The organism is Photobacterium sagamiensis, from assembly GCF_050337085.1.
GTDB lineage: Bacteria > Pseudomonadota > Gammaproteobacteria > Enterobacterales > Vibrionaceae > Photobacterium > Photobacterium sagamiensis.
In genome coordinates, this window is record NZ_JAKJSP010000022.1 from 1 (window position 1) to 115,343 (window position 115,343).

The window sequence follows — 115,343 nt, forward strand, 5'->3', positions numbered from 1 at the left end:
ATATTAAAAGAGCCGAGATTATATTAAAAGAGCCGAGATTAAAGGTTCGAGAATCGAGTTCTAGAAACTCGAAACTCTCTACTCGTCTCTTAGGAATAATTCCCTTTTAGTTCAGTTGGTAGAACGCCGGACTGTTAATCCGTATGTCGCTGGTTCAAGTCCAGCAAAGGGAGCCAATTCGTCTTTAAGCGTAAGCTTGAAGACAAAAAAATTAGTGTGCCGACTTAGCTCAGTAGGTAGAGCAACTGACTTGTAATCAGTAGGTCACCAGTTCGACTCCGGTAGTCGGCACCAGTTATAAGAAAACCTCATCATTCGATGAGGTTTTTTTTTTACCGGTACAATCTTATTCCCTCACCACCCCATAATTGCTTATATTATTGTTTTTTAGCAAGTTACCATGAGCCAAGTTTCATCCATGGCTTATCATTTAGTCTTTCAGGATAGAATTATTCTGTACTAAGTATTGATAATGACATCAAAATAAAGAAAATAGATTGGTCATCGCGATATACTGCCTGAGCACATAACTATCTGAACAATTCAGAACCTCTCAACAGTGCAGGATAAGCCGCAAATGCTTTATCCGTGGTTCTCTATGCGGATAAGCTTGCAACACAATCACGGTGCACTGACTGACTCCCTTTGGGTCACCACATATAACAAGAACAGGTTGCTGGAAATAATAATGGCAAGCATAAAACTATCCGTGGAACGACTAACCGAAGGTTTATATGTCAAACTTCCACTGCAATGGACAGATCACCCTTTTCTACTGAACCATTTCAAAATAAAAGATCAGCAGCAGATCCGCTTAATTAAAAATCTGGGCGTTCAGTACGTTTATCTGCTCCCGGAAAAAAGTGATGCCACTCCGCTTGAACCTGATGCACCTGTCGAATCAATGTCTGAGCAGGAAAGTCAGTTTTTAGACAAGCAAGCGGAAAAATTATGGCAAGAAAAACAAGGCCGGATTGAGCGCCTTAAAAACTACAAACGTAAGATCCATCGTTGTGAAAAGAATTTTGATCGCTCAATGTCGCAATTGCGCGCTATCGTCAGCAAAATCCAGAGTCGGCCATTAACCGCCATTAAGGAAGCTGAATTTCTGGTTGAAGGTATGGTTGATGCCCTTATGGAGTCTGACAACGTCGCACTGCATCTGATGAACGATAACAAAGAGTGTGAAGATATTTACTTTCACTCTCTTAATGTCGCAACCATGTCGATGATGTTAGCGAAATCGAGTGGTATACCGGCCGACGAGATCAAGACGATAGCCCTGGGGGCCCTGTTCCATGATATGGGTAAATTAAAAGTCCCGACAGCTATTGTTCGTAAAACAACGCCACTGACGGCACCAGAAGAAAACTATCTCAAGCTTCATACCAAATACAGCCTGGATCTGGCAAATCTGGCGAAGAATTTTCCGCAAGGGGCAAAATACATTTTATCCCAGCACCATGAATTACTTGATGGCAGCGGCTATCCGCAACAACTAAAGGGCAACGAGATTGATTTAACCGCCCAGTTAATCGGGGTGATAGATGCCTATGATAATCTCTGCCACCCGCAGGATCCGAGCACAACACGTATTCCGAATAATGCATTGTCATACTTATTCAAAAATAAAAAGGCGCAGTACAACAGTGACTATCTGGCACTGTTAGTTCGCTTGATGGGGATATACCCGCCAGGCAGTGTGGTGCAATTATCAAATCAGCAATTGGGGTTAGTGATCTCGGTTAACTCTGATCGCCTGCTGTACCCCAATGTCCTGATCTACGATCCGTCGGTCCCTTCTAATGAAGCGCCCATTCTGGATTTGGAAGAGAGTAATTTGAAAATTGAACGGGCTATTGCACCGAACAAACTGCCGGAAAACGTGTATACGTACTTAAATCCACGCGTGCGTATTTCCTACTATTTTGATCCGGACGATTAAGACTAACAGGGATAATCCTGACGACATAAAAAAGCCCCTTGCGGGGCTTTTATTTTAATATCTTAATGACTTACCAACTAAACATCTCTTTTATCCCGGCTGCGGGCTTATTGCCTTGGCACTGCTCTTTCAGCTTTGCTTGCTGATCCCATACAGGCAGCGATTGCTGACCTGCACAGTTCATCTCTAACGTCCCATTTGACTGCCTGTTATACTTCACTGTCGTAATTTTCTTCGGCCAGGCTAAACGTAATACTTCGGGGCTGCGACGCTGTAAATAATGGCTATACAAACGCAATGCCCCAGCCGAGCCTGTTAAATTGACCGGTTTGTTATCATCGCGGCCAACCCAGACCGTCACCACTTCACGCCCATCCGCGCCCGCATACCAGCTATCCCGGGCTTTATCGGTCGTTCCGGTTTTACCCGCCAGTGTTGCCCAGCCAAATTGAGGTTGCAGAAAGCGTGCTGTCCCCTGACTGACGACATTTTTCATGCCATAGGTTGTCAGCCATGCGGCTTGCTCTGGCACCGCCTGGGCAGCTTTAGGGTAGCCCTGATAAAGTAAATTACCCTGCAGATCGACCACGGCACGTAACGCGGTCAGCTGCGCTTTTCGACCGCCACTGGTTATCGTCTGAAACATCTGGGTAACTTCAAAGGGGGTTAAGGTAAATGCCCCTAACAATATTGATGGCAGTTTCGGGATCTCATTACGATCGACGCCTAGCTGAGTCATGGTTTCAATCACCTGGCCTAATCCCACCTGCAGGCCGAGATTCACGGTCGGGACGTTGAGTGATTTAGCTAATGCATAATACAGCGGCACCTCACCACGGAACTTACGATCATAGTTTCGCGGCTTCCATTGCGTGCCTTTGCTGCCTTTTAACATGATCGGCTTATCATCGATGGTACTTGCCAGCGAAAAGCGCTCCGGCTGGCGTAAGGCCGCTAAATAGACCGCTGGCTTCACCAGTGAACCAATCTGGCGACTGGCATCGAGCGCACGGTTAAAACCCGCATAACCCGGCCGGCTGCCACCGATCATCGCGCGCACTTCACCAGACAGGCGATCCACCGCCACCAGTGCCGTTTCCACCTTGACCCCGGCCTTTTTATTCAGCTGCGGTATCATTGCTGCCACCGTTTTTTCTGCTTCTTGCTGAGACAGCGGATCTAAAGTGCTGAAGATACGCAAACCAACCCCAGGGGTAAATTTATCGCCCACTTTCTGTTTCAGTTCACGCTGTAACTGCTGAAAATATGCAGGCTGACGCGTCGCAATCATTGGCTTCGCCTGCAGATCTAACGGACGAGAAGCGGCTTGCTCATATTGGGTTCCGTTTAAAATACCGTTATCCATCATCAGACGCAGTACCAGATCACGGCGCTGACGAGCACGCTCCGGGTTACGCCATGGATTATAGTATGACGGCCCTTTGATCAGCCCCACCAGCAAGGCTTGCTGATCAATCCGCAATTCCTGAATTGGACGGCCAAAGTACAGCCGTGCCCCCAGTGCAAAACCATGGACTTCCTTCGCCCCGGCCTGACCGAGATAAATTTCATTCAGGTAAGCTTCCAACACCCGATCTTTACTGTAGCGATAGTCAATGATCAGCGCGATACCGGCTTCGCGCAGCTTGCGCCATAAGCTTCTTTCCCGGGTCAGAAACAGGTTTTTAGCGAGCTGCTGAGTCAGGGTACTCCCCCCTTGTACGGTACGTCCGGCTTTCAGGTTAGCGAATAAAGCCCGCCCGATCGCCAGCGGAGAGACCCCTTCATGATGATAGAAATCCCGATCTTCCGTCACTAATAACGCATCGACCAGTATTTCAGGAAATTGCTCGCGGGGTAAAAAGAGTCGCTGTTCATCACTGGAAGAAGCCAGCATACCGAGCATTTTCGGCTCAATGCGAACATAACCGAGCTGCTTCTGACTGCCGGCCTGGTGAATACTTTTCAGCCCGCCCTGATCAAATGTCAGCATCACATGGCGCTGGCCTTCATGGCCATCGTCAAATTCAAACGGGCGCCGGATCAATTCAATCCGGGTGGAAGATGATGAGTATTCCCCAATCCGTTGCGGATTTCTGACTTTATGGTATTGCAGCAGATCCAGCTCGCGCCTGACCTCTTCTAACGTAATGGCCTGACCCGGTTGCAACGTCAGTACCCGGCCATAGACCACTGCGGGTAAATTCCATAACTGACCGTCAAACTTATCGCGAACGATCATATCAAGGTAGATCCCAATCACCACCAGTACGGCGATAACCGCAATCGTCACTTTCAGACAAAAGCCTGCCAGCCACTTCAGCCAACCCGGCTTTTGCGGTCGTTTCTTAGTCGTCGTTTTTTTCTTCGAACGCGTTGTTTTCGCCGCCCGTTTCTTGGCTGGCGTTTTAGCCGGTGATTTGCGCCGCGTTGTAGCGGGCTTTTTCGGCACCGGCGTTTTTGGCCCTGCCTGTTTTGCTCCAGACACTGCAAGGTATAGAGGCAACTTAATCATAATTAGTCAACTATGGTGAATCCCAAAAAATAGCAATAGCTCATAAGCACTTAACGTTATAAATATTTTTTCGTTTTTCGCGTCGGCTCATGGTGTGCCGGATCATCCGGCCATACATGCTTAGGGTAACGCCCTTTCATCTCTTTTTGCACATCGCGGTACGATCCTGACCAGAAGGCGGCCAAATCCTGAGTGATTTGTAGCGGCCGTTGCGCGGGTGACAGCAGTTCAAGCACTAAAGCGATACGTCCATTGGCAATCTGAGGCGAGGTTTTTTCTCCGAACATCTCCTGCATTCGTACCGCCAGTACTGGTGGTTGTCCGGCGAGGTAACGGATCGGATAGCGAGAGCCGGTGGGTACCTGGTAATGGGTAGGCAATGCCGCTTCTAAGGCTTTAACTTGCTGCCAGCCTAAACGTGCTTCTAACGCCGCACACAGATCCAGCCTGGCGACCGCCTTGAGGGTTGTCATACCCGTCATAAATGGCAGCAACCACTGCTCAGCTTCTGCTAACAACGTTACTTCATCCATTGCAGGTAAAGCCAGCTCAGGAAGCCACTGTGTCGCACAGCGGGCGCGAATCAGAAGACTTTCTGCTTTGCTATTCCATGGCAATGCAGTCAGCCCTTTGCGCACAATCGCATTAAGTAAGGCTTCGCTGGCTTTAGCCGGATCCGGCTCTGCCAGCAACGTCCGCTGCAGAATGAGTTTGCCACAGCAGAGATGCTTTTCCGCCGTTAAACGGCCTTTTTTATCATCCCAGTCCAGCCACTCCCGCTCGGTAAATAAATGCGGCAATATCGCTTGTAAACGGTCGCTATCCGCGGCTACCGCTGAAAAGATCCGGCTGTCACCCTGACGGGTTTTCACCACATCCGCCACCACCAGCATCATTTCTGCGGCCATTGGCTCATCGGCAGGCAACATTGCCCCCTGTCCATTTGCCAGCTGATAACGTCCGTCACGACCGCGGGATCGCGCGATACGATCCGGATACCCTGCCGCCATCAATGGCGCGATCCAGTCTGCATCAACAACCAGTGAAGAAGGCAGACGAACGGTTAATGGGCCTGATTTGATGAGTTTGGTTAAATGTTGCCGAGCCCGTTGTTGATACTGTCCGGAGCGTGGCAATTTACCGCTCTCCAGTAAATTCAACTGAAAATGCAGATCCGGACTGGCCATGCCTCGTGGCGGATCTTCCAGCAATGCCACCAGCATCGCGGCTGTAGACATCGCGGCACTACCCTGCGGCTTCGCCATCACCAGCATCGCAGCATGGCGCGGATCAGCCCCTAACGATTGGATCTGCAGGCCCGTTTCCGTCAGCTGGCAGCGTTCATCCATTGCACCAAGCTGCTGCAATAAACGGCGAGATTGCGCCAGAGCCTGGGCTGGCGGCAGATCTAACCAGCATAAGTCACCGGCATCCTGGCATCCCCACTGTGCCAGCTCCATCGCTAACGACGTTAAGTCAGCCCGTAAGATTTCAGGCTGCGGGGTAGCGGGCTGGCGGGATAACATCTCTTCGCTGTAAAGGCGCAGGCAAATACCCGGTTCAAGACGCCCCGCACGCCCGGCACGCTGCTCGGCGGAAGACTGGGCAATACGCACCTGCTCTAGCCGGCTGATCCCGGTTTTAGGGTCCCATTGGGCAATACGCTCTAAACCGCAATCCACCACCAGCCGAATACCTTCAATGGTTAAGCTGGTTTCAGCAATATTGGTTGCCAGGACGACTTTTCTCAGGCCTGCCGGTGGCGGGGCTATCGCTTGCTGCTGCTGGCTGATATTAAGCTGGCCGTACAGCGGACTGACCATAATATTCGCACCAACCCTGTCAGTCAGCCGCTCAGCCAACCGTTTAATCTCACCGGCTCCGGGTAAAAACACCAGCATCGAGCCAGATTCACTATCAAGCAGCTTAAGGATTTCGCGGGCACAACTATTTACAAAGGCAAAAGCATCAGACTGCTGATAGCTGTCATTGAGCGTCTTATAGCGATACTCAACCGGAAAACACCGGCCTTCCGATTCGATATAACCAGCATCTGGCAGTAACCCGATCAGCGCATCGGCATCTAAGGTTGCCGACATCACCAGCAGCTTCAAATCATCACGCAACGCTTCTTGTACTTCCAGTGCTAAAGCGAGGGCTGTATCAGCATGGACACTGCGCTCATGAAACTCATCAAAAATAAGCAGATCAATGCCTTCCAGTTCAGGATCTTGCTGCAACATTCGGGTCATCACCCCTTCTGTCACTATCTCCAGCCGGGTTTCTTTACTGATTTTGGTTTCGCCCCGAACACGTAAACCCACCGTCTGGCCAATCCGTTCCCCCAGCAGCGAGGCCAGATAACCGGCAATATTTCTGGCAGCCAGACGGCGCGGTTCAAGCATCACAATACGGCCGCTGAAACATCGGTTTTGCAGTAAAACCAATGGCAGACGGGTTGATTTACCCGCACCCGGTGGGGCTTTAAGGATCAATTGAGAGCGGGTCTCAAGTTCATTGAGCAGTGATGAGAGTACGGCATCAATAGGCAGCTGTGACAATGTTAAAACCTTGTGTCATGATCAAATGAGACTGAAGCCATTGTACAAGATATCGGGGCCAAATGAGTGACATTACTGAACGGCTATTTTTCGCATTAGATTTACACCATAACGGTGTCAACCAATCCAGTTTTCGTCAGCTTTGCCAGTTAAAGCATGATCTTCAGTGTGATGGACGGACCGTTCCGGAACGCAATCTACACATCACGCTAGCCTTTCTCGGATCCGTCACGGCAGAGCAGAAACAAACCCTGATCAACAGCACCGGCGAACTCACGTCTATTCCGGCATTTTCTGTCAGCTACTCTCAGCTCACTTACCGAAAACGCAATAAAATTATCTGGCTGGACAGTGAAAATCTGCCCTCCCCCTTGTTAACATTGGCTGCAGAGCTAAAGCAACTGGCTATCGAAACCGGCCTGAAACAGGAGGAGAGGCCATATCGTCCCCATATCACACTGAAAAAACAGGTCCGCCACCCACCGCTGTCATTGCCCGAGCCCCCAGATTTAAACTTTGATTTTCGACACTTTGGTCTGTATATCTCTGAAGCTATACAGACGCCTCATGGCTCGGGTGTACGTTACCGCTGCCTTCAACAATGGCCGCTATCGCAACCTGACAAGGAATCCAAATGAAGTTTGCTCCTCCGTTACAATCCGCTACGCTTATCAAGCGATATAAACGCTTTCTGGCCGATATAGAGTTGCCTGGCGGAGAAATCTGTACTATCCATTGTGCTAATACCGGTGCCATGACAGGTTGTGCCGAGCCAGGCAGCACGGTGTGGTACTCAACATCCGATAACCCTAAACGAAAATACCCCCATAGCTGGGAATTAACCGAGACTAAAGCCGGTCATTGGATATGTGTGAATACTGCGCGAGCCAACCGCCTGGTGGAAGAGGCGATAAACAGGAATATCATCACAGAATTACAAGGTTATTTATCACTCCGAACGGAAGTCAAGTATGGTAGCGAAAACAGCAGGATAGATATTCTATTAGAAGCTGAAGATAAACCCGTTTGCTACATTGAAGTAAAAAGTGTCACTTTATTAGACAATGGCCGGGGGTATTTCCCCGACTCTGTGACCACCCGGGGTCAGAAACACCTGAGAGAATTGGCCGAAGTAGCCCTAAATGGTCAGCGTGCAGTGCTTTTTTTCGCTATTTTGCATTCAGGGATTGAAAATATCGCTGCGGCACACCATATAGACCCGGACTATTATGATTTAATCAAACAGGCAGAACAGGCCGGCGTTGAGATCATCTGTTATAAAGCGACACTAAGCCAGGATGAGCTCATATTAACTGACTGTATAGATTTTCACCGACAAAGCTGAAAAATGATGCATTCTTCACATTGGTGTAAAATTGAATATATACAGCAATTGCCACACATGACCCTTTCTGCTATAGATACCGCCCAAAATTAACCAGTGACGGTTATTAGGTATATTAGGAGATGCTATATGCCAGAGAGCAACGTTAAAAAATCGCTAGGCATCCTGGCTATTGCTGGGGTTGAGCCGTATCAGGAAAAAGCCGGCGAAGAATATATGGGTGAAGCTCAGCTAGAGCACTTCCGTAAAATTCTTGATGCCTGGCGTAACCAGCTTCGTGAAGAAGTTGATCGTACTGTTAACCATATGCAGGATGAGGCCGCGAACTTCCCGGATCCAGTAGACCGCGCCGCACAGGAAGAAGAGTTTAGCTTAGAGCTACGCAACCGTGACCGTGAGCGTAAGCTGATCAAGAAGATTGAAAAAACGCTTCAGCGTATTGAAGACGATGACTTCGGTTTCTGTGATTCATGCGGTGTTGAGATCGGTATTCGTCGCTTAGAAGCGCGACCAACCGCCGATCTGTGTATCGACTGTAAAACACTTGCAGAAATCAAAGAAAAGCAGATGGCAGGCTAATACCTCAGGTATTATTCGGCGACTGACTTTAAGAAGGAGCGAAAGCTCCTTCTTTCATTTATACCGCGGCAAGTTAGTTTTATAAAACTCACATCAATCGTATTAAACAGCTGAAAGTTAAGTAGTTAATTAATACGATTAATGTTACTCAGCCAATTTCCACGACTGTTGCGTCCATTTCGGTTTCGCCCTCCATCTTGAGCGAAATCATCAGGCGTGAAGAGTGACAATTTTTATTTGTTTATGAACACTGACATTCGCTACGTTGGCCGTTTTGCTCCCTCGCCGTCAGGGCCACTGCATTTCGGCTCCCTGATTGCCGCTTTAGGCAGCTATTTACAAGCCCGCTCACAACACGGGCAATGGCTGGTACGCATTGAAGATCTTGACCCTCCCCGGGAAATACCCGGTGCGGCAGACGATATCCTGCGTACGTTAGAAGCTTATGGCTTAACCTGGGATGGCGAAGTGATGTATCAAAGCCTGCGTCACGACGCTTATCAGGCACAAATTGATGCCTGGTTAAGTGATCACACCGCTTACTACTGTCAATGTACCCGTAAACAAATTAAACTTGCCAGTGGCTTATATCCAGGTACTTGTCGCGAACTCAACTACCTCGCAACCCATTGCTCGGTTCGACTTAAAGTTGACACACCGATCACTCACTTTATTGATCAATTACATGGCCGCATCGAGATCCCGGCAGCACTGGCGCAGGAAGATTTCATTATCCGTCGTCGTGACGGCCTCTATGCGTACAACTTAGCCGTCGTACTTGACGATATTGAACAAGGTGTGACCGAAGTGGTTCGTGGTGCTGACTTGATTGAACCGACCGGGCGTCAAATCAGCCTGTATCGCCAGTTAAAGCAACCTGAAGTCAGTTATCTGCATTTACCCCTTGCCGTGACCGACAATGGGAATAAGTTATCCAAACAGAACCATGCACCGGCCATTGATAAAGACCACCCCAAACCGGCTTTAATAAATGCCATGACCTTTTTGGGTATGGCTCCACCGGCTGATTTAATCAATGCCAGCATGACTGAAATTTTGCAGTGGGGCGTTAATAACTGGGGTATTGATAACCTGCCTCAGGCCACTGCGATCACACTAGCATTCTAAAATGGCTCGCCGTGATATATCATATGCGGCTGTTTGTTGAACCAGATGCACGAAAATGGGGTGTATTATCTTTAATCGAGTAGCCAGCTTTTGCCGTAAAGTATTGAATCGCGACAGTAGTACGCGCGTCAATGAGGAACCAACCTTGCAAATTTTTCAACGCCAAGAGCATGGCATTTCCCGTAACGCTATCAGCGAAAATGCGCTGAAGGTACTTTATCGCCTGAATAAAGCGGGGTTTGACGCCTACCTTGTCGGGGGAGGCGTACGTGATATTTTACTAAACAAACAGCCGAAAGATTTTGATATCGCGACCAACGCCACGCCGGAAGAGATTAAACATCTGTTTCGGAACTGCCGTTTGATTGGTCGTCGCTTCCGTCTGGCGCATATTCTGTTTGGCCGTGATGTGATTGAAGTTGCCACCTTCCGTGGACACCACTCCGATCCCCAAAGTAAACCTGACGTCAAAGCTAAACCCGACGTCAAAGATAAACAAGATGCCAAAAGCAAGCAGCAGATTTCCTCACAAAGTCAGGAAGGCATGCTGCTGCGTGATAATGTCTACGGCACCATTGATGAAGATGCCGAACGTCGCGACTTCACGATAAATGCCCTGTACTACAGCATCAAAGATTTCACCGTACGCGACTACGCCGACGGGATCCATGATCTGAACAATCGTATCATTCGCCTGATGGGCGACCCTGAAACCCGTTACCGTGAAGATCCCGTCCGTATGCTGCGGGCCGTTCGCTTTGCCGCGAAACTGGATATGGACATTGACGCCACAACTGCGGCGCCGATTGAGCAGCTTGCGCCATTGTTACGTGATATCCCTTCTGCTCGCTTGTTTGAGGAAAGCCTTAAACTATTGCAAGCCGGCCAGGGGCTGGAAACATACAAGTTACTACGCCAGCACAACCTGTTCCAGCAGCTGTTCCCGATCCTCACTGATCACTTCACAGAAGATCACAGCAGCCAGACAGAACAGATGATTGAACACATTCTGGCCGCTACTGATGCGCGTATTGCCAATGATCAGCGGGTTAACCCTGCGTTTATGTATGCCGCCATGCTGTGGTATCCGCTAACGACCCGAGCTGAAGAAATTTCATTTGCCAGTGGCTTAGCCTTCTACGATGCCTTTATGGTAGCTGCAAACGATATTTTGGATGAGCAGGTCCGGAGTATTGCGATCCCACGCCGCCACACCACCACTATCCGTGATATCTGGCAGCAGCAACTTCGCTTCAACCGCCGTACCGGCAAGCGTGCTTTCAAAACCTTGGAGCACCCTAAATTCCGTGCATCCTATGATTTCCTGGAAATGCGCGGACAGTTTGAAGGCGATGATATTGCGGCGCTGGCCAGCTGGTGGAATGAATTCCAGAATGCTGAACGCGCACAATGCAACAAGATGGTGCAGCAAGTTAATGAGGGTAGCGGCAGTCGTCGTCCTCGCCGCCGTCGTCCGCAGCAGCGCAAGAAACCACAAGCTAAGTCATCATCATGATTCGAGCTTATATTGCCATAGGCAGTAACCTGGGTGATCCTGTCGCCCAGGCCAACAGCGCTATCACGGCGCTGAAACAGATCCCGGACATTGAGGTTGTTGCTGTTTCTTCACTCTACAGCAGCACCCCGATGGGACCGCAGAATCAACCGGATTACATCAATGCCGTGGTCGCCATTGACACGTCATTATCCCCGCTGAACTTACTGGATAAAACTCAGGCCATCGAACTTGAGCACGGCCGTGTCCGCAAAGATGAACGCTGGGGGCCAAGGACTCTGGATCTCGACATTATTTTATATGGCGATCTAGTGCATCACTGTGAACGTCTGACCGTTCCACACTATGGAATGAAAGTACGTGAATTCGTACTTTATCCTCTTGCCGAAATTACCCCTGATTTGATTCTGCCTGACAACACAACATTGCAACAACTGTTAGCTCAGGTAGACCGCAATGGCTTAGCCATTTGGCAATCGTAAACCATTGTTCAGGGTGAGGGAGAAACTATGAAAAAGATAACAATCAACGACCTGATGAAATGGAAGCAAGAAGGTCGTAAGTTCGCGTCTGTAACAGCCTATGACGCAAGTTTTGCTCAGTTATTTGAGCAGCAGGAAGTTCCGGTTTTACTGGTTGGTGATTCTTTAGGAATGGTACTGCAAGGTAAACCTGACACTTTGCCTGTCAGTGTAGAAGATATCGCCTACCACACCCGCTGTGTACGTGCTGGCAGCCCGAACTCATTACTGATGGCTGATATGCCATTTATGAGCTACAGCACCCCTGAGCAAGCTTGTGAAAGCGCCGCTGAGCTGATGCGTGCGGGTGCCAACATGGTCAAGCTGGAAGGCGGATCCTGGTTGGCCGAAACCGTTACCAAATTAACTGAACGTGCCGTGCCGGTTTGTGCCCACTTGGGCCTGACTCCACAATCAGTCAATATTTTTGGCGGTTATAAAGTGCAAGGTCGTGACTCCGACCACGCTGAGCAAATGGTAAAAGATGCTATCCTGTTGAAAAATGCCGGAGCACAAATCATTTTACTGGAATGTGTTCCTGCGAGCCTGGCAGAACGCATCACCAAAGCGGTAGAAGTGCCGGTGATTGGTATCGGTGCCGGTAATGTTACCGATGGCCAGATCCTGGTTATGCACGATATGTTTGGCATTTCAGCTAATTACATGCCGCGTTTTTCAAAAAACTACCTGGCCGAAACCGGTGACATGCGTACCGCAGTGACTAAATACCGAGAAGACGTTGAGGCCGGGGTTTTCCCAGGCCAAGAGCACACCTTTGAGTAAGGAATAAAAGATGCAAACATTCGCCGAGATCGCCCCGCTCAGAGAGCAGATCCGCTTATGGCGTCGTGAAGGCCGTCGTATCGCTTTCGTTCCAACCATGGGCAATCTTCATGACGGTCACCTGACTCTGGTGCGTAAAGCCCGTGAGCACGCGGATGTCGTTGTTGTCAGTATTTTTGTTAACCCGATGCAGTTTGACAAAGCTGATGATCTGAATAACTACCCCCGTACCCTGGAAGATGATCTGGCGAAACTGAACGGTGAAGGTGTCGAGCTGATATTTACACCAACGCCAGAGATCATGTATCCACAAGGATTAGATAGCCAGACCTTCGTTGATGTACCCGGCTTATCGCAATTACTTGAAGGCGCATTGCGCCCCGGTCATTTCCGCGGTGTTGCCACTGTCGTGACCAAGCTGTTTAACATCGTTCAGCCAGACGTCGCCTGTTTTGGCGAAAAAGACTTTCAACAACTGGCCCTTATCCGCCAGATGGTGACAGATATGGCGATGGACATTGAGGTTATCGGTGTACCGACGGTGCGTGAAATGGATGGCCTGGCAATGAGCTCTCGCAATGGTTACCTGACCGTTGACGAACGTCAACGCGCGCCGGTACTCGCCCGTACCATGCGCTGGATCAGCAGCCAGATGCGCGGTGGCCGTACCGATTATGCAGAGCTTATCGTTGATGCCAATGATCAGTTGCGTGCAGGAGGCCTGCAACCTGATGAAAGCTATATCCGTGATGCCGTAAACCTGCAAGCTATCACCGAGGAAACTCAGCAGGCGGTGATCCTGATGTCAGCGATTCTGGGTAAGGCTCGTTTGATTGATAACCAGGTTGTCGATCTGACGCCGCCGCAACCGGCAGCTGCAGAGTAACCAGCTAGCTGGTTCTGATTAGCAAAAAGGCCCTGCTCGATGAGCAGGGCCTTTTTTGATCGCACCGAATAGACTTTTCCTCCCCCTTCCCATGTAGCTGTTCAGCTCTAAGCTATTTCGTTCAAGAGCAAAGAGAAAGCGCAGAGTTTATAACTATAAATGAGCACTTTCGATGCCGGTATTGGGCGAAATAGCAATGAGATGAATAGTTACTACGAGCGGAGGCCGATACCGCGTGATATCAGATAATGAGCAAAACCATATAAAAGCGCGATGAAGACGGTTAATACAGCAAACGATGTGCCGATCCCGACATCAGACACCCCTAAGAAACCATAACGGAATGCATTAACCATATAAACTATCGGGTTGAGCTTCGATACCCCCTGCCAGAATTCCGGCAACAGGCTGATCGAATAAAACACCCCGCCGAGATAGGTCAGTGGCGTTAGCACAAAGGTCGGAATAATGCTTATATCATCAAATGTTTGGGCGAACACAGCATTGATCAGCCCGCCCAGCGCAAACACAATCGACGTCATCAGCACCGTCGCGACAATCACCCCAAAGTGAGCAATATTCAGATCGACAAACAGCAGTGAAACGACCGTCACGATAAAGCCGACGATCAAACCACGCAGTACTCCGCCACCAATGTAACCGGCAATAATGACGTAATTCGGCACTGGGGCAACTAACAGCTCTTCAATATTATGTTGAAACTTGGCACTGAAGAATGATGAGGCCACATTCGAATACGAGTTAGTGATCACCGACATCATGATCAGGCCAGGTACGATGTATTCCATATAGCTGAAGCCATTCATCTCACCGATACGGCTCCCGATCAAGTTACCAAAGATAATGAAATACAGCGTCATCGTGATCGCTGGCGGCACCAGTGTCTGCACCCAGATGCGGGTAAAACGGTGTACTTCTTTGGTGATCAGACTTTGAAAAGCAATCCAGTACTGCTGCCTCATGATCGCTCTCCTTTACTTTGAGCCACCAGAGTGACAAACAACTCTTCCAGCCGGTTGGCCTTATTACGCATTGAAACCACGTCAATGCCTTGTGCTGTTAATTGGGCAAACACCTGATTCAATCCGGCCCCTTTATGAATATCGATCTCCAGGGTGTGGTTATCCGGCATTTTCCAGTTCACCACATCAAGCTGTGGTTTATGGCCATTGAGTTGAATATCCAGAATGAAGGTTTCCACTTCCAGTTTGCCGAGCAGATCTTTCATGGTGGTATGTTCAATCAGCTCACCATGATTAATAATGCCAATATTGCGGCATAACATTTCCGCTTCTTCAAGATAGTGAGTGGTCAGAATAATGGTCACCCCCTGACGGTTGATCTCTCGCAGGAATGTCCACATTGAACGACGTAATTCAATATCAACCCCGGCGGTTGGCTCATCCAGGATCAATAGCTTCGGTTCATGCATTAATGCACGGGCAATCATTAACCGGCGCTTCATTCCCCCCGACAGGTTACGCGCCCGCTCATGGCGCTTGCCCCATAAATCAAGTTGTGACAGATACTTTTTAGCCCGCTCCCTGGCTAATGATTTTTCAACACCGTAATAACCGGCCTGGTTAACCACAATCTGCTCCACCGTTTCAAACGGATTGAAGTTAAACTCCTGCGGCACCAGACCCAGCTGATTTTTTGCTTCAACCAACTGGGTATCCAGATCATAGCCAAAGACCTTCACACTGCCTGATGTCTTGTTAACTAACGAACTTATTATTCCTATTGTGGTCGACTTACCGGCACCATTAGGGCCTAGCAGCGCAAAAAAATCACCCTGCCCGACAGATAAACTCATATTTTTCAGCGCATTAACGCCGCCTTTATAGGTTTTACTTAAACTTGAAATTTCTAATGCGTTCATAAAATGCAACATAGATGTTAGAAAAATTACAACTAATCCGATTTGCTATCAGCCCAGCTTGTGTATAGTAAGGAATCTATCAGATTAAGGCATCATCATGACAGATATTAAGCAGTTATTCGCAAATAATCTCTCTTGGTCAGAGAACATTAAGGAAGAAAAGCCAGAGTTCTTTTCTCATCTGGCAGAAGCACAATACCCGGAGTATCTCTGGATTGGTTGTTCTGATAGCCGGGTTCCGGCAGAGCGCCTGACCGGCCTGGATTCAGGAGAATTGTTTGTTCACCGTAATGTGGCCAACCAGGTCGTCCACACCGATTTGAATTGTCTCTCTGTGGTGCAATATGCCGTTGACGTCCTGAAGGTCAAACATATTATTGTCTGCGGCCATTATGGTTGCGGCGGGGTGACAGCCGCCATTGAAAATCCGCCCTTAGGGCTGATCAATAACTGGCTGTTGCATATCCGTGATTTGTATTTAAAACATCGCAGTGATCTGGGCGCATTATCCCGTGAAGAGTGGGATAATAAATTATGTGAAATCAATGTTGCCTCGCAGGTCTATAACCTGGGTAATTCCACCATCCTGCAACAGGCCTGGGAACGTGGTCAGGATATCAAAATTCATGGCTGGATCTACGGGATCGACGATGGCGTCCTCCGGGATCTTGGCGTCAACGCAACCAGTCGGGAAAGTCTGGAAGTCACCTACCAAGCTGCCATGTCAGCACTACTCGCACCGAAAGAATCATAAGCCAATAAAAAAGCGACCTCTGGTCGCTTTTTTAGAATAACGCTTTACGCTGTCATTAGTATTAATCTTCCAGCGGTACAACTTTACCAATGTAAGGCAAATGGCGGTATTTCTGTGCGTAGTCGATACCCACGCCGACAACAAACTCATCAGGGATCACGAAACCAAACCAGTCAACCTTCACGTCCACTTCACGGCGCTCGGGCTTATCAAGCAGAGTACAGATACGGATAGAGTTTGGCTCACGCAGGGACAGAATTTCGCAAACTTTATTTAAGGTATTACCGGTATCGATAATATCTTCCACCAGCAGAACATCTTTACCTTTGATGTCATCATCCAGATCTTTCAGGATACGGACATCACGGTTACTTTCCATTGTATTGCCGTAACTTGATGCAGTCATGAAGTCTACTTCATGAGGAAGTTCAATGGCACGCGCCAGATCGGCCATAAAAATAAAAGAACCTCGTAACAAACCGACCATCACAAGGTTTTCAGAGTCCTTGTAACACTCGGTAATTTGCTTTCCTAACTCTTTTACTCGTGCCTGAACATCCTGCTCAGAAATCATTACTTCAACGGTATGTTTCATCTTTTTCTCCATCAGTACGACCGCACCAGCCGCCTGTAGGCTACATATCACACAGAATCCATATTCTAACACTCATTCAACGTAATAGTTATTTTATAGATAGTGTCAATTATTCGATACACTTCACCCAAGTAAAATTTGATGCATATCAGTTGCTGCTGTAAAGTTATACAAAAATAGAAACACATAAAACTTACAAATACTTACGGCTAGGGAACAAGCAACTATGGATACGATAGTAAAAAAAACGCGCACTCGTTTGTCTCCGGAAAAAAGGAAACAACAACTTCTCGATTTTGCCTTAGATGTCTTCGCCCGACGTGGTATTGGCAGAGCAGGACATGCTGATATAGCTGAAATGGCAAACGTTTCGGTTGCCACGGTGTTTAACTACTTCCCTACCCGAGAAGCATTAGTTGAACAGGTGCTTGTTCAGGTAGAAAACCGTTTCAGCCAACTGCTGGCGCAATGCCTGGAAGACCAAGATAAGAGTCTTCACGCCCGTTTAACCGGAATTACCCATAATCTCATTGATGCCGTTATCGAACAGCAAGACTGGCTGAAGGTATGGTTTGAGTGGAGTACATCGGTACGCGAAGAAATCTGGCCGCAGTATATAAGTGGCAACAAAAGCAGCCTGAAACGTGTTACTGAAATCTTTGCCCAAGGGATAGAAAATGGTGAAATAGCGGCAGATAAAACGCCTGATGATCTGGCACATCTGCTGCACGGCATTTGTTATATTCTTTACCTTCAGACAAATCGCCATCCGGATCTGGACAAAATGCGTGAACAGGCACAAAGCTATCTCGACACCGTCTATCCGGCGTGACATATTTAATCAGACTTAAATACTCTATTAAAAAGGCCAACATCATGCTGGCCTTTACATATCAATCAAACCTTGCCACCACTAGCAGGCGGTGGCAAATACCACTGGATCATGCGGTTCAATGTTGACCGCAACTTTATCGCCAATCTGAAGGATCAAGTGTGAATTGACCACTAAACTATGGCCCTGGAAATCCACCGTATAACGGCAATTATCACCCATGAACTGTTGCTCGGTGATCACCCCTTCGCCATTATTCTCTCGTTGCACTTTTAAGTTCTGCGGACGCAATAACCACTCAACATTCGTATCCTGGCGATACTGATGGTCAGCTTTAAATTCAATATCACCGAATGGCGTAAATAAATGACTGTCATTTTTCACTGTCGCAGGCAGGTAAGAGCCCGTGCCTAAGAACTCTGCAACAAAACGGCTGCTTGGGCGGTAATACAGTTCAGTCGCGCAACCAAATTGTTCAATCACACCATTATTCATTACCGCTAAACGATCGGCAAAAGCAAACGCTTCCTCACGACTGTGAGTCACGAAAATCGCGGTTACACCTTGCGCTTTAAAGATCCGGCGAATGTCGCGGATCAAGCCATGGCGCACCTGAGTATCAATATTCGAAAACGGCTCATCCAGCAAAATCAGATCAGGCTCGCACGCTAATGCACGGGCAATCGCGACCCGCTGTTGCTGCCCGCCCGACAACTGATGCGGATAGCGGTCATCGAGACCGGTTAAATGAACCAACTCCAGCATTTCCTGAATTTTTGCCTTAACCCGTGATTGCTCCCAGTCTCGCAGGCCAAATGCAATATTCTCAGCCACGGTCAGATGCGGAAATAACGCATAATCCTGGAAAATCATTCCAATATTACGCTTTTCTGGCGGTAACCAGGTTGTGGCATCAACAATGGTTCGGCCGTTGATATGTATCTCACCACTTTCCAATGGCAACAAGCCGGCTATCGCCTTGAGCAAGGTTGTTTTACCACAACCACTCGCCCCCAGCAGGCAGACGATTTCATTATCTTCGACAGGCAGTGAGAGATTCTGTAATACCGCCTGGCCGTTATAGCGGCAAGTTAAGTTATGAACGGATAATGCACTACTCATCAGTGTTTCTGCTCCAAAGAACGGTTAACCATCACCAGTGGGATCAAGCCAACAAAGACCAATAAAATCGCAGGCAGAGCCGCAAGCTCTAACTGTTCATCTGAGGCGAAGTTAAAAACATAGGTTGCTAATGTCTCAAAGTTAAAAGGGCGAAGCAGCAAGGCGGCATTCAGCTCTTTCATTGATTCAATAAACACCAGCAAACCCGCAATCAGGCAACCGCGACGGATCAGCGGTAAATGCACGCGACGCAACATGGCCGTCGAGGCATAGCCCATGGTTTTCGAAGCCATGTCTAATGACGGCGGGATCTTGGCTAAACTGCTTTCAATGCTACCAATAGCCACCGCGGCGAAACGAACAACAAAAGCAAAAATAATGGCGAACATGGTCCCGGAGAACACCAGTCCCGGGCGGCCTAAATCAAGAAAACGTGCCACATCATTCAACAGATGATCAGCCGATGTCAGCGGGATCATCACGCCAATCGCTAACACCGTACCCGGCACCGCATAACCCAGTGATGCCATCCGCGTCGGCACGACAGAATATTTATGGCCATCCAGTCGGTGGTAAAAGTTAACAATCAAAGCCAGAACAACAGCAAACAAAGCCGCGACAAGCGAAACAAATAAACTGTTTAAACTGTACTGCTGGAATTCAGCCGTCCAGCTCTTTGCAAAATAGTGCCAGGCATAATAAGCCAGCTGCGTTAGAGGAAAAACAAAAGCAAAGCCCACCAACCCCCAACACCACACCATCGCCAGCCATTTTTTCATGCCCGATAGCTGATAGCGCACATCGTCACCATGCTCAAATTGCTGCTGGAAGAGTTTCTGTTTACGACGACTAAAACGCTCGGCGCTGATCAGCAGAAAAACCACCAGCAGCATAATGGCTGATATTTTAGCGGCCGCATTTAAATTTGAATAACCCAGCCAGGTGTCATACACCGCAGTGGTCAACGTATTCAGCGCAAAATAGCTGACGGTTCCGAAGTCACCCAGCGTTTCCATTGCAACCAGCGAAATAGCAACCGCAATTGACGGGCGTGCTAAAGGCAGTGAAATACGACGGAAACTTTCCCATGGCGAGCAACGCAACAGTCTTGCCGATTGCAGCAAGGTGACACTTTGCTCCATAAATGCCGTTCGGGCTAACAGGTAAATATAAGGATAGAGAACCAATGCCAGCACCAGACAAGCACCGCCTAACGAACGGATATCGGGAAACCAGTAGTCATGAATGCTTTGCCAACCAAAAAAGTCACGCAGAAAAATTTGTACCGGCCCGGCATAATCAAACCAGTCGGTGTAGATGTAACCAACAATATACCCTGGCATTGCCAGTGGCAGTACCAGGGCCCACTGGAGAATTTTTTCACCAGGAATACGACACATCGCCATGATCCAGGCCGAAGGCAAACCGAAAACCAGAGCCAGTACGACGGTACCTGTTACCAGCCAGAAGGTATTGGCGGTATAGGTGCCCATTACCGTACTCATTAAATGGGAGAACACCTCATCGGATTCTCCCATCGCGGTATAAAAGATAGCTAAAATGGGAAAAACCAGCAGCAGAGATAAGACCCAGCCACTGGTTTGCCAAAACATATATTTTTCTTTCATTGCCTACTACTTACTACCCTTTGCAACAAATTGATGGTCTCTGCACAACACTGACTCAGACTTTAAACTCCTCGCTATACCCTGCAATTTTTGCCAGATAGTGATGCTATTTTTCAAGTGGGTGAAACTACCTCAGCTCTTTGGAAAAGATACCTGGCTTTAAACAAAACTCGCTTAAAACAAAAAAGGGGCTTTATGCCCCTTTCTTTTACAACTTACAGATCAAACTTCACTTCATCCAGAAGCTTGATGGCTGCACTGTGGTACTCAGCCACTTTTTCCAGCGATAGCTCATCAGCATTGAAGTCACCCCAGGAAGCCACCAGCTCAGAACGTTTCACGCCTGCTTTTACCGGGTACTCATAGTTAACTTCTGCATACATTTGCTGTGCTTTATCGTCAGTCAGGAACTCCATTAACTTCTGGGCATTTTCTTTGTTTGGCGCGTATTTCGCCATTGCCATACCACTGACGTTAATGTGGGTACCGTTAGCTTTCTGACCCGGGAATTCAATGAAAACAGACTCAGCCCACGGCTTTTGCTTCTCGTCGTTGATCATCTTGCCAAGGTAATAGCTGTTACCAATCGCCAGATCACACAGACCTTCTTTAACCGCTTTCACCTGAGCGCGATCGTTACCTTGTGGCTTACGTGCCAGGTTGGTTTTAAAGCCTTTCAGCCACTCTTTGGCTTCCGCTTCACCGTAATGGGCGATCATCGATGAAACCAATGAAACATTGTACGGGTGCTTACCAGAACGGGTGCAGACCTTACCTTTCCACTCAGGGTTCGCCAGATCCGCATAATCAAACTCAGCAGGCAGGTGACCGACACGATCACGGGATGCGTAAACATTACGTGTACGTAGCGTCAGGGCAAACCACTCATCTTCAGAGTCGCGGTATTGTGCCGGAACGTTCGCTTCAATGACTTTGCTATCGACAGCTTGCACAAGGTGCTTATCTGCCAACTCAACCAAACGGCTGATATCGGTTGTCAGAACAACATCTGCCGGGCTGTATTCTCCTTCTTGCTGCAGCTTCTCGGTCAGGCCTTTTTTTGCAAACTTTACATTTACTTTAATGCCCGTTTCTTGAGTGAACTCTTTGAACATAGGTTCAACCAAAAAAGGCTGGCGGTAAGAGTAAACATTCACTTCTTCGGCAGCAGTTGCTACCTGAGGTGCAGCCAAACCAAACAGAATTGCCGAAGCCAACAGCTTTTTCATCGATTAAATTCCCCAAATGCAAAGTGTAATGATAATAGTTATCAATATCGATCAATTATACTGAAGCACTTCGACAAAACAATGCGCAAGAACAAAAAAATCAAAAAAAACGCTGCCAACTGGCAGCGTTTTCTTAAAGGTGCGTTATAGATATATGTTACTTGATGCTCATTGCTATAATAGTCATTAGCTCAAAGTCAGCGAGGTCAATAGCACTCCCTATACCGCTATTGGCCTCGCTGACGAAGAGATAAAAGTGAATTTATTTCACGCTGACGAACTCTGGATAAGCATCAATACCGCAGTCATGTAAATCCATACCTGCCAGCTCTTCTTCTTCCGTGACCCGAATACCCATGGTCGCTTTCAGTACGGCCCATAACGCAAGGCTTGCCCCGAATACCCAGCCAAAGATAACCACGGCACCGAGTAGCTGAGCGCCAAACGTTGCATCCGCATTGCTAAATGGCACCACCATCAGACCAAAGAAGCCACACACACCATGAACTGAAATTGCACCGACCGGATCATCAATTTTTACTTTATCCAAGGCGATGATGCTGAAGACCACAAGTGCGCCGGCAACCAGACCAATGCTCACTGCAGCCATCGGTGACGGTGATAAAGGATCCGCGGTGATAGCAACCAAACCCGCCAATGCGCCGTTTAACACCATGGTTAGATCCGCTTTTCCCCAGGTTGTTTTACATACCGCTATCGCCGCAATCGCACCGGCAGCAGCCGCTGCGTTAGTGTTTAAGAATATCTGACCAACCGCTGTGGCATTTTCAAAGTCAGATAACATCAGCTGCGAACCGCCGTTAAAACCGAACCAGCCGAACCATAGAATGAATGTACCCACTGTTGCCAATGGCATGTTTGAACCTGGGATCGGGTGAATTGCACCATTCTTACCGTATTTACCTTTACGAGCACCTAGCAGTAATACCCCCGCTAAAGCCGCTGCGGCACCTGCCATGTGAACGATACCGGAACCCGCAAAGTCGCTGAAACCTGCTTCAGACAAAAAGCCGCCGCCCCAGGTCCAGTAACCTTCCATCGGGTAAATGAAGGCCGTAAAAATGACAGAGAAAAAGAGGAACGACCATAGTTTCATACGCTCGGCAACGGCGCCGGAGACCACAGACATCGCGGTAGCAACAAATACCACCTGGAAGAAGAAATCAGATTCCAGCGAGTGGTCTGCCCCTTCAGCCTGGCTGCCAATTAAGGCACCAATTGATGGTAACCAACCACCTTCACCATTATCGACGTACATGACGTTATATCCGACAATCAAGTACATGGTGCAGGCGATCGCATACAAGCAAAAGTTTTTAGTCAGAATTTCAGTGGTGTTCTTAGATCGCACCAGACCCGCTTCAAGCATGGCAAACCCGGCCGCCATCCACATCACCAGCGCCCCTGACATTAAGAAAAAGAATGTATCGAGTGCGTAACGCAGCTCAGTTACCGTCGTTGTTAATTCCATTGTCGTCTTCCCCTATAACCACTAGATTTGTATTTATTCCATTAAGCCTAAAGTGCTTCGATGTCTGTCTCACCAGTCCGGATACGGACCGCATGGTCCAGGTCATAGACAAAGATTTTGCCATCACCAATTTTCCCGGTTTGTGCCGCTTTAGTGATTGCCTCAACAATGGCATCAATGTTCTCGGCCTGAGTCGCAATCTCCAGCTTTACCTTCGGCAAAAAATCCACCTGATATTCGGCTCCGCGATATAGCTCGGTATGTCCTTTCTGACGGCCGAAACCTTTGACCTCAGAGACTGTCATCCCCTCAACGCCAACATCCGATAACGCTTCACGAACATCATCCAGTTTGAAAGGTTTAATAATTGCGTTAATCAATTTCATCGCCTGCTCCTTAAATTCAAATTCCTTCTGATTTACACAAGTTTATTAACAAGCTTTATGCCAAGTTTTAAAGTTCATTAAATTCAGCAGCTTAAAAAAACACAGGAGAAGAAACGAAAAAGGCCGCACCGATATGGTGCGGCCTTTTCACTGAAAGGATGCAAAAAAGAAGAGAATTATGGAAACCTCTTAAAAGCGAGTCACGAATGCACGCCAGGCATGCAATACCTGCTCAAGATCTTCAAATCCACACAACGACATACTCTCTTCGTCATAAAAGTGCATGTCTTCTTCAAACTCATCATCTTCTTCTGAAAACATGCAGTTAGCCTGTACTAAAGCTTCGTTATCCTGCAGTACCAGTGAGAGATCTTCACCCAGCAGACGCCATTCTTTGGTGCTATTTTTTAGCGCACCAATCTGGGCCTCAATCATATCCATCTTGTCAAAGTCTTTACCGACTTCTTCCAGCAACCAGCGCCCCAGCGCTTCATGGCCCATGGAAAAAATCACATGATAGCTACCGTCCAGGGTATTTTTCTTAAATTCGTAGTCCATAGCTATCCTCAAAATCTGGTAATGTAATGTGTGTTGAAGTTCGCACATTTTCAGGATCTGATTCAAGATTGCAACTGAATGCGACCATTGCCCGATAAATTGTTGAGCATGCCATGGAGATCATATACCCAAGTGACTTCAAGATGCAGGATTCAGAGTGAGTTCAGCGAGTTCAATTCAAGAAAAATGAGCACAGGAATGGTTGCCCCTTTCAAGCTCATTTGACGCAGAAGTGGGCACGCTGACTCACTCCCAAAGGGCGAGTTTTATTGGCTTCTATGCTGCGTTGCTGATTTTTGACGTAGAACAACTATGTCTTCAAATCAGCGCCTTACCTAGAAGCCAATAAATTCTCGCTGAAACGAGCATCTCGAAGTCACTTGGGTATAAACTTATCACGATGAAAATTGTTATTGCTCCCGATTCATATAAAGAAAGCCTGACGGCAATGGAAGTTGCCACGGCGATCGAAGCAGGCTTCCGTCAGGTTCTGCCAGATGCGGAATACCATAAGCTGCCGATGGCCGACGGCGGCGAAGGCACCGTGCAGTCACTGGTCGATGCCACCGATGGTTCGATCGTTGAGCACCAAGTTACTGGCCCGCTAGGCCAACAAGTCGATGCCTTTTATGGCCTGATGGGTGACGGAAAAACCGCGATCATCGAGATGGCAGCGGCTTCTGGCCTGCATCTTGTGACGCCAGTGCAACGCAACCCACTGCTCACGACAACGTTCGGTACCGGCGAGCTGATCAAGGCGGCCCTCGACAACGGGGTTGAACATATCATTGTCGGTATCGGCGGCAGCGCGACGAATGACGGGGGGATCGGTATGGCGCAGGCTCTCGGGATCAAGATGCAGGACGCCGAGGGCAAGGAAATTGGCTACGGCGGTGGTGAACTGGCGCGCCTGGCGCATATTGATACCAGCGATATCAATCCTCGCCTGGCAAAAATCAAGCTTGAAGTCGCTTGTGATGTCGATAACCCGCTTTGTGGCCCCAAAGGTGCCTCACATGTCTTTGGTCCGCAGAAAGGCGCGACACCAGAAATGGTCGAGCAACTTGACGCCAACCTGGCTCGCTACGCAGATATCATCAAAACGCAACTCGGGCGTGATGTGAAAGATATGGCAGGGGCAGGAGCCGCCGGGGGCTTAGGTGCCGCACTGCTTGGCCTGCTGAATGCCAGTCTGCGCCCCGGTATCGATATCGTGATGGATGCCGTGAATTTAACTGAAATAGTCTCTGATGCTGATCTGGTGATCACTGGTGAAGGCCGAATTGACAGCCAGACCATTCATGGTAAAACGCCGATCGGAGTTGCCCGTACCGCGAAAAAGTTTCATCTTCCGGTGATCGGTATTGCAGGCTGCTTATCGAGTGACTGTAATGTGGTGTATGACCACGGTATTGATGCCGTCTTTAGTGTCGTTCCTCGGGCGATGGAACTGAGTGATGCTATGGATGAGGCTGCTTTCAATGTCCAGATGACAGCGCGTAATGTCGCAGCAATGTTGACTGTGGGAAAAGGTAGCGAGAAACTAGAAACTAGAAACTAGAAACTAGAAACTAGAAACTAGAAACTAGAAACTAGAAACTAGAAACTAGAAACTAGAAAAAAGGGTAAGCCAATAAATGGCTTACCCTTTCTATAATTATCAAGGCCTTGCTTTCCTCGGGCGAATTTATCTCGCCTCTAGAATCACGTTCCTCGAAACTATGACTTAAACTGCCGCCTGAATAATCACATCATCCGCTTTCTTGGTATAGCTTTCCATACGATGGAAATTCAAGTAACGGTAGGTATCAGCAGCTGTTGCATCAATCTGTTTCGCATACTCCAGGTACTCTTCCATGGTCGGAATACGGCCAAGGATCGCACCCACAGCCGCAAGTTCAGCAGAAGAAAGGTACACGTTGGCCCCCGTACCCAGTCGGTTCGGAAAGTTACGGGTAGATGTCGACATCACGGTCGCTTCATCAGCAACACGCGCCTGATTACCCATACATAGTGAACAACCCGGCGTTTCAATACGCGCACCGGCACGGCCAAAGATACCGTAGTAACCTTCTTCGGTTAGCTGATCTTTATCCATCTTGGTTGGCGGAGCCACCCATAGGCGGGTATCTAACTGGCCACCGAATTTCTCTAACAGCTTACCAGCCGCACGGAAGTGGCCGATGTTGGTCATACAAGAACCAATGAACACTTCATCAATCTGTGTTCCCTGAACATCAGACAGCAGGCGCGCATCATCCGGATCGTTTGGTGCACAAAGAATCGGTTGAGTGATATCAGCCAAATCAATGTCGATAACATGCGCGTATTCCGCGTCTTTGTCAGCTTCCATTAGCTCAGGATTCGCCAACCACTCTTCCATCGCCGTAACGCGACGCTCGATAGTACGACGATCGCCGTAACCTTCAGAGATCATCCACTTCAACATCACGATGTTAGAGTTGAGGTATTCCGCAATAGATTCTTCAGAGAGCTTCACGGTACAACCCGCCGCACTACGCTCTGCTGATGCATCAGACAGTTCGAATGCCTGCTCAACCGTCAGGTGCTCAACACCTTCAATTTCCAGTACTCGACCAGAAAATTCGTTGATCTTACCAGCCTTCTCAACAGTCAGCAGACCTTGCTGAATCGCGTAATAAGGAATGGCATGAACCAAATCACGCAGGGTGATCCCTTCTTGCATTTCACCTTTAAAGCGAACCAAGATGGATTCCGGCATATCAAGTGGCATCACACCGGTTGCCGCAGCAAATGCAACCAGACCTGAGCCCGCAGGGAATGAAATACCCAATGGGAAACGGGTATGTGAATCACCACCGGTACCGACGGTATCAGGCAGTAGCATACGGTTTAGCCAGGAGTGAATAACACCGTCACCCGGACGCAATGCCACACCACCACGGTTCATAATGAAATCCGGTAGCGTATGGTGAGTCTTTACATCAATCGGTTTTGGATAAGCCGAGGTATGACAGAAAGATTGCATGGTTAGCTCGGCAGAGAAACCAAGACACGCCAGATCTTTCAGTTCATCACGGGTCATTGGCCCGGTCGTATCTTGCGAGCCGACAGTGGTCATCTTAGGCTCACAGTATGTGCCGGGACGAACACCTTCGATACCGCAGGCTTTACCCACCATCTTCTGCGCCAGGCTATAGCCTTTACCGGTATCTGCTACCTCGCCAGGGCGACGGAACACATCAGAAGAAGGAAGAGAAAGTGACTGGCGAGCACGATCTGTCAGGCCACGCCCGATGATCAGCGGAATACGGCCACCAGCACGCACTTCATCAACCAGTACATCGGTTTTCAGTTCAAACGTCGAGACCACTTCATCACTGCCGTGATGGCGAACTTCACCTTTAAATGGGTAAACATCAATCACGTCACCCATATTCAATGCTGTTACATCGACTTCGATAGGCAATGCGCCCGCATCTTCCATGGTATTAAAGAAGATTGGGGCAATCTTACCGCCCAGCACATAACCACCAGCACGCTTGTTAGGTACGTTTGGAATATCATCTCCCATAAACCAAAGCACGGAGTTCGTCGCCGATTTACGTGATGAGCCGGTACCCACAACGTCACCCACATAAACTAACTGGTGGCCTTTTTCCTGCAGAGCTTCAATTTGTTTAATTGGACCAATTGAACCGTGTTGATCAGGTTCAATGCCTTCACGCTCATTTTTTAGCATGGCTAAGGCGTGAAGTGGAATATCCGGACGAGACCAGGCATCCGGTGCGGGTGACAGATCATCAGTATTGGTTTCGCCCGTCACTTTAAAGACTGTCAGCGTGATTTTTTCTGCCAGTTCCGGCTTAGACAGGAACCACTCAGCATCAGCCCATGACTGAATAACTTGCTTAGCAAAGTCGTTACCCGCTTTGGCTTTTTCTTCGACATCATAGAAAGAATCAAACATCAGCAGGGTGTGAGAAAGTACCTTAACAGCGATAGGAGCAAGCTCGGCATCATCAAGCAGAGAGATAAGTGGTTCAATGTTATAACCACCCTGCATGGTACCAAGAAGTTCTGCGGCTTTTTCTTTGCTAACAATTGGAGATGCCGCTTCACCTTGAGTGATTGCAGCTAAGAAGCCCGCTTTAACATAAGCAGCTTCATCTACGCCTGGGGGAATACGATTTTCTAGCAGATCAAGCAGTACAGATTCTTCACCCGCTGGCGGTGTTTTTAACAGCTCGACCAGAGCGGCAACCTGCTCAGCATGTAATGGCTGAGGGACAATCCCTTCTGCTGCACGCTCTTCGACGTGTTTACGGTAGGCTTCAAGCACGACATATTCCTCTTATTACGGTTTAACCTTCATTGGTCAAACATCCTTGGAAGTGATTGATCTCCTCACATCATGCCCGCTGTATTGTTTCTCAACTCAGATCCAAATGCGTGCAGAAGAGATCAAAACCGTTCGCCCACCTTACCATTTTTAACTTAAAATTAAAATCCACTCTCTTTTTACAACATTCATACTTTCAGCAGATTAACCGCTGCAATGCAGATGTTCAGAACGCTCCGCCAAAAAACAGATAGAAAGAATCGAAATTTTCTTCGGTTTTACCATAGGCCAGAATTAACGGCCCTGCGGGGGTTTTAATACCGCTAAAAATACTGCCTGCCCAGTATTTAGGCACCTCATGAAAGGGGATCGAGTTATCATTGAATACCCCGCCCCATTCAATCGAACCGCCGATATAGACTGGCGATTTAAACAGGCCAAAGTCATTATCCATCAGACGGTAGCGATAGATAGCCGCTGAAAATATTTTGTTATTACCTGTCAGACTGTTTTTCGGAATGCCGGAAAGGTGTAAAAAGCCACCCAGCTCTGCCGGATCCAGTTGAAGATCCTCATCCGATTTGACATGACCATACTCCGCTTTTCCCATGACAGTATGACGCTGATAGGTATAAGCCCCTTTCCACAGTGCATCGACTCGGAAGGCAAGATCACTGATTGATTCGCCAAAATATTCAATTTTATCATCTGAAACAGCAAATTCTAATTTCAGTAAATTACCATAACTAGGCAAACTATAATCATCCAGCGTATCGAGGTTATAGCTAATGTAACCCACGTTGCTATTCCGCGATTGGGTTCCTAATAGCTCATCCAAAAAACCCGGGAAAGCGACATCACCGACAATATAGCGGTAACCTAACCGTACCTCCTGCCACAGTTCCGGCTGCCAGCCTAATGAAGCATCCAGCGTTGTGTTCACATATTCCGCTGATATAAAATCATCAATATCCGCTAACAAAGGCTCTGCTTCATTTAGCGCCAGATTTTTATGAGTGATCTCATACTCTGCACCAAGCAAGCCGAACCATTCCTGATCGCTGATAAATGGCAGGTATATCTCTGTTGCCACCCTTTTGTCCGTTCCGAACTCCAGCTCAGTTCGCCATTCGGCCCCCGCTTCACTTAAGCCGGTAACGTTAAACGCCACACCAATGGAATAATCCGTAGTATTTTTAAAGTCATCTTCGAGCGCAAAACGTAAATCAACAAAATTAGGCCCCCAGCTTTTTTCTTGCACATCAAGTACCACGATATTTTTACCGTCCTCTTTTTCAATGCTGTAATCAATTCGTTCAAACCGATCCAACGCATAAAGATTACGGACGCTATCAGCAAGCTCTTCCGAGCTGATTGTTGCTCCGGATTCGAGTTCTAAACGCTTAAGCAGTGCCGCATCTGAATATTGGCTATGATTGGCAAGGCGAATTTCATCAACCCGCAGTTTATCGAAATGCTCCAACTGGCGGCGGCGATACTGTTTGTTATCAATGTAGGCTTGATAGGTGACTGAACTTCCCAGCTGAGCCAACTGATCTTGCATTGCCATCGTCGTTTTATAGCCAATCTCATACGCTTCCGGCATACGCTGAAAATCGATGGTTTTAATGCCCTGGGTATCCGGTCGGATCAAGACATCTCGCTCCCTCAGCAATGCAATCTGTTGCGTCACATTATTGCGAACCATAAAATCAGTCAGCTGATCCATCACGGCAAAGTAATTATTCAACTCATCACGACGTCTAAAATCATTGCTAATATCAACCGCAATAATAATGTCAGCCCCCATCTCTTTTACCACCGAGATCGGTAAGTTATTGGTAATACCGCCATCGACCAGTAACTTGTCGTCTAACTCCATCGGTGGTAAAACGCCGGGGATAGACATGCTGGCTTGCATCGCCTCTGCTAAATCCCCCTTGGCCAATATCACCGGTTGCAAAGACTCAATGTCACTTGCTACCGCCCTGAAAGGAATAGCCAGCTGATCAAAGCTCTCAAACTTGGGTAATCCCCCTGACGACGAGCGTAATATTTCGCCCATTTTTTGCCCTTGAACAAACCCCTTGGGCACTTTCAGCTCCCAAAATTCAAAGCCGATATCCGTCTTAATTTGAAAACGATCTTCCTGCTGCTTTTCCCTTACCCGCCGGTCACTGCGCTCCACTCGGTCCTGATAGCCAGAGCTCCAGTCCACGGTTTCAATAAATGCTTCAATTTCATCAGCACTCATCCCGGTGGCATACAAACCGCCGACATAAGCCCCCATACTGGTTCCGGCAATAAAATCCACCGGGATCTGCATCTCTTCCAATGCTTTCAATACACCGATATGAGCAGCCCCTTTTGAGCCGCCGCCGCCAAGTACAACCCCAACTTTAGGTCTTTCTTTCGCTAAGGTATTGAATGATATGAATAGTGACAAAAAGGTGATAAATATCACTAAAGTTATGTAACGAAATGGCAGATAAACATCTGAACACAGATCTTTCAGTGATGGCTTTGCAAGTAACATTGTATTTTTAATCCATGATCTGAGTGTTATATCAATCACATTAAGTCACTGCGCAATCATCAGTAACTTAATGTGATTGATATTCTTAATTACAAAATAAATAAGCAGTTAAGCATTATGACGTTCAACCAACTAACCATAAAACAAAAGCTGATCTTCGCGATAGTTCTTGCCGTACTGGCCTCGACGGCCCTGGTAGGATTTATCAGCCAAAATCAGGCCCGTCATGTCGTAGAGGCTCGATTATTAGAGTCTGAACTACCTGCAACTCTGATGCAGATAAGAAATACCGTAGATAAAGAAGTCTCAGTCTTACAGTCGGCTGCGGAGCAGTTAGCCACCAACCGCTTCATTATCGAGTTCTATAACAGTGAGCGTTCAGCTCAGCAAGAAACCCAATTAATTCAGATGCTGAATGATATCAGAACTCAGTACGATCTGTTCGATGCTTCCATTGCTGATCGGAGCAGTGGCGATTACTGGAATCAGAATGGATTTTTACGCCGCCTGAATCAGCAACAGGATGGCTGGTTCTTCGGTTTTACCGGCAGTGGCAATGCGAAAATGCTCAATGTATTCCGCGAAGCCAATGGTGACGTGAAGCTGTTTGTTAATTACCAGCAGCTTAATGGCCGTGGGATGGCGGGGCTTTCGAAGTCTCTTGACGATATGGTTCAGTTCATCAATCAATTCCAATTAGAACAAAGTGGCTTTGTTTACCTTACCGATGCCGAAGGCATGATCCGCCTGCATAAAGACAGCGGAAAAATGGGTAAGGCAAACCTGAGTCAACTCTACGGTTCGGATATTGCTCGCCAGCTATTGCACAAAGATAGCTTCAACTTTGCAGAATCTCTGGTTGGCGGACAAGCGACCTTGCTGGCGACCAGCTATATCCCCTCCATGGGCTGGTATGTCGTTGCTGAACTCCCCAAAGAAGAAGCCTTTGCCGGCCTTAATCAGGCCCGAAACGAAATCATGATGTGGACGGCAGCTATCGCGGTAATTTTTGTTCTGCTTGCTATCTGGCTGGCCAGTAATATTACCCGTCCAATCGAACGTTTAGCCTCTGTGTTCAAAGATCTGGGTGAAGGCGAAGGTGATTTGCGTCACCGCATTGAGATTCAGGGTAAAGATGAAATTGCTCAGCTCGCTGAAGGCTTTAACAGCTTCATTGGCAAAATCCATTACTCGGTCAAAGAAGTCGCTGAAACGGGTAATGCCCTGCGTGATGCCGCTGAATCGGTTGCGACTCAATCACAAATGACGCTTGATAATAGCCACAGCCAGCGCGACCGCACCATTCAGGTTGTTACGGCCATCAATGAGATGGGAGCGACAGTTAACGAGATAGCCGGCAATGCTGCACAAGCAGCCGACGCCGCTCATGGTGCTGAAGAGGAAACCAATAATGGTCAGGCGATTGTGACTCAGGCCAGAGACACCATTAATCAATTATCGGGTGATGTCGAGCAGGTCAGCGAAGTCATTGGATCCCTGGCGAACAACACCCAGGCTATCGGCAGTATCTTAGATGTGATCCGTGGCATTTCAGATCAAACCAACCTGCTTGCGCTTAATGCCGCGATTGAAGCTGCACGTGCTGGTGAGCAAGGCCGTGGTTTTGCCGTGGTTGCCGATGAAGTCCGCAGCCTGGCCAGCCGCACGGCAGATTCTACCGATGAAATTCAAACCATGATCAACCGTCTGCAAGAAGAAGCAGGTAATGCGGTAACGGCGATGCAGCAGAGCCGTCAGCTGACCTCTGACGGGGTTTCAGCAACGGATGAAGCATCCGGGGCACTGGTCTCGATTGCCGATCGCATTACGCTGATTTCAGATATGAACACTCAGGTGGCGACGGCAACTGAAGAGCAATCGACCGTGGTGCACGATATTAACTGCAACATTGAAGAGATCAACGAAACCACCCAGCGCACGGCAGATACCGCGACTGAACTGGCTCACTCAAGCCAGTCACTGCGTGAACTGTCTAAGCGTTTAGATGATATGGTGGGCGCGTTTAAGTTATAAAAGCGGCCCTTGGAAAAGCAGGTTCTAGGCTCTAGTTCGAGAGCCTGTTTTGTAATACCAATCGGGAAAAGTATATGACCATTCAGCGAGAATTAAATGGCTCAGAGACAAGGCGCTTGATAGCAGGTGTATTCATATCCATCAAAATCAAGCAACGCAGTGGCTGAGCCATTTAAACTCGCCCTTTGGGAACGTACCAGCAACCTGATTACTGCCCCAAATTGTCTTGATGTAGAATAACTATATCTTCATCAATTTGTATTGTACTCAAGTCGCTGGCAACGTTCTGAATTGACCAGATACTTATCCCGATTGGTATAATCCATCGGTCCATCGGGTTAACAAATCACAGCAATAAAAAAAGCGCCCTCAGGCGCTTTTTACTATTTATCCGTTACAAGAACGATTCAAAGAAAGATTACTTTTTCTTCTTCGCTTTCGCATTCGGTAAGTCAGTGATGCTACCTTCGTAGATCTCTGCTGCCATACCGATTGACTCGTGAAGCGTTGGGTGAGCGTGAACCGTCAGAGCGATATCTTCTGCATCACAGCCCATCTCGATCGCCAGACCGATTTCACCAAGCAGTTCACCGGCATTGGTACCTACGATGGCACCACCGATAACACGGTTAGTGTCTTTATCGAAGATAAGCTTCGTCATACCATCTGCGCAATCAGATGCGATTGCACGTCCTGATGCAGCCCATGGGAAGCTTGCTGCTTCGTAGTTGATGCCTTCAGCTTTTGCTTCTTTTTCTGTCTTACCAACCCAGGCAACTTCTGGCTCAGTATAGGCGATTGAAGGGATCACTTTCGGATCGAAGTAGTGCTTCTTACCAGAGATCACTTCAGCCGCAACGTGGCCTTCATGCACGCCTTTGTGAGCAAGCATAGGTTGACCTACAACGTCACCAATTGCGTGAATATGAGAAACGTTCGTGCGCATCTGCTTATCAACATTAATGAAACCACGCTCATCAACATCGATACCCGCAATGCCAGCATCAATTAGCGCACCGTTTGGTACACGACCGATAGCAACCAGTACCGCATCATAACGGGTCGGCTCAGCAGGTGCTTTCTTGCCTTCCATTGATACGTAGATACCGTCTTCTTTTGCTTCAACCGCTGTCACTTTCGTTTCCAGCATCAGGTTGAATTTCTTCTTCACACGCTTGGTGTAAACTCTGACGATATCTTTATCTGCAGCAGGGATCACCTGGTCGAACATTTCAACAACGTCGATCTGAGAACCTAGCGCGTGGTAAACCGTACCCATTTCAAGGCCGATGATACCGCCACCCATTACCAGCAGTTTCTCTGGCACTTCTTTCAGCTCCAGCGCATCGGTAGAATCCCAGATACGTGGATCTTCATGCGGGATGAATGGCAGTTTAATTGGACGAGAGCCCGCGGCAATAATGGCATTGTCGAAGTTAACTGTTGTTGTTTCTTCGCCTTCACCGCTGTTGTTTGTAACAACAATAGAATTAGGGCCGGTAAATTTACCGAAACCATTAACAACCGTCACTTTACGCATCTTAGCCATGCCGCCAAGACCGCCAGTCAACTGGTTGACTACTTTTTCTTTCCACAAACGGATCTTAGAAATATCAGTTTGAGGTTCGCCAAAAACGATACCGTGGTCGGCCAGCGCTTTGGCTTCTTCAATAACTTTAGCTACGTGCAGTAGTGCTTTCGATGGGATACAACCCACGTTCAAGCATACACCACCTAGGGTGTTGTAACGTTCGATGAGTACTGTTTCCAGACCCAAGTCAGCACAACGGAATGCTGCGGAGTAACCGGCAGGACCGGCACCAAGTACCACGACCTGGGCTTTGATTTCTTTGCTCATCTTGACCTCGTTGTAGTCTTTTATCCCTGACAGGCTTGTATAGATATTCGATTTTATTGGTTTTCAGCCGTATAACACTTTACAGAGGTGTTAACAGAGTGAAAAATAAAATCGTGGAGCCTGTGAGCTATACAACAATTCCGGTACCAGTTTTTTTACTGATACCGAAATTGGGCGGTAATAACCTTACGGTTGCTGTCTTGTCGATGACAGAAGCCGGCTCTTAATTAAAAAACATTAAAGAACCAGACGACGAATATCAGATAGACAACCGTTTAGGTAAGTAATGAAACGCGCACCTTCAGCACCGTCGATCACTCGGTGATCGTAAGACAGTGACAGAGGAAGCATCAGGCGAGGTTCGAAATCCTTGCCGTTCCATACTGGTTTCATTTCAGACTTAGATACACCAAGGATACCTACTTCTGGTGCATTTACGATTGGAGTAAATGCAGTACCGCCTAGGCCACCAAGGCTAGAGATAGTGAAACAGCCACCCTGCATGTCTGCAGCCGTTAGCTTACCAGCACGTGCTTTCTTAGAAACAGCCATTAGCTCTTCAGATAGCTCGTAGATACCTTTCTTGTTCACGTCTTTGAATACAGGAACAACCAGGCCGTTTGGCGTATCAACAGCGATACCCACGTTCACGTACTTCTTCAGGATCAGGCTTTCACCGTCTTCAGAAAGAGAAGAGTTGAAGGACGGGAATGCTTCAAGTGCTTTAGCAACAGCCTTCATGATGAATACGAGTGGCGTGATCTTCATGCCTGTGTCTTTCTTCGCTTCAATCGCGTTCTGCTCTTTACGGAATGCTTCCAGAGCCGTGATATCTGCGTTGTCCCACTGTGTAACGTGAGGGATCATTACCCAGTTACGGTGCAGGTTCGCGCCAGAGATCTTCTTGATGCGAGAAAGTGGCTTCGTCTCAACGTCACCAAACTTGCTGAAGTCAACTTTCGGCCAAGGTAGTAGACCCAGTGCAGAACCGTCGCCTTTACCTGCTGCCGCAGCACCAGATTCAAGGCGCTTAAGCGCTTCTTTCACGTAGTTCTGTACGTCTTCTTTCTGAATACGGCTCTTACGACCCGTACCTTTAACCTTAGACAGGTTAATACCGAACTCACGAGCAATACGGCGAACAACTGGAGATGCGTGCGCATACTCGTTGTTTTCCTGGAAGTCGCCAGTTGCAGCCGGAGCTGCTTGTGCCGGTTTTGCTGCAGGTGCTGCCGCCGATGCCGCGGCTGGTGCCGCCGCTTGAGCAGCAGGCGCTGCGCCTGCCACTTCGCTTTTTTCTACTAAGAATGTCATCACTAGAGAGCCAGTTGATACTTTATCGCCAGCTGCAATTTTGATTTCTTTTAGAACACCAGCAAATGGTGCAGGTACTTCCATTGATGCTTTGTCGCCTTCAACAGTAAGAAGAGACTGCTCTTCTTCGATGCTGTCGCCGATAGCTACCATGATTTCAGTGACTTCAACTTCGTCACCACCGATATCCGGTACGTGAACTTCTTTAAGTTCAGCTACCGCAGGCGCTGCTGCAACAGGTGCCGCCGCTTCAGCCGCTGGAGCTGGCACAGCGGCTGCGCCTGATTCTTCAAGAAAAAGCATGATCAGTGAACCGGTAGAAACCGTATCGCCTTCGGCGATTTTGATTTCTTTAACGATACCCGCCTGAGAAGCTGGTACTTCCATAGAAGCTTTGTCGCCTTCTACAGTGATCAGAGATTGCTCTTCTTCAACCTTGTCGCCAACGCGAACAAGGATCTCAGTGACTTCAACCTCGTCCGCACCAATGTCAGGTACATTAATTTCGATTGCCATGTTTTATTGCCTCTTACGCGTATAGCGGGTTCATCTTGTCAGCGTCGATGTCGAATTTCGCAATTGCTTGTGCAACGACAGATTTCTCGATATCACCACGTTTAGCCAGTTCAGTCAGTGCAGCAACTACCACGTAGCCCGCATTAACTTCGAAGTGACGACGTAGGTTTTCACGGCTGTCAGAACGACCAAAACCATCAGTACCAAGAACTTTGAAAGACTCAGACGGCATAAATGCACGTACTTGCTCTGCATAGTTCTTCATGTAATCCGTCGCAGCGATCGCAGGTTCAGTGCCCATTACTTGCGTAATGTAAGGTACTTTCTGCTCTGCTTCCGGGTGAAGCATGTTGAAACGCTCAACATCTTGACCTTCACGTGTTAGCTCATTGAAAGAGGTAACAGAGTAAATATCAGATGCAACACCGTAGTCATCGCTTAGGATCTGAGCTGCTTTGCGTACTTCATTCATGATAGTACCCGAGCTCATCAGCTGAACTTTTCGCTCTTTTGCAGACTCAGTGCCCGCGTAAGATTCTAGCTTGTAGATCCCCTTACGAATGCCTTCTTCAGCGCCTTCTGGCATTGCTGGCATTGCGTAGTTTTCGTTCATTAGCGTCAGGTAGTAGAACACGTTCTCTTGGTTCTCACCGTACATGCGACGGATACCGTCTTGCATGATAACTGCAAGCTCGTACGCAAATGTTGGATCGTAAGAGATACAGTTAGGAACTGTGTTCGCCTGAATGTGGCTGTGACCATCTTCGTGTTGCAGACCTTCACCGTTTAGGGTAGTACGGCCAGCCGTTGCACCTAGTAGGAAGCCACGAGCTTGTTGGTCACCCGCCATCCATGCCATGTCGCCAACACGTTGGAAACCGAACATAGAGTAGTAGATGTAGAACGGGATCATCGGCAGATCATTGGTGCTGTATGATGTTGCCGCAGCAACCCATGAAGACATTGCACCAAGTTCGTTGATACCTTCTTGCAGTACCTGACCAGAAGTCGCTTCTTTATAGTAAGAAACAACACCACGGTCTTCAGGGGTATATTCCTGGCCGTGCGGGTTGTAGATACCGATTTGACGGAACAGACCTTCCATACCGAAGGTACGTGCTTCATCTGCAATGATAGGAACGATGTTCTTACCAATGCCTTTGTTCTTAAGCAGGATGTTAAGCGCACGAACAAACGCCATCGTGGTAGAGATGTCACGCTTTTGCGCGTCAAGCAGTGGCTTGAACTCTTCAATTTCAGGGATAGCGAGTTCTTCAGTGAACGCAGGCAGACGCTGTGGTGTGTAACCATGCAGTGCGTTACGACGTGCGTGCAGGTAGTTGTACTCTGCAGAACCTTCTTCCAGTTTCAGGTATGGAAGAGACTTCATTTCTTCGTCAGAAACCACGTCTTGCAGGCCTAGACGATCGCGTAGGTGCTGAACATGCGTCATGTCCATTTTCTTAACACCGTGAGCGATGTTTTTACCTTCCGCAGCTTCACCCATGCCGTAACCTTTAACAGTTTTAGCCAGGATCACTGTCGGACGATCTGCTGTTTCTTTCGCATTGTTAAATGCTGCAAATAGTTTAGAAGACTCGTGACCACCACGCTTAAGCGCGAAGATTTCGTCATCTGTCATATCTGCAACAAGTGCTGCTGTTTCTGGGTGTTTACCAAAGAAGTGCTCACGTACGTACGCACCGTCTTTAGATTTGAATGTCTGGTAGTCACCATCGATAGTTTCATTCATTAGCTGAAGAAGCTTACCAGTAGTGTCTTTCGCTAGTAGAGAATCCCAGTTATTACCCCAAACCACTTTAACCACATTCCAGCCAGCACCTTTGAACAGGCCTTCCAGCTCTTGAATGATCTTACCGTTACCCATAACAGGGCCGTCAAGACGCTGCAGGTTACAGTTGATTAGGAAACACAGGTTATCTAGCTTTTCACGTGCCGCGAAAGAGATCGCACCACGTGCTTCTGGCTCATCCATCTCACCATCACCCAGGAACGCGTATACGCGCTGAGCAGACGTGTCTTTAAGGCCACGACCAGCAAGGTATTTCAGGAAGCGAGCTTGATAGATAGCAGAAATTGGGCCAAGACCCATAGAAACAGTCGGGAACTGCCAGAACTCAGGCATTAACTTAGGGTGCGGGTATGAAGGGATACCTTTGCCATCAACTTCTTGACGGAAGTTATCTAGCTGATCTTCAGTCAGACGGCCTTCAACAAACGCACGAGAATAGATACCTGGAGAGATGTGGCCCTGGTAATAAACCAAGTCACCGCCATCAGCTTCGTTTGGTGCACGGAAGAAGTGGTTGAAACATACTTCGTAGAATGCAGCAGCAGACTGGTAAGAAGCCATGTGGCCACCCAGGTCTAAATCTTTCTTAGAAGCACGTAGTACGATCATGATTGCGTTCCAGCGGATGATGGAACGAATACGACGCTCAAGAGTGGTATCACCAGGATACGCAGGCTCTTGTGCTGATGGAATCGTATTGATGTAGTTAGTAGTGATGCCTGTTGGCATATCTACACCGTCTAAACGCGCTTTATCCAGAACTTGCTCAAGCAGGAACTGTGCACGCTCTACACCTTCTTCACGAACGACTGATTCCAGAGCTTCTAACCACTCTTGAGTCTCAAGTACGTCAACGTCATTTTTCATGACTTCAGACATGCGATCTATCCTTTCGTTGATAATCTACAAAACTTAATACCAATCGTCATAACTATCTGAACAGTTCAGAGCTACTTAGCTAGACAAGGGCAAGGCGAAAGATTTTTTGCATAGTAGTTCTACGCTGATAATCTTTTAACGCAGCAATTGTGTAGCTAAGCAGCTCCCTTCGGGCGGAATAAAACAGCCCCTCTGCTGTGTTATGCCTTTTTGAAATAGACCCACTATTTTCTTCAAAGACATGCCTTACATAGCGCCTGTTTTATCTCCGCTGAATGAGCAGATAGTTATGACGACTGGTATATTGTCGCGACTGGTTAATACTAATAGTGCTTATTGTAAGAAGTATTAATCCAGCCCGTCCTTGCGCTGTTGAATCCGACGAAGAGAGCGTTCACGTCTGCTCTCTTCACGCGATAAATCCAACAGGGTTTCCTCGATGAAAGCCAAATGTGCATGCGATGCTTCTCGCGCCTGTTCTGGCTGACCAGTAACAATCGCCTGCACAATATCGGCTCGATGCTTTCTCACTTTTCCCACCACCTCTTCGCGGCGGTTCAAAAGCTCAAAGTTTTGTAATACGTTTTGCTCTAGCAATGGGGCAAGGCTGCGAATGATATGAAGCAGTACCACGTTATGGGCGGATTCTGTAACCGCAATCAGGTACTGCATGACAGCTGATGCTTCAGCTTTTAAATCGCCTTGTTGCTGAGCGTCTTGTATCCGTACATGGCAGTCACGAATACGAGTGAAATCTTCTTCGTTGCCTCGCAGTGCTGCGTAATAAGCAGCAAGCCCTTCAAGGGCATGGCGGGCTTCAAGTAAGTCCAGTTGCGTTTCCGGGTGAGCCGCAAGCAAATCCAACAATGGCTCAGAAAAGCTCTGCCATAGCTTCTCTGTTACAAACGTTCCTCCGCCCTGGCGACGGGTTAACAGTTGTTTAGCTTCAAGTCGTTGGATCGCCTCTCGCACTGAGGGACGTGAAACGTCGAATTGCTTAGCCAGCTCACGCTCTGGAGGCAGCTGCTGACCCGGGGACAAGGTGCCTTCCAGGATCAGATGCTCAATCTCCTGCTCGATAGCATCGGAGAGCTTAGGTTGGCGAATCCGTTTATAAGTCATTTTTTATTTATGCTTCTTGTACTTATATCGTTTCAGACAAATCCACTATGTAACTAGGTGCGGATAATTGGTCTTACCAATTTAACAATGGAACGAAAGTTTACAGAAATGACAGAGGAAGTCCACCCGTAACTTGATGGAAATCATAGAACCACAGGTGATTTAACAGAAATGTCAACTTATGACACTTTATTAAAACAATGTGAACCACAGGTGGCAACGGGCGGAAAGGTAGATAGAGAGATGAAAAGCATCAATGGTCAGACCAATTTCTTACCAACGATGTTCTCATCCGACACTAACAAACATTAAGCAGCGCGGTTTTAAACAATCGCCAGTCAAAAGCCAAACCGGGATCGGTTTTGCGGCCAGGCGCAATAAACTCATGCCCGGTGATCCGGGAAGAGTTAATGTGGGGATAATATGTCATGATAACCCGGCTAAGCGCTGTTAAGGTGTCATACTGAGCCTGGGTATAAGGGAGGGTGTCCGTTCCTTCCAGTTCTATACCGATAGAAAAATCATTGCATTTGTCCCGCTCGGCAAATCGTGAAACTCCGGCATGCCAGGCGCGACAATCAAACGGTACAAACTGAATAATACCGCCATCTCTTCTGATTAAACAGTGTGCTGACACACGAAATCCGGAAATTACCTCGAAATAGGGATGTTCCTTCGGGTTCAGCTGCCCGGTAAAGAGTTGCTCGATATAAGGACCGCCAAACTGCCCCGGCGGTAAACTGATGTTATGTACCACCAGCAATGAAATATCTTGGGCATCAGGGCGTTGATCGTAAAAAGGGGAAGGAACGTGTTTGACGCCTTCCAACCAGTGGGTGTTGTTGATTTTTAATTTCATCTTTCACAGATTCGAGTTTCGAGTGCCGAGTCTCTAGTCTCGCCGATCTTGGCGTTAAGATCTATTTACTCACGATCCAGAGCCTAACCCCCCGCTCTTTCTTGCTTTTCCTCGGTCCTAGGTTCTCGCATCTCGCCGCATCTCAAGGTATGATCAGCGTTATCAATACTCGGGAAACTTCGACCCGCTTTTCCTGTTCATTAGCAGCTCAACCTATTGCTACGGATTCGCCATGACTAAGATGGAAAGAAAGCACGACAGCCAAGCGCGCTTAGACTACTTAAAACAACAATTACCCCGTGAGATCAGCCGTGCGGTCGCTGAAACCCTGCGTGAAGATCTGGGCGGTACGATCAATCCGGATCTGGATATTACCGCCAGCTTGATCCCGGCAGAAAGCCAGAATGTTGCGACCATTATTACCCGTGAACACGGCGTATTCTGTGGTCAGCTATGGGCTGATGAAGTATTCAAACAGTTGGGCGGCGAAGTCTCTATCGAATGGCATGTCCAGGATGGCGATACCGTAGAGCCAAACCAGACACTGTGCACACTGACCGGCCCGTCGCGTATTCTGCTGACCGGTGAACGCAATGCAATGAACTTCATCCAGACCCTGTCTGGCTGTGCCACCGTTGTTGCCCAGTATGCCAAGCAACTGGAAGGTACCCATACCCGCCTGCTTGATACCCGCAAAACCATTCCCGGCCTGCGCAGTGCACTGAAATATGCGGTTACCTGCGGCGGCGGTTATAACCACCGTATCGGTGTGTTTGACGCCTATCTGCTCAAAGAAAACCACATCATCGCCTATGGCGGCATTGCCCAAGCCGTCGAGGCCGCGAAAAGGCTCAACCCTGACAAGCCGGTGGAAATAGAAACGGAAAGTCTGGATGAGCTGCAACAGGCCATTGATGCCGGTGCTGACATCATCATGCTGGATAACTTCACCACCGAGATGATGCGCAAAGCGGTTGAAATCAACCAGGGCCGTGCTGCGTTAGAAAATTCCGGTAACGTGACCTTAGAGACTATTCGTGAATTTGCCGAAACTGGCGTTGATTACATCTCTGTCGGGGCGCTGACCAAGCACCTGAAGGCGATGGATCTGTCGATGCGGTTTAAGTGATAAAGAACCGAGTTCCGAGATTAGAGATTCGAGGTTCGAGGTTCTAGGAAAGCAATTTGATCACCAATGAATATAAAGGAGAGCGATAAGCTCTCCTTTTTTTATTAAAGATTAAGCCACGAAGCTCGTCATCCCCGAAGACGCTTATCGCTAATATTTCTGTCATCGACTGGATTATATTAGCGGCTATCGGGGATCCACAGTCCACTGAACCTTCCGTGCATGATGGATCCCTGATAACCGCCAGGTAAGTTTTGAGAAAGCCTGCAAGTTCAGTGTTTGGCGGTTTCTGGGATGACGGACTTCAACCGTTTCAATCAATCATCTTCATTGTGTTTAGGTTCTAGGAAAACAATTTGATCATCCATGAATATGAAGGAGAGCGATAAGCTCTCCTTTTTATTTATCTCTCAGGCATCGCGCTTATCTTGTATTTTGTCATTACATATTAATGACTTACTAGTACACCGTTTATCTTTGATAAACAAGCTCCCCGCCCCCCTCGCATATGCAACAGATGTAATTTGTTTCGGTTTATTTCAAACTGCGCCGAGCAATCTGCCCTTCAACGTTCAATAGTCAATCGGTTGTATATAACTTTATTCTCACTGAACAGTCTTTAATCCCTGACGGCAATTTTCAAAGGATCAGAAAATGAAAAAACAGAATGGTTTTACCTTAATTGAACTGATGATCGTAGTGGCGATAATTGGCACATTGTCAGCGTTTGCGATACCCGCCTACCAAGATTATGTAGCAAGATCTGCTGTAACGTCTGCTGCAGGAACGGTCAAAGCTCTTCTCACAAATGCTGATTTATATTCACAAAACAACACCGCCGTAACAACTGACATTGGTGATCTTGGTGGTGCTGCGAATATGAATACACTAGGAGAAATAACAGGATCGATTCTAGGTGCAGGAGCTGTTTCAACTGCAACATCAACACTTACATTTACATTCGCTGCAGATAAAGCCGCCGCAGGTACTTTAGATTATGCGCGTACACCTATTACACCATGGGTTTGTACTAATACTACAAACCCAGCGGTAGCAATCGAAGGTTGTACCTTAGCACCATAATGCAAACCAACCTCGCTTCCATCCTGCATCAGGCTGACTTGATCAGTCTGGTACAGGCGCAGCAAGTGGTCGATTTTGTCCGGGCAGAAGGTACTAACGTCCCTTCTGCCTTGGTGGATCTGGCCATTTTCAGCGATGCCGATCTCGCCCGTCACCTTGAGTCTATTTTTGCACTCGAGCGGGTTGATGCACATCAGTACGACTATGCCGGGTGCTGTAAAACACTCAATCAGCGTGAACTGGTACTGCGCCATCGCGTATTACCGTTGCAGCTGACGGAATCAACTCTGTTTTTAGGGATCAGCGATCCCACCTATATTGATGCCCAGGATGAATTTCGCTTTGCCACCGGTAAAAACATCGAGCCACTGCTGCTCGAAAATAAACAGTTAGAAAGCGCCATTCGCCGCATTTACGGCAGTGATATCGGTGAAACCCAACACCGGCGTGATGTCAGTGACCAGGATTTGGACGATCTGGTTGATATCAGTGATGGTGAAATTGACGACACCACCGATTTAAGCCAAGACAGCGCACCGGTTACCCGCTATATCAACCAGGTACTGCTTGAAGCGGTGCGGAAAAATGCCTCTGATATCCATTTTGAGCCCTACGAAGAGAGCTACCGGATCCGCTTTCGCTGTGACGGTATTCTGCATCAGCATGCCACCCCGCCCGCTCACCTGTCACGGCGCTTATCAACCCGTCTAAAGGTGATGTCAAAGCTCAATATTGCCGAGCGCCGCCAGCCGCAGGATGGCCGGATCAAACTCAAATTAACCCCCACCCTCGCGGTTGATTTGCGGGTTTCCTCACTGCCGACGCTATGGGGCGAAAAGATCGTACTGCGAATTCTTGACGGCTCCAGTGCCAGCCTGGATATTGATCTTCTCGGGTATAACGCCAAACAAAAGCAGGATTACCTTGCTGCACTTGAGCAGCCGCAAGGGATGATCCTGATGACCGGGCCGACCGGAAGCGGTAAAACCGTCTCCCTCTACACCGGGCTTAAGATCCTCAATACTGACGAGCGCAATGTGTCAACGGCTGAAGATCCGGTAGAAATCAACCTGCCCGGTATTAACCAGGTTCACATCAATACCCAGGTTGGATTGGGTTTTGCCGAGGCGCTGCGATCGTTTTTACGCCAGGATCCGGATATCGTGATGGTCGGCGAGATCCGTGACATTGAAACCGCCGCCATTGCGGTAAAAGCCGCCCAAACCGGCCACTTAGTACTTTCAACCTTACATACCAATTCTGCGGCAGAGACGATCACCCGCCTCACCAATATGGGGATCGAAGACTTTAACCTCGCCTCTTCCCTTAGCTTAATCATTGCCCAGCGTCTTGCCCGTCGCTTATGCAAGCACTGTAAACAAGAACATCAACTTGATGCGATCACCCGAGACAAACTCGTTATTCCTCAACATCAGGTCATTTATCAAGCCAATATCCTCGGATGTGATGATTGTAATAAAGGTTATTTAGGCCGCGTCGGGATCTATGAAGTTATGACGTTTAGTCGCGAACTCGCCCAGGCATTGGTCGCGGGGGCAAGTACCTTGGAACTGGAAGAGATAGCCTGTAAACAAGGTATGCAATGCCTGCAGCAATCCGGTATTGAAAAGCTCACTGACGGCGTCACCAGCCTAGCTGAGCTGCAACGTGTTTTGCATTACTAGTAGTCTCGAGTAACTAGAAACTAGAAACTAGAAACTAGAAACTAGAAACTAGAAAATAATAAGGACCTGCCATGAAACCAGCCAATAAATTACGTTATTACCACTGGCGCGGCGTCAATCAGTCGGGACGAAAAGTCTCCGGCGTCATTATTGGCTATCAGGAACAGGAAATTCGCAGCAAGTTAACTGAACAGCTCATCCAAGTAAAAAAAATTAAACGCCGCAATCCATCAACGCTCAGCAAATTTAGAAATCAGATGACATCAACAGATGTCACCGAAACAACCCGGCAACTGGCTACTATGATTGAATCCGGCGTACCGGTCGTACAATCACTCAAACTTATCTCAGAGAGCCACCATAAATCGGAAGTGCGCGCCGTACTGTCACAGGTGACAACCCAGGTTGAAGCCGGAGCGTCATTATCGAGAGCATTAAAAACCAGCTCACCTCTGTTTGATTCATTTTATTGTGATCTGGTGGCAACGGGCGAGCAGACGGGGCACCTCGGCGAAGTCTTTTCCCGTATTGCCACTTATCGGGAAAAAAGCGAAACCACCCGCAAGAAAGTTATTAAGGCGATGATTTACCCCACCATGGTGACCTTTACGGCCATCTTGGTCACTATCATGATGCTGGTTTTTGTGATCCCGCAATTTTCCAGTATTTTCAGCAGTTTTGGGGCTGAACTCCCATGGTTTACGCGCCAGGTGATTAAGGCATCTGATTTTCTGACTAACTACGGCAGTTATCTTGCTATTGCCATTGCAGTCATCTTCTTGAGCTTTCGTTACAGCTATAAAAAATCTTATGGCCTAAGATTGGCATCCAATCGATTCACTCTGAAGCTCCCTCTCTTGGGTAATGTACTGCTCAAAGCCACGATTGCTCGTTTTGCCCGAACCCTGGCGACCACGTTCAGTGCCGGAATTCCACTGCTCACCGGGCTGCAATCAGCCGGAAAAACAACTGGCAACCTTCATATTCAAAAAGCGATTAACGAAGCGTATACCAGTACGGCGGCTGGCATGCCTCTGTATCTATCGTTACGCCAGTGTAATGTTTTTCCAGAATTGATGCTGCAAATGACCATGATTGGGGAAGAGTCGGGTTCGCTGGATGAAATGCTCAATAAAATGGCCTTGCTTTATGAAGATGATGTCGACAACATAGTCGATAATCTGGGTAAAATCCTCGAACCTCTGATTATTCTTATCCTTGGCGGACTTATTGGCAGCCTGTTGATCGCCATGTATATGCCGATTTTCAGCTTAATGAGTGTGATTGGGTAAGTTGCAGGTACGAGAGCCTAGTTACTAGAGGAACGCGATCCTGTGGTCCTGTGGTCCTGTGGTCCTGTGGTCCTGTGGTCCTGTGGTCCTGAAAACAGGCTCTCTAAGCCGCGTACGGGGAGTCAAGCTTTTCCGCTCTTTCCATAGGATCTTAGGGCCATAGAGCCGCTCTTCCTGGTTACTAGAATCTCGGTTCTAGGATCTACCCCTCCAATCCCCTACAATAACCGCAACAACTAATATGAGATGTTTTCATGGAACTACTTACTTACTACCCTTGGTTATTTCCTCTTTCCGCTGCTATTTTCGGGCTGTTGATTGGTAGTTTCTTAAATGTGGTGATTTACCGCTTGCCGGTTATGATGGAGCTGCAATGGAAAGCTGATTGTGTTGAATGCTTTCCTGAATTTGGCGCGAATGCTGATACGGCAACTCCGTTTAACCTCAGCGTGCCTCGTTCCCGTTGTCCGCACTGTCAGCATGCCATCACCATGTGGGAAAACATCCCGGTGATCAGCTGGCTCTTCCTTAAAGGTCGCTGCAGTGCCTGTCAGACCAAAATCAGTGCGCGCTATCCGGCAATTGAGCTATTAACGTCAATCATGACCGCGACTATTGCCATCATGCTGCCTCCTTCACCATGGGCTCTGGCCGTAATTTTCTTCAGCTTTGCGTTGATTGCTCTGACCTTTATTGATATCGACAAAATGTTACTGCCCGATCAAATCACCTTACCGCTGATGTGGGCCGGTATTGTTGTAGCCTTGCTTGGCTGGGGGCCGGTCTCGCTACAAGACGCCATCATCGGTGCGATGGCCGGCTACCTATCCCTGTGGAGCTTATACTGGTGTTTTAAGTTGCTAACCGGTAAGGAAGGTATGGGGTATGGCGATTTTAAGCTATTAGCAGCGCTTGGAGCCTGGTTAGGCTGGCAGTCTCTGCCTTTTGTGGTCCTTCTCTCTTCCTTGGTAGGTGCAATCTGTGGCATCATCTTGTTGCGTATGCAAAAATCAGGTTCACAAACACCTTTTTCTTTTGGCCCTTACCTTGCGATGGCTGGCTGGGTCGGCATTTTATGGGGTAACCAGATCATTGACTGGTACCTCGGTTCATATTTAGGACTGTCACTATGACTATGGTCGTTGGCTTAACCGGTGGTATTGGCAGTGGGAAATCCACTGTCGCGGAGTTATTTGCTAAATATGAAATAACCATTATTGATGCCGATGTCATAGCCAGGGAAGTCGTTAAGCCGGGAACTCCCGGACTAACCGCGATTGTCGATAAACTGGGTTCTGACATCTTACTGACAGATGGCACCCTTGACCGCAGCAAGCTCAGACAAGCCATTTTTAATGAGCAACCGCTGAAAGATTGGCTGAACAGCCTGTTACACCCTCTTATCCGGGATAAAATGCAGGATGAGATAAAAAAGGCAACCTCTCCCTATTGCTTGCTTGTGGTGCCGTTAATGGTTGAAAACAATCTGCAAGCTATGACTCATCGCCTGTTAGTGGTGGATGTGGATGAAGAGATACAGGTCGCCCGCACTCAGCAGCGCGACCAGGTTGATCCTGAGCATGTGAAAAAGATCCTGGCGGCGCAGGCCTCTCGTGAAAAAAGGAACGCCGCCGCAGACGACATCATTTGTAATAATGGTGACAGCACTGTACTTGAAAATAAAGTGGCGGAATTACATCAACAATATCTCAAAATGAGCCAGCTTCATCAGTAATTCCACTGACATTCAGTAACGATACATTCAGAGCCTTCTCAAGAGGTTCAATTCAAGGTGCACTCATGCAGACAAACCGTTTTGAACATCCGTTGAATGAAAGAGTGCGTATTTACTTACGCCTTGAGTCTTTGATCCGGCAGATGACCCATGCCAGCCAGCTGAGCGATCAATGGCAACATCAGGTTTTCTTTCGCGCACTGTTTGACTTACTGGAAATTCTTGATCAGGTTCAGCTTAAAATTGAGCTGGCTAAAGATCTTGAGAAACAAAGAGTTCGGTTAAAAAATTGGTTAAATGTCGAGGGTGTGGATCAGACAGCTCTTTTAGAGTTACTTGATAATATGGATATGGCGCACCACAAATTAATCGCAGCGACACGCCTGGGACAGGATTTACGTGATGACCGCTTTTTAAGTGGCATCAGACAACGCTTCTCCATTCCCGGCGGCAGTTGCTGCTTTGACCTTCCGGCACTGCATCACTGGCTGCATTTACCTTTAGCCCATAAGCAAAATGATATTGCTAACTGGCTTAAACAACTGGCAGAAATGACCTGTGCGCTCAACTTATGGCTCCGTTTTGCCCGTGAATCAGGACAACTCCAACCGCAAATTGCACGTGGTGGCTTTTTCCAGCATGATGCAGAAAATGCACATTTATTACGTCTGCATATTTGCCCTAGCTATGGGGTATACCCTATGATATCGGGACATCGTAGCCGTTTTGCCATACGTTTCCTGCCATTTGAGGAAGGCACGGCAATTGCGGATAATATTGAATTTCAACTAGCCATCTGCTGAGGTCATCTCGTGTCACAATCAAGTAATCCTATGATCGTTAAATGTCCCACCTGTAAAACCGACGTGGAGTGGAATGAAACAAGTCAGTTTCGACCTTTTTGCTCAAAGCGCTGTCAACTGATTGACCTCGGTGAATGGGCGGAAGAAGATAAAGCGATCCCAGGCGCGCCTGATACGTCTGATTCCGATGTCTGGTCGGAAGATATGGGGCATTAATTCCAGTTACGAGAGGCGAGATCCTAGTTCCTAGAGACTCGGATCTCGCTACTTCAGCGAAGCTGAACCAACTTTGCCAACACCGCATCATTCGCATCCGGGAACGCATAGCGCGTCAAATCAGTCAGCTTCACCCACTCCCCCGGCTGGCCTTCTTTACCATAGGCTTCACCATTAAAGGCTTTAACCAAGTAAAAGTCGAACTTGAGCGCCTTATCGGGAAAATCATGTTCCAAGGCAATAAAATGTTCTAGTTCCGTGGCATTAATACCCACTTCTTCAAACAATTCACGGACAACCGCTTGTTCCGCCGTTTCACCGGCTTCCACTTTTCCACCGGCAAACTCCCAGAAACCGCCCTGGTGTGCTTTTGCTGCACGCCGGGTAATAAAGACCTGATCATGATCAGGGTTGAGAATGATCCCGGCCGAGATCCAAATGCGCTTTTTATCCAAACTGATAACCTACTGACTGTGTCGAGTGGCGAGTATCGAGTATCGAGTATCGAGAAAAGCACTCTCGTTACGCGTATCTCTCATCTCGCTTATCTTTTTTCATAAACAAAAAGGCCGCTTGCGCGACCTTTTTACTCTATAAAACCGTGATTCGGCGGATCAATTAATTGATCTTACCGTGACATTGTTTGTATTTCTTGCCAGAACCACATGGACAAGGCTCGTTACGGCCCACTTTACGCTCATCACGCTGGAAAGTACCTGCAGCGGCTTGCTCATCACTGTTATCAGCGATTTGGCTATCGGCATTCTGATGTTGATACTGCTGACGGCGAGCCAGCTCTTCCGCTTGCTGGCGGCGCTCAGCTTCCATCCGATCAACTTCTTCCTGCTGTTGTACACGCACTTTGCTCAGGATTGCGATCACATCAGATTTAAGGCTTTCTAACATTTCCTCAAACAGTTCAAACGATTCGCGCTTGTACTCTTGTTTTGGATTCTTCTGGGCATAACCACGCAGGTGGATCCCCTGACGCAGGTGATCCATCGCAGCAAGGTGCTCTTTCCAAAGCATATCCAGATTTTGCAGCATGACCGTTTTTTCGAAGTTACGAAGCACTTCAGCGCCTACCACATCCTCTTTCTGCTGATAGATAGAAACGGCTTGCTCAACAATACGTTCACGCAGCGCTTCTTCGTAAAGCTTGTCTTCCGTATCCAGCCATTCCTGAATCGGCAGATCCAGATCGAAATCGGTTTTAAGACGATCTTCCAGCCCTTTCACATCCCACATTTCTTCCAGTGACTGTGGCGGAATATAGCTGTCAATCATCGCAAGCAGAACGTCTTCGCGATTTTGTCCGATCATGTCGCTGATATCATCAGCGTTCATCAGTTCATCACGTAATTCGTAAACGACCTTACGCTGATCGTTCGCCACATCATCGAATTCAAGTAATTGCTTACGGATATCGAAGTTACGGCCTTCAACCTTACGCTGAGCATTTTCAATTGCCTTAGTTACCCAAGGGTGCTCAATCGCTTCGCCTTCTTCCATACCCAGCTTTTTCATCATGTTAGAAACACGATCTGACGCAAAGATACGCATCAGACCATCTTCCATCGATAGATAGAAGCGTGAAGAACCGGCATCGCCCTGACGACCCGAACGGCCTCGTAACTGGTTATCGATACGGCGAGATTCATGACGCTCGGTACCGATAATATGCAAACCTCCCGAAGTCAGAACAGCAGCATGATATTCTTTCCACTTCGCTTTAATCTGTTCGATTTGGCCATCCGTTGGTGCTTCCAGCTTGGCAATTTCATTCTGCCAGCTACCACCTAACACGATATCCGTACCACGACCGGCCATATTGGTCGCAATGGTCACAGAACCAGTCTGACCCGCCTGAGCAACAATGTCGGCTTCTTTTTCGTGGAACTTAGCGTTCAGTACCTGGTGCTTAATACCTTGCTTTTTCAATGCATTAGACAGCAATTCGGATTTTTCAATCGAAACTGTGCCCACCAATACCGGTTGGCCTTTGACAACACGCTCTTTAATATCGTCGCAGATTGCCGTAAATTTCTCCGCCTCGGTCATGTAAACCAAATCACCCATATCATCACGGACCATGGGCTTATTCGTCGGCAGAACAACGGTTTCCAAGCCGTAGATAGACTGGAATTCAAATGCTTCTGTATCAGCAGTACCGGTCATACCAGACAGTTTGCTATACAGACGGAAATAGTTCTGGAAGGTAATGGATGCCAGCGTCTGGTTTTCATTCTGGATCTTCACGCCTTCTTTGGCTTCAACAGCCTGGTGAAGACCTTCAGACCAGCGACGGCCCGGCATAGTACGACCCGTGTGCTCATCGACAATGATCACTTCGTCATCTTTAACGATATAATCAACATCGCATTCAAACAGAACATGGGCACGCAGTGCAGCATTCACATGATGCAACAGGCTGATGTTAGTAGGAGAATACAAGGTATCATCCTCTGCCATCATTTCGTTCTGCTTCAGTAATTCTTCCACAAACTCCTGACCGTTTTCAGTCAGGTGAGTCTGTTTGGATTTCTCGTCAACAGTGTAGTGACCTTCGCCACGATACTCTTCGCTGTCTTCCTGATCTTGCCTAACCAGCAGGGGAATAAGCGTATTGATCTTGGTATAAAGTTCTGAACTATCTTCGGCAGGGCCGGAGATGATCAACGGAGTACGGGCTTCATCGATAAGGATGGAGTCGACTTCATCGACAACGGCAAAGAAGCGTTCACGCTGAACACGATCTTCCGGGCGGAACGCCATGTTATCGCGTAGGTAATCAAAACCAAATTCGTTATTGGTACCGTAAAGCACATCGGCGGCGTAAGCTTCTTTTTTCGCTTGCGGCGGCATATTGGGTACGTTGACACCAACGGTCATACCCAGGAATTCAAATAACGGACGGTTTGTTTCAGCATCACGCGAAGCCAGGTAGTCATTCACGGTAACAATGTGAACACCTTTACCTGTCAGCGCATTCAGATAGGCAGGCAAGGTTGCAGTTAATGTCTTACCTTCACCGGTACGCATCTCTGCAATCTGGCAATTGTCCAGTACCATGCCGCCAATCAACTGAACGTCGAAATGGCGCATGCCAAACACACGATTTGATGCTTCACGAACTGTTGCAAACGCTTCAGGAAGAAGCTGTTCCAGTGTTTCACCCTGATCTAAACGCTCACGAAATTCGGCTGTTTTTGCTTTCAGCTCTTCATCCTGAATGTTTTCAAATTGAGGTTCTAACTTGTTGATTTCATCAACAACTTTGCGCAAACGACGCAGGGTGCGGTCGTTACGGCTACCGATAACTTTAGTCAGTAGTTTTGATAACATGACGATGCCGTTTCTCTTTGTTATTTCAGCTCACAATACACGCTGAATTGCTTAATCTGAGGGTCATTGACGGGGATAGTGGTCATCCCTGTTCCGCCTGAATCCGTCACTTTGGGTGACAATGAGGCCAACACCTAAAACAATGGTTGTAAATGATATTGTGGCACTCCTTGTCACTTTCAAGGGGAATAAGAAAACAATACCATTGTTACGACATAATGTTGGCTGGAACGACCAATAATCAGCAGTCATTCCCATTGGTTAACAGATCATTTCGGCGCATGACATCCCATGGAGCTGGTATAATAAGCCATATTAACGATGCCGCCTATGGTAAAAGCAAGTGACTTGCTCTCCATATATGAAAAATTAGAACTTATACCAGTCTGGTTAACCAAACATTGATCCGGGAATGAGTATTATGAGAGATCATCGCCCCCAAACAACAGCCAGCCTGTTGGATGACAGCGGTTTGAGCAATATTCAGCAGCGTGCGATTGCGCTTAGCAAGCTCAATGATGCCGTGCGCCAACACTTAAATTGCGCCCAGCATTGCCGTGTTAGTAACTATCGCCAGGGGATCTTAATTATTGAAACCTCTTCTGCAGCCTGGTCTATGCGGCTCAACTATGAACGCAATACCTTAATCAGCCAGTTACGATCTAACCTACTGCCGAAGCTGGTTAATATTGAGATCAAAGTGAACCCGGAGCTCGCTGCGGTACAGAAGGCTAAAGAAGATAAAAAGCCGGATATTGTGCAAAAACCGATCAGCGCGGTTGCCGCTCAGCACTTATTAGCCGCAGCGGCCAACGCCCCCGATAAAGTGAAGGCGAAGCTTGAGCGGCTGGCGCAGTTAGCAGCAAAGAGATAAGTTCTAGGTTCTAGTGCCTTGACTCATTAATTATGATTGATTGAACAGATTAGTTTTTTATCGATGAAGCCAAACCGTCGTCATCCTCGAAATCGCTTAATGCTGATCTTTTTATTATCGATTGGATTTACAGTAGCGATTATCGGGGATCCACAGTCCACTGAACCTTCCGTGCATGATGGATCCCTGATAACACGCCAGGTAAGTTTTGAGAAAGCCTACAAGTTCAGTGTTTGGCGGTTTCTGGGATGACGGACTTTAACCGTTTCAATCATCTTCACTGTGTTTAGGTGCTAAGTTCTAAAGAATATAAAACAAAAAAGCCGGACTGAGTCCGGCTTTTTTTAAATTCTTAATTTGTGCTTAAGCTAGCACCATACCCGGTTGGGCAAACGTCACAGGAACGTCTTGCTCTTCCTGGAAGGTTGACCACTCATACGCTTCTTGATCAGCCAATACCGCACGCAATAATTGGTTATTCAGTGCATGGCCTGATTTGTATGCGCGCATTTCACCAATGATATTGTGGCCACACATGTACAGATCGCCAATGGCATCCAATACTTTGTGAGTCACGAGCTCATTGTCAAAACGCAAGCCTTCATCGTTTAGGATGCGGTAGTCATCCAGAACAATCGCGTTGTCAAAACTCCCGCCCAGACACAAGTTCTGAGACTGAAGATATTCAATGTCACGCATGAAGCCAAAGGTACGAGCACGGCTGATATCTTTTACGAATGACTTACTTGAAAAATCCAGCACCAAGCGCTGCTGATCTGAATCAATCGCAGGATGGTTAAAGTCGATAGCAAAGTCGAGACGGAAACCATTATAAGGAACCAGCTCCGCCCATTTGTCGCCATCTTCAATGCGAACAGGCTTTTTGATACGTAAGAAACGCTTAGGCGCGTTCAACGTTTCAATTCCCGCAGATTGAAGCAGATAGATAAACGGGCTTGCACTACCATCCATAATTGGGATTTCAGGTGCATCAACTTCGATAATAACATTATCGATGCCCATGCCGGCTAATGCTGCATTCAAGTGTTCAACGGTTGAGATACGCACGCCTTGTTCATTAACAAGCGCTGTACATAGCATGGTATCACGCACAGAATTTGCGTCTGCAGGAAAATCCACTGGTGGATTTAAATCTGTACGACGGTAAATCACACCCGTATTTGCGGCCGCTGGGCGCAAAATAAGCGTGACTTTACGCCCGGAGTGAAGACCCACTCCAATTGTTTGCACAATGCTTTTAAGCGTACGTTGTCTGATCATCTGCTTGTCTCAACTGTTTTTCTAGCCCGTCTTTTACAGACTAATAACCCGCCCATTCCTCTGTTGCATAACGACCCGTTATATAACGAAAATGGGCAGAAATCATACCATATATCAGGATATAACCCAAACCATTTACTTTTTAGCTATCCAGACCTTAACGATGGTCGCCCATTAACGCCATCGAAAGTGCTCATTTATCATTATAAACTCTGCACTCTCATCTTGCGCTTGAAAAACATCGCTGCGATCTGCACTGCCAAAAAACATTACTAACTAATCACTAAAAATCAGTCAGCTTGCTTGCGTAAAAATGCTGGAATATCAAGGTAATCATGCTCAGCTTGAGGTTTTGATTTTTGTGCTGTCGCCGTCGATGAAGACTGCTGAACACTGCTACTTTCTACTGCCGCAGATGGCTGAGAAAGCGGTGCAGCCTTTGGCTCTTCAACTGGTACAGCTGGTTTTTCCTGCTGTACTGCCTGAACTGGCTTCGCCGTCGTCACTAATGTGATATCCGGCTTAGATTCTTTACCGATGCCTGTCGCGACTACTGTTACACGTAGTTCATCACTCATATCAGGATCAAGTGACGTACCGATAACAACCGTTGCGTTGTCCGATGCAAAAGCTTTCACTGTGTTACCCACAGTTTCAAACTCGTCAAGACGCATATCCAGGCCAGCGGTAATGTTAACCAAGACGCCACGAGCACCAGCAAGATCGATGTCTTCCAATAGCGGGCTTGAAATCGCCATTTCTGCCGCTTCTTCAGCTCGATCATCACCGGTAGCGACACCGCTACCCATCATTGCGTGGCCCATTTCTGACATCACAGTACGCACGTCCGCAAAGTCGACGTTGATCATGCCAGGACGAGTGATCAGCTCTGCAATACCTTGTACAGCATTTTTCAAGACATCATTTGCTTTCGCAAATGCATCTAATAGAGTGATACCACGACCTAATACTTTCAGTAGCTTTTCATTCGGAATCGTAATCAGGGAATCGACGTGCTTAGAAAGCTCTTCAATGCCTTGTTCCGCGAAAGCCATGCGCTTCTTGCCTTCAAAGCTAAATGGCTTAGTCACAACGGCAACAGTCAGAATACCGAGTTCTTTTGCCACTTCAGCAATAATAGGCGCAGCACCCGTACCGGTGCCACCGCCCATACCGGCTGCGATGAATATCATGTCAGAACCGTCAAGCGCCGCTTTAATCGCCTCGCGATCTTCAAGCGCAGAATCACGACCCACTTGTGGGTTTGCACCCGCTCCCAGACCTTTGGTGATGTCACCACCAATCTGGATAACAGTGCTAACACTGGTTTTACGAAGTGCCTGAGCATCAGTATTTACACTGATGAACTGAACACCTTCAATCGACTCACGTACCATGTGATCGACAGCATTACCGCCGCCGCCGCCAACGCCAATGACCTTAATTACCGCTTCATCAGACATTTCCATCATCGGTTCAAACATTTGTTCTCTCCGTTCATCCTGTTCGCATCAGGGTTAAAATTCTTTTTTTAGCCAGCCACTGATTTTGGCGAATATTCCTGAAACCGATCGTTTTGGTTCCAGTTCACCTTCATCAAATGCCTGACTGTCCTTTCCGTAATGCAGTAAACCTACTGCTGTAGCAAAATGCGGCGCCTGAACATAATCAGTTAACCCACTTAGCTCCAAGGGCTGACCAATACGTACCTGATTGCGGAAAACCCGCTCAGCACACTCAATCAAACCTTCCATCTGCGCGGCACCGCCTGTTAAGACAATACCGGCAGCTAAATGATGTTTTACACCCGCATCTCGCAGTTGATCTTGTATTTCGACTAGCTTGTGATTAACCAGCCCCAATAATTCACTGTATCGAGGCTCTATCACTTCCGCTAAAGTCTGACTTTGTAAACTTCTTGATGGTCGACCTCCCACACTAGGGACATCAACCTTGGCATCTTTACTTACCAGCTCACTCAGCGCACAGCCGTATTTCACTTTGATCTTTTCCGCGTCGCCTGGCGGCGTACCAAATGCGTAAGCAATGTCACTGGTGACAACATTGCCGGCATACGGTATCACTTCAGCATGGCGTAACGCGCCACCAGACCAGACCGCGAGATCCATGGTGCCACCACCAATATCAACGACGCAAACACCCAGTTCACGTTCATCTGCCGTGAGCACAGCATGGCTGGCAGCCAGGCCAGAAAAAATAAGGTGATCGACTTTCAACCCACAACGCTCAACCGCTTTAACGATATTGCGCGCCATGTCGTTGTGACAAGTGATCAGATGAACACTGGCTTCCATGCGAACCCCCGATAAACCAACCGGGTTTTTTATGCCGTCCTGATAATCAATAGCAAATTCCTGAGGAATTACATGTAAAGTTCGGTGTTCATCGCTAATTTTTACCGATTTCGCCGTATGAATAACATTATCGACGTCATCTTGGGTTACCTCTTTGTCAGAAATCGGCACCATGCCTTTTTCTGTTTGGCAACGAATATGTTTGCCTGATAACGACAAATACACGGAAGAGATTTGGCAATCTGCCATCAGTTCCGCTTGATCAACCGCACGCTGAACCGATTTCACGACGGATTCAAGATCATTGACTCCGCCTTTATCCATTCCACGCGACGGGCTGCTGCCGACCCCAATGACATTTACATTGCCATCAGGAAGCACTTCTCCAACCAAAGCACATACTTTGGAGGTGCCGATATCAAGACCAACTATGAGTTTTTTATCTGCCGCCTTAGTCATTAGCGCACGCTCTTATTCTTGTTCAGGAACAATTTTCCAACCCACAGCTGCGCCAGTATCATAACGCAAGTCTACGTACTCTATCGCCTTGCCCTGCTGTTCTAACTCAGGATAAAGCCATATAAAGCGCTCCAGGCGCTCCATCCGGGCCTCTCGACCCAGCTCAAGCCGAATTCCATTGGTCAGCCATATTCGCCAGGATCGTCGCTCGTTTAATGCAAGCGTATCAATTTCAAAGCCCGCAAGCTGTAATCTTGGTTGCATTTCACGCAACGCAGCAAGCACTTCCTGACTATTATTATCAGGTCCTGTCAGATGAGCCAACCCTAAATCGGCCACCTGCTGTGCTTGCGCGGCAAAAACCATACCTTGCTGATTAACCAGATGCTCGTCATTCCAGACCGCAGCAGGTTGATGCTCAACAAGAAACACTTTTACTGTTTCTGGCCATTGTTTACGTACTGATGCACGTGATACCCAAGGTAATGACTCTAATATTCCTTGTATATCATCGACATCCTGAGTCATGAAACTGCCCAGATGATCAAGCTGCAAAATCGCCTGGCGTACATCTTCGGTTGTCAGGTAATCCAGTTCGCCTTGAATGACCAGTTGAGAAAGAGGCAAACGATTTACGTCTGTCATCCAGTTCATCGTGGCACTGATCAACCATGCTGTAAAACCAATGACAAAAAGAAAAAACGCCAATCCCCCCCAGTGTCTGCTAACAACTGAAGGTGAAAGATAGCTTATTCTTTTTACGACTGCTTCAGCCATATTTTGTCTGCTTACCCTTACCTAACTAGCCAATATTGCCAATCCGTAAGTCATGGAGCTACCCAGGTATTACTAAGCAAAGTTGAGCGATTATACCGACCAACTCGTTGCTCTCCAACTATTGTTGACGTTTTCGTTGCATAACCTGATGCTAATTCCATATTGGCGGTGATAAAACCCACAAAAACAATGCCAAAGCGCACAAATAATAATGCTGGCATTTTCACCGCCACACGCTTATGAGAGGCTATTCGCCTCTCATTTCGGTAATATCCAGCTTCATTTCCGCTAATTGACGCGCAATTTTGCCCACATCGCCGGCACCCTGGGTCAACACTAAATCATCATTTTGAATAATATTGGCCAGTGCCGCGGGTAATGCATCACATGTCGGAACAAAAATCGGATCAATTCTGCCTCGCCCCCGAATCGTTCTGCACAGTGCACGTCCATCGGCCCCGGCAATCGGTGTTTCACCGGCCGAATACACATCCAGCATCAGCAACACATCGACCTGTTCCAGTACATTGGCAAAATCATCATACAGATCACGAGTCCGGCTGTATCGATGCGGCTGGAACACCATCACCAGGCGTTTATCTTGCCAGCCAGCGCGGGCTGCCTGAATCGTCACATCCACTTCACTTGGATGGTGGCCGTAGTCATCGACCAGCATAACGGTGCCATTGCCCGTTTCAAAATCGCCTAAATGGTCAAAACGACGTCCTGTCCCTTGAAACTCTGCCAGTGCGTGAATAATGGCATCATCATTGACACCTTCTTCTGTTGCCACGGCCACCGCAGCTGTCGCATTTAGCGCATTGTGCTTACCCGGAACATTCAATTTTACGGTAAGTCTAGGTTTGCCTTTGCGTAAAATTGAAAAATAGCCCTGTTGGCCTTGCTGATTATAATCAACAAGACGCAAATCGGCATCCTCAGAAAAACCGTACGTTATTATTTGACGTCCAATTTTGGGTAACAGCTCACGAACAACAGGATCATCGATACACATCACCGCCAAACCATAAAATGGCAGATTATGAAGGAAATCGATAAATGTCTGCTTTAATACTTCAAAATCACCACCATAGGTATCCATATGGTCAGCTTCAATATTGGTGACGATCGATACCATCGGCTGCAGATGCAAGAATGACGCATCACTTTCATCCGCTTCTGCAATCAGGTAACGACTACAGCCTAAACGGGCATTGGTACCCGCGCTTTTTACCAAACCGCCATTGACAAAGGTCGGATCGAGACCAGCTTCAGAATAGATTTGTGTCAGCAAAGCGGTGGTGGTGGTTTTACCATGGGTTCCGGCAACTGCAATTCCATGACGATAGCGCATCAGCTCTGCCAGCATCTCTGCCCGGCGTACCACAGGAATACGTTGTTCTCTTGCTGCAACCAGTTCAGGGTTATCCTGCGCTATCGCGGTCGAGACCACTACCACACTGGCACCGGTGACATTTTCAGCCGCATGGCCAAAAAAGATTTCCGCGCCTTTGCTCGTCAGGCTATTGGTCACAGCGTTCGGGGCAAGATCTGATCCGCTAATACGGTAACCTTCATTCACTAATACTTCTGCGATGCCGCTCATTCCGGCACCACCAATTCCAACAAAGTGAATACGCTCAACGCGGCGCATCTCTGGCACCATGGTTCTGATTTTTGCTAATTGCTGGTTATCCAGTTTACTCATCACTCTGTTCTCATCTTATTTTGTTGCTAGCGATTTGATCACGTTCGCTACCCGAACGTCAGCATCAACTATCGCTGCATCCCGTGCAGCACTTGCCATTTTCTCAAGTGTGCGACGATCTAAATGGTTTAATTCTTCAGCTAAGCCTGCCGCAGTTAAATCCATCTGCTCAATCATTTTAGCGGCACCACCCTGTACCAGATGATCGGCATTTAATGCCTGCTGGCGATCTTTATGCATGAAAGGAACGAAAATCGCCCCCACCCCGGCTGCCGACAACTCTGAAACCGTTAACGCACCGGAACGGCACACCACGATATCTGCCCAGGCATACGCCGCCGCTATATCATCAATAAATTCGGTGACTTTATGAGGCCTATCGGTTTGAGCGGCATAAGCTTGCTCGGTTTCAGCCTGGCTTCCTTTACCCGCCTGATGCCAGATAGTCACTTTATCGCCTAACAAACCCGCGACTTCAGGTAGTGTCTGGTTCAGAATACGTGCCCCTTGGCTTCCGCCCATAACAAGAATACGTACCGGGCCCTGGCGATCGGCAAAACGTTCCTGAGGGCTTGCGAGTGCTGTCACATCCTGACGAACAGGATTACCAACAACCTCTTTATTGGCAAAAGCACCAGGAAATGCCTGTAAAACCTGGGCGGCGAGTCGAGATAACCATTGATTGGTTAAACCCGCCACCGCATTCTGTTCGTGTAACACAATGGGGACACCCGAGAGCCAGGCAGCAACGCCACCGGGACCGCTGACATAACCGCCCATGCCAAGTACCACATCCGGTTGCCAGGCTTTAATGTATTTTCTTGCTTGCAGGATCGCACCGACAATTTTAACAGGCGCGGCCAACAAACCCATGATGCCCTGACCACGTAAGCCTTTCACTTTAATGAAGTCGATTTCAATGCCATGCTTTGGCACCAAATCTGCTTCCATACGATCCGCAGTACCTAGCCAGCGAATTTCCCAGCCTTCTTGCTGTAATTTTTTTGCAACAGCCAATCCCGGAAAAACATGACCGCCAGTACCACCAGCCATCACTAATAAACGTTTATTGTTGTTCATTGTTGGTATTTTTATCATCCAATTGTTCTGAATCTACAGGTCCGTATTTCGCTGCCAGCCGCTGTTCATGGTCGATTCGCAGCAAAATAGCGACCGCTGCTGACATAATAAACAAACTTGAACCACCATAACTGATCAAGGGTAGTGTCAGGCCTTTGGTCGGCACCATGCCGACTGCTGCGCCGACATTGACCAGAGTCTGAAATGCGAACCAGAAACCAAACCCAAATGCCAGAAAACCACCAAACAGCTGTTCTGACTGTAAGCATTTACGGCCAATAAAGAGCGCTTTAAATACCAGGGCGAAAATCAGTATCAGCACAACCGTGACCCCGATCAGCCCCAGCTCTTCGGCCAGCACCGCAAACACAAAGTCAGTATGCGCCTCTGGCAGGTACTCCAGCTTTTGAATCGAGTTACCCAGCCCCTGTCCCAACCACTCGCCACGGCCAAAGGCCATTAATGACTGAGTCAGCTGGTAACCACTGCCGAACGGGTCTTCCCACGGATCCAAAAAAGATGTGACACGACGCATCCGGTAGGGCTCGAACACAATCAAAACGCCAATACCAAATAACGCGGTCGCAATCATTGCCAGAAATTGCCATAACTTGGCTCCGGCAATAAACAACATGCCTACGGTTGTGACAAACATCACGACGAAGGAGCCTAAATCCGGTTGCTGCAGCAACAGCACAGCCAGAATACCTAAAACGACCAGCGGCTTGATAAAGCCAAAAAAACTCTCTCGTACCTGGCTGTATTGACGAACCAGATAACCGGCTAGAAATATAAACAGCGATAACTTCGCAACTTCCGCTGGCTGCAGGTTAAAAATCCCTAGCGGGATCCAGCGAGATGCCCCATTCACTGAACGGCCAATCAGCAATACCAAGACCAGCAAGAATATGGACGTCAGCAACATCGGCACACTAAGCTGACGCCAGCGTTCCAGCGGCACCTGGACGATAAAAGCGGCTATCACCAGTGAACAAACCAGAAAGAAACCATGACGCAAGGCAAAATAAAAAGGTATATCGGTCAGACGGGTAGCCACTGGCACGGAAGCTGAGGTTACTATCACCAGACCCGTCACCATCAAGGCCAGGGCTATCCACACCAGCTGACGGTCATACATGCAAGGCGCTGCCGGTTTGGTTAACCAGTCACTGGCCGATAACATGCCATTTCTGGCTTGTTTTAGCATGCAGTTGCTCCGGCTACGTTATGCTGCAGCACTTTCGCCTGTTCGATAAATGCATCCCCCCGCGCCATAAAGTTAGGGAACTGATCAAAACTGGCACATGCTGGCGACAACAAAATCATGTCTCCCGCCCGTGCCGCCTGTGCGGCCATGTCCATCGCTTGTGCCATCGTCTCGACACAAACCGGCGCTTCAACCAAAGACGCAAAAATATGGCCATCACGGCCAAAACAGTACAGCTGTACATTTAAGTCCGCCAGAACAGGCTTTAGTTCAGAAAAATCAGCCCCTTTTCCGTCACCACCGACTAACAGATGCAGCCGACCCGATAAATTCAGCCCTTTCAGCGCCGCCAGCGTACTGGCCAGATTGGTTGCCTTAGAGTCATTGACCCATTGTACCCCATGCTCAGTAACCACTAACTGGCAACGGTGTGTCAGGCCGGTATAGCGTTTTAAAGCCCGGCAAGCCGCCTGACGATCAATATTAACCGCGTCAGCCAGTGCAAGGGCTGCCAGGCTGTTGGCAACATTATGACGGCCGACTAGCGCAATATCGCGGGTTTTCATCTGAGATTGACCCGCGACCGCTAAATATTCTTCACCCTGCTCCAGTTTCAGACCATATTCTTCTGCATCAAAACCAAAACTGGTCATCGCATGGGCAAAATCGTGTGGACAGGTCGCCAGATCATCACGGTTATAAATAGCCAAATCCGTATGGTTAAAGATCCGCATCTTCGCCTGGCTGTAATCATCCAGCCCCAGGTAGCGATCCATGTGATCTTCTGACAGATTTAGATACACCGCGGCTTTGAGTTGCAGCGATGAGGTCGTCTCCAGCTGAAAACTGGACAACTCTAAGACATACAAGTCATGATCTTGCGCCAGCATATCCAGTGCCGCAAAACCGATATTGCCCCCCACACCGACGTTAATACCGGCTTCTTTTGCCATCTCGCCGACCAGGCTGGTGACGGTACTCTTACCATTTGATCCGGTGATCGCGACAACAGGCTTGGTGACGGCGCGAGCAAATAACTCGATATCGCCGACGATCTCAATGTCCGCTTCAGCGGCTGCCTGCAACTCTGGGGTCGCCAGGGCAATGCCCGGACTGGCAACAATCAGATCGGCCTCTAAAAGCCAATCCATGTTCCACTGCCCGGCGCATAACTCCACACTTGTTGGCAGCTTATCTTGCCCAGGCGGTGTGGTACGGGTATCAATCACTTTTATATCGCGTTCGCCAGATTGACGTAGCAGATGATTAACCACCGACAGGCCGGTCATTCCCAACCCGATGACGACTACCTTCTTCACACCGTCTAAGCCATTCATTTATCGTACCTTTAGCGTTGCCAGGGCAATCAATACCAACATTAATGTGATGATCCAGAAACGAACGATAACACGAGGTTCCGGCCAGCCTTTCAGCTCATAGTGGTGATGGATCGGCGCCATACGGAAGATGCGCTGACCACGTAATTTGTAAGAGCCCACCTGCAGGATCACCGACACGGTTTCCATCACGAATACCCCGCCCATGATAACCAGCAGCAACTCCTGGCGTACCAGTACCGCAATCGTACCCAGGGCGCCACCCAGCGCCAGGGAACCGACATCGCCCATAAACACCTGAGCCGGATAGGTGTTAAACCAGAGGAAACCGAGCCCGGCCCCGACAATAGCGGTACACACGATCACCAGCTCACTGGCATCCTTCAGGTAAGGAATATGCAGGTAGTTAGCAAAGTTCACGTTACCGGTCGCCCAGGCAATAAATGCCATGCCCGCAGCGACCATTACCGTCGGCATGATCGCCAGGCCGTCAAGGCCATCGGTCAGGTTCACCGCATTGCTGGTACCCACGATCACCAAATAGGTGAATACAATATAAAACAGGCCAAGCTGAGGCATCACGTCTTTAAAGAACGGGACAACCAGTTGCGTTGCGGCGGTATCTTTACCGTATGCATACAGGGCAAAAGCGACCACAAAAGCAATTACGGACTGCCAGAAGAACTTCCAGCGAGCAACCAGACCATCGGTGTTCTTGCGCACCACTTTACGGTAATCATCGACAAAGCCAACCGCACCATAACCCAGCATGACGGTTAATACCGCCCAGACATACGGATTGGATAAGTCAGACCATAATAAAATAGTGATCGTGATCGCCGCCAGGATCATGATACCGCCCATGGTTGGCGTACCACGCTTGCTGAAATGAGATTCAGGGCCGTCATTACGTACTACCTGGCCAATTTGCAGCATTTGCAAACGGGCGATAAGACGAGGTCCCATCCACAGGGAGAGGATCAGTGCCGTCAGGACACTGACGATTGCGCGAAACGTCAAATATTCAAACAGGCGAAAAAAAGGAAAAGAGGACTCTAATAAGTCGGCTAACCAGTAAATCATTGTGTGTTTTCCTGCAATGCGGCGATAACTTCTTCCATTCGGGAACTACGTGCTCCTTTTACCAGCACGGTTACCTCTTGGTGCTGTGGATTAAGCTGCTCTGTCAGCAATTGGATCAGTGCTGACTTGTCTTCAAAATGTTGTCCCTGGTTCATCTGGCTGACGACAGAACTGGCACGACCATAAGTCAGCACCTGATCCAACGTTCTTTGCGTTGCATACTCAGCGATCTCTCGGTGCAGTTTGTCACTGTCTTCACCCAGTTCAGCCATGTCGCCTAAAATGAACCAGCGTTGTCCCTTAAACGATGCCAGGAGATCAATCGCTGCTTTAACCGAAGCGACACTCGCGTTATAGGTATCATCAATCAGGCGTAACCCGTCACGTGGCTGGCTGACTTCAACCCGCCCTTTTACATTTGCTACCCGCTCCAGACCCGCTTTAACTTGTGCCAGGGTTGCCCCCGTTGCCATTGTTAATGCAGCAGCAGCCAGGGCATTTGCCACATTGTGAGTGCCCGCTAACGTTAATGTGATCTCAGTTTCGCCTTCAGGGGTGCGCATTGTAAAACAAGCGAGCCCTTCAGAGTTAATAAATATGTCAGTTGCTGAGAGATCGGCACCAGATTGAGTGGTCGAGAAGGTTAAAATCTGATGTTCAGCCAATAATGGCTGCCACATTGCCAGTTCGTTAGAATCCAGATTGATAATAGCCGTTCCTTGCGACGCTTGAGGCAACGGCGTTAAACCTTCAAAGATTTCACCTTTGGCTTTGGCGACTCCCGCCAAGGAGCCAAACCCTTCAAGGTGTGCTTCCGCCAGGTTATTGATCAAGGCGACCTGAGGCTTCACCAGATTAGCGGTGTAAGCAATTTCATGCTGATGATTGGCACCCAGCTCAATCACCGCATATTCATGTTCCGGGGTCAGCCGCAATAAGGTAAGCGGTACACCGATGTCATTATTAAAGTTACCCGCCGTGGCCAGTACTTTGCCTTTCTGGCTTAAAATCGCTGCCGCCATCTCTTTCACTGTGGTTTTTCCACAGCTACCGGTCAGCGCCAAGGTCTTAAGACCGTGCTCTTGCTGCATGGTCTGTTTCAGCCAGGTTCCTAGCTGACCCAGCGCAATACGGGTATCTTTAACGACCAGCTGCGGTAAGCCAACAGGTAAGTGACGACTTACTAATAGTGCCGCTGCACCATTATTCATTGCACTCTGACAAAAATCATGGGCATCAAAACGTTCGCCTTTCAGGGCGATAAATAACGTCTCAGCCGTAATGTTCCGGGTATCCGTTGATACCTCGGCGATTCTGGTATCGCAACCAATCAGTTCAGCATCCAGAATGTCAGCCAGTTGTGTTAGCTGAACGTCGATCATGCGTTTTCCCCATTCGTTTTTCCTGAAGCGTCGCTTTCCATAAGCAGGGCTTGTACCGTTTCACGGTCAGAATAATAGATAGTGCGATCGGCCAGAATTTGATAATCCTCATGGCCTTTTCCTGCAAGTAATACAATATCAGCGGCATCGGCTTGTTCCAGCGCCCGCAGACACGCCGCTTTGCGATCATGGATCACCGTGGCCATTTCCGGCAGTCGCAATCCCCGAAGCATATCAGCCATGATGATTGCCGGATCTTCACTGCGCGGGTTGTCATCGGTCAGAATAATATGATCGGCCAAACGTTCAGCCACTTGCGCCATCATCGGACGCTTACCGCTGTCACGATCGCCACCACAACCGAAAATGCACCACAATTTACCGCGACAATGTACCCGTAAAGCCTCCAGGGCTTTTTCTAGCGCATCAGGGGTGTGAGCATAATCAACAACAACCATTGATTTGTCAGGTCTTTGAAAAACTTCCATCCGCCCAATTACGGCTTGTAACTTTGGTGCTGTTGCGGTTAGCCGGCCTAAGGGGTGGCCTAATGCTAATAACGTGGCAAGGGCCAGCAATAGATTGGTGACATTAAACGATCCGACTAGCGGGGCGGTAAAGTGTCCTTGTCCCCAGCGGGAGTCAAACGTAATACTCACCCCCTGAGTACTATACGCGACATCGGTAAGCCATAACGCCGGCCCTTGGTGCCCGGCGATCGACGCTTTATCAGTTGCAACAGCAACGGCATTCGGCAGCTCTGACAGCCAGGCTCTGCCCGTTTCATCATCAGCATTAATCACCGGGATGCCTGCGTTATGCTCCGTAAACAGGGTTTTCTTGGCGTCGGCATAATTGGCCATATCACCATGATAATCGAGATGATCACGACTCAGATTGGTAAAAATACTGGCGCAAAAATTCAGATCCTTGACTCGCCCCTGGACCAAACCATGAGAAGAGATCTCCATGGCCGCTAAATTCGCGCCATGAGCAACCAGATCGGCCAGTACCTGCTGAATTTCAATGGCACTGCCTGTGGTATTGGCCGCAGGTTTCAATTGGTTCAGTAAACCATTGCCGGTTGTCCCCATCACACCAGATCTGTAACCAAGCAAATCGGCCCACTGGGCCAGCAGCTGGCTGATGGTGGTTTTACCATTGGTTCCGGTCACGGCAATCAGCTTTAACTGGCTGTCAGGCTGGCCATAAAAACGACCGGCAAGAGCGGAAAGCTGTGAGCTGAGATTGGTAACGTAAATAATGAAGGCACCCGCTTGCTCGACGATATCACCATGCTCAGCGATGCCATCGGCTTCTGCCAGTATGACACTCGCCCCCGCATCTATTGCCGCAGGGATAAAGCGACGGCCATCAACCGCGTGACCGTTTATCGCCACAAATAAACCACCGGCCTTCACCTCTCGGCTATCTAAGGTCAGGCTATTGACCTCAAGTTCAGCCAGAGGCCGGGGTAAAGACAAATTGGAAAGCCGTAATTTGGAAAGCCATAATTTTGAAAATAATGGAGACAAAAACGCTCCTATCTTATGGTTCTGACTAGGTGTCGCCATGCGTATTGCCCTTGTTATGAACGATATTTAACTGCTCTCCCGTACCGGCATCCGGCGGGACATTTAAGATCTGGAGGGCACTGCCCATGACTTCGGCGAAGATCGGCGCGGCGATAGCCCCGCCGTAATACTGATCACCCTGCGGCTCATTCACTACCACCACCATCGCCAGACGAGGATTACTGATAGGGGCAAGACCGGCGGTCATCGCCACATATTCATCGCTATAACCGCCAGCAGCGGCCTTTTTCGCAGTACCCGTTTTCGCACCGACACGGTAACCCGGTACCGCCGCACGCTTGGCACTTCCTCCGGGATGGGTCACGGTTTCCAGCATATTGAGCAGTTTACGGCTGTTTTCAGACGAAACCACCTGACGGCCCGGCACCACATCTTCTGTTTTCAAAATCGAGAGCGGGCGGTTTACCCCCAGCGCACCCAGCGTGGCATAGGCCCGAACCAGCTGGATAGGCGTGACGGAAATCCCGTAGCCAAACGCCAGTGTCGCACGCTCAAAATCAGACCAGCGACGTCGATCGGGGAAAAATCCCATCGCCTCGCCAATTAAGTTAATACCAGACTCATCACCTAAACCGACACTGCTGTACATCCCCAGCAATGCATCAACCGGCATCGCCAGTGACAGCTTACTCACACCGATATTACTGGATTTTTGCAAAATCTTAGCCAAGTTAACCTTACCGACTTTAGAGACATCCCGTACCCGGCTACCTCCGATTTGGAAAATGCCATTACCGGTATTGATAATGGTATTTTCATCAGCCGTGCCGTTTTCCATCGCCGCCAACACCACAAACGGTTTAATGGTCGAACCCGGCTCCATGGCATCTGTAATGGCGCGATTACGCATCCGGTAACTTTGTAACTGACTGCGGTTATTGGGATTGTAAGATGGCGCGTTCACCATCGCCAGGATCTCACCGGTTCGAACATCAACCATCACCACTGACGCTGAAGCCGCCCGGTAATCCACAACAGCTTGCTTCACCGCGCGATACGCGACAGCCTGTAAACGCTGGTCAATACTCAGAACCAGCGGTTTACCCGGCTCACGCTTTTGCAGTGAAATATTCTCGACCACACGGCCATAGCGATCTTTACGCACGGTGCGTCGTCCCGGCTCACCAGTCAGCCAGCCATCGTAGGTACGCTCGACGCCTTCCAAGCCATGGCTATCGATACCGGTTACCCCGATAATATGCGCACTGACTTCGCCTGCGGGATAAAAGCGGCGGGATTCATCTTTTAGACCAATACCGGGAAGCTTTAACTTACTGACATAGGCAGCCATTGCCGGACTGACCTGACGTTGCAGGTAGATAAAGCGGCGCTTTTTATTTTTACCAAGGCGGGTAAGCAGTTGCTGGCGGTCTACCCCCAGCACATCCGCTAAGGCGTGCCAGCGCTGAACTTCTTGAATACCGCCGGTTTTGTATATTTGGACCGGATCTGCCCAAATAGCCTGAACCGGTACGCTGACGGCAAGTTGCTCTTCATTGCGATCAGAAATCATACCCCGGGCAGAAGGCATTGCTTTCACGCGTAACGAACGCAGATCCCCCTCCTGAATTAACCTGCCCGGTTCCAGCACCTGGATATAGGCTGCACGGCCAACCAGAGCGAGCAAGGCGAGAGCAACAAACCCGCATATAACACCAAAGCGCCACGGGATAAATACCGGTGGCGCTTCATGGCGACGTTGATTTTTGGTTTCTGGACGCTTAAAAAATTTCATAAACATGATTACTGCACAACGATTTCGCTGCTTGCAGAAGGTCGCTTCATCTCCAGCTCAGTTTCTGCCAACCGTTCCACACGGCTATGCTCCGCTAATGAATTCTCTTCTAAAATTTGGTTTCGCCATTCAATATCAAGCTGGTCACGCTCGATTAGCAGCAGCTCTTGCTGCGCGATCAGCTGACGGGACTGGTGCGTGATATACACCACAGCCAGAGCAGAAATCAGAATAGAAATCGATAAAATCGCCGGTACACGCCCGACCGACACGATATCACGTGCGATCAGGCGAGCGAGATTTGAAGACAATTCTGGCTCTTGAGTCATAAACGCTCAGCAAGACGTAAGACGGAACTACGTGCGCGCTTATTATCACCTAATTCATTTTTAGATGGCTTAATTGCTTTGCTAGCAAGCTTAAGACTGGCAGAGCCTAACGCTTTAATTTGATCTTCCGTTAACGGTAAACCTGCAGGTACGTCTGGCCCCTTGCTATTTTTACGCATGAAACGTTTTACCATGCGATCTTCTAGCGAGTGGAAACTGATCACCGATAAACGACCTTGTGGTGCCAGCACTTTCATCGCACCATTTAGTGCAAATTCAATCTCTTCCAGTTCACTATTAATATAAATACGGATCGCCTGGAAGCTACGGGTTGCCGGGTGTTTATGCTTATCTCTAAACGGTGATACTTCTGCAATCAGTGATGCCAAATGCTTGGTACGTGTCAGCGGTTCTTTTTCTGGATTTTCTCGATGCTCAACAATGCCACGCGCAATACGTTTAGCAAAACGTTCTTCACCAAACTCTTTAAGCACCCAGGCAATATCATCAGCTTCTGCCTCTGCCAGCCACTCAGCCGCAGAGATACCAGACGTTGGATCCATACGCATGTCTAACGGGCCATCACGCATGAAGCTAAAACCACGTTCGGCATCATCAAGTTGTGGAGAAGAGACCCCTAAATCCAACAAGACACCATCGACACGACCAATTAAGTCACGTTCTTCCATGTATTTAGCCATTCCGGAAAAAGGACCATGGATGATAGTAAAACGAGGATCATCGATTTTCTGAGCTTCAGCAATCGCTTGTGGATCACGGTCAATACCATACAACCGGCCATTTTCACCTAATTTAGATAGGATCAAACGGCTGTGGCCACCGCGGCCAAAGGTACCATCAATATAGATTCCATCAGGCTTAATCGCTAAGCCATCAACAGATTCATGGAGTAAAACGGAGACGTGCTCAAATTGTTCAGACATAAAATTAGGTTCAGCTAAAGTGAAAGCTCACTAAGGCACTCAGACAGTTCTGTCGTGACTTAGCCTGGAGTTGTATATCGAGTTCAACGTGTTGTTGACGCAATAACGATGATTACGGGCTGTTGTACCACAATTTCCCGCAAAACCCGTCACAAAGTGTACGTATGAGACAAAAAAGTTGTCAAGCGAGAGGTGGGGATTTAGCGCCAGAGATCCCTCACCAGATCAAGTTTTCGAGTGGAATATCGATATTATACCAATCGGGAAAAGTATTAGGTCGTATAAACGACAAAAGGCGATGTTAACTTCTCAAGAGAAATCAACATCACCTTTTATTCTAAAAGAGGGGAGTTGGCCGATAAGCCGGGTTTTGTCCCGCTTGCGCGGTGGTAATCATTCCTCTAGGCCTGCAATCGCTCACAGGCTCAAGCAACCTACCCGTCCCCAACGCGGGCCACGCCATTAGGGACCTATTTGGTCTTGCTCCGGGTGGAGTTTACCGTGCCACGAACTATTACTAGCCGCGCGGTGCGCTCTTACCGCACCCTTTCACCCTTACCTGTTCTCGCAAGCGAGTCATCGGCGGTTTGCTCTCTGCTGCACTGGTCGTAGGCTTGCGCCTCCCAGACGTTATCTGGCACCCTGCCCTTTGGAGCCCGGACTTTCCTCCCCTTCGTCAGTCTCCCTAAGGACACCAACGAAGCAGCGATTACCTGGCCAACTCCGGCGACGGATAATATAAGAGTCAGAGGCAGGTTACCAGCAAAAAATCCAACAACAACGCCAAACGCTCAAAAAGAGAGCAAAAAAAGTCAAATTAGAGTGTCTAGTGGCGAGATTTGAGGATGGTCCTAGTCTAAATTCTCCAGCCCCCACTTATACAGGGCATTTTTTTTCGCACCATGGATTTCAGCGGCCAGGGCTGCCGCTTTCTTCAGTGGCAGCTCTTTCGCCAATAAACCAACAGTACGCAATGCGTCTGCCGACAGTTCATCTTTCTGAACCCGGTGACCCGTCACCAGCACCACCATTTCTCCACGAGTACGATTACGGTCTTCTTTCAGCCACTCAATCAGCTCACCCAACGGGGCACCATGAATGGTTTCAAACGTTTTCGTCAGCTCGCGTGCCAGTACAACCTGGCGATCTGGGCCTAACACCGCTAACATGTCAGCCAGAGAGTCTGTAATACGATGTGGAGATTCATAAAAAATCAACGTACGCTCGTCAGCGGCCAGTGCCTGAAAACAATCTCGACGCCCTTTAGTTTTTGGCGGCAAAAAGCCTTCAAAACTAAATCGGTTAGAAGGCAAGCCTGCAGCACTTAACGCGGTGATAACTGCGCATGCTCCAGGTAATGGCACAACTTTGACACCCGCTTGACGACAACGATTGACTAAGTGGTATCCTGGATCACTAATCAGGGGAGTACCGGCATCCGACACAAGTGCAATGCTGGTACCAGCCTGAAGCTTCTCAATCAAAAAGTCAGCTTTCTGCTGCTCGTTATGATCGTGAAGCGCAAAGGTGCGGGTAGAGATAGAGAAATGTGACAGCAAACGCGATGTATGGCGTGTGTCTTCAGCAGCAATTAAATCTACATTTGCTAAAACATCCAATGCACGCTGCGTGATGTCCGCTAAATTACCGATTGGTGTAGGTACGATGTACAAAGTTGCGACATCTACCGTGCATGAATTGGTCTCACTCATTTGTCTAAGATCTCATCTGCAATTAATATAGAGAGTAATTTTCACAGTTGAATGAATTCAATGCTCAATTTTACCCATAAGCGTAAAAGTGTATCACGACTGTTGGCGCCTGTAGCCCTTGCTGTGATTTTGGCGGGTTGTAGCTCGTCGGATCAACAGCAGGCCGTGGCCACTGATATTACCGCCGCCGCGACTGACAGCGCCGCGAATTATCTGATTAAAGCCGAATCCAGTGAAGGTTTAGAAAGCATTAACTGGCATATTCTGGCACTGAAAGCCTTCATCAAAGAAGGCCGCTGGCCACAAGCGGAGCAGCAGGCAGAACGCCTTGCCCGTATGTCACTCAGCCAGGTACAAATGGCTGAATGGCAACTGGCCCGTGCGACGCTTCGCTACCAGCAAGGTCAGCCACAACAGGCGCTGGATACCCTTAATTTCCAGCCATGGTGGCAGCTGGCCGACAACCAGTATCAGCGTTTCCATATGCTAAGAGCTGAACTTTTCTCCCAGCTCGATCAGGAGTTCAAAGCGGCTCGTGAACGTACCGCGCTGGATCAGTACCTGGCATCAGAGCAAAAACACGCTAACTGGCAAAACCTGTGGCGTGATTTATCACGCTATAACAATAATCAGCTGCAGTCTCTTCGCCTTAACGAGGATGAAACCGTACTGCGTGGCTGGGTTCAGTTGAGCATTCTGAAAAACACATATTCACCGCGCCCGGTACGGCTGAAAAGTGCGGTGGATGAGTGGTTAGGCAGCAACCCTTACCACCCGGCTAACCAGTATTTGCCCGCTGAACTGCAAGCCATTATGGCGCTGGAAATCGCCTTACTGGATAATGTTGCCTTGCTATTGCCGCTAAGCGGACGTTTTGAATCACAGGGTAAAGCCGTACGGGATGGTTTTGTCAATGCCATGCTTGATGACACAGGCCGCGATGCTGACACCGAACTGACGATTTACGATACGGAAGCAGAACCGATAAATGCCATTATGGGCAAGCTGCAGCAAGATGGCGTACAATTTGTTATCGGCCCTTTGCGTAAAGATAAAGTCATTGAATTCCAGCAAGATAACACTGAACAGATCACTATGCTGGCACTGAACCGACCGGAACAACTGGATCTCAGTCAGACCAATGCCTGTTATTTCTCACTGTCACCAGAGCAGGAAGCCGAGCAAGCTGCCCAGCACCTGTTTACTAAAGGTCATCGTTACCCATTAGTACTGGCACCCAATAACAAATTTGGCCAGCGTGTGAGTGCTGCTTTCGTCGAGCAATGGCAACAGCTGACGGGCAAGTCGCCGGATGCCAAGAACTTTGGCTCACGCAAAGAAATCCAGCAGCAAATCGCGACCATTTTCGGCCTTAACGACAGTCAGGCCCGCATCAATCAGATGCAGCAGCTGTTAGGGATTGAGCTGGAATCTCAGCAACGCAGCCGCCGTGATACCGATGCGGTCTACCTGGTGGCCAGCAACAATGAATTAACCCTGCTTAAGCCATTCATTGAAGTTGCCATTAACCCGGATGTTAAACCGCCGCAGCTGTATGCCAGCTCGCGCAGTAACCCTGGCAACAGCAGTGATATGAGTGAGCTGCGAGGCATCGAGTTCAGTGATATTCCATTGCTGGTTGATCCTAACCCGCGTTTTATGGAGCGTTTCAATCAATTGTGGCCGAACCAGAACAACACCACTATTCGTCTGCACGCCTTCGGGATGGATGCCTATAAGATGATCACTGAGCTGCCGCAAATGCGTGTAGTCGACAATTACACCACATCAGGTAAAACCGGCCAGCTTGGCATTAACGACCAGTGTGTGGTTCAACGCCAGATCAGTTGGGCTGTCTTTACAGGAAGTGGCATTGAGCCTGCTCAATAAACGCCAGCAAGGCCAGGTGTATGAGGTGATGGCTGAACGTTTTTTACAGCGCCATAACCTCACCCCTGTTGCGCGTAATTTTCAGTGCCGCAGTGGTGAGATCGATGTGATCATGCGCGATGGTGATTGCTGGGTTTTCGTCGAAGTAAAGTACAGAAAGCAGACTCACTTCGGTTCCCCGGCCGAAGCCGTAAACTGGCGTAAACAACAAAAGCTGAAGCGTGCTGCACTGTTTTGGCTACAAAAAAATGGCTTATCATCCGAACACACCGCGTTCCGGTTTGATGTGGTCGCTATCGAAGGCCCCGATCACCAGATTGAGTGGTTTACCAACATCCTAGTTGAAGGTTGATCCATGCTAGAAAGCATTAAAGAAAATTTTACCGAAAGTATTCAAACTCAAATCGCGGCTGCTGAAGCGTTGCCTGATGCTATCTCAAAAGCCGCGCAGATTATGGTTCAGAGCCTGCTGAACGGTAATAAAATTTTATCTTGCGGTAACGGTGGCTCAGCTGCTAACTCGCAGCACTTCGCATCTTGTCTGATCAACCGTTTTGAAACAGAGCGCCCGAGCCTGCCAGCCTTATCACTAACGGCTGATACCACAACCCTGACTGCGGTGGCTAATGATTACCACCACGATGAAGTGTTTTCAAAACAAGTTCGTGCGCTGGGCCAAGCCGGCGATATTCTGTTGGTCTTATCAAGCAGCGGTAACAGCAAGAACATTATCAAGGCGATGGAAGCAGCCCTGACCCGCGATATGACCATTATCGCACTAACAGGAAAAGACGGCGGTGAAATGGCTGGCCTGCTGGGGGTGCAAGATGTTGAAATTCGAATCCCGTCCCAGCGCACCGCTCGCATTCAGGAAGGTCATCTACTGACGATACACTGTTTATGTGATTTGATTGATCAGGTGTTATTCCCACAACATGAAGGATAAGCAATGAAACGACACCATCTCCTGGTGATTACCTTGTTAGTTCTGCTGCAAGGCTGTTCTGGGCTCTCTTCAGCAGATCCTCGCGATACCAAACAGCAATGGCATGATCAGCAAATTGAAATGGAGGTTGGCGGACTCGCAAATAAGCCGCCTTTTCGCCAGCAAGCCCGGATAAATGCTATTTCCATCGAAGGTAAAGTCTTAATCGTTGGCCAGGCCGTTGATCCCGATACTCAGCAGTTACTGACGCAAAAAGTTCGCCAGCTGGATAACGTTCGGTTTGTTTATAACCAGGTACGCGTTCGTCCATTGCCTGATTTGGCGGAAGTGAGCAAAGACAGCTGGATCACGACTAAAGTCAAATCCCAGATGGTCGGCAGTAAAAAACTGAAAGACGTCTCAATAAAGGTGGTAACGGAAGGCCAGGAAGTCTATTTACTGGGTTATGTTACTCGCGCCCAAGCAGACACCGCATCGGATATCGCCCGTAATGTCTCAGGGGTGAAGAAAGTCGTGAAGGTATTCGAGTATCCGGAAGGATAGAAAGTGGCTAGAAAACTAGAAACTAGAAACTAGAAACTAGAAACTAGAAACTAGAAACTAGAAACTAGAAACTAGAAACTAGAAACTAGAAACTAGAAATCTTAAACACCTACAAATAAAAACGCAGCCAATTGGCTGCGTTTTTTATTTTACGACTCGAAGACTTGGCCGGCCACGAGGGCGCGGTGGCTCATCATCAGGTTCGTCGCCATCACTGACTTCAACCAAAGCTGAAACCGGTGTTAACGCTTCTTCCTGTTGTTCGACAATACTGTCATGTTCTGCTTCATCGTTTTCGTCAAAAGCGGCCATATCCCCGGCATAAGCCGGTTCAGGCTCGAACATCGTTCCGGCACCATTCTCTCGCGCATAAATCGCAACAGCGGCGTACAAAGGTACGATGACAGAATGTGGGCGGCCACTGAAACGGGCATTAAAGCTAACCGCTTCATTACCTAGTTCCAGATTGCCGACCGCACGCGGTGCAATGTTCAGAACAATCTGACCATCACTAACGAATTCCATCGGCACTTTAACACCCGGTAAAGTAGCGTCTGCTACCAGGTGAGGCGTCAGGTCGTTATCCACTAACCAGTCGTAAAACGCACGCATCAAATAAGGACGACGCGGCGTTAGTTTTTCCATATCCATTATTGAACAGCCAGGCGCATTTCTCGTTCAGCTTCAGTCAGAGATGCCAGGAACGAATCACGCTCAAACACACGAGTCATGTATGCCTTCACTTCTTTCGCGCCGACACCACTTAATTCGATACCCATTTCAGGCAGACGCCACAGTAACGGAGCAAGGTAACAGTCTACCAAGCTAAACTCGTCGCTCATGAAGTATGAGTATTCAGCAAATACCGGTGCAAGAGCAAGCAGTTCTTCACGTAATTGCTTACGTGCTTTATCTGCTTCTTCCGCCGTACCTTTATTTACTTTTTCAGCCAGTGTGTACCAGTTGCGTTCAACACGGTACATCATCAGACGACTGTTACCACGGGCAACCGGGTAAACAGGCATTAGAGGCGGGTGAGGAAAACGCTCATCCAAGTACTCCATAATGATACCGGCCTGGTACAGAGCCAGCTCACGATCAACAAGAGTTGGAACAGAATTGTATGGATTCAGGTCTAGTAGATCTTCTGGCAGGTTATTTGGATCAACCAGCTCAATTTCAACACTAACACCTTTTTCTGCTAGTACAATACGCACCTGATGGCTATAGATATCTGAAGCATCAGAATACAGAGTCATCACAGAGCGTTTATTGGCAGCAACAGCCATTGACCCCTCCAGTATAATCAAATACACAAAAAGCAATGGGGGCTGGAGCCCCCATTGCGAGATTCTTAACCGACTAGATTACCCGATCAGTGGACATCACGCCAATATTCTTTCTTCAACAGTACGGTTAGCACAAAGAATATAACAATGAAGCCCATTACCCACCAACCTAAACGCTGACGTTCAAGTTTTACAGGCTCGGCTGAATATTCAAGGAAGTTAACCAAATCACGAACCACTTCGTCGTATTCGTCCGAGTTTAACTCGCCCGTACCGTCAGACTCAATGCCCACATATTCTTTAACTTCTTCGCCATCAACCAGACGGGTTTCATACACTTTAGTTGGTACGCCTTGCAGCTCTTCCAGAACATGAGGCATACCCACACTTGGGAATACCACATTGTTGACGCCGAATGGACGGCTAGGATCGGCATAGAAAGACCGTAAATAAGTATAGATCCAGTCAGTACCACGGACACGTGCAACCAGGGTTAGATCCGGTGCAGGCGCACCAAATGATGCTTCTGCATATTCAGGTGAAATTGAATTTGTCATCAGATCACCAATCTTCGCGTCTTTATCGAAGATCATGTTCTCTCTCATCAAATCCAGTGGAATACCCAAATCTGTCGCAACACGTTCATAACGTTGATATTGCGTCGCATGGCAACCAAAACAGTAGTTCATGAACGTCTTCGCACCACGCTGCAGCGATGCCTGATCAGAGATATCGTTATTCGCAGCATCTAAATGTACGTTACCACCCGCTGCTATCACTAACGACGGCAACAGAGCTAGTAGCATTACAATCCATTTTTTCATTTGAATGTCACCCTCTCTGGTAGCGGTTTAGTCGCTTCATTCTTACTGTAGAAATACAGTAAAACGAAGAACATGAAGTAACCGAAGCTGAAGATCTGCGCCATCAGGGTGTACGTTGCCGTTGCCGGCAAGGAACCCAAAATACCCAGTGCAATAAAGCTGATGGTGAATTGAACAATGTTGATCAGGTGGAACTTACTGCGGTAGCGGTAAGAACGAACCTTGCAACGATCCAACCACGGCAACAGGAATAGCACGACGATCGAAGCCCCCATCGCCACGACACCCAATAGCTTATCAGGCACCGCACGCAAGATGGCGTAAAACGGTGTGAAATACCACACAGGCGCAATATGCTCAGGTGTTTTCAGCGGGTTAGCCGCTTCAAAGTTAGGTGGCTCAAGGAAGTAGCCGCCCATTTCCGGGTTAAAGAACAGGACATAACTGAACAGAAAGGCAAAGACTGCAATACCGACCATATCTTTGACCGTGCCGTAAGGGTGGAACGGGATAGAGTCGATAATGTCGTATTTATCACTGTAGTTCTTATGGAATTTGAACTGAGTTTTGTACCCTTCGCCTTTGCTGCCTTTAGGGAGCTTGGTTTCAATACCATCCGGGTTGTTTGACCCCACCTCGTGCAGTGCCAGTATGTGCAGAACAATCAGCAGCAGCAGTACGATTGGCAGCGCGATAACGTGAAGTGCGAAGAAACGGTTTAGCGTAGCCCCCGAGATAACATAGTCACCACGGATCCACAGCGTCAGATCATCACCGATAAAGGGAATCGCACCAAACAGCGAAATAATGACCTGGGCTCCCCAGTAAGACATCTGTCCCCAGGGTAGCAGGTAACCCATAAAGGCTTCGGCCATCAGTACTAGGAAAATCAGCATGCCGAACAGCCACAACAGCTCACGAGGCTTCTGGTATGAACCGTAGATCAAGCCACGGAACATATGCAGATAGATGACAATAAAGAACGCTGATGCACCTGTTGAGTGCATATAACGCAGCAGCCAGCCATAATCAACATCACGCATGATGTATTCAACAGAGGCAAACGCACCATCACCGGATGGTACATAGTTCATGGTTAGCCAAACACCGGTAATAAGCTGGTTAACCAGCACCAGCATCGCTAACGAACCGAAAAGATACCAGAAGTTGAAGGTCTTCGGCATCGGGTATTCAGACAAATGCTTTTTATAAGCATCCATCATGGGTAAACGTTTTTCAATCCAACCGAGTAAAGCGTCCATTATGCTGTCCCCTCATCAACACCGACAATAATCGTGTGATCGTCCACAAACAAATGAGGCGGTACCACCAGGTTTAGCGGTGCCGGAACTCCCGCAAATACCCGGCCGGCCATATCGAACTTGGAACCGTGACATGGGCAGAAGAAACCGGCACTGACACCACTCACTTGTTCACTAAAACTGTCTGGCAGATAGGTAGGGGAACAACCAAGGTGGGTACAAATACCTACGGCTAAAAAAATTTCAGGCTTAACTGAACGAAATTGATTCTGGGCATAATCTGGTTGCTGCGGTTCAGCCGAAGCCGGATCGCGAAGCTGGCCATCATGACCAGCCAATTCTTTTAATATTGCATCACTACGACGCACGACCCAAACTGGTTTACCGCGCCACTCGACGCGTACCATCTGGCCATCTTCCAATTTACTGATATCAACTTCAACTGGCGCACCGGCTGCTTTTGCTCTCGCACTCGGGTTCCACGATTTGATAAAAGGCACAGCTACAGCGACTGCACCCAGACCTCCAACAACCGAAGTCGTCGCAGTCAGGAAGCGGCGTCGGCCGTTACTTACTGGCGCTTTGCTCATCCAACTTTCTCCAATGTGCTCCCGCTCTGGATTATTATTATTATTTCCTTGTGCGTCCCTGGAGCTTGCGGCTAACTTTAAAATGGAAAGAAACAACAGATATTTAATTACATTTTCTAGCTGTTGTTAACGCACTAAATGATAAAGAAAAGCCTACATTTTGACAAGATAAAGCTACTTTTTCGCAACAAATGTGAGAGGTATGTTCTTTTTGCTTTAAAATTAAAAAATGTGCCCAAAAAGGCCCGAATTGAGCACAAAAAAAAGCCCAACCCGAAGGTTGAGCTTTTCTGTACACAGTAACCAGAATAAATTCTGGAGCGTAATATTAACGCTTAGAGAACTGTGGTTTACGACGTGCTTTACGTAGACCAACTTTCTTACGCTCAACTTTACGTGCATCACGAGTAACATAACCCGCAGCGCGTAGAGTAGGACGTAGAGTCTCATCGTACTCCATAAGAGCGCGAGTAATACCGTGACGGATAGCGCCAGATTGACCAGTGATACCACCACCTTTAACAGTGATGTTCAGGTCAAACTTGTCTACCATGTCTAGAAGAACTAGCGGCTGGTTAACAACCATGCGAGCTGTATCACGACCAAAGTAAACTTCAAGGCTACGCTTGTTGATTACGATTTTGCCAGTACCCGGTTTGATAAAAACGCGAGCAGCTGAGCTTTTGCGACGGCCAGTGCCGTAGTATTGATTCTCTGCCATTGTCATAACTCCCAATTAGATGTCTAGTACTTTAGGCTGCTGTGCAGCATGGTTGTGCTCAGTACCCGCGTAAACTTTCAGCTTACGGTACATTGCACGGCCTAGAGGACCCTTAGGAAGCATGCCTTTAACAGCAGTTTCGATAACCATTTCTGGCTTCTTATCGATAAGCTTTTCAAAGCTGATTGACTTAAGACCACCGATGAAACCTGTGTGGTGGTGGTACATTTTGTCAGTTCTCTTAGCGCCAGTTACAGCAACTTTTTCTGCATTGATAACTACAATGTAGTCACCAGTGTCAACGTGCGGAGTGTACTCCGGCTTATGCTTACCACGTAGACGAGATGCGATTTGAGTTGCCAGACGGCCAAGAGTTTTACCTTCAGCGTCAACAACATACCAGTCACGTTTTACAGTTTCTGGTTTAGCAACGAAAGTTTTCATGCTAATAATTACCCGATATTAAATTGATTTCACTTGATAGGAGCGGTTAACGCTCCCTACTGTACAGAGCCCAGTCATCACCCCTTCGAGCAGTTGGTACTCCCGGCTTTCGCCGTTACAGGTACGGTGGGTCGCAAGATTATAGGGAAGGGTGGAGAAAAAATCACCTTTTTTTTCAAAAAAAATGCATTTTTTTCTCTATAGCCTAATCACAGATTAAAACGAAAAGATATCGTCCACTTCACAAGGTTCATCGAAGGACAATTAACCCGCTGTCAGTCAGCCAATTTTGAATCGGTCAATTACGCCAAATGCGGTTTTGCTAAGTACTCATGGCTTTGCATCTCAATAAGTCGAGAGCAGCAGCGTTTAAACTCAAACTCCAACCGTCCGTCGCGATACAAGCCATCCAATCCGGTGGCGGCAGAAATAATTAATTTAACATTACGTTCATAAAACTCATCAACCATCGCGATAAAACGACGCGCAGAATCGTCATCACTCTCGCCCATGACAATCACCTCTGAAAGCAATACGGTGTGATAGATACGGGCAATTTCCATATAGTCATTCTGGCTACGGGCCGTCTGGCATAAGGTCTGAAACGTGAAATGCACTACCCCATCCGCCTCATGGCGGGTCGGCAGCATCCGATTGTTAATCTCAATCTCTATGCTGAGTGTTCGCGGTTCTACCGACAGCTGATAAAAATACTGCTCGATATTTTTCTCTGCCTGCGCATCCAGTGGCGAGTGATAGATTTCCGCCTGCTCTAAGGTTCTCAGCCGATAATCAACGCCTGAGTCGACATTTACAACCTCACAATGCTGCTCAATCAGCGCAATCGCAGGTAGGAAGCGGGCGCGCTGCAGACCATTTCGATAAAGATCTTGAGGGGGGATGTTTGAAGTGGCCACTAAGGTTATGCCGCGCTGAAACAGGGCCTCAAATAACGTCCCGAGGATCATCGCATCAGTAATATCCGACACAAAAAACTCATCAAAGCAGATGATATCCGTTTCAGCTTTAAACGTATCTGCCACCCGCTCTAGAGGATCAGGTTGTGCCGATAACAGCTGCAGTTCATGATGGACACGGTGCATAAATCGATGGAAGTGGACCCGCATTTTGCGGTCGCTCGGCAAACATTCGAAGAAAGTATCAACAAGATAGGTCTTGCCTCGCCCCACTCCTCCCCAAAAATACAAGCCTCTGACAGGCGTTATCTCTGGTTGCTTGTGATGGCGCTTAAAGAAACGGTCGACGAAAGAATTTTTTATTTCAGGTTTAGGGGCCTGCATGCGATGGTAAAGATCATCAAGATGCGAAACCGCGATCGCTTGCGCTTGATCAGCAAAAAATGCCGGTTGCTGGAGATCTTGTTGATATTTTTGTTTTGGCGTCATCCTTTACCACCCTACTCATTCTCATCTTTATGATCGACTATGTTTAACAAACGAATAGAGTATCATGCCTATGTTTCAGCATGTATAGTAAGTAGATAGGTAGGTAGGTATTGACCTCGTTTTCAATTCAGTCACAAGGAGTATTTTATGGCTTGGATTTATGCGCTTCTTATTTTATCAGCAGGTATCGTCATTGGTGCGTTTGCTGCCCGTTTAGGAAACAAAAGCCTAAAACAACAAAAAGAGCTAAAGAAAGACCTCGACAAATCAAAATACGAACTCGAGCAGTATCGTCAAGAGCTGGTCGACCATTTTGCGTGCAGTGCTGAACTACTCGATAATATTGCCAAAGACTACAGCAAGCTTTATGAACACATGGCAAAAACGTCAACCGAGTTAATGCCGAATCTACCGGAACAGGACAATCCGTTCTCTCGCCGCATCAGCACACTGGAATCTGTTCAGCAAATAGCTGAGCCGGTTCATGATCAACCAAGAGATTATGCTAACGGTGCTACTGGCTTGCTGAAAGATGAGCCGGAAAAGCTCGAAGAATCAAAGGCAAGTTAATCAGCTATCACATTGGTACTTTGTTAACGTGAATTTGAACCACTTGGTATTTTTTTGAACTAAATTCCGGTTTTTCAGTCGAAATATACCAATCCCCCTAAGGTTCTGAACAGATCTGTATCACTTAGGAGGGTTGGTATCACTTGTTCACCGGAGTTTAGTTATGATGAAAAAACCTTTGCTTGTTTTAAGTGCGTTGGCATTAAGCATCAGTTCTGTTATCGCGCCAATCCCCGCAACCGCGGCACTGCCAATATCTGTGGATAACCAGCAGCTCCCGAGCCTTGCCCCGATGGTGGAGCAAGTGACTCCCGCAGTTGTCAGTATTGCAGTAGAAGGTAAGCATGTTTCTAGACAGCAGCTTCCCGACTCTTTCCGCTTTTTCTTTGGTCCTGATTTTCCCGCCGAGCAAGTTCGTGAGCAGCCATTTAGAGGCTTAGGCTCAGGTGTTATTGTTGATGCCGACAAGGGCTTTATCGTCACTAATCATCATGTTATCAACGGCGCCGACAAGATCTTAGTACAATTGTACGATGGCAGAGAGTTAACGGCCGAACTTATCGGTAGCGATAAGATGTCAGATATTGCACTGTTAAAAGTGGAGACAGCGAAAGACCTTACGGAAATAAAACTGGCTGATYCCGATAAACTTCGCGTCGGTGATTTTGCTGTCGCGATCGGTAATCCCTTCGGCTTAGGCCAAACCGTTACATCAGGAATTATCTCTGCCCTCGGCCGCAGCGGCCTCAATATCGAGAACTTTGAGAACTTTATTCAAACCGATGCTGCGATTAACAGTGGTAACTCTGGCGGTGCTTTAGTCAACCTCAACGGTGAACTCATTGGTATTAACACCGCCATTTTAGGTCCCAACGGCGGCAACGTCGGTATTGGCTTTGCGATTCCTGCCAATATGGTGAAAAACCTCTCCGAACAAATCCTGGAGTTTGGTGAAGTCAAACGCGGTGTACTCGGGGTGCAAGGCGGGGAGCTCACTGCTGAACTGGCTGAAGCATTCGGCTATGAAACCAGCCAGGGGGCCTTTATCAATCAGGTTATGCCTGGCTCTGCGGCAGAGAAAGCTGGCCTGAAAGCCGGCGATATTATTGTGTCCGTCAACGGCAAACATATTCGTACGTTTAGTGAACTACGCGCAAAAATCGCAACACTCGGTGCCGGCAAAAAGATCAGCTTAGGCACGATTCGAGACGGTAAAGAGAAAGACTTTACCGTAACCCTGCAAGAAGCAACCCAGACTAAGGTTAAAGCCGATAACCTTCACCCGGGGTTGGCCGGGGCTGAGTTTGCCAACACCACCAGCAGCGATAATGTTAACGGGGTTAAGGTCATCAATGTTGATGAAAAATCAATCGTCGCCCGTTACGGGTTGCAAAAAGATGACATTATTATCGGACTAAACCGTAAGGCAATCAAAAATTTAGGTGAACTTCGCAAAGCGCTGGATAAGAGCCCCAATGTCCTCGCGCTTGAAATTAAGCGTGCTGACAATGTCTTATACCTGGTTATTCGTTAATCAGCCCCTCCGCTCCTGATCCCCTCCCCCAGTCATCATGATCTGGGGGCTCCCCCGAACTAACCATCAAAACTTGTTGATAAAGGCACTGGAGTGATATCCTGCCACGTATTAATTGCAATTTTATTAAATAAGTGACATTCACCTCAGTTATTTAATACGATTTGTACATGTTATTTTCAACCGTTTTCAGGGGAACATTGATGCTGGCTTTTTTTAGTCGATCCGTCTTACTTGGCATCATCACAGCCGTTGTTTTACTCGTCGCCATCCCTGAGTTACGTAATAACATGTTTACGGTACCAGACTCTCTGAGTACGGTGGAGACAAGCCCAACCCAGCTGTCCTTTAATTATGCCGTTCGCCGTGCCTCACCTGCCGTCGTTAATATTTACAACCGTCGCTACAACGCAGAAGACCGCCTGAAATTAAGCACGCAAGGGTTGGGCTCCGGCGTCATTATGAGCGAAAAAGGTTATATCGTGACGAACTATCACGTGGTGGCAGAAGCCGATCAAGTGATTGTCGCACTACAGGACGGGCGGTTTTTCACCGCGCAACTGATAGGTAAAGATCGTCGTACCGATATTGCCGTCTTAAAAATACAAGCTGATAACCTGCCCGTTATCCCATTAAGCCATAATTACCAACCAGCCGTCGGTGATGTGGTGTTAGCCATTGGCAACCCGTATAATCTAGGTCAAACAACGACCTATGGCATTATTTCGGCAACAGGTCGATCAGGTATGAGCTTTGGCCGCCAGGATTTCCTACAAACGGATGCCGCCATTAACGACGGTAACTCTGGTGGCGCACTGGTGAATACCCGAGGTGAACTTGTCGGCATTAACACGGCCTCGTTTCAGCAGGCAACCGACATTGAAACCTACGGGATTTCTTTTGCCATTCCCTACGAGCTGACCCACAAAATCATGCAAAAGCTCATCGCTGATGGTCGCGTCATTCGCGGCTATATTGGTATTGACGGGCGAGACATTAATCCCGTGATGGCGCGCTTATATGATACCAACCAGGTCAGCGGAATTATTGTGATGGGGATGGATCCTAACGGCCCGGCGGCCAAAGCCGGCTTTCAGGTTCAGGATATCCTGATTGAAATTGATGGCAGGCCTGTCACCGACAAGCGTAATGTGCTGGATATTGTCACCGAGATCCGCCCTGGCAGTACTGTTGATATGAAGGTTTTGCGCAATGGTGAGACCAAAATGCTATCTGTACTGGTGTCTGATGAGCCTAACGGCTATTAACTCGTCGCTGAGTTAAAATAATGCGGTTTTACTCTTTTCGCTGGAAATAAATAGCAAAAAGCCTCGTCATGACGAGGCTTTTTCTTGTTATCAACAAATTCGGCGTTCGCTTATTCGCTTTCGTTGATTCGCTTAATCTTCATGCCTAACGCACTGAATTTCTCTTCAATATGCTCGTAGCCACGGTCAATATGGTAAATACGATCTATAATCGTTTCACCTTCAGCGATACTCCCTGCGATAACCAGACTTGCCGATGCACGTAAATCTGTCGCCATCACCTGAGCACCGCTCAAGCCATCTGTATCACCGCAAATCACCGTGTTACCTTCGATCTCAGCATGAGCCCCCATACGAATAAGTTCAGGGATGTGCATGAATCGATTTTCGAAAATGGTTTCAGTAATAATGCCAGTGCCTTTCGCCACTAAGTTCAGCAGTGAAAACTGTGCCTGCATATCAGTTGGAAAACCCGGGTGCGGTGCGGTACGGATATTTACCGCTTTCAACTCGCGATCAGTCATATCCAGACTGATCCAGTCATCACCCGTTTCAATTGCCGCACCTGCTTCTTCAAGCTTAGCTAACACCGCTTCCAATAGTGAAGGTCGGGTATTTCGACAAAGAATTTTACCGCCAGAGACCGCTGAAGCGACAAGGAACGTACCCGTTTCGATACGGTCAGCAACGACTTCATGGTAGCCGCCCCCTAAACGCTCAACGCCTTCGATCGTGATAGTGTCGGTACCTGCGCCAGTCACTTTCGCACCCAGTGCATTCAAAAAGTCTGCAGTATCAACAATTTCAGGTTCGCGTGCGGCATTTTCAATGATCGTCGTGCCTTCAGCCAGCGTTGCTGCCGACATAATCGTCACGGTTGCACCGACACTGACCTTATCCATCACAATATGGGCGCCTTTTAAACGACCATCGACAGAGGCTTTCACATAACCTTCTTCCAGCGTGATTTGCGCACCAAGCTGCTCAAGGCCATGAATGTGCAAGTCCACCGGACGGGCACCAATCGCACAGCCACCCGGTAGCGATACCTGGCCCTGTCCAAAACGCGCAACCAATGGGCCTAACGCCCAAATAGACGCCCGCATGGTTTTTACCAGATCATACGGCGCACAGAATTCATTAACGCCACTGGCGTCAATGTGCACAGAGCCATTACGGGAAATTTTCACCCCTAAACGGCCCAGCAACTCCATAGTGGTATCGATATCGCGCAACTTCGGAACATTTGCCACTTCAACGGGCTCTTCGGCCAGCAGCGAAGCAAATAAAATCGGTAATGCTGCATTCTTTGCACCAGAAATGGAGACTTCACCACTTAATGGGCCACCGCCCTGGATTTGAAACTTCTGCATCATTAACCTCTTAAGACAGCGACATTAGCTTTTTATCACGCGCCCACTCTTGTGGCGTGAATGTTTTGATGCTTAGCGCATGGATATCGTTAGTCGCAATATGTCCCATCAGAGGGCCATAGATGGTTTGTTGTTTCTTCACGCGGCTCATGCCGTCAAACAGAGCACCCACTGCGATCACTTCATAGTGGCTGCCTTCACCTTTCACTATCACTTCATCAAGTTCTAAGGCTGTTTCAAGAATTTTTTTGATTTCAGATATTTCCACAAGCTATCCTCTTTGCTGCTTATTCAATACAGGCAGCTAACATTGATTCTACATGGCTAAGGCGTAGCAAAGTTTTAAGCTGCTCCGGCACGTTTAACAAGGTGAGGTCAGACCCTGCGCTGCTCAATTCTTGATATAAATGAAGCAACATAACCATACCTGCAGAGTCTACCCGAGCTAAGGCTGAAAGATCGAGCGTTACCTTAGAATCTTGTGGTATCCATTCACGTCTTTGCCGCCAAAAGGCTGGAACTGTGTCACGTTCTAACTCGCCTGACAAGCAATAATGGCTATTTCCCAGCGCCTGCCATGCAATCTTTGGCTTACTCATCCGCCTTGTCCTCATGGCGGATCGGCTTGGCAGCTAGCTTTTTAATGTTTTGAGTAACCACATCCACACCTTGAGTACGAAGTTGTCCACTCCATTCGCTCTGTTTGGTGGAAATCATGCTGACGCCTTCAGCTATCATATCGAAGCACTGCCATTCCTGGGTTTTCTTGTTTTTACGTAATTTAAAATCCAGACGGATCGGCGGGCGCTGCTTGTCCAGAATTTCAACCCGAACCGAGACGATAGTACGATCGGCTGGAATGGCTTTTGGCGGTTCAACCTTGATGTCCTGATTGGTATATTGCGTCAACACCTGAGCATAAGAAGCCACCAGATAATGGCTAAACGCATCAACAAACTCGTTGCGCTGCTCTTTGGTGGTTTTTTTTAACTGCGGCCCCAACACTTTATAAGCGGCATAACGGGTATTGATGTACGGCAGTAATTCATCTTCTACCACCGTGCGTAAATAGTCCGGGTTACCTTGAATTACGGTTTGCTCAGACTTCAGACGGTCGAACGTTACCTGTGAAACTTTCTGGATCATCCGATAAGGTTCCGTGGTATCCACAGGAGAAGCAAGAGCAAACGTTGCATGAATAAACAGTGGCAGGCTTGCCATCCACAGTAAAACGTATCGTACTAATTTCATCATCCCACCTATTTATCGCTATCGCCGTTCATACTGTAAATCACCTGGCCGATCATATCTTCCAGCACTAATGCAGACTTGGTGTCTTCAATCAGATCACCATCTTCCAGCATGGCAATATCCTCATCCACAAAACCCGGGCTAATGCCTAGGTATTGCTCTCCCAGCAGCCCTGATGTAAGGATGGCAGCTGAACTGGTTTCCGGGAAGTTCCCGTATTTTTTCTCGATCGCTAGTGTCACAAGTGGCGTAAAGGTTTCAGCATCCAGCGTGATTGCGGTAACGCTGCCGACAGAGACCCCCCCCACCTTGATTGGAGAGCGTACTTTCAGTCCCCCGATATTGTCGAAGTGTGCTTTTAATGTATAGGTATCATTGCCTCCGATGTTCTGCACATCAGCGACTTTAAAAACAAGTACCAGCAAGGCAACAATGCCAGCCAGCACAAAAGACCCTACCCATAACTCTAATTTTTTATTCTGTTGCATCCGTTAATTCCCAAAAATCGATTAATGACCAAACAGCCTTTAGTTCCCAAACATTAAGGCTGTTAGCACAAAGTCTAATCCCAGCACCGCGAGAGATGAGTTCACCACCGTTCGCGTGGTTGCCCGACTGATCCCTTCAGACGTCGGCACAGTGTCATAGCCATTAAACACCGCGATCCAGGTTATGGTAATGGCAAATACCACCGATTTAATGACGCTGTTGCCAATATCTTGCCCCAGCTCGACGGAAGACTGCATCACAGACCAGAAACTACCATAGTCAATACCCTTCCAGTCGACACCGACCAGCTGGCCACCCCAGATACCTACCGCACAGAAAATCAATGACAGCAATGGCATCGAAATCACCCCCGCCCAGAAACGCGGGGCTATCACCCGGCGCAACGGATCGACGGCCATCATTTCCATACTGGAAAGCTGTTCTGTTGCCTTCATTAAGCCAATTTCAGCGGTGAGCGCTGAGCCGGCTCGTCCGGCAAACAATAATGCCGTCACGACAGGCCCCAATTCGCGCAGCAGCGACAAGGCAACCATCTGCCCGAGGCTGGTCTCGGCACCAAAGTCGACTAAGACTATGTAGCCTTGCAAACTAAGCACCATGCCGATAAACAACCCGGAAACCATAATGATGGCGACCGATAAAACCCCAACCGAATACAATTGTTTCACCAATAGCGGAAACATTGTGCGCGGCTGAGGCTTACTCACCAATGCGCCATAAAGCTGTAACGTTGCGCGTCCGAAGATCTGACATTTGTCGATCCCTCTCCGGCCCAGTCGCGCAATAAAATCAATGATCATGATTAGATTTGCCTTTTATTTTCAGCTAATACTTTTACTGCCAGCGCCAGTAAACAAATCTTGTTGCAATGGTTGGGCAGGGAAGTCAAATGGCACCGGACCGTCTGCATCGCCATCAAGAAACTGACGGACACGAGGATCAGGATTGGCCTGAAGTTCATCGGGGGTACCACTGCCAATGATTTTACTGCCCGACAACAGATACACCTGATCAGCGATGCTCATCACTTCCGGCACATCATGGGAAACGATCACAGCTGTGATCCCTAAAGCCTTATTCAGGCTGTGGATGAGTTTGACCAGGATCCCCATGGTGATCGGATCCTGACCGACAAAAGGTTCGTCGAACAAGATTAAATCAGGATCAAGCGCTATCGCCCGCGCCAGCGCAGCACGTCGTGCCATGCCACCAGAGAGCTCGTTAGGCATCAGCTCCGCAGCACCGCGCAGCCCTACCGCCTCTAACTTCAGTAGCACTAAAGTACGCAGCAAGTCGTCTGGTAAATCTGTATGCTCACGAAGCGGATAGGCCACATTATCGAACACCGTCATATCGGTAAACAGGGCGCCAGACTGAAACAGCATGCTCATTTGTTTCCGTGCCGTATAGAGCTCACGGCGATTTAAGCGGGGAATATTCCATTGCTCAAACCAAACCTCCCCGCTATCCGGGGCTAACTGCCCACCAATCAGACGTAACAAGGTGGTTTTCCCGATCCCTGACGGCCCCATGATGGCGGTAATTTTGCCTCTTGGCACATCCAGGCTGACATCATCAAAGATCTTCCGATCTCCTCGCGAGAACGTCAGGTTTTTTATTGAAACTAGCGTTTCAGTCGGCTCCATATCCATCCTGTCGGCCACTTTGGCCATCTCAACGTATTTCCCGTCAATATCCGTGCTCTAACAGGGATAAAAACACATTCATCTCATTTTCCTCTGCCGCTGCTTAGCCGCTGTCATTGTTATTAACAAAAATGTTTTCAACAACAGAAAACCTTTCAACAGCAAAGGGGGTAATCATTAGGGTCTGTTTATCTTTCAACATAATTGCTGCAATGCTGAAAGATAAACAGACCCTAGCGTTCATGACCGATCATAAGTTCATTACGCAACCGACTCAAGATACTAATTGTTAGTTTCCTGTTATTTCATCACTAAAAGACCAATTGCACGAGCTTCGTTATCTGATAGCTGGCAGTCATTTTCTGCCCGGCAGCCCTATTATAATTTTCCTCGCTCAAGGATAACAGTTTTTTTGAACGCCGTTTCAATGAGCTCATCTTTATTAATGACGATCCCTTGCACGATTATGATTTGAGTAAAGAATGGCACAATAAATACCGATATTGACGAGAATAGGTATTACCCCAATCAATTAGTCACGGCTTTCCCTTCCCTTTTGTCTTGCTTACCGTCAAAATTACCCCCTCTTATATATGCCAATTGCATTTGCGAGCTCGCCATTCAATGCTGTGAGTTAATGTGATTGGAATAACAATCAAACTTTGTTTTAAAAACTAAAGGGATAAGAATGCTCGAAACCATTGTGTTGCTGTGTATCGGTTTAGTGTTACTGGTATGGAGCGCAGATCGACTCGTTTTTGGTGCGGCCGCGCTAGCAAAAAATTTAGGTGTTACACCGCTGGTGATCGGTATGACCATCCTAGCGATGGGCTCATCGGCACCGGAAATGATGGTTTCGGCTACCGCTTCACTGGCTGGAAAAACCGATACAGCTGTCGGTAATGTACTGGGCTCGAACATCGCCAACATTGCGCTTATCCTGGGCCTGACCGCACTGATAAAACCGCTGTCTATCAGCTCTGCGATCATTCGTCGGGAATTACCGCTGATGCTGGCTGTCACCTTAATCGCCGGTTTCCTGCTGTGGGATAACTACCTGGGCTTCATGGAAGGAGTATTACTGGTCGTCTTATTCGTTATCTTCCTGCTGGCGATGTTAAAAATAAGCCGCCAAGCCCAACAGGCTGGCGATCCGTTAACAGATGAACAAGAGTCCGAAATCCCGGAAGGCGTCAGTAACAGAGCGGCTACGGTCTGGATCATCGTCGGACTGGTACTGCTCCCTTATGCTGCCAGTATGCTGGTTGACTCGGCAGTGACCATTGCCAAGTTCTTTGGTATGAGTGATTTAATTATCGGCCTGACGATTATTGCTATCGGTACCAGCTTGCCAGAACTTGCCGCTTCGATTGCCAGCATTTTCAAAGGTGAGGATGACATGGCGGTAGGCAATATTATCGGTTCAAACGTCTTCAATATTCTGGCTGTTATGGGGATCCCGGGCTTACTGAACCCATCAGTGATCAGCCCGCTGGCCATGGGCCGCGACTTCTACGTTATGCTGGGGGTTTCAATCTTATTGCTCTGTATGGCTCTTGGAAAACGTCGTCGTATCAATCGCATAGAAGGTGGCGCGCTGGTTTCTTGTTTTATCGCCTATCAGTTCTATCTGTTTTATAATCTAGCGGCCTAACGGAGACCAATGTCATGTCAGAGAAGTTTGATTTTTGCGCTCATGGTCGCAAAGTCCTTGAAATTGAAGTAGAAGCACTGCAGCAAATTACGCAATACATTAACGGTAGCTTTACCCAGGCGTGTGAGCTTATTTTGAACTGCCGCGGTAAAGTGATTGTAATGGGGATGGGTAAATCCGGTCATATCGGCAATAAAATTGCGGCGACACTCGCCAGCACCGGGACCCCCTCCTTCTTTGTCCACCCTGGTGAAGCCAGCCATGGCGACTTAGGAATGATTGAAAAAGACGATGTCGTCCTGGCTCTTTCAAACTCAGGGGAAGCATCAGAGATCCTCGCCCTGCTACCGGTTATTAAACGCCTGGGCATTCCTCTGATCAGCATGACAGGTAAACCAGAATCGAGTATGGCAAAACTGTCGCAAATCCACCTCCAGATCACCGTGGCGACAGAGGCATGCCCGCTGAACCTGGCTCCGACCTCCAGTACGACTGCAACGCTGGTGATGGGTGACGCGCTGGCAATAGCGCTAATGGAAGCACGCGGTTTTACCGCCAATGATTTTGCGCTTTCTCACCCAGGCGGCGCATTGGGTCGTAAGCTGCTGCTACGTATCTCTGATGTTATGCACACCGGTGACTTGCTACCTCTTATCGAAGAGCAGGCCACCATTAAGGATGCCTTGCTGGAAGTGTCGTGCAAAGGATTAGGCATGACAGCCATTGTCGACAGCCAACAGCAACTAACGGGTATTTTCACCGATGGCGACTTACGCCGTTTGCTCGATAACCGTATTGATATTCACAATACCCCGATCGGCGAAGTCATGACTCGCAATCCGTCGACCATTGCCGCGAACCTGCTTGCAGCTGAAGGCTTAAAGCTGATGGAAGATAAAAAGATCAACGGCTTACTAGTGACTGACCATGGTCGTCTGGTTGGTGCATTAAATATGCACGACCTGCTTAAAGCTGGAGTAATGTAATGACAGAACAAGTAGAAACTATTTACGGTCCGGTCTGTCAAACCACTTATCAGTGTGCTAAAAATATTCGCTTACTGATCTGTGATGTTGATGGTGTATTCTCTGACGGCCGCATTTACATGGGAAATGCAGGCGAAGAACTCAAGACCTTTCATACCCGTGACGGTTACGGCATCAAGTCGCTGATGGGTGCAGGCGTCGAAATCGCTATTATTACCGGTCGTAAATCGGCAATTGTCGAAAACCGGATGGCAGCACTGGGCATTAAACATGTGTACCAGGGACAAGACAATAAAGTCGCTGCTTACCAGGATATTGTTGCTAATCTGGCGATCCCGGCAGAACAGACCGCTTACATCGGCGATGATCTGATTGACTGGCCCGTGATGGAAAAAGTGGGATTATCCGTTTGTGTTGCAGATGGCCACCCGCTACTGGCGCAACGGGCTGATCTGGTAACCCGGATCAACGGTGGCTATGGTGCCGTACGTGAAGTGTGCGATTTAATCCTCGAAGCCAAAGGCGAACTAGACAAACATAAAGGGTTAAGTATATGACCTTGCAAAGGCTACTCTATGCACTGTTACTGATCATTTGTGCATGGACTGGCTACTACTTGCTAGAGAAAAACTGGCAGGCAGATATACAAATAGAACCCGATGCAGAAAAGCCGCTGTTTACTGGTAGCGTGGTCTCCAACACGGCATTTACTGAGTCAGGTATACGCAGTTATCAAATTGATTCAGACCATTTAGAACACTTTAGCAAAAGTGGCGATACCGACTTTGTTAAACCCGTGCTCTGGGTATATCGTAATGGTGAAAATACCGAATGGCGCATCAGTTCAACTACCGCCAGACTGGATAAAAACCAGGTACTGCAAATGACGGGGAATGTGCGCATTTTTAACTTACTGCCAGAATCGGCCATCAAGGTTATGCAAACTGACAATTTACGACTTGACTTGATCAGCAAAGATTTTGATACACAAGATCATGTTGTAATTACCGGCACCGCCTTCCAGAATGAAGGGACAGGGATGAAAGGTAATATGGACCGCAGTGTGGCGACCTTATTGAAGAATGTAAAAGGTAGATATGAAGCTTTATAAGATCAGTAGCCTGCTGTGCCTGTGTATCAGCGCATCAAGCTGGGCGTTAAGTAATGATACAGAGCAGCCTATTTATATCGACTCAAACAGCCAAGAGCTTGATATTCAAAAAAATATTGTCACCTTCACTGGCAACGTCATTCTCCGCCAGGGCAGTATTGATATTCGTGCCGACAAAGTTGTCGTCACCCGGCCGAATGGTCAGGAAGGAAAAGAGACCATCGATGCTTACGGTAAACCGGCTACCTTTCATCAGATCATGGATAACGGCAAACCCATTGATGGTGCTGCCCTTAAAATGCGCTATGAGACCGCCACAGAATTCTTAAAAATGACTGATGAGGCGATCCTTATCCAGGATGGCAGTGAAATTCAGGGCAAAATCATCAGTTATAAAATTGATGAACAAAAACTGGTTGCTGAAAGTGGCAAGAAGAAACGTGTCACGACCATTTTGCAACCAAAACAATTGAATAGTAACAAGAAATAAGCGACGCGCATGGCAAAGCTAAAAGCAGAACACCTGGCCAAAAGTTATAATGGCCGAAAAGTCGTCTCGGATGTAAGCCTTGAAGTAGAATCTGGCAAGATTGTCGGGCTACTAGGGCCAAACGGTGCGGGTAAAACCACCTCTTTCTACATGATTGTAGGCTTAGTCGCTCGCGATGAAGGTAAAATTACGATTGATGATGTCGACATTAGCTTACAGCCAATGCACAACCGTTCACGAATGGGGATTGGCTACTTACCGCAAGAAGCCTCAATCTTCCGTCGCCTGAGCGTTCACGACAACCTGATGGCAGTCCTGCAAACCCGCAAGGAACTGACCAAAGAAGAACGCCAGGATAAACTGGAAGAATTACTGGATGAATTCAACATTCAGCACATTCGTAACAGCTTAGGTATGGCATTATCCGGTGGTGAACGCCGACGGGTAGAAATCGCACGTGCGTTAGCGGCTAACCCTAAATTCATTCTTCTTGATGAACCTTTCGCCGGGGTTGACCCAATATCTGTGATCGACATCAAAAAGATCATTGTCCATTTACGCGATCGTGGGCTTGGCGTCCTAATTACCGATCATAATGTTCGAGAGACACTGGATGTGTGTGAACATGCCTACATTGTAAGTCAGGGGCAATTGATTGCTCATGGTACGCCATCTGATGTATTAAATGATGAACATGTAAAACGCGTCTATCTGGGTGACCAGTTCCGTCTATAGTTATAAATAGGGACGAACTAAAGGCGAGAGGCTTAGTACTTGGTACGAGATGCTCGACACTCAGCTCCACGCACAAAACAATAATGACAAGGTGCATAAACACGAATGAAAACCTCGCTCCAGCTTAAGCTAGGCCAACAATTGGCAATGACGCCACAATTGCAGCAAGCCATACGTTTGTTACAGTTATCTAGCTTGGATCTTCAGCAAGAGATCCAGGAAGCCTTAGACGGAAATCCATTGCTGGAACTCGAGGAAAGCCCCAATGACACCGAGTCATCAACCGATGACAAAGCCAATGAGTCGGCCAGTGCTGAGCTTACCGCTTCAGAACAACCGTCATCAGAAAACACCGCTTCCGACAATGAGCAAAGCGAACCTGAACCGTTCGACACCTCAGACGTCATAGAAAAAAATGAAATGCCAGAAGAGCTCCCGGTAGACACCACCTGGGACGATGTCTACAGTGCCGGCACCGGCACTACAGGTATCGCGATGGATGATGAGATGCCGATCTATCAGGGGGAAACGACCGAGTCGCTTCAGGATTACCTGATGTGGCAGGTTCAGCTGACGCCGTTTAGTGAAACGGATGTAGCCATTGCTACCGCCATTATCGATGCTGTTGATGACAAGGGCTATCTCACTTGCTCTGCCGAAGATATTCAAGAGAGTATGGGCGACGACGAGGTCGAACTCGACGAAGTCGAAGCCGTATTAAAACGCGTACAACAGTTTGACCCGCTCGGTGTAGCATCTCGCAATTTACAAGAATGCCTGTTGCTCCAGCTCGCCACTTACCCCGGTGATACGCCATGGCTCGCTGAAGCCAAGATGCTGTTAAAAGATCATATCGGCTTGCTCGCAAACCGGGATTATCGACAATTGATGCGGGATGCTAAATTAAAAGAACCCGATCTGAAGTCAGTGATGCAGCTGATCCATGACTTAGACCCGCGTCCGGGTAACCGGGTCGTGCCATCAGAAACAGAATACGTTATTCCCGATGTTTCCGTGTTTAAAGATCATGGAAAATGGATCGTTACCGTCAACCCTGATAGCGTGCCACGTATTCGTGTTAACCAGCAATACGCGGCCTTGAGCAAGAGCACGCGTAACAGTGCTGACAGTCAGTTTATTCGTACCCATTTACAAGATGCTAAGTGGTTGATCAAAAGTTTAGAAAGCCGTAACGAAACCCTGCTAAAAGTTTCCCGCTGTATTGTTGAACACCAGCAAGACTTCTTTGACTACGGCGAAGAAGCGATGAAACCTATGGTACTCAATGATATTGCGCTTGCCGTAGAGATGCATGAATCCACTATTTCACGTGTCACAACCCAGAAATACATGCATACTCCACGCGGTATATTTGAATTGAAATACTTCTTCTCAAGTCACGTTAGTACGGATAACGGTGGTGAGTGCTCATCAACCGCAATCCGGGCACTAGTGAAGAAACTGGTTGCTACTGAAAATCAAGCTAAGCCACTAAGTGATAGCAAGATTGCTACGTTATTGGCGGAACAGGGGATCATGGTTGCAAGACGAACAATTGCAAAGTACCGTGAATCTCTAGCCATTCCGCCATCTAATCAGCGAAAACGTCTGATTTAATCAGATGCCAACAGAAGGAAGATGTCTATGCAAATCAATCTCACTGGGCACCATGTTGAAATTACCCAATCACTTCGTGATTACGTCACCACTAAGTTCGACAAACTAGAGCGCTTTTTCGATAAAATCAATAATGTTCATGTGATTTTAAACGTAGATAAATTACAGCAAGGGGCAGAAGCAACCTTGCACATCAATAGTGGTGAAATCCACGCCAAAGCGGATTCTGAAAATATGTATGCCGCTATCGACGCATTGACGGATAAACTCGTTCGTCAATTAAACAAACACAAAAATAAACTCAATAGTCACTGACCATGCACCTGAGTACTGTATTAAGCCTGGACTGCACTAAAAGTGCAGTCCACTGCTCCAGCAAAAAACGCGCTCTTGAAATTATCAGCGAGATTGCGGCTGAACACTTAGAGCAAAATCCGCACCCCCTATTTGAATGCATGCTGAATCGCGAGAAAATGGGCAGTACTGGAATTGGCAATGGCATCGCGATCCCCCATGGGCGGATCAATAACAGTGATCAGGCCATCGCTATCCTGATCCAATGTCAGGATCCCATCCAGTTCGACGCGATCGATAACCAGCCCGTTGATCTGCTTTTTGCCCTGCTCGTGCCTGATGCACAATGCAAAGAGCATTTAAAAACCTTGTCCAGCATGGCTGAAAAGCTCAGCAATAAGCAAGTTTGTAAGCAATTACGAACTGCTAAAAGCGACGAAGAGCTTTATCAAATCATGACCCATGAATCATAGTCTTATAAGTTGCCCCCTAGTATTTGAGGTATGTCTGCCATGATGTTAATGGTCGTAAGTGGTCGTTCCGGATCCGGAAAGTCAGTCGCTCTGCGCGTACTGGAGGATCTCGGCTACTACTGCGTAGATAATCTGCCGGTTAACCTGTTACCGCAATTTATCCGCTCCGTCGAAGATTACCAGCAAGATATTGCGGTCAGCATTGACGTCCGTAACATGCCAACAGCGCCTGGCGAGATCCAGAAAACCCTTGATTCGCTCAGTAACCAGCTCGACGTCAACGTGATTTTTCTCGATGCCGATGACAAAGAGCTGGTCAAGCGCTATAGCGAAACTCGTCGTCTGCACCCGCTTTCACGAAAAAACATGAGCTTAGAGCAAGCCATTCAATCGGAAAGTTCGATTATGGCGGAGCTGAAAGAACATGCCGATCTGGTGATTGATACCACCAATAAATCCATTCATGATCTGAGTGAAACAGTACGCTCAAGAGTGCTTGGACGCGATTCGCGGGAGCTTATCCTGGTATTTGAATCTTTCGGTTTTAAGCACGGTTTACCAACGGATGCTGATTATGTGTTTGATGTCCGTTTCCTGCCCAATCCGCATTGGGTACCCGAACTCAAACCACAAACGGGGCTGGATCAAGGCGTCAAAGAGTATCTGTCCGGCCACACCGAAGTGATCCAGCTTATCTACCAAATCCGTAATTTTATAGAAACCTGGCTTCCGATGCTGGAAAAGAACAATCGCAGCTATGTGACCGTCGCCATCGGGTGTACCGGCGGTCAGCACCGCTCTGTCTATGTCGCCCAGCAACTGGCCGAGCATTTCCAGCATAGCGGCCAGCAAGTACAGATCCGCCATCGCACGTTAGAAGGGAAATCATGACATTCCTGAGCCGTGAACTGTTTATCAAAAACCGGTTAGGACTGCACGCCAGAGCGGCAATCAAACTGGTTGAATTAGCACAAAGTTTTGAATCCACAGTAACCATCAGTAACGATGAAAAAAATGCAACGGCTGACAGTGTCATGGGCTTGTTAATGCTGGAGTCTGCACAGGGGCAGCAGGTGAGAGTCAGTGCCGAAGGTAATGACGCCCAAAAGGCATTGGATGCCGTGACCGCATTGATTGAAGCGGGCTTTGATGAAGAAAACTAATGGATTAATACCAAATCCATTAATTATCTGATCAATTAAGCGAGAGTTAATGAAATAGGTATAATCGCTAAATTTGCAAATTAACAGATAACGTGAGGTGATTATGGCAGAAATGCTCTCGATCTGCGGCCATAATCCTATTTTCCCATAACCCATCCCCTTCAGCCATCTGTAAAATATGCCTTTCCTCTTAGATCTGGCGGGACAACCACCTTACTATTACGTTAAAATTCCTTCGTTAAAGTTTCTGCGTTAAATTTATTGCGCCATCAAATCACAAGGTCCCATGCCTATGGCGGATGTCTTAGAACAAGATCAGACCCATCAAACACTACAAGAAGTCAACAAGGCCCTGGAAAACGGGATGTTTGTCCATGTACGCCGTATGCTTCAGGAAATGGAGCCGGAGGATATTGCACACCTGCTGGAAGCCTCTCCGCCTAAAGAGCGCCAGGTATTATGGCAGCTCACCGATCCGGAAGAGCAAGGTGAGATCCTTGATGAGCTTTCTGAAGATGTAAAAGACGGCATCGTCTCGCAAATGGATCCAGAGAAACTGGCGGCCGTTACCGAGGGGATGGAAAGTGATGATGTCGCCTACGTTCTGCGTAGCCTGCCTGATGAACGGTATCAGGAAGTACTGGCGCAGATGGATGCCACCGATCGCCATCGGATTGAAAAAGCCCTCGCCTATCCGGAAGAAACCGCCGGTGGGATGATGAGTACCGACTTCATCACAATCCGTGGTGATGTTACCGCCGACGTAGTATTGCGTTACCTGCGTATGAAGGGTGAATTGCCAGAGGCCACCGATGCCCTTTACGTGGTTGACCAGAATGAACAGTTAATAGGTCACCTTTCACTGGCGGCGCTGATCACCGCCCAGCCGGACATCGAAATCCGTGAAGTGATGGAGGATGCCGATGAAGCGATCCCCGTTGATATGGACGACAGTGAAATCGCCAACCTGTTTGAGCGACGTAATTGGCTATCAGCCCCTGTTGTGGATACCAATAACCACCTGGTCGGTCGTATCACCATTGATGACGTGGTCGATATTATTCGTGAAGATGCCGAGCACTCGATGATGAGTATGGCGGGTCTGGATGATGATGAAGATACCTTTGCCCCGGTAATGAAGTCAGCCCGACGCCGGAGTATCTGGCTCGGGGTGAATGTTCTCGCCGCGCTGGCTGCAGCCTCCGTCTCTAACCTTTTTGAAGAAACGTTAGATCAAATGGCAGCCATTGCGATTTTAATGACCATTGTGCCATCGATGGGCGGGGTTGCCGGAAACCAAACCGTCGCTCTGGTTATTCGCGGTTTAGCCGTCGGTCACATCGGTGATTCGAACACCCGCTGGCTACTCAGTAAAGAAGCTCGGGTGGGCCTGATTAACGGCCTGTTGTGGGCATTCATTATTGGTGGGGTTGTTGTCGTGTGGAAGGGGAACCTGGTTCTCGGCGTGATCATTGCCGGCGCTATGCTGACCAACCTGTTAGTGGCAGGTATTGCTGGCGTAACGATCCCGGTTATGCTCAAGAAGTTTAATATAGATCCGGCACTGGCTGGCGGGATGGCCCTGACAACCATTACCGATATCGTCGGCTTATCGGTCTTCCTGGGATTAGCGACGATATTTTTGATCTAGAGGTGTGAGTTACTCGTTTCGAGAAGCGAGTATCGAGAAATAAAAAAGCGAGAGCCAAGGCTCTCGCTTTTTTGTTTTAGAATCTGGGCCCTGGGCCTTGCAAGCAGGATTCAGTAACCGAACTTCGTCATTCCGTAAAGTGAGGGACGAACTTATACGGAATCTAAGGCGCACACGGTTAGAACTGGATCCCGGATATCTCGTGCCTCGATTCCGGGATGACATGTTTAAGCACTTCAACGATTCATAGTTTATATGAAAGAATACTAGAAACTAGAAACTAGAAACTAGAAACTAGAAACTAGAAAAGCCTATAAAAAAAACGAGGTAATAACCTCGGTTTTTTTATTGATTCAGCCCCTTACTCGCCGGCGATTTTCATCGTATCGAGCAAAATTGATCCGGTCAGGATCTGACTGCGTGTTTCGGTATCAGTACCAATCGCAACGATATTTTGCATCATATCTTTAAGATTGCCGGCAATCGTAATTTCACTTACCGGGTATTGGATTTCGCCATTTTCAACCCAGAAGCCAGCCGCACCACGGGAATAATCGCCATTAACGATATTTACCCCTTGCCCCATTAGCTCAGTAACCAACAGTCCGCGATCCATTTTTTTCAGCATCTGGGCAAAACTTTCACCCGTCGATTTCACCAGCCAGTTATGAATACCACCGGCATGGCCGGTTGGCTGGCGGCCCATTTTTCGTGCCGCGTAGCTGGTCATCAGGTAGGTTTGCAACACGCCGTCTTTGATAATTTCCAGATCGTGTGTCGCCAACCCTTCGCTATCAAATGGCGTACTTGCCATTCCCCGCAAAATATGTGGTCGCTCACTGATATTCAGCCAGTCAGGGAAAATCTGCTCACCCAGTTGATCTAGCAGGAAAGACGACTTGCGGTATAAATTCGAACCGCTGATCCCCATAACCAGATGGCCAAACAGACCTGTCGCAATATCGGCGGCAAACATCACTGGAGCTTCACGCGTTGACAGTTTCTGCGCATCAACACGGCCAACGGTACGCTCTGCAGCATGCTGGCCGACACGTTCCGGCGTCCAAAGATCAGAGGCAACACGTGAGGTGGTGTAGCTATAGTCACGCTCCATCTCACCATTTTTACCCACTGCAATCACACAGCAGCTGGTACTGTGGCGACTGGATGCATAACTGGCTAACATGCCATGGCTGTTACCATAAACACGCACGCCATAATGGCTATCATAGCTTGCGCCATCGCTCTGTTTAATGCGAGGGTCAAAATCCAGTGCCGCTTGCTCTGCGGCAATGGCAATTGAAGCGGCGTGATCCGGCTCGGGTTCATCTGGATGGAACAGATCTAAATCCGGAATATCTTTCGCCATCAGCTCTGCAGGTGCAGGGCCGGCAAAAGGATCTACAGACGTATAGTGGGCAATATCCAGTGCCGCCGCGACGGTTTGCGCAATGGCCTGCTCACTGAGATCCGACGTCGAGGCACTGCCTTTTCGCTGGCCGCGATAGACGGTAATACCCAGCGCGCCATCACTATTAAATTCCACATTTTCCACCTCACACATTAAGGTAGAAACACTGATCCCAGTGGTTTTATTAATAGCAACTTCAGCAGCATCCGCTTGTTTGCCTGCGAGTTCTAAAGCTCTCGCGACCGCAGCTTCCAGCTCAACGCGCTGCTGTGCGACCTGTTCTCTTACGTCCATAAAATCACTTTATCTGGGTTTGATACTTATAGGATAACATCGCAAGTGAGGAATTTACGCCCAAAATCGTTATTAAACTGATAAAATAGATTGATTAGCATTTTTAGTGAGCCTGTTATGAGCCGTAAAAACCAAAAAGCCCCATGGGAAAAGGAAGAAGAGATCATCTGGGTAAGTAAAACCGAGATGAAACGTGACATGGATGAGTTACAAAAACTGGGTGAAGAGCTTGTTGCTTTAACACCTAATGGACTAGCAAAGATCCCCCTTGATGAAGACTTATTGTCTTCAATCAAAGATGCGCAACGCTTTAAAAATGAAGCGCGCCGTCGTCAACTTCAATACATCGGCAAAGTAATGCGTTCTATTGATATTGAACCCATTCAGGCGGCACTTGATAAGCTAAATAACAAGCATTCGCAGATGACAGTGGCACTCCATAAACTGGAGCAAAAACGCGATCGGCTAATCGAAAATGGCGACAGCATGATCAATGCGATCATGGTTGATCACCCAGATGCAGACCGTCAGCACTTACGTCAGCTCGTGCGCCAGGCAAACAAAGAAAAAGCCCAGAGTAAGCCAGCAAAGGCCTACCGCGAAATCTTCCAGTATCTGAAAGAGCTGTACCTCGAAAACTAAAGGCTGCAATGCAAGCTGACAGTAATCGCTATAAACCAATAATAAAAACGCCGGCAAATTGCCGGCGTTTTTGTATTCACCGTGATGGCGCTATGGGGATCACTCGGTACCGCCAACCGTCATAGCATCAATCTTCAGGGTTGGTTGACCCACACCAACCGGGACACTCTGGCCCGCTTTACCACAAACCCCAACGCCCAGGTCGATACTGAGATCGTTACCCACCATCGACACCTGTTGCATCGCTTCAATGCCGTTACCAATCAAGGTTGCCCCTTTAATTGGACGAGTCACCTTACCGTTTTCAATCAGGTAAGCTTCAGAGGCAGAGAACACAAATTTACCTGAGGTAATATCAACCTGACCACCACCAAAGTTAGGCGCGTAAATACCCTTCTCAACACTGGCAATGATTTCTTCCGGCGTGTGCTCTCCCGGCAGCATATACGTGTTCGTCATACGAGGCATCGGCAGGTGTGCATAAGACTCACGACGACCGTTACCCGTCGGTGCGACGCCCATCAGACGTGCATTCAACTTATCCTGCATATAGCCTTTCAGCTTACCGCCTTCAACCAGTACGTTGTATTGGCCAGGGGTACCTTCATCATCAATATTAACCGAACCACGGCGATTAACTAATGTACCATCATCAACAATCGTACAGAGCGGTGATGTTACCTGCTCTCCCATATGACCGGAGAACATTGAAGAGCCCTTACGGTTAAAATCACCCTCCAGGCCATGGCCAACAGCTTCGTGCAATAATACACCCGGCCAACCTGATCCCAATACCACGGGCATCGTACCGGCAGGGGCTGCATCGGCATCCACATTCACCAGCGCCTGACGAATAGCTTCATCGGCATAACCCAGCGCGACTTTCTGACCATTTTCTTCACTCAGGAAGTGCTCATAGCCATAACGACCTCCACCGCCTGCGCTGCCACGCTCACGCTTATCGCCTTTTTCCACCAGCACACTGATAGACAGCCGCACTAAGGGGCGAATATCGGCGGCATAGGTGCCGTCAAGAGCCGCCACCAGCACTTGCTCATAAACACCATTAATGCTGACCGATACTTCCTTAATCAATGGCTCTTTGGCGCGAATGTAGCGGTCGATCTCTTCAAGCAACGCAATTTTCTGGAACTTATCAAGGCTGCCAAGCGGATCTACCGGCGCATAAATGCCTGATGGTGTTACCGGGCTGAAAGCCTTAACACTGCCATTGCCGCCCTGGCGTACAATGCCCCGGGCTGCTTTGGCACTTTGGGTTAGTGCTAACTGGTTGATCTGATCTGAATAAGCAAAGCCGGTTTTTTCTCCGGCAACCGCTCGCACCCCAACACCCCGATCGATATTGAATGAACCATCTTTAATAATACTGTCTTCCAGTACTAACGATTCATGCCAGCATGACTGAAAATAGATATCAGCATAGTCAACGTCTCGGGCCGCTATCATACTTAAGATATTATGAAGCTCTTCACGCCCTAACCCTGATTGGGCTAGCATGGTCTTTTCTACAGTATTCAGAGTCATTTATTCTGCTCTTGTAATTTATCGCTGGTGCACACTAAAACGTGCGTGCTGATCCAACGGCATATTGGTTCGGATTGTCTGGTTCAGACCTAAATCGATATCAGCAGTCAGCACCCCTGTACCTTGCTGCTGACAAGCCACAATTTGTCCCCAGGGATCGACGATCATCGAATGTCCCCAGGTTTCTCTGCCTTCATTGTGTTCGCCCCACTGTGCAGCCGCAACTACCCAGCACTGGGTTTCCACCGCCCGCGCCCGTAATAATACGTCCCAGTGGGCTTTCCCGGTCACTTTCGTAAATGCCGCTGGTATCACGATGATATCGGCCCCTTGCTCTCTCAGTGCGGTATATAGCTGAGGGAATCGCACATCATAACAGATCGACAAGCCAATATTGCCAAAGGGGGTGGAGACAACTTTAACTTCATCGCCAGCCTTGAACGTATCCGACTCGCGATAGCTGTGGTGCTGATCTTCCACTTCGACATCAAACATATGGAGTTTGTTGTAATGCGCCTGACACCGTCCCTGATCATCAAACAGTAAAGTGGTGGCCGTCATGGTGCCATCCGGCTGACGGATCGGCATCGATCCTATCAACAACCAGATCCCCAGCTGCTTCGCAATACCTGCCAGCTCAGTTTGTAACGGCCCATCGCCAAGCGGTTCTGCATGGCGCTGATAATCTTCCTGCGAGCCAAACACCAGGGTATTTTCCGGTGTTAAGACTAACCGTGCTCCTTGCAATTGCAGCCCTTTAAGCTTTTTCTTAAGCTTACGAAGGTTAACCTCAGGATCGGAACCTGAATTCATCTGTACTACACCGACTTTTGCCATGACCTACTCCCTGAGCCAATCTCTTCTATTATCGTTAGTTCTTCTTGTTTTAAAGGTATTGATGCTTTCTGTTATTTCGTACTGCCGTTACTTCTCCTCGACGGATTCAGACAGCGAATACTCACCTTTAAATCGCGAACGCTCAGTAACCGTTGGCGATTCAATGGGTCCTTTCACGATATAGTTGATCTGAGTAAAGACATCCACCACCGGTGACAGAGCCGTTGAAATGGCAAACACAAGAACCGCGGTTTGCGGGGCTACCGCAAAAGCCGTTAACACCGGAATACCCGATGTAAAATCAGGGGTAAATTTCACCCGTGCATCAACGGTCTCATTGACAAGATTAGCAGTTCCCTGGATAAACATATCACCAGCCAAGGTCTCCATCTCGATGTTATCACTTTTAAAAATACCCTTGGTGATCTTGCCGGAACCTTTGATGTAGTTAAATGCCAATCCGTCATCAAATATTCCGGTGAAATCCAACTGCATCTTACGCAAAATCGAATCAATACTGAATAAGCCCAGCAAACGCCCGGCACCTCCCACCTCGCTGATGATCCCTTTACCCGTTTCGGTCTTCAATTCTCCGGTTAAGGTTTCCCGGTGTATCGCCCAAGGAGCACCTTGCCACTGAATAGAGGCATAGCTGCTGAATGAGGCATCCTGGATCCCGCCGGATATACCAAATCGCCCCATCAGATCAGAGCTGTTTTCACCTTCAATATCAAAGGCAATTTGGGTCTCATTCTGAACACCATCTAATGTCCAGTGACCATCAAGATTCAGTGCCGTTGTTCCCGAATTCACTTCCAGATTCTGTAACACTAAGGTGTTCTCGTCCCGGTACAACTTTCCAGACACTTTGCCTAACCGGTACCCTTGCAACCAGGCATCCTGGATTTGCAGATCAATGTCAGGCATATGGGCCATCATGCTACGGTCAAAATCCGTCGCAGGTGGTGCATCCTGCTGTGGCACATATTTCTGTTGCGGCTGTTGTTGGTCCACCGGCTGAAAAGCATCAATATTCAGGTGCATTTTCTCCAGCGCGATATTGATCGGCGCACCTTGTGGCCAGAACGCCTCGCCTGTCAGCTCACGGCTACCAAGGATAAAATGCCATTGTTGCTGCTTTTTGCGGACCGCCAGCGAAACATCGTTCCAATCTAAGGTGGCCAGTTTTAGTTTTTTGATCTGAGCATTAATACGGGTAGGTATCGGCAACTCCGGAAATGCGCTCACTTTGCCTTTTGCCGCCGCTTCTCGTTCGCTGTCTCTCACTTCATTAACAACATCGATCCACTTATCGCCATCAAACTTATTGCTGTTAATGCGTATTCCATGCCCTTTTAATGGCTGCTTACGTAGCGCACTTTCACCGATATTCAGCAAACTGCTCTGAATAACCAATCGTTCTGGTTGTAAGTTAATCTGAGCCTGGTAATTACCATCCGGTACAATAATGTTTCCCGACAGTAACTCGGCATTACCAGAGGCATTAACCGTCGCAAACTGAGTCGATGATGGTGATAACGGGTGTCGCAACGGATAAGGCAACTGGCTATTAATCTGCCCGAGCGCCGCTTTCAGCGCGACATCATAATTAAAGCCGGTATCATGTAAGCTGATCCCAACGGTTGCCTGCCATTCACTACGACCAGAAACATGTCTCAATAAGGGATCATTAAATTGTTGCTGAAGTGGCGAGACTTGCCAGTCCCCTCCCAAATCAATATCCAGCTGATACCCCGTATCAACGCTGTTGCCGTTAAAGCCGAATGTCACCGGCTGAGCCAGCAACATCCCCTTAATGTCCTTCGCATTAATAATATCGTTATCAAAACTCAACTGACCATTAACCTGATCCAGTTGTATCGGCGGGGTGTCTATCGCAAGCTGGTTATCAGCAAGGCTGGCCTTGCCCCAGGCGCGAACCTCACTGCCGTCGAATGGGATATCCAGCTGAAAACGTGAACTTACCGGTCCACTCACTTGTACGGTCGTCAGCGCTGCCCCGACGGAATCCACCAGCGGAGTCGACATCATATAGTCGCGGACATCTCCGCCTTGGGCTGCAACATCAATATCTAATTTCAGGTGACCGCCAGCACTCAGCTCTGCCGCCCCCGTCACCCGGGATGCGGTTGCTCCCATGGTTTGAGCATGGCGAGAATCGAGATACATGAAGTCATTTTCAAATAACAGATCAAGTTGCAAATCAGTCAGTAACGGCCAGTTGGTATCAAAACTGAATTTTGCTTTTTCCAGCTGCACATTGGCCTGGAATACCCCCGCATGATTGCTATAGGGAAAATCAGCTAACTCACCATACCAAAGCAATTGTGCGCCTTGTGCCTGACCACCACGAATCGCAGCCGACAGGTAATCAGTCAGATCTCGGCCCAAAGCCAGGGTCGGTAAATAGCGCCAGGTTTCACCGGCATTATTAATAGAAGCCTCGCCATAAAATGATAGCCAGGCAGGCTGCTGAGCCGGAAAATCAAGACGGAATTCGCCATTGGCTTTGAGATGCGGTGTCGCCACCTGTAATTTATCGCTCCATAGGCGCCAGCCCTGCTCATTCACCTGCCAGTAAGCCGTTACTTCACCGCGGTCAATATTCAGGGGGGCCTGGAACACATTGCCATAGGGCAATTGATCATCTTGTAAACTCAGGACGGCTTTGCCTGATGTCATATCCCCGGCAATGTTGGCATTCAGCTTATGTACTTCAGGCAACAGTTCCCATTGCTGCATCCCAAATTGTTGCAGCTGTGCTGAAAATTGCGGTGACCGATCCTGCTTGCTTGCAATGCGAAGATCTGACAATTTGCCCGTCGGCTGCAGAGCATTCAACATCGAAGACAAGCTATTGTCTGCCGGCAGAAAACTGATAAATGGCATCAGACGTTCCAGCTCAACCACACTAACAGCAACCTGCCACTCATCGGGTTGCCACTGTGCAGCAATATCAAATTTAGGCCATAGCAGCTTATCGGTTTGTATTCTCAGCTGATCACTGTCAATGCGCCAGACCGTTTGACCTTGCGGCAGAAAGTGCGGTGTCAATGCGATCAGGCCTTGCTGTATCCTGAACTCATGTGTTTTCTCGCCAGCTTGCCATTGCACATAGCTGTCTTTCAGGCTTACCCGACTATTGGTGAACTGGCCATCTAACAGATCCAGCCACATCTCAAAATCAAGATCACTGGCGGTAATATCTGTCACACCGGACAATCTTTTATTCAACCAGGGCGTCAGGGACAAATTCTGGGCCCGGGCATAAATGCTGCCAGACAAGCTGGGCAAATCACCCTTCTCTGATAAGTTAGCAATCACTTTCAGTTGGTTGAAGTGGGTACCCGCAATGCTGATAACGCCTTCAGCAAGATGCTTGCCTTGAATGTTTTTCCACTTCAGTTCACTGATATCAATTCGTTTTTTATCACCACCAGGCGTCCACAGCGTCACTTTTGAATCGGTTAGTGAAAAATTGCCAAGACGAATGAAAAAAAACTGTTCCAGTCGCTGGGCAATAGAGATGTCGGCATCTGAGGGTTTCTTTGCAGCGAGAGAAGGAATGTTGGGATCAAAGCCCGGTAACTGAGTCAAATCGATATCCAGCTGGCGAATACCAATATCTTTGAAGATCGGACGAAGATGTAATGCCGATTGCCATAAATCAAACTGTAAATCGACTTCGTTGATAGTCGCTAAAGGTTCTGCATTATCGGTCGGAGAAAGCCCGATCCCCTGGAGTTGTATCGACGGGCCAAAGCTGCGCCAATGACCTTCAACATTGTCAACTTGCAGGCTCATGTCGGCTTGTTCGGAAGCCCATTGACGGATCGGCTCACGGAATTCATTTAACTGAGGAAGAAAAAGACGCAGACCACTAATCGCAATAGCGGCCAGTACTAACAGAATCAGTACCAGCCACATTAATCCACGTACCAGACGAACTGGAACTGTTGTCACTCAATAGCCTCGCTTACATCATAACGACGTCAAACTGTTCTTGAATGTATAGCGGCTCAGCTTTTATTTTAACCTGTTTGCCAATGAAGACTTCAAGTTCGGCAAGCGCATGGTACTCATCGCCGGCTAATACATCAGCCACAGCCGGTGCCATATACACCACAAAGCGATCAGCATCATATGCACGGTTTACTCGCGTAATTTCACGCAAGATCTCATAACATACACTTTCAACCGTTTTCACTGAGCCGCGCCCTTCACAAGTTGGACAAGTGCCACACAGTACATGTTCAATACTTTCTCGGGTGCGCTTGCGGGTCATTTCCACTAAGCCCAACTGAGTAAAGTCATTAATATTGGTTTTGACACGATCGAAAGAGAGTGCCTGCTCCAGGGTAGCAAGCACCCTTCGCTGATGATCTTCCGACGCCATATCGATAAAGTCGATAATGATAATGCCGCCCAGGTTACGTAAACGTAGCTGACGGGCAATCGCCTTGGTTGCTTCAATATTGGTATTGAAGATCGTTTCTTCTAAATTACGACGGCCAACAAACGCCCCCGTATTGATATCGACCGTGGTCATTGCCTCAGTCTGATCGATGATCAGATATCCACCGGATTTCATTTCGACTTTACGATCTAATGAGCGCTGAATTTCATTTTCAGTATCATAGAGATCAAAAATCGGCTGTTCACCTGAATAATAGTCAATCTTGTCACTGACTTCCGGAACAAACTCATCCGTAAACTCTTTGAGTTTTTCAAACCCAAGACGAGAATCAACCCGAATACCATCAAGCTCAGTGCCGACAAAATCACGTAAAATACGCTGTGCCAGCCCCAGCTCACCATACAGCATTGATTTAGGTTTATGTTTCGCGCGACGATCCAGTACTTTACGCCACAGATGCTTCAGGAATGCGACATCTTGTGCCAACTCTTCTGCTGTCGCTCCCTCAGCCGCTGTGCGGATAATAAATCCACCCAGATCGTCACAATGTTTCTTCACAATGCCTTTCAGGCGATCGCGCTCTTGTTCACTCTCAATACGCTGAGACACACCAACATGACCTGCACCCGGCATAAAGACCAAATAACGCGAAGGTAAGGTGATGTCGGTAGTCAGGCGAGCCCCTTTCGTGCCCAGCGGATCTTTAACCACCTGAACAACAATGTCCTGGCCCTGACGCACCAGCTCAGAAATATCCCGTACCTGGAACTGCTGCTTCTCATTTTCTGCAACACACTCGGTATGCGGAACAATATCAGAGGCATGTAAGAAAGCTGCCTTATCGAGTCCGATATCGACAAAAGCGGCTTGCATACCGGGCAATACGCGGCTCACCCGGCCTTTATAGATATTTCCGACAATGCCACGCTTGGATTCGCGTTCAATATGTACTTCCTGAAGGTTGCCCCCTTCAATCATTGCAACGCGAGTTTCACTTGGCGTCACATTAATCAGCAGCTCTGTGCTCATGGTTGCCTCAACTTATAAACCTGTAAAATTTTGGACCATGATGTCGGTTTCCATTAGCGGTAACCCCACCACAGCATAATAACTGCCATTAATACGTTCGATAAACTTGCCACCCAGCCCCTGAATACCGTAACTACCTGCTTTGTCTTGCGGTTCACCACTTTGCCAATAGTTTTTAATTTCGTTATCTGACAGTGTTTTAAACCAGACGTCAGTAATCACTAACTGAGTTTCTTCTCGTTCTGCATTCGCCAGGGTAACAGACGTCATCACTTGGTGCTGACGACCGGATAGCAACTTCAGCATGCGCTGTGCATCAGTGAAATCTTTCGGTTTCTCTAAAATAGTATCATCGACAACCACAATGGTATCGGCGCCCAGAACCGGTGTCTGGCCATCCGTTACTTCCACCCCTGCCGCCGCTTTCTCACGGGACAACCGTTGCACGTATCCCGCTGGCGTCTCACCAGACCGGTGGCACTCTTCAACATCCACAACGACACGTTCAAAGCGATAGCCAAGCTGAGTCAGCAGCTCCTTGCGCCGGGGCGAACCCGAGGCAAGGTAGAGTTGTATTGCAGGCATGACGTTCCTATCTATATGATAATTTAACGAATTGAGAACTTACGACGCATCCGTCGTAAAAATAAAAATAGCCAGGGCCACAACAGGAAGTTCAGCAGTATCGCCCATAGCTGTTGCGGATCAAACGTGATCACCGAGACCAGGTATTCGGCCCAGAACTCCACTAATTTACCCCCCAGGGTTAACAAGGCGATAAGCAGCGCTTGCTGCCATAACGACAAATTACGCAGTACCTGGAAGTTCAGCGCTATGATGTAGCACAATACCGACATCATCAAGCCGCGGATCCCTAACGTCGAACCTAGCATCAGGTCCCATAGCAGGCCTACCATCAATGCCGTACCGACATTAACCCGATGCGGCAGGGCTAACACCCAGTAACATGTTACCAATAACACCCATGACGGACGAAAGGGTTCCAGTTCACCAGGCCAGGGGGCGGCCTGTAAAATCAGTGCAACAGTGAAAGACAGCCAGATTAGTAAGCGGCCTCTTGGTCGACTACTCGCCACGAGTTAGCTCTCCTTCCAGTTGGTACTCACTAGGTGTCGGCCACACCAGCAACAAATAACGTAAACGGTCAAACTGAACCGTTGGACGGGCTTTAATCTGAGCAAAAGGACGTTTGTTATCAAACGAAAACTCGGTCACATTCGCCACCGGATACCCTTCGGGGTAGCGACCGCCCAAGCCGGAAGTAACCAGCAAGTCACCCACCTCAATGTCGGTACTGCTCGGCACGTGTTCCAATTGCACCAGATCACTTTCGCCACTGCCGGAAGCGATGACACGGATATCATTGCGAACCACCTGCACCGGAATGGCATGGGTCGGATCAATTAACAGCAATACACGGCTGTTATGCGCCCCGACATAGGAGACCTGACCGACTATGCCTTTTTCATTGATCACAGGCTGGCCTTCATAAACGCCGTCAGTCCGGCCTTTGTCGATCATTACCTGATGACTGTAAGGATCAGAGTCGACCGCCATCACCTGGGCGATCATTTTTCGCTCGTCACGCACAAAAGGCGATCCCAGCAGTTCTCTTAAACGCTGATTTTCCTGCTTTAACTGGTCAAGCAATAACACGTCGCTTTGCATCACCAGTACATCACGCTTGAGTGCTTTATTTTTTGTCAATAAACGCTGGTGTGAGCTCAACTGGCCAGATACACCATCTAACATGTCGCGAGGTAAGTTAGCAGCATATTGAAGAGGGGCGATCGCAGAGTTCAGCAAGTAGCGCACATTAACAAAGGCATCAAAGCGGCTGTCGGCCAGCATAAGGCTGGCCGACAGTAAAATGGCAAGAAACAGGCGTAATTGCAGAGAAGGGCCTCTGCCAAATATAGGTTTCATGTAACGCTATAACCTGTTTTGTCAATTGCCAGGGCTGGCATTATTCCTCGCTGAAGAGGTCGCCACCGTGCATATCAATCATTTCCAGCGCTTTACCACCACCACGCGCAACGCATGTTAGCGGATCTTCAGCTACCACTACCGGAATACCGGTTTCTTCGGTTAACAGACGGTCAAGATCACGCAATAGCGCACCACCACCGGTCAGTACCATACCACGCTCAGAAATATCTGAGGCCAGCTCTGGCGGACACTGTTCAAGTGCAACCATCACCGCCGATACAATACCGGTTAGTGGCTCTTGCAGTGCCTCTAAAATTTCGTTGGAATTCAAGGTAAAGCTACGTGGAACACCTTCAGCCAGGTTACGACCACGCACTTCAATTTCGCGTACTTCGTCGCCAGGATAAGCAGAACCAATCTCGTGCTTAATGCGCTCGGCGGTTGCTTCACCAATTAAGCTACCGTAGTTACGGCGCACATAGTTGATAACGGCTTCATCAAAGCGGTCACCACCGATACGAACAGAAGATGAGTACACCACACCATTCAATGAGATAACGGCAACTTCAGTGGTACCGCCACCGATATCGATCACCATTGAGCCCGTTGCTTCAGATACCGGCATACCGGCACCGATTGCTGCAGCCATTGGCTCATCAATCAAATACACTTCACGGGCACCGGCACCTTGCGCCGATTCACGGATCGCACGGCGCTCAACCTGAGTAGAACCACATGGAACCGCCACCAGTACACGAGGGCTAGGACGTAAAAAGCTGTTGTCGTGCACTTGCTTAATAAAGTGCTGAAGCATTTTTTCTGTCACATAGAAATCGGCAATCACCCCGTCTTTCATCGGGCGGATAGCAGCGATATTGCCAGGGGTACGGCCCAGCATTTGCTTGGCGTCGTGACCGACGGCTGCGACACTTTTTGTTGTACCTGCGCGATCCTGGCGAATGGCAACTACGGAAGGTTCATCGAGAACGATGCCCTGGCCTTTGACATAAATAAGGGTATTGGCGGTACCCAAGTCAATAGACAGGTCATTAGAAAACATGCCACGAAGTTTTTTAAACATAATCTTCGGCTAATCCTGCAAGCTTGAAATTCTTTAAATTGCGCTAAATGTACCAAGGGGCAGGGAGCGAGACAAGGTAAGCTTTGTCAAACCTGCCACAGATCGGCATTTTATTTAATTAAGCAGCTCATTCATGCCTTTTTCACCGCGATAGATGATCCGATCGTTGCCACGGTAGACACCGAAGGTAACGACAGCGGAGGGATCTTCATCGCCATTATCACGCCAGTTATATTGCAACCAAGGGCGATAATAGTCGCCAGCTGTCGGTGCATTTATATCTTCGCAATTTAATACACCACTTTCTGTTGATTGAGGTGATTTTGCCAAGCGCAGCCAGAAACGGACTTGTTCGCGGAAATACTCCGAGGGCTGCGGATCGGCGGAGAGCGAGAAATACTCGCCATCGCTAACTTTACCATCCCCTGCAAAAATAGAGTTCGAGAGGTCCGGTTTCGTCGCCCAGACCACCTGCTTGCAGTAATTGCTGCCATTAAACCGACTGGTACTGTCATCGGTATTGAGAACAAACGCTGTTACCGATGAATCCCAGTATTGTGCACGAACAGGTACATTGACCGCTTTATCGAACTGACTGTTTGCATCGTCAAGTTTCAGACGGCCATAACGGGCTGTAATATTACCCGCCAGCGAGATGGATTTTACCGGGGTTACGTCATCTGCATTACGTAACTCTAAGTCTTGGTCGGCAAAGTCTGTACAGCCTCTGGTAGCACAATCCGCAGGTGTCTTGACGACTAATCCTACCCGCACGTCATAAGGTCCATCAGGTCTGGTGGTTTTTGGCTCACTGGTAATGACATCCCGCAAAAAACCAACTGCACCCTTATCAAGCGTTAGCGTTAATGTTGCTTGCGACCAGCTTTTGGCCCACGGCGGTAATGACGGTAATACGGATTTATCCAGACGCGGGGTTAGCTCATTCTTCTTGGTGTCAGTTACACCGCCATCAATCGCCACTAAATCCAGCTCTTCCTGATAGCCCGCAGAAAAATCACCGTAATTTAACGTCGCGCCTCCCCCCGTATTCTGAGCCTCAACCTCAAAGCTCGTCTTGAACGCCTGATCCATATAAGTGAATTTATCAGGAACAGTATCCACTAACTCACTACTCTTTAAAGCAAAGTGATGGGGATAAAAACGGCCCAGAGTAGCGACGCCCTGATCCAGCGTCATTCCTAGATAGGTCGCATCGGCCTGCAGCCACAGGCTTCC

Annotated in this window: 103 protein-coding genes, 2 tRNA genes and 1 other RNA gene (1 of these 106 running past the window's edge); 44 read left to right on the top strand and 62 right to left on the bottom strand. The window is 48.2% G+C overall.

Annotated features, from left to right (window positions below; translation table 11 throughout):
- Positions 1 to 100 precede the first annotated feature (100 nt).
- The 3 genes from L4D76_RS10810 (at position 101) to L4D76_RS10820 (ending at position 1,945) form a co-directional block, all read left to right on the top strand.
- A tRNA-Asn gene (locus tag L4D76_RS10810) sits at positions 101 to 176 on the top strand.
- Between the two features lie 42 nt (positions 177 to 218).
- Positions 219 to 294 (top strand) — tRNA-Thr (locus L4D76_RS10815).
- A 394-nt stretch (positions 295 to 688) separates the two neighbouring features.
- Entirely contained in the window at positions 689 to 1,945 is a 1,257-nt protein-coding gene (locus tag L4D76_RS10820) for a cyclic di-GMP phosphodiesterase (RefSeq protein WP_428440915.1), read from the top strand.
- A gap of 70 nt (positions 1,946 to 2,015) precedes the next feature.
- Here the strand turns inward: L4D76_RS10820 and mrcB are convergent, their stop codons facing one another.
- Positions 2,016 to 4,460 (bottom strand): penicillin-binding protein 1B, encoded by a 2,445-nt coding sequence (gene mrcB / locus L4D76_RS10825; protein WP_428440916.1) that lies wholly within the window; start codon positions 4,458 to 4,460, stop codon positions 2,016 to 2,018.
- A gap of 56 nt (positions 4,461 to 4,516) precedes the next feature.
- Positions 4,517 to 7,021, bottom strand: coding sequence for an ATP-dependent helicase HrpB (hrpB, locus tag L4D76_RS10830; protein WP_428440917.1), 2,505 nt, complete (start codon positions 7,019 to 7,021; stop codon positions 4,517 to 4,519).
- A gap of 62 nt (positions 7,022 to 7,083) precedes the next feature.
- Between hrpB and thpR the strand changes: the two genes are divergently transcribed.
- The 8 genes from thpR to panC all read left to right on the top strand — a co-directional run bounded on the left by thpR (position 7,084) and on the right by panC (position 13,779).
- On the top strand, positions 7,084 to 7,659 hold the full coding sequence (thpR, locus tag L4D76_RS10835) for an RNA 2',3'-cyclic phosphodiesterase (RefSeq protein ID WP_428440918.1): 576 nt from the start codon (positions 7,084 to 7,086) through the stop codon (positions 7,657 to 7,659).
- A complete protein-coding gene (sfsA, locus tag L4D76_RS10840) occupies positions 7,656 to 8,366 on the top strand; it encodes a DNA/RNA nuclease SfsA (RefSeq protein ID WP_428440919.1) in 711 nt (236 codons plus the stop codon). The genes thpR and sfsA overlap by 4 nt, the downstream gene beginning before the upstream one ends.
- Positions 8,367 to 8,495: 129 nt before the next feature.
- A complete protein-coding gene (gene dksA, locus L4D76_RS10845) occupies positions 8,496 to 8,945 on the top strand; it encodes an RNA polymerase-binding protein DksA (RefSeq protein WP_428440920.1) in 450 nt (149 codons plus the stop codon).
- A 255-nt stretch (positions 8,946 to 9,200) separates the two neighbouring features.
- Positions 9,201 to 10,073: a tRNA glutamyl-Q(34) synthetase GluQRS gene (gene gluQRS, locus L4D76_RS10850; protein WP_428441034.1), complete on the top strand. Its 873-nt coding sequence runs from the start codon at positions 9,201 to 9,203 to the stop codon at positions 10,071 to 10,073.
- A 55-nt stretch (positions 10,074 to 10,128) separates the two neighbouring features.
- Positions 10,129 to 11,589 carry a polynucleotide adenylyltransferase PcnB gene (gene pcnB / locus L4D76_RS10855; protein ID WP_428440921.1) on the top strand — a complete coding sequence of 487 codons (1,461 nt, stop codon included), beginning with the start codon at positions 10,129 to 10,131 and terminating at the stop codon, positions 11,587 to 11,589.
- Positions 11,586 to 12,071, top strand: a complete 486-nt coding sequence (gene folK / locus L4D76_RS10860; RefSeq protein ID WP_428440922.1) for a 2-amino-4-hydroxy-6-hydroxymethyldihydropteridine diphosphokinase — start codon at positions 11,586 to 11,588, stop codon at positions 12,069 to 12,071. Before pcnB ends, folK begins: the two co-directional genes overlap by 4 nt.
- 27 nt (positions 12,072 to 12,098) lie before the next feature.
- The gene (panB, locus tag L4D76_RS10865) at positions 12,099 to 12,893 is read left to right on the top strand and encodes a 3-methyl-2-oxobutanoate hydroxymethyltransferase (protein ID WP_428440923.1); all 795 of its coding nucleotides are present in this window, start codon (positions 12,099 to 12,101) and stop codon (positions 12,891 to 12,893) included.
- Between the two features lie 10 nt (positions 12,894 to 12,903).
- Entirely contained in the window at positions 12,904 to 13,779 is an 876-nt protein-coding gene (gene panC, locus L4D76_RS10870; RefSeq protein WP_428440924.1) for a pantoate--beta-alanine ligase, read from the top strand.
- Between the two features lie 212 nt (positions 13,780 to 13,991).
- On the opposite strand, the gene L4D76_RS10875 is transcribed toward panC, so the two are convergent.
- Both L4D76_RS10875 and L4D76_RS10880 read right to left on the bottom strand, forming a co-directional pair.
- Complete coding sequence (locus L4D76_RS10875) at positions 13,992 to 14,762, bottom strand: ABC transporter permease (RefSeq protein WP_428440925.1); 771 nt, start codon at positions 14,760 to 14,762, stop codon at positions 13,992 to 13,994.
- A complete protein-coding gene (locus tag L4D76_RS10880) occupies positions 14,759 to 15,682 on the bottom strand; it encodes an ABC transporter ATP-binding protein (protein WP_428440926.1) in 924 nt (307 codons plus the stop codon). The genes L4D76_RS10875 and L4D76_RS10880 overlap by 4 nt, the downstream gene beginning before the upstream one ends.
- Positions 15,683 to 15,779: 97 nt before the next feature.
- Here L4D76_RS10880 and can point away from each other — a divergent pair, with 97 nt between their 5' ends.
- The gene (can, locus tag L4D76_RS10885; RefSeq protein WP_428440927.1) at positions 15,780 to 16,436 is read left to right on the top strand and encodes a carbonate dehydratase; all 657 of its coding nucleotides are present in this window, start codon (positions 15,780 to 15,782) and stop codon (positions 16,434 to 16,436) included.
- Between the two features lie 61 nt (positions 16,437 to 16,497).
- Here can and hpt read toward each other — a convergent pair whose 3' ends face one another.
- Positions 16,498 to 17,031: a hypoxanthine phosphoribosyltransferase gene (gene hpt / locus L4D76_RS10890; RefSeq protein WP_428440928.1), complete on the bottom strand. Its 534-nt coding sequence runs from the start codon at positions 17,029 to 17,031 to the stop codon at positions 16,498 to 16,500.
- 226 nt (positions 17,032 to 17,257) lie between these two features.
- On the opposite strand from hpt, the gene L4D76_RS10895 reads away from it, so the two are divergent.
- Complete coding sequence (locus tag L4D76_RS10895) at positions 17,258 to 17,863, top strand: TetR/AcrR family transcriptional regulator (protein WP_428440929.1); 606 nt, start codon at positions 17,258 to 17,260, stop codon at positions 17,861 to 17,863.
- 81 nt (positions 17,864 to 17,944) lie between these two features.
- Here L4D76_RS10895 and L4D76_RS10900 read toward each other — a convergent pair whose 3' ends face one another.
- The 6 genes from L4D76_RS10900 to L4D76_RS10925 form a co-directional block, all read right to left on the bottom strand.
- Positions 17,945 to 18,985, bottom strand: coding sequence for an ABC transporter ATP-binding protein (locus L4D76_RS10900; RefSeq protein WP_428440930.1), 1,041 nt, complete (start codon positions 18,983 to 18,985; stop codon positions 17,945 to 17,947).
- On the bottom strand, positions 18,985 to 20,613 hold the full coding sequence (locus L4D76_RS10905) for an ABC transporter permease (RefSeq protein WP_428440931.1): 1,629 nt from the start codon (positions 20,611 to 20,613) through the stop codon (positions 18,985 to 18,987). The genes L4D76_RS10900 and L4D76_RS10905 overlap by 1 nt, the downstream gene beginning before the upstream one ends.
- Positions 20,614 to 20,828: 215 nt before the next feature.
- Positions 20,829 to 21,842: a Fe(3+) ABC transporter substrate-binding protein gene (locus L4D76_RS10910; RefSeq protein ID WP_428440932.1), complete on the bottom strand. Its 1,014-nt coding sequence runs from the start codon at positions 21,840 to 21,842 to the stop codon at positions 20,829 to 20,831.
- 262 nt (positions 21,843 to 22,104) lie between these two features.
- The gene (locus L4D76_RS10915) at positions 22,105 to 23,334 is read right to left on the bottom strand and encodes an ammonium transporter (RefSeq protein ID WP_428440933.1); all 1,230 of its coding nucleotides are present in this window, start codon (positions 23,332 to 23,334) and stop codon (positions 22,105 to 22,107) included.
- A 47-nt stretch (positions 23,335 to 23,381) separates the two neighbouring features.
- The gene (locus L4D76_RS10920; RefSeq protein WP_428440934.1) at positions 23,382 to 23,720 is read right to left on the bottom strand and encodes a P-II family nitrogen regulator; all 339 of its coding nucleotides are present in this window, start codon (positions 23,718 to 23,720) and stop codon (positions 23,382 to 23,384) included.
- 189 nt (positions 23,721 to 23,909) lie between these two features.
- Positions 23,910 to 24,278, bottom strand: coding sequence for a YacL family protein (locus tag L4D76_RS10925; RefSeq protein ID WP_428440935.1), 369 nt, complete (start codon positions 24,276 to 24,278; stop codon positions 23,910 to 23,912).
- Positions 24,279 to 24,678: 400 nt separating this feature from the next.
- Here L4D76_RS10925 and L4D76_RS10930 point away from each other — a divergent pair, with 400 nt between their 5' ends.
- Complete coding sequence (locus L4D76_RS10930; protein ID WP_428440936.1) at positions 24,679 to 25,839, top strand: glycerate kinase; 1,161 nt, start codon at positions 24,679 to 24,681, stop codon at positions 25,837 to 25,839.
- Positions 25,840 to 26,004: 165 nt separating this feature from the next.
- On the opposite strand, the gene acnB is transcribed toward L4D76_RS10930, so the two are convergent.
- Together acnB and L4D76_RS10940 are read right to left on the bottom strand one after the other, a co-directional pair.
- Positions 26,005 to 28,602: a bifunctional aconitate hydratase 2/2-methylisocitrate dehydratase gene (gene acnB, locus L4D76_RS10935; RefSeq protein WP_428440937.1), complete on the bottom strand. Its 2,598-nt coding sequence runs from the start codon at positions 28,600 to 28,602 to the stop codon at positions 26,005 to 26,007.
- Positions 28,603 to 28,828: 226 nt separating this feature from the next.
- Positions 28,829 to 31,138, bottom strand: coding sequence for a patatin-like phospholipase family protein (locus L4D76_RS10940; protein ID WP_428440938.1), 2,310 nt, complete (start codon positions 31,136 to 31,138; stop codon positions 28,829 to 28,831).
- 117 nt (positions 31,139 to 31,255) lie between these two features.
- Here L4D76_RS10940 and L4D76_RS10945 point away from each other — a divergent pair, with 117 nt between their 5' ends.
- Positions 31,256 to 33,172 (top strand): methyl-accepting chemotaxis protein, encoded by a 1,917-nt coding sequence (locus tag L4D76_RS10945; RefSeq protein ID WP_428440939.1) that lies wholly within the window; start codon positions 31,256 to 31,258, stop codon positions 33,170 to 33,172.
- Between the two features lie 418 nt (positions 33,173 to 33,590).
- Here the strand turns inward: L4D76_RS10945 and lpdA are convergent, their stop codons facing one another.
- The 5 genes from lpdA to ampD form a co-directional block, all read right to left on the bottom strand.
- Positions 33,591 to 35,030, bottom strand: coding sequence for a dihydrolipoyl dehydrogenase (gene lpdA / locus L4D76_RS10950; RefSeq protein ID WP_428440940.1), 1,440 nt, complete (start codon positions 35,028 to 35,030; stop codon positions 33,591 to 33,593).
- Between the two features lie 237 nt (positions 35,031 to 35,267).
- Complete coding sequence (aceF, locus tag L4D76_RS10955) at positions 35,268 to 36,860, bottom strand: pyruvate dehydrogenase complex dihydrolipoyllysine-residue acetyltransferase (protein ID WP_428440941.1); 1,593 nt, start codon at positions 36,858 to 36,860, stop codon at positions 35,268 to 35,270.
- A 13-nt stretch (positions 36,861 to 36,873) separates the two neighbouring features.
- The gene (aceE, locus tag L4D76_RS10960; RefSeq protein ID WP_428440942.1) at positions 36,874 to 39,552 is read right to left on the bottom strand and encodes a pyruvate dehydrogenase (acetyl-transferring), homodimeric type; all 2,679 of its coding nucleotides are present in this window, start codon (positions 39,550 to 39,552) and stop codon (positions 36,874 to 36,876) included.
- Between the two features lie 348 nt (positions 39,553 to 39,900).
- Entirely contained in the window at positions 39,901 to 40,674 is a 774-nt protein-coding gene (gene pdhR, locus L4D76_RS10965) for a pyruvate dehydrogenase complex transcriptional repressor PdhR (RefSeq protein WP_428440943.1), read from the bottom strand.
- Positions 40,675 to 40,972: 298 nt separating this feature from the next.
- A complete protein-coding gene (ampD, locus tag L4D76_RS10970) occupies positions 40,973 to 41,533 on the bottom strand; it encodes a 1,6-anhydro-N-acetylmuramyl-L-alanine amidase AmpD (protein WP_428440944.1) in 561 nt (186 codons plus the stop codon).
- Between the two features lie 241 nt (positions 41,534 to 41,774).
- On the opposite strand from ampD, the gene nadC reads away from it, so the two are divergent.
- The 8 genes from nadC (at position 41,775) to yacG (ending at position 49,476) form a co-directional block, all read left to right on the top strand.
- Entirely contained in the window at positions 41,775 to 42,662 is an 888-nt protein-coding gene (gene nadC, locus L4D76_RS10975; protein ID WP_428441035.1) for a carboxylating nicotinate-nucleotide diphosphorylase, read from the top strand.
- A gap of 654 nt (positions 42,663 to 43,316) precedes the next feature.
- Positions 43,317 to 43,745 carry a pilin gene (locus L4D76_RS10980; RefSeq protein WP_428440945.1) on the top strand — a complete coding sequence of 143 codons (429 nt, stop codon included), beginning with the start codon at positions 43,317 to 43,319 and terminating at the stop codon, positions 43,743 to 43,745.
- Positions 43,745 to 45,430 carry a type IV-A pilus assembly ATPase PilB gene (gene pilB, locus L4D76_RS10985; RefSeq protein ID WP_428440946.1) on the top strand — a complete coding sequence of 562 codons (1,686 nt, stop codon included), beginning with the start codon at positions 43,745 to 43,747 and terminating at the stop codon, positions 45,428 to 45,430. The genes L4D76_RS10980 and pilB overlap by 1 nt, the downstream gene beginning before the upstream one ends.
- A 71-nt stretch (positions 45,431 to 45,501) precedes the next feature.
- Positions 45,502 to 46,722: a type II secretion system F family protein gene (locus tag L4D76_RS10990; protein WP_428440947.1), complete on the top strand. Its 1,221-nt coding sequence runs from the start codon at positions 45,502 to 45,504 to the stop codon at positions 46,720 to 46,722.
- 254 nt (positions 46,723 to 46,976) lie between these two features.
- Positions 46,977 to 47,855 carry a prepilin peptidase gene (locus L4D76_RS10995; protein WP_428440948.1) on the top strand — a complete coding sequence of 293 codons (879 nt, stop codon included), beginning with the start codon at positions 46,977 to 46,979 and terminating at the stop codon, positions 47,853 to 47,855.
- Positions 47,852 to 48,457, top strand: coding sequence for a dephospho-CoA kinase (gene coaE / locus L4D76_RS11000; protein WP_428440949.1), 606 nt, complete (start codon positions 47,852 to 47,854; stop codon positions 48,455 to 48,457). The genes L4D76_RS10995 and coaE overlap by 4 nt, the downstream gene beginning before the upstream one ends.
- A gap of 65 nt (positions 48,458 to 48,522) precedes the next feature.
- Entirely contained in the window at positions 48,523 to 49,260 is a 738-nt protein-coding gene (gene zapD / locus L4D76_RS11005; protein ID WP_428440950.1) for a cell division protein ZapD, read from the top strand.
- 30 nt (positions 49,261 to 49,290) lie between these two features.
- Positions 49,291 to 49,476 (top strand): DNA gyrase inhibitor YacG, encoded by a 186-nt coding sequence (gene yacG / locus L4D76_RS11010; RefSeq protein ID WP_428440951.1) that lies wholly within the window; start codon positions 49,291 to 49,293, stop codon positions 49,474 to 49,476.
- 53 nt (positions 49,477 to 49,529) lie between these two features.
- On the opposite strand, the gene mutT is transcribed toward yacG, so the two are convergent.
- Entirely contained in the window at positions 49,530 to 49,931 is a 402-nt protein-coding gene (mutT, locus tag L4D76_RS11015; RefSeq protein WP_428440952.1) for an 8-oxo-dGTP diphosphatase MutT, read from the bottom strand.
- A 163-nt stretch (positions 49,932 to 50,094) separates the two neighbouring features.
- Entirely contained in the window at positions 50,095 to 52,821 is a 2,727-nt protein-coding gene (gene secA / locus L4D76_RS11020) for a preprotein translocase subunit SecA (RefSeq protein ID WP_428440953.1), read from the bottom strand.
- A gap of 421 nt (positions 52,822 to 53,242) precedes the next feature.
- On the opposite strand from secA, the gene L4D76_RS11025 reads away from it, so the two are divergent.
- Positions 53,243 to 53,695, top strand: a complete 453-nt coding sequence (locus L4D76_RS11025) for a DUF721 domain-containing protein (protein WP_428440954.1) — start codon at positions 53,243 to 53,245, stop codon at positions 53,693 to 53,695.
- 363 nt (positions 53,696 to 54,058) lie between these two features.
- On the opposite strand, the gene lpxC is transcribed toward L4D76_RS11025, so the two are convergent.
- From lpxC to rsmI, 17 genes are all read right to left on the bottom strand, one after another.
- Positions 54,059 to 54,976: a UDP-3-O-acyl-N-acetylglucosamine deacetylase gene (gene lpxC, locus L4D76_RS11030; RefSeq protein ID WP_428440955.1), complete on the bottom strand. Its 918-nt coding sequence runs from the start codon at positions 54,974 to 54,976 to the stop codon at positions 54,059 to 54,061.
- 290 nt (positions 54,977 to 55,266) lie between these two features.
- Positions 55,267 to 56,460: a cell division protein FtsZ gene (ftsZ, locus tag L4D76_RS11035; RefSeq protein WP_428440956.1), complete on the bottom strand. Its 1,194-nt coding sequence runs from the start codon at positions 56,458 to 56,460 to the stop codon at positions 55,267 to 55,269.
- A 33-nt stretch (positions 56,461 to 56,493) separates the two neighbouring features.
- Positions 56,494 to 57,750 carry a cell division protein FtsA gene (ftsA, locus tag L4D76_RS11040; protein WP_428440957.1) on the bottom strand — a complete coding sequence of 419 codons (1,257 nt, stop codon included), beginning with the start codon at positions 57,748 to 57,750 and terminating at the stop codon, positions 56,494 to 56,496.
- A gap of 12 nt (positions 57,751 to 57,762) precedes the next feature.
- Positions 57,763 to 58,527, bottom strand: a complete 765-nt coding sequence (locus L4D76_RS11045; protein WP_428440958.1) for a cell division protein FtsQ/DivIB — start codon at positions 58,525 to 58,527, stop codon at positions 57,763 to 57,765.
- A gap of 50 nt (positions 58,528 to 58,577) precedes the next feature.
- Positions 58,578 to 58,748, bottom strand: a complete 171-nt coding sequence (locus tag L4D76_RS11050) for a hypothetical protein (protein WP_428440959.1) — start codon at positions 58,746 to 58,748, stop codon at positions 58,578 to 58,580.
- A gap of 26 nt (positions 58,749 to 58,774) precedes the next feature.
- The gene (gene murC / locus L4D76_RS11055) at positions 58,775 to 60,235 is read right to left on the bottom strand and encodes a UDP-N-acetylmuramate--L-alanine ligase (protein ID WP_428441036.1); all 1,461 of its coding nucleotides are present in this window, start codon (positions 60,233 to 60,235) and stop codon (positions 58,775 to 58,777) included.
- A gap of 15 nt (positions 60,236 to 60,250) precedes the next feature.
- Positions 60,251 to 61,315, bottom strand: coding sequence for an undecaprenyldiphospho-muramoylpentapeptide beta-N-acetylglucosaminyltransferase (murG, locus tag L4D76_RS11060; RefSeq protein WP_428440960.1), 1,065 nt, complete (start codon positions 61,313 to 61,315; stop codon positions 60,251 to 60,253).
- Complete coding sequence (gene ftsW / locus L4D76_RS11065) at positions 61,302 to 62,522, bottom strand: cell division protein FtsW (protein WP_428440961.1); 1,221 nt, start codon at positions 62,520 to 62,522, stop codon at positions 61,302 to 61,304. Before ftsW ends, murG begins: the two co-directional genes overlap by 14 nt.
- Positions 62,516 to 63,859, bottom strand: a complete 1,344-nt coding sequence (gene murD / locus L4D76_RS11070; RefSeq protein WP_428440962.1) for a UDP-N-acetylmuramoyl-L-alanine--D-glutamate ligase — start codon at positions 63,857 to 63,859, stop codon at positions 62,516 to 62,518. Before murD ends, ftsW begins: the two co-directional genes overlap by 7 nt.
- A complete protein-coding gene (gene mraY / locus L4D76_RS11075; protein ID WP_428440963.1) occupies positions 63,860 to 64,942 on the bottom strand; it encodes a phospho-N-acetylmuramoyl-pentapeptide-transferase in 1,083 nt (360 codons plus the stop codon).
- Positions 64,939 to 66,324, bottom strand: a complete 1,386-nt coding sequence (gene murF, locus L4D76_RS11080) for a UDP-N-acetylmuramoyl-tripeptide--D-alanyl-D-alanine ligase (protein ID WP_428440964.1) — start codon at positions 66,322 to 66,324, stop codon at positions 64,939 to 64,941. Before murF ends, mraY begins: the two co-directional genes overlap by 4 nt.
- Positions 66,321 to 67,898: a UDP-N-acetylmuramoyl-L-alanyl-D-glutamate--2,6-diaminopimelate ligase gene (gene murE / locus L4D76_RS11085; RefSeq protein WP_428440965.1), complete on the bottom strand. Its 1,578-nt coding sequence runs from the start codon at positions 67,896 to 67,898 to the stop codon at positions 66,321 to 66,323. The genes murF and murE overlap by 4 nt, the downstream gene beginning before the upstream one ends.
- Positions 67,885 to 69,654, bottom strand: a complete 1,770-nt coding sequence (ftsI, locus tag L4D76_RS11090; RefSeq protein WP_428441037.1) for a peptidoglycan glycosyltransferase FtsI — start codon at positions 69,652 to 69,654, stop codon at positions 67,885 to 67,887. Before ftsI ends, murE begins: the two co-directional genes overlap by 14 nt.
- Before the next feature lie 8 nt (positions 69,655 to 69,662).
- Positions 69,663 to 69,983: a cell division protein FtsL gene (gene ftsL, locus L4D76_RS11095; RefSeq protein ID WP_428440966.1), complete on the bottom strand. Its 321-nt coding sequence runs from the start codon at positions 69,981 to 69,983 to the stop codon at positions 69,663 to 69,665.
- A complete protein-coding gene (rsmH, locus tag L4D76_RS11100; protein ID WP_428440967.1) occupies positions 69,980 to 70,927 on the bottom strand; it encodes a 16S rRNA (cytosine(1402)-N(4))-methyltransferase RsmH in 948 nt (315 codons plus the stop codon). Before rsmH ends, ftsL begins: the two co-directional genes overlap by 4 nt.
- A gap of 343 nt (positions 70,928 to 71,270) precedes the next feature.
- Positions 71,271 to 71,652, bottom strand: an RNA gene (rnpB, locus tag L4D76_RS11105) — RNase P RNA component class A.
- Between the two features lie 126 nt (positions 71,653 to 71,778).
- The gene (rsmI, locus tag L4D76_RS11110; RefSeq protein WP_428440968.1) at positions 71,779 to 72,639 is read right to left on the bottom strand and encodes a 16S rRNA (cytidine(1402)-2'-O)-methyltransferase; all 861 of its coding nucleotides are present in this window, start codon (positions 72,637 to 72,639) and stop codon (positions 71,779 to 71,781) included.
- Between the two features lie 60 nt (positions 72,640 to 72,699).
- On the opposite strand from rsmI, the gene L4D76_RS11115 reads away from it, so the two are divergent.
- The 4 genes from L4D76_RS11115 to L4D76_RS11130 are packed head-to-tail and all read left to right on the top strand — an operon-like array spanning position 72,700 to position 76,018.
- Positions 72,700 to 74,529, top strand: coding sequence for a penicillin-binding protein activator (locus L4D76_RS11115; protein ID WP_428440969.1), 1,830 nt, complete (start codon positions 72,700 to 72,702; stop codon positions 74,527 to 74,529).
- Complete coding sequence (locus tag L4D76_RS11120) at positions 74,513 to 74,881, top strand: YraN family protein (RefSeq protein ID WP_428440970.1); 369 nt, start codon at positions 74,513 to 74,515, stop codon at positions 74,879 to 74,881. The genes L4D76_RS11115 and L4D76_RS11120 overlap by 17 nt, the downstream gene beginning before the upstream one ends.
- Before the next feature lie 3 nt (positions 74,882 to 74,884).
- Entirely contained in the window at positions 74,885 to 75,475 is a 591-nt protein-coding gene (locus L4D76_RS11125; RefSeq protein ID WP_428440971.1) for a phosphoheptose isomerase, read from the top strand.
- A gap of 3 nt (positions 75,476 to 75,478) precedes the next feature.
- Positions 75,479 to 76,018 carry a BON domain-containing protein gene (locus tag L4D76_RS11130; protein WP_428440972.1) on the top strand — a complete coding sequence of 180 codons (540 nt, stop codon included), beginning with the start codon at positions 75,479 to 75,481 and terminating at the stop codon, positions 76,016 to 76,018.
- Between the two features lie 144 nt (positions 76,019 to 76,162).
- Here L4D76_RS11130 and sspB read toward each other — a convergent pair whose 3' ends face one another.
- The 8 genes from sspB to zapE all read right to left on the bottom strand — a co-directional run bounded on the left by sspB (position 76,163) and on the right by zapE (position 82,554).
- Positions 76,163 to 76,669 carry a ClpXP protease specificity-enhancing factor gene (gene sspB, locus L4D76_RS11135; protein WP_428440973.1) on the bottom strand — a complete coding sequence of 169 codons (507 nt, stop codon included), beginning with the start codon at positions 76,667 to 76,669 and terminating at the stop codon, positions 76,163 to 76,165.
- On the bottom strand, positions 76,669 to 77,307 hold the full coding sequence (gene sspA, locus L4D76_RS11140) for a stringent starvation protein SspA (protein ID WP_428440974.1): 639 nt from the start codon (positions 77,305 to 77,307) through the stop codon (positions 76,669 to 76,671). Before sspA ends, sspB begins: the two co-directional genes overlap by 1 nt.
- 86 nt (positions 77,308 to 77,393) lie before the next feature.
- Positions 77,394 to 78,131 (bottom strand): cytochrome c1, encoded by a 738-nt coding sequence (locus L4D76_RS11145; protein ID WP_428440975.1) that lies wholly within the window; start codon positions 78,129 to 78,131, stop codon positions 77,394 to 77,396.
- Positions 78,128 to 79,393 carry a cytochrome b gene (locus L4D76_RS11150; RefSeq protein ID WP_428440976.1) on the bottom strand — a complete coding sequence of 422 codons (1,266 nt, stop codon included), beginning with the start codon at positions 79,391 to 79,393 and terminating at the stop codon, positions 78,128 to 78,130. Before L4D76_RS11150 ends, L4D76_RS11145 begins: the two co-directional genes overlap by 4 nt.
- Positions 79,393 to 79,983: a ubiquinol-cytochrome c reductase iron-sulfur subunit gene (gene petA, locus L4D76_RS11155; protein WP_428440977.1), complete on the bottom strand. Its 591-nt coding sequence runs from the start codon at positions 79,981 to 79,983 to the stop codon at positions 79,393 to 79,395. Before petA ends, L4D76_RS11150 begins: the two co-directional genes overlap by 1 nt.
- A 328-nt stretch (positions 79,984 to 80,311) precedes the next feature.
- Positions 80,312 to 80,704, bottom strand: a complete 393-nt coding sequence (gene rpsI / locus L4D76_RS11160; RefSeq protein WP_428440978.1) for a 30S ribosomal protein S9 — start codon at positions 80,702 to 80,704, stop codon at positions 80,312 to 80,314.
- A gap of 15 nt (positions 80,705 to 80,719) precedes the next feature.
- Positions 80,720 to 81,148, bottom strand: coding sequence for a 50S ribosomal protein L13 (gene rplM, locus L4D76_RS11165; RefSeq protein ID WP_011219795.1), 429 nt, complete (start codon positions 81,146 to 81,148; stop codon positions 80,720 to 80,722).
- 302 nt (positions 81,149 to 81,450) lie between these two features.
- A complete protein-coding gene (gene zapE / locus L4D76_RS11170; RefSeq protein ID WP_428440979.1) occupies positions 81,451 to 82,554 on the bottom strand; it encodes a cell division protein ZapE in 1,104 nt (367 codons plus the stop codon).
- 147 nt (positions 82,555 to 82,701) lie between these two features.
- Here zapE and zapG point away from each other — a divergent pair, with 147 nt between their 5' ends.
- From zapG to degS, 3 genes are all read left to right on the top strand, one after another.
- Positions 82,702 to 83,124 (top strand): Z-ring associated protein ZapG, encoded by a 423-nt coding sequence (gene zapG, locus L4D76_RS11175; RefSeq protein WP_428440980.1) that lies wholly within the window; start codon positions 82,702 to 82,704, stop codon positions 83,122 to 83,124.
- Positions 83,125 to 83,290: 166 nt separating this feature from the next.
- Positions 83,291 to 84,658 (top strand): Do family serine endopeptidase, encoded by a 1,368-nt coding sequence (locus tag L4D76_RS11180; protein ID WP_428441038.1) that lies wholly within the window; start codon positions 83,291 to 83,293, stop codon positions 84,656 to 84,658.
- Positions 84,659 to 84,861: 203 nt separating this feature from the next.
- Positions 84,862 to 85,926, top strand: a complete 1,065-nt coding sequence (gene degS, locus L4D76_RS11185; RefSeq protein ID WP_428440981.1) for an outer membrane-stress sensor serine endopeptidase DegS — start codon at positions 84,862 to 84,864, stop codon at positions 85,924 to 85,926.
- A 110-nt stretch (positions 85,927 to 86,036) separates the two neighbouring features.
- On the opposite strand, the gene murA is transcribed toward degS, so the two are convergent.
- From murA to mlaF, 7 genes are read right to left on the bottom strand one after another with little or no spacing between them, the layout of a single operon-like run.
- Complete coding sequence (murA, locus tag L4D76_RS11190; protein WP_428441039.1) at positions 86,037 to 87,299, bottom strand: UDP-N-acetylglucosamine 1-carboxyvinyltransferase; 1,263 nt, start codon at positions 87,297 to 87,299, stop codon at positions 86,037 to 86,039.
- A gap of 10 nt (positions 87,300 to 87,309) precedes the next feature.
- Positions 87,310 to 87,567 carry a BolA family iron metabolism protein IbaG gene (gene ibaG, locus L4D76_RS11195; RefSeq protein ID WP_428440982.1) on the bottom strand — a complete coding sequence of 86 codons (258 nt, stop codon included), beginning with the start codon at positions 87,565 to 87,567 and terminating at the stop codon, positions 87,310 to 87,312.
- A 19-nt stretch (positions 87,568 to 87,586) separates the two neighbouring features.
- Positions 87,587 to 87,898 (bottom strand): STAS domain-containing protein, encoded by a 312-nt coding sequence (locus L4D76_RS11200; protein ID WP_428440983.1) that lies wholly within the window; start codon positions 87,896 to 87,898, stop codon positions 87,587 to 87,589.
- Positions 87,891 to 88,550: a phospholipid-binding protein MlaC gene (gene mlaC, locus L4D76_RS11205; RefSeq protein WP_428440984.1), complete on the bottom strand. Its 660-nt coding sequence runs from the start codon at positions 88,548 to 88,550 to the stop codon at positions 87,891 to 87,893. Before mlaC ends, L4D76_RS11200 begins: the two co-directional genes overlap by 8 nt.
- Positions 88,551 to 88,558: 8 nt before the next feature.
- Positions 88,559 to 89,038, bottom strand: a complete 480-nt coding sequence (mlaD, locus tag L4D76_RS11210) for an outer membrane lipid asymmetry maintenance protein MlaD (RefSeq protein ID WP_428440985.1) — start codon at positions 89,036 to 89,038, stop codon at positions 88,559 to 88,561.
- A 39-nt stretch (positions 89,039 to 89,077) separates the two neighbouring features.
- Positions 89,078 to 89,860: a lipid asymmetry maintenance ABC transporter permease subunit MlaE gene (gene mlaE / locus L4D76_RS11215; RefSeq protein ID WP_428440986.1), complete on the bottom strand. Its 783-nt coding sequence runs from the start codon at positions 89,858 to 89,860 to the stop codon at positions 89,078 to 89,080.
- 21 nt (positions 89,861 to 89,881) lie between these two features.
- Positions 89,882 to 90,706, bottom strand: coding sequence for a phospholipid ABC transporter ATP-binding protein MlaF (gene mlaF / locus L4D76_RS11220; RefSeq protein ID WP_428441040.1), 825 nt, complete (start codon positions 90,704 to 90,706; stop codon positions 89,882 to 89,884).
- 688 nt (positions 90,707 to 91,394) lie between these two features.
- On the opposite strand from mlaF, the gene L4D76_RS11225 reads away from it, so the two are divergent.
- The 12 genes from L4D76_RS11225 to mgtE all read left to right on the top strand — a co-directional run bounded on the left by L4D76_RS11225 (position 91,395) and on the right by mgtE (position 100,880).
- A complete protein-coding gene (locus tag L4D76_RS11225) occupies positions 91,395 to 92,360 on the top strand; it encodes a calcium/sodium antiporter (RefSeq protein WP_428440987.1) in 966 nt (321 codons plus the stop codon).
- A gap of 14 nt (positions 92,361 to 92,374) precedes the next feature.
- Positions 92,375 to 93,346 carry a KpsF/GutQ family sugar-phosphate isomerase gene (locus L4D76_RS11230; protein ID WP_428440988.1) on the top strand — a complete coding sequence of 324 codons (972 nt, stop codon included), beginning with the start codon at positions 92,375 to 92,377 and terminating at the stop codon, positions 93,344 to 93,346.
- Positions 93,346 to 93,903 carry a 3-deoxy-manno-octulosonate-8-phosphatase KdsC gene (gene kdsC, locus L4D76_RS11235; protein WP_428440989.1) on the top strand — a complete coding sequence of 186 codons (558 nt, stop codon included), beginning with the start codon at positions 93,346 to 93,348 and terminating at the stop codon, positions 93,901 to 93,903. Before L4D76_RS11230 ends, kdsC begins: the two co-directional genes overlap by 1 nt.
- Complete coding sequence (lptC, locus tag L4D76_RS11240; RefSeq protein ID WP_428440990.1) at positions 93,900 to 94,457, top strand: LPS export ABC transporter periplasmic protein LptC; 558 nt, start codon at positions 93,900 to 93,902, stop codon at positions 94,455 to 94,457. Before kdsC ends, lptC begins: the two co-directional genes overlap by 4 nt.
- On the top strand, positions 94,444 to 94,947 hold the full coding sequence (gene lptA / locus L4D76_RS11245) for a lipopolysaccharide transport periplasmic protein LptA (protein WP_428440991.1): 504 nt from the start codon (positions 94,444 to 94,446) through the stop codon (positions 94,945 to 94,947). The genes lptC and lptA overlap by 14 nt, the downstream gene beginning before the upstream one ends.
- A 9-nt stretch (positions 94,948 to 94,956) precedes the next feature.
- A complete protein-coding gene (gene lptB, locus L4D76_RS11250) occupies positions 94,957 to 95,682 on the top strand; it encodes an LPS export ABC transporter ATP-binding protein (RefSeq protein WP_428440992.1) in 726 nt (241 codons plus the stop codon).
- A 105-nt stretch (positions 95,683 to 95,787) separates the two neighbouring features.
- The gene (locus L4D76_RS11255; RefSeq protein ID WP_428440993.1) at positions 95,788 to 97,299 is read left to right on the top strand and encodes an RNA polymerase factor sigma-54; all 1,512 of its coding nucleotides are present in this window, start codon (positions 95,788 to 95,790) and stop codon (positions 97,297 to 97,299) included.
- A 27-nt stretch (positions 97,300 to 97,326) separates the two neighbouring features.
- Positions 97,327 to 97,614, top strand: a complete 288-nt coding sequence (gene hpf / locus L4D76_RS11260; protein ID WP_428440994.1) for a ribosome hibernation promoting factor — start codon at positions 97,327 to 97,329, stop codon at positions 97,612 to 97,614.
- 2 nt (positions 97,615 to 97,616) lie between these two features.
- On the top strand, positions 97,617 to 98,066 hold the full coding sequence (ptsN, locus tag L4D76_RS11265; RefSeq protein WP_428440995.1) for a PTS IIA-like nitrogen regulatory protein PtsN: 450 nt from the start codon (positions 97,617 to 97,619) through the stop codon (positions 98,064 to 98,066).
- 39 nt (positions 98,067 to 98,105) lie between these two features.
- On the top strand, positions 98,106 to 98,957 hold the full coding sequence (gene rapZ, locus L4D76_RS11270; protein ID WP_428440996.1) for an RNase adapter RapZ: 852 nt from the start codon (positions 98,106 to 98,108) through the stop codon (positions 98,955 to 98,957).
- Positions 98,954 to 99,229 carry an HPr family phosphocarrier protein gene (locus tag L4D76_RS11275; protein ID WP_428440997.1) on the top strand — a complete coding sequence of 92 codons (276 nt, stop codon included), beginning with the start codon at positions 98,954 to 98,956 and terminating at the stop codon, positions 99,227 to 99,229. Before rapZ ends, L4D76_RS11275 begins: the two co-directional genes overlap by 4 nt.
- 292 nt (positions 99,230 to 99,521) lie before the next feature.
- Positions 99,522 to 100,880, top strand: coding sequence for a magnesium transporter (gene mgtE / locus L4D76_RS11280; protein ID WP_428440998.1), 1,359 nt, complete (start codon positions 99,522 to 99,524; stop codon positions 100,878 to 100,880).
- A gap of 361 nt (positions 100,881 to 101,241) precedes the next feature.
- On the opposite strand, the gene pmbA is transcribed toward mgtE, so the two are convergent.
- Positions 101,242 to 102,585: a metalloprotease PmbA gene (gene pmbA, locus L4D76_RS11285; RefSeq protein WP_428440999.1), complete on the bottom strand. Its 1,344-nt coding sequence runs from the start codon at positions 102,583 to 102,585 to the stop codon at positions 101,242 to 101,244.
- Between the two features lie 117 nt (positions 102,586 to 102,702).
- Here pmbA and yjgA point away from each other — a divergent pair, with 117 nt between their 5' ends.
- A complete protein-coding gene (yjgA, locus tag L4D76_RS11290; RefSeq protein WP_428441000.1) occupies positions 102,703 to 103,227 on the top strand; it encodes a ribosome biogenesis factor YjgA in 525 nt (174 codons plus the stop codon).
- Between the two features lie 99 nt (positions 103,228 to 103,326).
- Here yjgA and tldD read toward each other — a convergent pair whose 3' ends face one another.
- The 9 genes from tldD to L4D76_RS11335 all read right to left on the bottom strand — a co-directional run.
- Complete coding sequence (gene tldD / locus L4D76_RS11295; RefSeq protein WP_428441001.1) at positions 103,327 to 104,772, bottom strand: metalloprotease TldD; 1,446 nt, start codon at positions 104,770 to 104,772, stop codon at positions 103,327 to 103,329.
- Between the two features lie 18 nt (positions 104,773 to 104,790).
- Positions 104,791 to 105,609: a carbon-nitrogen hydrolase family protein gene (locus L4D76_RS11300; protein ID WP_428441002.1), complete on the bottom strand. Its 819-nt coding sequence runs from the start codon at positions 105,607 to 105,609 to the stop codon at positions 104,791 to 104,793.
- Between the two features lie 87 nt (positions 105,610 to 105,696).
- Positions 105,697 to 109,593 carry a YhdP family protein gene (locus L4D76_RS11305; protein ID WP_428441003.1) on the bottom strand — a complete coding sequence of 1,299 codons (3,897 nt, stop codon included), beginning with the start codon at positions 109,591 to 109,593 and terminating at the stop codon, positions 105,697 to 105,699.
- Between the two features lie 13 nt (positions 109,594 to 109,606).
- Positions 109,607 to 111,076, bottom strand: a complete 1,470-nt coding sequence (gene rng / locus L4D76_RS11310) for a ribonuclease G (protein WP_428441004.1) — start codon at positions 111,074 to 111,076, stop codon at positions 109,607 to 109,609.
- A 12-nt stretch (positions 111,077 to 111,088) separates the two neighbouring features.
- Positions 111,089 to 111,661: a Maf family protein gene (locus L4D76_RS11315; protein ID WP_428441005.1), complete on the bottom strand. Its 573-nt coding sequence runs from the start codon at positions 111,659 to 111,661 to the stop codon at positions 111,089 to 111,091.
- A gap of 23 nt (positions 111,662 to 111,684) precedes the next feature.
- Positions 111,685 to 112,173, bottom strand: coding sequence for a rod shape-determining protein MreD (mreD, locus tag L4D76_RS11320; RefSeq protein ID WP_428441006.1), 489 nt, complete (start codon positions 112,171 to 112,173; stop codon positions 111,685 to 111,687).
- Entirely contained in the window at positions 112,163 to 113,023 is an 861-nt protein-coding gene (gene mreC, locus L4D76_RS11325) for a rod shape-determining protein MreC (RefSeq protein ID WP_428441007.1), read from the bottom strand. The genes mreD and mreC overlap by 11 nt, the downstream gene beginning before the upstream one ends.
- Before the next feature lie 40 nt (positions 113,024 to 113,063).
- The gene (gene mreB, locus L4D76_RS11330) at positions 113,064 to 114,107 is read right to left on the bottom strand and encodes a rod shape-determining protein MreB (protein ID WP_428441008.1); all 1,044 of its coding nucleotides are present in this window, start codon (positions 114,105 to 114,107) and stop codon (positions 113,064 to 113,066) included.
- 114 nt (positions 114,108 to 114,221) lie between these two features.
- Positions 114,222 to 115,343, bottom strand: the 3' end of a protein-coding gene (locus L4D76_RS11335) for a DUF6701 domain-containing protein (protein ID WP_428441009.1). The gene runs 2,424 nt beyond the window's last position; the window shows 1,122 of its 3,546 coding nt (coding positions 2,425–3,546); its start codon lies beyond the right edge, outside the window — the gene reads right to left on this strand; it ends in the stop codon at positions 114,222 to 114,224.

Coding starts and splice junctions, on each gene's coding strand:
- L4D76_RS10820 (WP_428440915.1), top strand. CDS start 689: ATGGCAAGCATAAAACTATCCGTGGAACGACTAACCGAAGGTTTATAT.
- mrcB (WP_428440916.1), bottom strand. CDS start 4,460: ATGATTAAGTTGCCTCTATACCTTGCAGTGTCTGGAGCAAAACAGGCA.
- thpR (WP_428440918.1), top strand. CDS start 7,084: ATGAGTGACATTACTGAACGGCTATTTTTCGCATTAGATTTACACCAT.
- sfsA (WP_428440919.1), top strand. CDS start 7,656: ATGAAGTTTGCTCCTCCGTTACAATCCGCTACGCTTATCAAGCGATAT.
- dksA (WP_428440920.1), top strand. CDS start 8,496: ATGCCAGAGAGCAACGTTAAAAAATCGCTAGGCATCCTGGCTATTGCT.
- pcnB (WP_428440921.1), top strand. CDS start 10,129: ATGGGGTGTATTATCTTTAATCGAGTAGCCAGCTTTTGCCGTAAAGTA.
- folK (WP_428440922.1), top strand. CDS start 11,586: ATGATTCGAGCTTATATTGCCATAGGCAGTAACCTGGGTGATCCTGTC.
- panB (WP_428440923.1), top strand. CDS start 12,099: ATGAAAAAGATAACAATCAACGACCTGATGAAATGGAAGCAAGAAGGT.
- panC (WP_428440924.1), top strand. CDS start 12,904: ATGCAAACATTCGCCGAGATCGCCCCGCTCAGAGAGCAGATCCGCTTA.
- L4D76_RS10875 (WP_428440925.1), bottom strand. CDS start 14,762: ATGAGGCAGCAGTACTGGATTGCTTTTCAAAGTCTGATCACCAAAGAA.
- L4D76_RS10880 (WP_428440926.1), bottom strand. CDS start 15,682: ATGAACGCATTAGAAATTTCAAGTTTAAGTAAAACCTATAAAGGCGGC.
- can (WP_428440927.1), top strand. CDS start 15,780: ATGACAGATATTAAGCAGTTATTCGCAAATAATCTCTCTTGGTCAGAG.
- hpt (WP_428440928.1), bottom strand. CDS start 17,031: ATGAAACATACCGTTGAAGTAATGATTTCTGAGCAGGATGTTCAGGCA.
- L4D76_RS10895 (WP_428440929.1), top strand. CDS start 17,258: ATGGATACGATAGTAAAAAAAACGCGCACTCGTTTGTCTCCGGAAAAA.
- L4D76_RS10900 (WP_428440930.1), bottom strand. CDS start 18,985: ATGAGTAGTGCATTATCCGTTCATAACTTAACTTGCCGCTATAACGGC.
- L4D76_RS10905 (WP_428440931.1), bottom strand. CDS start 20,613: ATGAAAGAAAAATATATGTTTTGGCAAACCAGTGGCTGGGTCTTATCT.
- L4D76_RS10910 (WP_428440932.1), bottom strand. CDS start 21,842: ATGAAAAAGCTGTTGGCTTCGGCAATTCTGTTTGGTTTGGCTGCACCT.
- L4D76_RS10915 (WP_428440933.1), bottom strand. CDS start 23,334: ATGGAATTAACAACGACGGTAACTGAGCTGCGTTACGCACTCGATACA.
- L4D76_RS10920 (WP_428440934.1), bottom strand. CDS start 23,720: ATGAAATTGATTAACGCAATTATTAAACCTTTCAAACTGGATGATGTT.
- L4D76_RS10925 (WP_428440935.1), bottom strand. CDS start 24,278: ATGGACTACGAATTTAAGAAAAATACCCTGGACGGTAGCTATCATGTG.
- L4D76_RS10930 (WP_428440936.1), top strand. CDS start 24,679: ATGAAAATTGTTATTGCTCCCGATTCATATAAAGAAAGCCTGACGGCA.
- L4D76_RS10940 (WP_428440938.1), bottom strand. CDS start 31,138: ATGTTACTTGCAAAGCCATCACTGAAAGATCTGTGTTCAGATGTTTAT.
- L4D76_RS10945 (WP_428440939.1), top strand. CDS start 31,256: ATGACGTTCAACCAACTAACCATAAAACAAAAGCTGATCTTCGCGATA.
- lpdA (WP_428440940.1), bottom strand. CDS start 35,030: ATGAGCAAAGAAATCAAAGCCCAGGTCGTGGTACTTGGTGCCGGTCCT.
- aceF (WP_428440941.1), bottom strand. CDS start 36,860: ATGGCAATCGAAATTAATGTACCTGACATTGGTGCGGACGAGGTTGAA.
- aceE (WP_428440942.1), bottom strand. CDS start 39,552: ATGTCTGAAGTCATGAAAAATGACGTTGACGTACTTGAGACTCAAGAG.
- pdhR (WP_428440943.1), bottom strand. CDS start 40,674: ATGACTTATAAACGGATTCGCCAACCTAAGCTCTCCGATGCTATCGAG.
- ampD (WP_428440944.1), bottom strand. CDS start 41,533: ATGAAATTAAAAATCAACAACACCCACTGGTTGGAAGGCGTCAAACAC.
- nadC (WP_428441035.1), top strand. CDS start 41,775: ATGGAAAGAAAGCACGACAGCCAAGCGCGCTTAGACTACTTAAAACAA.
- L4D76_RS10980 (WP_428440945.1), top strand. CDS start 43,317: ATGAAAAAACAGAATGGTTTTACCTTAATTGAACTGATGATCGTAGTG.
- pilB (WP_428440946.1), top strand. CDS start 43,745: ATGCAAACCAACCTCGCTTCCATCCTGCATCAGGCTGACTTGATCAGT.
- L4D76_RS10990 (WP_428440947.1), top strand. CDS start 45,502: ATGAAACCAGCCAATAAATTACGTTATTACCACTGGCGCGGCGTCAAT.
- L4D76_RS10995 (WP_428440948.1), top strand. CDS start 46,977: ATGGAACTACTTACTTACTACCCTTGGTTATTTCCTCTTTCCGCTGCT.
- coaE (WP_428440949.1), top strand. CDS start 47,852: ATGACTATGGTCGTTGGCTTAACCGGTGGTATTGGCAGTGGGAAATCC.
- zapD (WP_428440950.1), top strand. CDS start 48,523: ATGCAGACAAACCGTTTTGAACATCCGTTGAATGAAAGAGTGCGTATT.
- yacG (WP_428440951.1), top strand. CDS start 49,291: ATGATCGTTAAATGTCCCACCTGTAAAACCGACGTGGAGTGGAATGAA.
- secA (WP_428440953.1), bottom strand. CDS start 52,821: ATGTTATCAAAACTACTGACTAAAGTTATCGGTAGCCGTAACGACCGC.
- L4D76_RS11025 (WP_428440954.1), top strand. CDS start 53,243: ATGAGAGATCATCGCCCCCAAACAACAGCCAGCCTGTTGGATGACAGC.
- lpxC (WP_428440955.1), bottom strand. CDS start 54,976: ATGATCAGACAACGTACGCTTAAAAGCATTGTGCAAACAATTGGAGTG.
- ftsZ (WP_428440956.1), bottom strand. CDS start 56,460: ATGTTTGAACCGATGATGGAAATGTCTGATGAAGCGGTAATTAAGGTC.
- ftsA (WP_428440957.1), bottom strand. CDS start 57,750: ATGACTAAGGCGGCAGATAAAAAACTCATAGTTGGTCTTGATATCGGC.
- L4D76_RS11045 (WP_428440958.1), bottom strand. CDS start 58,527: ATGGCTGAAGCAGTCGTAAAAAGAATAAGCTATCTTTCACCTTCAGTT.
- L4D76_RS11050 (WP_428440959.1), bottom strand. CDS start 58,748: ATGCCAGCATTATTATTTGTGCGCTTTGGCATTGTTTTTGTGGGTTTT.
- murC (WP_428441036.1), bottom strand. CDS start 60,235: ATGAGTAAACTGGATAACCAGCAATTAGCAAAAATCAGAACCATGGTG.
- murG (WP_428440960.1), bottom strand. CDS start 61,315: ATGAACAACAATAAACGTTTATTAGTGATGGCTGGTGGTACTGGCGGT.
- ftsW (WP_428440961.1), bottom strand. CDS start 62,522: ATGCTAAAACAAGCCAGAAATGGCATGTTATCGGCCAGTGACTGGTTA.
- murD (WP_428440962.1), bottom strand. CDS start 63,859: ATGAATGGCTTAGACGGTGTGAAGAAGGTAGTCGTCATCGGGTTGGGA.
- mraY (WP_428440963.1), bottom strand. CDS start 64,942: ATGATTTACTGGTTAGCCGACTTATTAGAGTCCTCTTTTCCTTTTTTT.
- murF (WP_428440964.1), bottom strand. CDS start 66,324: ATGATCGACGTTCAGCTAACACAACTGGCTGACATTCTGGATGCTGAA.
- murE (WP_428440965.1), bottom strand. CDS start 67,898: ATGGCGACACCTAGTCAGAACCATAAGATAGGAGCGTTTTTGTCTCCA.
- ftsI (WP_428441037.1), bottom strand. CDS start 69,654: ATGAAATTTTTTAAGCGTCCAGAAACCAAAAATCAACGTCGCCATGAA.
- ftsL (WP_428440966.1), bottom strand. CDS start 69,983: ATGACTCAAGAGCCAGAATTGTCTTCAAATCTCGCTCGCCTGATCGCA.
- rsmH (WP_428440967.1), bottom strand. CDS start 70,927: ATGTCTGAACAATTTGAGCACGTCTCCGTTTTACTCCATGAATCTGTT.
- rsmI (WP_428440968.1), bottom strand. CDS start 72,639: ATGAGTGAGACCAATTCATGCACGGTAGATGTCGCAACTTTGTACATC.
- L4D76_RS11115 (WP_428440969.1), top strand. CDS start 72,700: ATGCTCAATTTTACCCATAAGCGTAAAAGTGTATCACGACTGTTGGCG.
- L4D76_RS11125 (WP_428440971.1), top strand. CDS start 74,885: ATGCTAGAAAGCATTAAAGAAAATTTTACCGAAAGTATTCAAACTCAA.
- L4D76_RS11130 (WP_428440972.1), top strand. CDS start 75,479: ATGAAACGACACCATCTCCTGGTGATTACCTTGTTAGTTCTGCTGCAA.
- sspB (WP_428440973.1), bottom strand. CDS start 76,669: ATGGATATGGAAAAACTAACGCCGCGTCGTCCTTATTTGATGCGTGCG.
- sspA (WP_428440974.1), bottom strand. CDS start 77,307: ATGGCTGTTGCTGCCAATAAACGCTCTGTGATGACTCTGTATTCTGAT.
- L4D76_RS11145 (WP_428440975.1), bottom strand. CDS start 78,131: ATGAAAAAATGGATTGTAATGCTACTAGCTCTGTTGCCGTCGTTAGTG.
- L4D76_RS11150 (WP_428440976.1), bottom strand. CDS start 79,393: ATGGACGCTTTACTCGGTTGGATTGAAAAACGTTTACCCATGATGGAT.
- petA (WP_428440977.1), bottom strand. CDS start 79,983: ATGAGCAAAGCGCCAGTAAGTAACGGCCGACGCCGCTTCCTGACTGCG.
- rpsI (WP_428440978.1), bottom strand. CDS start 80,704: ATGGCAGAGAATCAATACTACGGCACTGGCCGTCGCAAAAGCTCAGCT.
- rplM (WP_011219795.1), bottom strand. CDS start 81,148: ATGAAAACTTTCGTTGCTAAACCAGAAACTGTAAAACGTGACTGGTAT.
- zapE (WP_428440979.1), bottom strand. CDS start 82,554: ATGACGCCAAAACAAAAATATCAACAAGATCTCCAGCAACCGGCATTT.
- zapG (WP_428440980.1), top strand. CDS start 82,702: ATGGCTTGGATTTATGCGCTTCTTATTTTATCAGCAGGTATCGTCATT.
- degS (WP_428440981.1), top strand. CDS start 84,862: ATGCTGGCTTTTTTTAGTCGATCCGTCTTACTTGGCATCATCACAGCC.
- murA (WP_428441039.1), bottom strand. CDS start 87,299: ATGCAGAAGTTTCAAATCCAGGGCGGTGGCCCATTAAGTGGTGAAGTC.
- L4D76_RS11200 (WP_428440983.1), bottom strand. CDS start 87,898: ATGAGTAAGCCAAAGATTGCATGGCAGGCGCTGGGAAATAGCCATTAT.
- mlaC (WP_428440984.1), bottom strand. CDS start 88,550: ATGAAATTAGTACGATACGTTTTACTGTGGATGGCAAGCCTGCCACTG.
- mlaD (WP_428440985.1), bottom strand. CDS start 89,038: ATGCAACAGAATAAAAAATTAGAGTTATGGGTAGGGTCTTTTGTGCTG.
- mlaE (WP_428440986.1), bottom strand. CDS start 89,860: ATGATCATTGATTTTATTGCGCGACTGGGCCGGAGAGGGATCGACAAA.
- mlaF (WP_428441040.1), bottom strand. CDS start 90,706: ATGGAGCCGACTGAAACGCTAGTTTCAATAAAAAACCTGACGTTCTCG.
- L4D76_RS11225 (WP_428440987.1), top strand. CDS start 91,395: ATGCTCGAAACCATTGTGTTGCTGTGTATCGGTTTAGTGTTACTGGTA.
- L4D76_RS11230 (WP_428440988.1), top strand. CDS start 92,375: ATGTCAGAGAAGTTTGATTTTTGCGCTCATGGTCGCAAAGTCCTTGAA.
- kdsC (WP_428440989.1), top strand. CDS start 93,346: ATGACAGAACAAGTAGAAACTATTTACGGTCCGGTCTGTCAAACCACT.
- lptC (WP_428440990.1), top strand. CDS start 93,900: ATGACCTTGCAAAGGCTACTCTATGCACTGTTACTGATCATTTGTGCA.
- lptA (WP_428440991.1), top strand. CDS start 94,444: ATGAAGCTTTATAAGATCAGTAGCCTGCTGTGCCTGTGTATCAGCGCA.
- lptB (WP_428440992.1), top strand. CDS start 94,957: ATGGCAAAGCTAAAAGCAGAACACCTGGCCAAAAGTTATAATGGCCGA.
- L4D76_RS11255 (WP_428440993.1), top strand. CDS start 95,788: ATGAAAACCTCGCTCCAGCTTAAGCTAGGCCAACAATTGGCAATGACG.
- hpf (WP_428440994.1), top strand. CDS start 97,327: ATGCAAATCAATCTCACTGGGCACCATGTTGAAATTACCCAATCACTT.
- ptsN (WP_428440995.1), top strand. CDS start 97,617: ATGCACCTGAGTACTGTATTAAGCCTGGACTGCACTAAAAGTGCAGTC.
- rapZ (WP_428440996.1), top strand. CDS start 98,106: ATGATGTTAATGGTCGTAAGTGGTCGTTCCGGATCCGGAAAGTCAGTC.
- L4D76_RS11275 (WP_428440997.1), top strand. CDS start 98,954: ATGACATTCCTGAGCCGTGAACTGTTTATCAAAAACCGGTTAGGACTG.
- mgtE (WP_428440998.1), top strand. CDS start 99,522: ATGGCGGATGTCTTAGAACAAGATCAGACCCATCAAACACTACAAGAA.
- pmbA (WP_428440999.1), bottom strand. CDS start 102,585: ATGGACGTAAGAGAACAGGTCGCACAGCAGCGCGTTGAGCTGGAAGCT.
- yjgA (WP_428441000.1), top strand. CDS start 102,703: ATGAGCCGTAAAAACCAAAAAGCCCCATGGGAAAAGGAAGAAGAGATC.
- tldD (WP_428441001.1), bottom strand. CDS start 104,772: ATGACTCTGAATACTGTAGAAAAGACCATGCTAGCCCAATCAGGGTTA.
- L4D76_RS11300 (WP_428441002.1), bottom strand. CDS start 105,609: ATGGCAAAAGTCGGTGTAGTACAGATGAATTCAGGTTCCGATCCTGAG.
- rng (WP_428441004.1), bottom strand. CDS start 111,076: ATGAGCACAGAGCTGCTGATTAATGTGACGCCAAGTGAAACTCGCGTT.
- L4D76_RS11315 (WP_428441005.1), bottom strand. CDS start 111,661: ATGCCTGCAATACAACTCTACCTTGCCTCGGGTTCGCCCCGGCGCAAG.
- mreC (WP_428441007.1), bottom strand. CDS start 113,023: ATGAAACCTATATTTGGCAGAGGCCCTTCTCTGCAATTACGCCTGTTT.
- mreB (WP_428441008.1), bottom strand. CDS start 114,107: ATGTTTAAAAAACTTCGTGGCATGTTTTCTAATGACCTGTCTATTGAC.